Source organism: Klebsiella variicola, from assembly GCF_000828055.2.
Lineage (GTDB): Bacteria > Pseudomonadota > Gammaproteobacteria > Enterobacterales > Enterobacteriaceae > Klebsiella > Klebsiella variicola.
Genome location: NZ_CP010523.2, coordinates 621,607 through 734,961 on the forward strand (window position 1 = coordinate 621,607; position 113,355 = coordinate 734,961).

Annotated in this window: 110 protein-coding genes, 1 tRNA gene, 3 pseudogenes and 1 riboswitch; of the genes and pseudogenes, 60 read left to right on the forward strand and 54 right to left on the reverse strand. The window is 56.8% G+C overall.

The genetic code is table 11. From position 1 onward, the window contains the following. Positions 1-40 precede the first annotated feature (40 nt). From SP68_RS02985 to SP68_RS02995, 3 genes are all read right to left on the reverse strand, one after another. Complete coding sequence (locus tag SP68_RS02985; protein WP_012540501.1) at positions 41-541, reverse strand: M48 metallopeptidase family protein; 501 nt, start codon at positions 539-541, stop codon at positions 41-43. A 78-nt stretch (positions 542-619) separates the two neighbouring features. Continuing rightward, positions 620-2,263: a glycoside hydrolase family 43 protein gene (locus SP68_RS02990; protein ID WP_022066319.1), complete on the reverse strand. Its 1,644-nt coding sequence runs from the start codon at positions 2,261-2,263 to the stop codon at positions 620-622. Positions 2,264-2,392: 129 nt separating this feature from the next. Further along, on the reverse strand, positions 2,393-3,259 hold the full coding sequence (locus SP68_RS02995; RefSeq protein ID WP_012540503.1) for a helix-turn-helix domain-containing protein: 867 nt from the start codon (positions 3,257-3,259) through the stop codon (positions 2,393-2,395). 108 nt (positions 3,260-3,367) lie between these two features. Here SP68_RS02995 and SP68_RS03000 point away from each other — a divergent pair, with 108 nt between their 5' ends. Further along, positions 3,368-4,708 carry an MFS transporter gene (locus tag SP68_RS03000; RefSeq protein WP_008806572.1) on the forward strand — a complete coding sequence of 447 codons (1,341 nt, stop codon included), beginning with the start codon at positions 3,368-3,370 and terminating at the stop codon, positions 4,706-4,708. A 76-nt stretch (positions 4,709-4,784) separates the two neighbouring features. Next, positions 4,785-5,915, forward strand: a complete 1,131-nt coding sequence (rlmG, locus tag SP68_RS03005; RefSeq protein ID WP_012967193.1) for a 23S rRNA (guanine(1835)-N(2))-methyltransferase RlmG — start codon at positions 4,785-4,787, stop codon at positions 5,913-5,915. Positions 5,916-6,048: 133 nt separating this feature from the next. On the opposite strand, the gene SP68_RS03010 is transcribed toward rlmG, so the two are convergent. From SP68_RS03010 to lsrR, 3 genes are all read right to left on the reverse strand, one after another. Next, positions 6,049-8,070: an NADPH-dependent 2,4-dienoyl-CoA reductase gene (locus SP68_RS03010; protein WP_040968899.1), complete on the reverse strand. Its 2,022-nt coding sequence runs from the start codon at positions 8,068-8,070 to the stop codon at positions 6,049-6,051. Positions 8,071-8,257: 187 nt separating this feature from the next. Then, a complete protein-coding gene (lsrK, locus tag SP68_RS03015; protein WP_040968898.1) occupies positions 8,258-9,850 on the reverse strand; it encodes an autoinducer-2 kinase in 1,593 nt (530 codons plus the stop codon). A 37-nt stretch (positions 9,851-9,887) separates the two neighbouring features. Next, complete coding sequence (gene lsrR, locus SP68_RS03020; protein WP_004174223.1) at positions 9,888-10,859, reverse strand: transcriptional regulator LsrR; 972 nt, start codon at positions 10,857-10,859, stop codon at positions 9,888-9,890. A 218-nt stretch (positions 10,860-11,077) separates the two neighbouring features. Here lsrR and lsrA point away from each other — a divergent pair, with 218 nt between their 5' ends. From lsrA to lsrG, 6 genes are read left to right on the forward strand one after another with little or no spacing between them, the layout of a single operon-like run. Then, entirely contained in the window at positions 11,078-12,565 is a 1,488-nt protein-coding gene (lsrA, locus tag SP68_RS03025; protein WP_040976010.1) for an autoinducer 2 ABC transporter ATP-binding protein LsrA, read from the forward strand. After that, entirely contained in the window at positions 12,562-13,596 is a 1,035-nt protein-coding gene (lsrC, locus tag SP68_RS03030) for an autoinducer 2 ABC transporter permease LsrC (RefSeq protein ID WP_016161856.1), read from the forward strand. The genes lsrA and lsrC overlap by 4 nt, the downstream gene beginning before the upstream one ends. Then, positions 13,597-14,601: an autoinducer 2 ABC transporter permease LsrD gene (lsrD, locus tag SP68_RS03035; RefSeq protein WP_022066315.1), complete on the forward strand. Its 1,005-nt coding sequence runs from the start codon at positions 13,597-13,599 to the stop codon at positions 14,599-14,601. It abuts the gene before it with no gap. Continuing rightward, on the forward strand, positions 14,598-15,611 hold the full coding sequence (gene lsrB, locus SP68_RS03040; protein ID WP_040968897.1) for an autoinducer 2 ABC transporter substrate-binding protein LsrB: 1,014 nt from the start codon (positions 14,598-14,600) through the stop codon (positions 15,609-15,611). The genes lsrD and lsrB overlap by 4 nt, the downstream gene beginning before the upstream one ends. An 11-nt stretch (positions 15,612-15,622) precedes the next feature. After that, positions 15,623-16,510: a 3-hydroxy-5-phosphonooxypentane-2,4-dione thiolase gene (lsrF, locus tag SP68_RS03045; protein WP_002917724.1), complete on the forward strand. Its 888-nt coding sequence runs from the start codon at positions 15,623-15,625 to the stop codon at positions 16,508-16,510. Further along, positions 16,507-16,803, forward strand: a complete 297-nt coding sequence (gene lsrG / locus SP68_RS03050) for a (4S)-4-hydroxy-5-phosphonooxypentane-2,3-dione isomerase (RefSeq protein ID WP_004181386.1) — start codon at positions 16,507-16,509, stop codon at positions 16,801-16,803. The genes lsrF and lsrG overlap by 4 nt, the downstream gene beginning before the upstream one ends. 47 nt (positions 16,804-16,850) lie before the next feature. On the opposite strand, the gene ygjG is transcribed toward lsrG, so the two are convergent. After that, the gene (gene ygjG, locus SP68_RS03055) at positions 16,851-18,230 is read right to left on the reverse strand and encodes a putrescine aminotransferase (RefSeq protein WP_012540512.1); all 1,380 of its coding nucleotides are present in this window, start codon (positions 18,228-18,230) and stop codon (positions 16,851-16,853) included. A 257-nt stretch (positions 18,231-18,487) separates the two neighbouring features. Further along, positions 18,488-19,042, reverse strand: a complete 555-nt coding sequence (locus SP68_RS03060) for a PadR family transcriptional regulator (RefSeq protein WP_008806562.1) — start codon at positions 19,040-19,042, stop codon at positions 18,488-18,490. 237 nt (positions 19,043-19,279) lie between these two features. On the opposite strand from SP68_RS03060, the gene SP68_RS03065 reads away from it, so the two are divergent. Next, positions 19,280-20,056, forward strand: coding sequence for a siderophore-interacting protein (locus SP68_RS03065; protein ID WP_162499997.1), 777 nt, complete (start codon positions 19,280-19,282; stop codon positions 20,054-20,056). 203 nt (positions 20,057-20,259) lie between these two features. On the opposite strand, the gene SP68_RS03070 is transcribed toward SP68_RS03065, so the two are convergent. The 5 genes and pseudogenes from SP68_RS03070 to SP68_RS27680 all read right to left on the reverse strand — a co-directional run bounded on the left by SP68_RS03070 (position 20,260) and on the right by SP68_RS27680 (position 25,488). After that, positions 20,260-21,909: a glycerone kinase gene (locus SP68_RS03070; RefSeq protein WP_040968895.1), complete on the reverse strand. Its 1,650-nt coding sequence runs from the start codon at positions 21,907-21,909 to the stop codon at positions 20,260-20,262. Positions 21,910-21,984: 75 nt separating this feature from the next. Continuing rightward, entirely contained in the window at positions 21,985-23,406 is a 1,422-nt protein-coding gene (dhaM, locus tag SP68_RS03075) for a dihydroxyacetone kinase phosphoryl donor subunit DhaM (RefSeq protein WP_040968894.1), read from the reverse strand. Positions 23,407-23,416: 10 nt separating this feature from the next. Further along, positions 23,417-24,049 carry a dihydroxyacetone kinase subunit DhaL gene (gene dhaL, locus SP68_RS03080; protein ID WP_008806558.1) on the reverse strand — a complete coding sequence of 211 codons (633 nt, stop codon included), beginning with the start codon at positions 24,047-24,049 and terminating at the stop codon, positions 23,417-23,419. 10 nt (positions 24,050-24,059) lie between these two features. Next, complete coding sequence (dhaK, locus tag SP68_RS03085) at positions 24,060-25,130, reverse strand: dihydroxyacetone kinase subunit DhaK (protein ID WP_023298238.1); 1,071 nt, start codon at positions 25,128-25,130, stop codon at positions 24,060-24,062. A 155-nt stretch (positions 25,131-25,285) separates the two neighbouring features. Then, positions 25,286-25,488 (reverse strand): annotated as a pseudogene (locus tag SP68_RS27680) (hypothetical protein). A 251-nt stretch (positions 25,489-25,739) separates the two neighbouring features. On the opposite strand from SP68_RS27680, the gene SP68_RS03090 reads away from it, so the two are divergent. Both SP68_RS03090 and dhaR read left to right on the forward strand, forming a co-directional pair. Beyond that, positions 25,740-26,837, forward strand: coding sequence for a glycerol dehydrogenase (locus tag SP68_RS03090; RefSeq protein ID WP_008806556.1), 1,098 nt, complete (start codon positions 25,740-25,742; stop codon positions 26,835-26,837). A gap of 101 nt (positions 26,838-26,938) precedes the next feature. Then, positions 26,939-28,864 (forward strand): dihydroxyacetone kinase operon transcriptional regulator DhaR, encoded by a 1,926-nt coding sequence (dhaR, locus tag SP68_RS03095; RefSeq protein WP_032731286.1) that lies wholly within the window; start codon positions 26,939-26,941, stop codon positions 28,862-28,864. Here dhaR and SP68_RS03100 read toward each other — a convergent pair. From SP68_RS03100 to SP68_RS03115, 4 genes are read right to left on the reverse strand one after another with little or no spacing between them, the layout of a single operon-like run. Next, positions 28,842-29,372 (reverse strand): cob(I)yrinic acid a,c-diamide adenosyltransferase, encoded by a 531-nt coding sequence (locus tag SP68_RS03100; RefSeq protein ID WP_032731285.1) that lies wholly within the window; start codon positions 29,370-29,372, stop codon positions 28,842-28,844. The genes dhaR and SP68_RS03100 overlap by 23 nt on opposite strands. Then, entirely contained in the window at positions 29,373-29,726 is a 354-nt protein-coding gene (locus tag SP68_RS03105; RefSeq protein WP_032731284.1) for a glycerol dehydratase reactivase beta/small subunit family protein, read from the reverse strand. It abuts the gene before it with no gap. A gap of 20 nt (positions 29,727-29,746) precedes the next feature. Further along, positions 29,747-30,910 (reverse strand): 1,3-propanediol dehydrogenase, encoded by a 1,164-nt coding sequence (dhaT, locus tag SP68_RS03110; RefSeq protein ID WP_032731283.1) that lies wholly within the window; start codon positions 30,908-30,910, stop codon positions 29,747-29,749. Between the two features lie 21 nt (positions 30,911-30,931). After that, positions 30,932-31,360: a GlcG/HbpS family heme-binding protein gene (locus SP68_RS03115; protein WP_022065621.1), complete on the reverse strand. Its 429-nt coding sequence runs from the start codon at positions 31,358-31,360 to the stop codon at positions 30,932-30,934. A gap of 413 nt (positions 31,361-31,773) precedes the next feature. On the opposite strand from SP68_RS03115, the gene SP68_RS03120 reads away from it, so the two are divergent. From SP68_RS03120 to SP68_RS03140, 5 genes are read left to right on the forward strand one after another with little or no spacing between them, the layout of a single operon-like run. After that, the gene (locus tag SP68_RS03120) at positions 31,774-33,441 is read left to right on the forward strand and encodes a propanediol/glycerol family dehydratase large subunit (protein ID WP_002917676.1); all 1,668 of its coding nucleotides are present in this window, start codon (positions 31,774-31,776) and stop codon (positions 33,439-33,441) included. A gap of 12 nt (positions 33,442-33,453) precedes the next feature. Continuing rightward, positions 33,454-34,038: a propanediol/glycerol family dehydratase medium subunit gene (locus SP68_RS03125; protein WP_032731281.1), complete on the forward strand. Its 585-nt coding sequence runs from the start codon at positions 33,454-33,456 to the stop codon at positions 34,036-34,038. Positions 34,039-34,040: 2 nt separating this feature from the next. Continuing rightward, a complete protein-coding gene (locus tag SP68_RS03130) occupies positions 34,041-34,466 on the forward strand; it encodes a glycerol dehydratase small subunit DhaB3 (protein WP_002917670.1) in 426 nt (141 codons plus the stop codon). A gap of 12 nt (positions 34,467-34,478) precedes the next feature. Beyond that, positions 34,479-36,302 (forward strand): diol dehydratase reactivase subunit alpha, encoded by a 1,824-nt coding sequence (locus SP68_RS03135; RefSeq protein WP_008806552.1) that lies wholly within the window; start codon positions 34,479-34,481, stop codon positions 36,300-36,302. A gap of 53 nt (positions 36,303-36,355) precedes the next feature. Beyond that, positions 36,356-37,159, forward strand: a complete 804-nt coding sequence (locus SP68_RS03140) for an MIP/aquaporin family protein (protein ID WP_012540523.1) — start codon at positions 36,356-36,358, stop codon at positions 37,157-37,159. Between the two features lie 55 nt (positions 37,160-37,214). Here SP68_RS03140 and hdeB read toward each other — a convergent pair whose 3' ends face one another. Both hdeB and SP68_RS03150 read right to left on the reverse strand, forming a co-directional pair. Then, positions 37,215-37,520, reverse strand: a complete 306-nt coding sequence (hdeB, locus tag SP68_RS03145; RefSeq protein WP_016161849.1) for an acid-activated periplasmic chaperone HdeB — start codon at positions 37,518-37,520, stop codon at positions 37,215-37,217. A gap of 26 nt (positions 37,521-37,546) precedes the next feature. Beyond that, a complete protein-coding gene (locus SP68_RS03150; protein ID WP_012540525.1) occupies positions 37,547-38,122 on the reverse strand; it encodes an HdeD family acid-resistance protein in 576 nt (191 codons plus the stop codon). Between the two features lie 237 nt (positions 38,123-38,359). Between SP68_RS03150 and SP68_RS03155 the strand changes: the two genes are divergently transcribed. Beyond that, on the forward strand, positions 38,360-39,022 hold the full coding sequence (locus SP68_RS03155) for a YfdX family protein (RefSeq protein WP_162493302.1): 663 nt from the start codon (positions 38,360-38,362) through the stop codon (positions 39,020-39,022). Positions 39,023-39,112: 90 nt separating this feature from the next. Here the strand turns inward: SP68_RS03155 and SP68_RS03160 are convergent, their stop codons facing one another. Beyond that, positions 39,113-42,355 carry an ATP-binding protein gene (locus SP68_RS03160; RefSeq protein ID WP_040968893.1) on the reverse strand — a complete coding sequence of 1,081 codons (3,243 nt, stop codon included), beginning with the start codon at positions 42,353-42,355 and terminating at the stop codon, positions 39,113-39,115. A gap of 4 nt (positions 42,356-42,359) precedes the next feature. Next, positions 42,360-42,974 carry an acid-sensing system DNA-binding response regulator EvgA gene (gene evgA / locus SP68_RS03165; protein WP_040968892.1) on the reverse strand — a complete coding sequence of 205 codons (615 nt, stop codon included), beginning with the start codon at positions 42,972-42,974 and terminating at the stop codon, positions 42,360-42,362. 300 nt (positions 42,975-43,274) lie between these two features. Between evgA and SP68_RS03170 the strand changes: the two genes are divergently transcribed. Beyond that, positions 43,275-43,640: an HdeA/HdeB family chaperone gene (locus tag SP68_RS03170; RefSeq protein WP_162494467.1), complete on the forward strand. Its 366-nt coding sequence runs from the start codon at positions 43,275-43,277 to the stop codon at positions 43,638-43,640. A gap of 68 nt (positions 43,641-43,708) precedes the next feature. Here the strand turns inward: SP68_RS03170 and SP68_RS03175 are convergent, their stop codons facing one another. Both SP68_RS03175 and SP68_RS03180 read right to left on the reverse strand, forming a co-directional pair. Next, a complete protein-coding gene (locus tag SP68_RS03175; RefSeq protein ID WP_032691249.1) occupies positions 43,709-43,981 on the reverse strand; it encodes a hypothetical protein in 273 nt (90 codons plus the stop codon). A gap of 270 nt (positions 43,982-44,251) precedes the next feature. Then, positions 44,252-45,097 (reverse strand): MBL fold metallo-hydrolase, encoded by an 846-nt coding sequence (locus SP68_RS03180; RefSeq protein WP_077269385.1) that lies wholly within the window; start codon positions 45,095-45,097, stop codon positions 44,252-44,254. Positions 45,098-45,846: 749 nt separating this feature from the next. Between SP68_RS03180 and SP68_RS25955 the strand changes: the two genes are divergently transcribed. The 6 genes from SP68_RS25955 to SP68_RS03205 all read left to right on the forward strand — a co-directional run bounded on the left by SP68_RS25955 (position 45,847) and on the right by SP68_RS03205 (position 50,631). Continuing rightward, a complete protein-coding gene (locus SP68_RS25955; protein WP_008806542.1) occupies positions 45,847-46,080 on the forward strand; it encodes a hypothetical protein in 234 nt (77 codons plus the stop codon). A 92-nt stretch (positions 46,081-46,172) separates the two neighbouring features. Next, a complete protein-coding gene (locus SP68_RS03185) occupies positions 46,173-46,745 on the forward strand; it encodes a GNAT family N-acetyltransferase (protein ID WP_008806541.1) in 573 nt (190 codons plus the stop codon). Between the two features lie 351 nt (positions 46,746-47,096). Continuing rightward, on the forward strand, positions 47,097-48,509 hold the full coding sequence (locus SP68_RS03190; protein WP_040968890.1) for a site-specific integrase: 1,413 nt from the start codon (positions 47,097-47,099) through the stop codon (positions 48,507-48,509). Then, positions 48,506-49,231 carry a hypothetical protein gene (locus tag SP68_RS03195; RefSeq protein WP_040968889.1) on the forward strand — a complete coding sequence of 242 codons (726 nt, stop codon included), beginning with the start codon at positions 48,506-48,508 and terminating at the stop codon, positions 49,229-49,231. Before SP68_RS03190 ends, SP68_RS03195 begins: the two co-directional genes overlap by 4 nt. A gap of 92 nt (positions 49,232-49,323) precedes the next feature. After that, positions 49,324-49,524: a helix-turn-helix domain-containing protein gene (locus SP68_RS03200; protein WP_040968888.1), complete on the forward strand. Its 201-nt coding sequence runs from the start codon at positions 49,324-49,326 to the stop codon at positions 49,522-49,524. A 294-nt stretch (positions 49,525-49,818) separates the two neighbouring features. Then, positions 49,819-50,631, forward strand: a complete 813-nt coding sequence (locus SP68_RS03205) for an antA/AntB antirepressor family protein (protein WP_040968887.1) — start codon at positions 49,819-49,821, stop codon at positions 50,629-50,631. A 514-nt stretch (positions 50,632-51,145) separates the two neighbouring features. Here the strand turns inward: SP68_RS03205 and SP68_RS28095 are convergent. Together SP68_RS28095 and SP68_RS25960 are read right to left on the reverse strand one after the other, a co-directional pair. After that, on the reverse strand, positions 51,146-51,283 hold the full coding sequence (locus SP68_RS28095) for a hypothetical protein (protein ID WP_157921956.1): 138 nt from the start codon (positions 51,281-51,283) through the stop codon (positions 51,146-51,148). 3 nt (positions 51,284-51,286) lie between these two features. Continuing rightward, entirely contained in the window at positions 51,287-51,466 is a 180-nt protein-coding gene (locus tag SP68_RS25960; protein WP_012600012.1) for a YlcI/YnfO family protein, read from the reverse strand. A gap of 130 nt (positions 51,467-51,596) precedes the next feature. Between SP68_RS25960 and SP68_RS25965 the strand changes: the two genes are divergently transcribed. The 14 genes and pseudogenes from SP68_RS25965 to SP68_RS03260 all read left to right on the forward strand — a co-directional run bounded on the left by SP68_RS25965 (position 51,597) and on the right by SP68_RS03260 (position 62,385). Then, positions 51,597-51,806, forward strand: a complete 210-nt coding sequence (locus SP68_RS25965; RefSeq protein ID WP_064157976.1) for a host cell division inhibitor Icd-like protein — start codon at positions 51,597-51,599, stop codon at positions 51,804-51,806. Continuing rightward, entirely contained in the window at positions 51,803-52,399 is a 597-nt protein-coding gene (locus tag SP68_RS03210; protein WP_224224400.1) for a hypothetical protein, read from the forward strand. Before SP68_RS25965 ends, SP68_RS03210 begins: the two co-directional genes overlap by 4 nt. Beyond that, positions 52,392-52,592 carry a hypothetical protein gene (locus SP68_RS03215; RefSeq protein ID WP_040968886.1) on the forward strand — a complete coding sequence of 67 codons (201 nt, stop codon included), beginning with the start codon at positions 52,392-52,394 and terminating at the stop codon, positions 52,590-52,592. The genes SP68_RS03210 and SP68_RS03215 overlap by 8 nt, the downstream gene beginning before the upstream one ends. Next, complete coding sequence (locus SP68_RS03220; protein WP_052470376.1) at positions 52,585-52,863, forward strand: host cell division inhibitor Icd-like protein; 279 nt, start codon at positions 52,585-52,587, stop codon at positions 52,861-52,863. Before SP68_RS03215 ends, SP68_RS03220 begins: the two co-directional genes overlap by 8 nt. Next, entirely contained in the window at positions 52,856-53,053 is a 198-nt protein-coding gene (locus SP68_RS03225; RefSeq protein WP_040968885.1) for a hypothetical protein, read from the forward strand. The genes SP68_RS03220 and SP68_RS03225 overlap by 8 nt, the downstream gene beginning before the upstream one ends. Then, positions 53,046-53,417 carry a hypothetical protein gene (locus SP68_RS03230; protein WP_040968884.1) on the forward strand — a complete coding sequence of 124 codons (372 nt, stop codon included), beginning with the start codon at positions 53,046-53,048 and terminating at the stop codon, positions 53,415-53,417. Before SP68_RS03225 ends, SP68_RS03230 begins: the two co-directional genes overlap by 8 nt. Continuing rightward, positions 53,387-55,543 (forward strand): DUF927 domain-containing protein, encoded by a 2,157-nt coding sequence (locus tag SP68_RS03235; RefSeq protein WP_162500000.1) that lies wholly within the window; start codon positions 53,387-53,389, stop codon positions 55,541-55,543. Before SP68_RS03230 ends, SP68_RS03235 begins: the two co-directional genes overlap by 31 nt. 362 nt (positions 55,544-55,905) lie before the next feature. Beyond that, positions 55,906-56,067: pseudogene (locus SP68_RS29185) on the forward strand (single stranded DNA-binding domain-containing protein); the annotation flags it as partial. A gap of 158 nt (positions 56,068-56,225) precedes the next feature. Next, on the forward strand, positions 56,226-57,587 hold the full coding sequence (locus SP68_RS03240) for a Fic family protein (protein ID WP_040968882.1): 1,362 nt from the start codon (positions 56,226-56,228) through the stop codon (positions 57,585-57,587). Positions 57,588-58,098: 511 nt separating this feature from the next. Beyond that, a complete protein-coding gene (locus SP68_RS28100; protein ID WP_012540151.1) occupies positions 58,099-58,275 on the forward strand; it encodes a hypothetical protein in 177 nt (58 codons plus the stop codon). Positions 58,276-58,301: 26 nt separating this feature from the next. After that, positions 58,302-59,078: a hypothetical protein gene (locus SP68_RS03245; RefSeq protein ID WP_224224399.1), complete on the forward strand. Its 777-nt coding sequence runs from the start codon at positions 58,302-58,304 to the stop codon at positions 59,076-59,078. A gap of 20 nt (positions 59,079-59,098) precedes the next feature. Further along, the gene (locus SP68_RS03250; protein WP_040968881.1) at positions 59,099-59,581 is read left to right on the forward strand and encodes a hypothetical protein; all 483 of its coding nucleotides are present in this window, start codon (positions 59,099-59,101) and stop codon (positions 59,579-59,581) included. Then, positions 59,578-61,452: a hypothetical protein gene (locus SP68_RS03255; RefSeq protein ID WP_040968880.1), complete on the forward strand. Its 1,875-nt coding sequence runs from the start codon at positions 59,578-59,580 to the stop codon at positions 61,450-61,452. The genes SP68_RS03250 and SP68_RS03255 overlap by 4 nt, the downstream gene beginning before the upstream one ends. Before the next feature lie 345 nt (positions 61,453-61,797). Then, entirely contained in the window at positions 61,798-62,385 is a 588-nt protein-coding gene (locus tag SP68_RS03260) for a hypothetical protein (RefSeq protein ID WP_040968879.1), read from the forward strand. A gap of 923 nt (positions 62,386-63,308) precedes the next feature. Here the strand turns inward: SP68_RS03260 and SP68_RS25980 are convergent. Next, positions 63,309-63,596 (reverse strand): DUF3892 domain-containing protein, encoded by a 288-nt coding sequence (locus tag SP68_RS25980; RefSeq protein ID WP_071891521.1) that lies wholly within the window; start codon positions 63,594-63,596, stop codon positions 63,309-63,311. A gap of 738 nt (positions 63,597-64,334) precedes the next feature. Then, a tRNA-Ile gene (locus tag SP68_RS03265) sits at positions 64,335-64,410 on the reverse strand. Between the two features lie 124 nt (positions 64,411-64,534). On the opposite strand from SP68_RS03265, the gene mug reads away from it, so the two are divergent. Then, positions 64,535-65,041: a G/U mismatch-specific DNA glycosylase gene (gene mug, locus SP68_RS03270; RefSeq protein ID WP_040968878.1), complete on the forward strand. Its 507-nt coding sequence runs from the start codon at positions 64,535-64,537 to the stop codon at positions 65,039-65,041. Positions 65,042-65,140: 99 nt separating this feature from the next. Here mug and rpoD read toward each other — a convergent pair whose 3' ends face one another. From rpoD to rpsU, 3 genes are all read right to left on the reverse strand, one after another. After that, positions 65,141-66,982 (reverse strand): RNA polymerase sigma factor RpoD, encoded by a 1,842-nt coding sequence (gene rpoD, locus SP68_RS03275; protein ID WP_008806539.1) that lies wholly within the window; start codon positions 66,980-66,982, stop codon positions 65,141-65,143. Positions 66,983-67,200: 218 nt separating this feature from the next. Beyond that, complete coding sequence (dnaG, locus tag SP68_RS03280) at positions 67,201-68,946, reverse strand: DNA primase (RefSeq protein ID WP_008806538.1); 1,746 nt, start codon at positions 68,944-68,946, stop codon at positions 67,201-67,203. Positions 68,947-69,057: 111 nt separating this feature from the next. Next, positions 69,058-69,273: a 30S ribosomal protein S21 gene (gene rpsU, locus SP68_RS03285; protein WP_001144069.1), complete on the reverse strand. Its 216-nt coding sequence runs from the start codon at positions 69,271-69,273 to the stop codon at positions 69,058-69,060. 237 nt (positions 69,274-69,510) lie between these two features. Between rpsU and tsaD the strand changes: the two genes are divergently transcribed. Further along, positions 69,511-70,524, forward strand: a complete 1,014-nt coding sequence (gene tsaD / locus SP68_RS03290; RefSeq protein ID WP_008806537.1) for a tRNA (adenosine(37)-N6)-threonylcarbamoyltransferase complex transferase subunit TsaD — start codon at positions 69,511-69,513, stop codon at positions 70,522-70,524. Positions 70,525-70,568: 44 nt separating this feature from the next. Here tsaD and SP68_RS03295 read toward each other — a convergent pair whose 3' ends face one another. From SP68_RS03295 to SP68_RS03330, 8 genes are all read right to left on the reverse strand, one after another. Continuing rightward, the gene (locus SP68_RS03295; protein WP_032733830.1) at positions 70,569-72,176 is read right to left on the reverse strand and encodes a purine-cytosine permease family protein; all 1,608 of its coding nucleotides are present in this window, start codon (positions 72,174-72,176) and stop codon (positions 70,569-70,571) included. A gap of 152 nt (positions 72,177-72,328) precedes the next feature. After that, positions 72,329-72,946 (reverse strand): urease accessory protein UreG, encoded by a 618-nt coding sequence (gene ureG, locus SP68_RS03300; RefSeq protein WP_002916877.1) that lies wholly within the window; start codon positions 72,944-72,946, stop codon positions 72,329-72,331. An 8-nt stretch (positions 72,947-72,954) separates the two neighbouring features. Continuing rightward, entirely contained in the window at positions 72,955-73,629 is a 675-nt protein-coding gene (locus SP68_RS03305; RefSeq protein WP_040968876.1) for an urease accessory protein UreF, read from the reverse strand. Position 73,630: 1 nt separating this feature from the next. Next, positions 73,631-74,107: an urease accessory protein UreE gene (gene ureE / locus SP68_RS03310; protein WP_040968875.1), complete on the reverse strand. Its 477-nt coding sequence runs from the start codon at positions 74,105-74,107 to the stop codon at positions 73,631-73,633. A 9-nt stretch (positions 74,108-74,116) separates the two neighbouring features. Continuing rightward, the gene (ureC, locus tag SP68_RS03315; RefSeq protein ID WP_008806533.1) at positions 74,117-75,820 is read right to left on the reverse strand and encodes an urease subunit alpha; all 1,704 of its coding nucleotides are present in this window, start codon (positions 75,818-75,820) and stop codon (positions 74,117-74,119) included. Continuing rightward, on the reverse strand, positions 75,813-76,133 hold the full coding sequence (locus SP68_RS03320; RefSeq protein ID WP_040968874.1) for an urease subunit beta: 321 nt from the start codon (positions 76,131-76,133) through the stop codon (positions 75,813-75,815). The genes ureC and SP68_RS03320 overlap by 8 nt, the downstream gene beginning before the upstream one ends. Before the next feature lie 9 nt (positions 76,134-76,142). After that, positions 76,143-76,445, reverse strand: a complete 303-nt coding sequence (locus tag SP68_RS03325; RefSeq protein ID WP_002916871.1) for an urease subunit gamma — start codon at positions 76,443-76,445, stop codon at positions 76,143-76,145. 9 nt (positions 76,446-76,454) lie between these two features. Next, complete coding sequence (locus SP68_RS03330; protein WP_012540535.1) at positions 76,455-77,279, reverse strand: urease accessory protein UreD; 825 nt, start codon at positions 77,277-77,279, stop codon at positions 76,455-76,457. On the opposite strand from SP68_RS03330, the gene SP68_RS25990 reads away from it, so the two are divergent. After that, positions 77,269-77,415 carry a hypothetical protein gene (locus tag SP68_RS25990; RefSeq protein WP_012540536.1) on the forward strand — a complete coding sequence of 49 codons (147 nt, stop codon included), beginning with the start codon at positions 77,269-77,271 and terminating at the stop codon, positions 77,413-77,415. The two genes, SP68_RS03330 and SP68_RS25990, sit on opposite strands and share 11 nt — an antisense overlap. Before the next feature lie 10 nt (positions 77,416-77,425). On the opposite strand, the gene SP68_RS29000 is transcribed toward SP68_RS25990, so the two are convergent. Both SP68_RS29000 and plsY read right to left on the reverse strand, forming a co-directional pair. Next, the gene (locus SP68_RS29000) at positions 77,426-77,521 is read right to left on the reverse strand and encodes a hypothetical protein (protein WP_046881937.1); all 96 of its coding nucleotides are present in this window, start codon (positions 77,519-77,521) and stop codon (positions 77,426-77,428) included. A gap of 155 nt (positions 77,522-77,676) precedes the next feature. Then, positions 77,677-78,294, reverse strand: coding sequence for a glycerol-3-phosphate 1-O-acyltransferase PlsY (gene plsY, locus SP68_RS03335; RefSeq protein ID WP_008806530.1), 618 nt, complete (start codon positions 78,292-78,294; stop codon positions 77,677-77,679). A gap of 107 nt (positions 78,295-78,401) precedes the next feature. On the opposite strand from plsY, the gene folB reads away from it, so the two are divergent. After that, a complete protein-coding gene (gene folB, locus SP68_RS03340; protein WP_004150923.1) occupies positions 78,402-78,785 on the forward strand; it encodes a bifunctional dihydroneopterin aldolase/7,8-dihydroneopterin epimerase in 384 nt (127 codons plus the stop codon). A gap of 197 nt (positions 78,786-78,982) precedes the next feature. Next, complete coding sequence (bacA, locus tag SP68_RS03345; protein WP_008806529.1) at positions 78,983-79,804, forward strand: undecaprenyl-diphosphate phosphatase; 822 nt, start codon at positions 78,983-78,985, stop codon at positions 79,802-79,804. An 11-nt stretch (positions 79,805-79,815) separates the two neighbouring features. Here bacA and SP68_RS03350 read toward each other — a convergent pair. Next, positions 79,816-81,056 (reverse strand): annotated as a pseudogene (locus SP68_RS03350) (multifunctional CCA addition/repair protein). Between the two features lie 61 nt (positions 81,057-81,117). Continuing rightward, complete coding sequence (locus tag SP68_RS03355) at positions 81,118-81,738, reverse strand: TIGR04211 family SH3 domain-containing protein (protein ID WP_008806527.1); 621 nt, start codon at positions 81,736-81,738, stop codon at positions 81,118-81,120. 214 nt (positions 81,739-81,952) lie between these two features. Here SP68_RS03355 and SP68_RS03360 point away from each other — a divergent pair, with 214 nt between their 5' ends. Genes SP68_RS03360 through hldE form a run of 3 tightly spaced genes read left to right on the forward strand, consistent with a single transcriptional unit; the run spans position 81,953 to position 87,601 of the window. Then, on the forward strand, positions 81,953-83,251 hold the full coding sequence (locus SP68_RS03360) for a CYTH domain-containing protein (protein ID WP_008806526.1): 1,299 nt from the start codon (positions 81,953-81,955) through the stop codon (positions 83,249-83,251). Between the two features lie 20 nt (positions 83,252-83,271). Next, on the forward strand, positions 83,272-86,109 hold the full coding sequence (gene glnE, locus SP68_RS03365; protein WP_040968873.1) for a bifunctional [glutamate--ammonia ligase]-adenylyl-L-tyrosine phosphorylase/[glutamate--ammonia-ligase] adenylyltransferase: 2,838 nt from the start codon (positions 83,272-83,274) through the stop codon (positions 86,107-86,109). A 58-nt stretch (positions 86,110-86,167) separates the two neighbouring features. After that, on the forward strand, positions 86,168-87,601 hold the full coding sequence (gene hldE, locus SP68_RS03370) for a bifunctional D-glycero-beta-D-manno-heptose-7-phosphate kinase/D-glycero-beta-D-manno-heptose 1-phosphate adenylyltransferase HldE (protein ID WP_012540541.1): 1,434 nt from the start codon (positions 86,168-86,170) through the stop codon (positions 87,599-87,601). 77 nt (positions 87,602-87,678) lie between these two features. On the opposite strand, the gene SP68_RS28105 is transcribed toward hldE, so the two are convergent. Then, on the reverse strand, positions 87,679-87,828 hold the full coding sequence (locus tag SP68_RS28105) for a hypothetical protein (RefSeq protein ID WP_004144536.1): 150 nt from the start codon (positions 87,826-87,828) through the stop codon (positions 87,679-87,681). On the opposite strand from SP68_RS28105, the gene glgS reads away from it, so the two are divergent. Further along, a complete protein-coding gene (gene glgS, locus SP68_RS03375; protein ID WP_004205248.1) occupies positions 87,820-88,017 on the forward strand; it encodes a cell surface composition regulator GlgS in 198 nt (65 codons plus the stop codon). The genes SP68_RS28105 and glgS overlap by 9 nt on opposite strands. A gap of 35 nt (positions 88,018-88,052) precedes the next feature. On the opposite strand, the gene ubiK is transcribed toward glgS, so the two are convergent. Continuing rightward, complete coding sequence (ubiK, locus tag SP68_RS03380; RefSeq protein WP_008806522.1) at positions 88,053-88,325, reverse strand: ubiquinone biosynthesis accessory factor UbiK; 273 nt, start codon at positions 88,323-88,325, stop codon at positions 88,053-88,055. 120 nt (positions 88,326-88,445) lie between these two features. Continuing rightward, positions 88,446-88,597: riboswitch (FMN riboswitch) on the forward strand. Between the two features lie 105 nt (positions 88,598-88,702). On the opposite strand from ubiK, the gene ribB reads away from it, so the two are divergent. Next, the gene (gene ribB / locus SP68_RS03385; protein ID WP_004174356.1) at positions 88,703-89,356 is read left to right on the forward strand and encodes a 3,4-dihydroxy-2-butanone-4-phosphate synthase; all 654 of its coding nucleotides are present in this window, start codon (positions 88,703-88,705) and stop codon (positions 89,354-89,356) included. Positions 89,357-89,417: 61 nt separating this feature from the next. Here the strand turns inward: ribB and zupT are convergent, their stop codons facing one another. Then, entirely contained in the window at positions 89,418-90,188 is a 771-nt protein-coding gene (zupT, locus tag SP68_RS03390; RefSeq protein WP_008806521.1) for a zinc transporter ZupT, read from the reverse strand. 186 nt (positions 90,189-90,374) lie between these two features. Between zupT and ygiD the strand changes: the two genes are divergently transcribed. Next, entirely contained in the window at positions 90,375-91,166 is a 792-nt protein-coding gene (gene ygiD, locus SP68_RS03395) for a 4,5-DOPA-extradiol-dioxygenase (RefSeq protein ID WP_008806520.1), read from the forward strand. 40 nt (positions 91,167-91,206) lie between these two features. Here the strand turns inward: ygiD and SP68_RS03400 are convergent, their stop codons facing one another. The 3 genes from SP68_RS03400 to tolC all read right to left on the reverse strand — a co-directional run bounded on the left by SP68_RS03400 (position 91,207) and on the right by tolC (position 94,684). Further along, positions 91,207-92,367, reverse strand: a complete 1,161-nt coding sequence (locus tag SP68_RS03400) for a glutathionylspermidine synthase family protein (protein WP_008806519.1) — start codon at positions 92,365-92,367, stop codon at positions 91,207-91,209. A 5-nt stretch (positions 92,368-92,372) separates the two neighbouring features. After that, on the reverse strand, positions 92,373-93,044 hold the full coding sequence (locus SP68_RS03405) for a DUF1190 family protein (protein WP_008806518.1): 672 nt from the start codon (positions 93,042-93,044) through the stop codon (positions 92,373-92,375). 167 nt (positions 93,045-93,211) lie between these two features. Continuing rightward, positions 93,212-94,684, reverse strand: coding sequence for an outer membrane channel protein TolC (gene tolC / locus SP68_RS03410; RefSeq protein WP_008806517.1), 1,473 nt, complete (start codon positions 94,682-94,684; stop codon positions 93,212-93,214). Positions 94,685-94,880: 196 nt separating this feature from the next. Here tolC and nudF point away from each other — a divergent pair, with 196 nt between their 5' ends. From nudF to parE, 5 genes are read left to right on the forward strand one after another with little or no spacing between them, the layout of a single operon-like run. Then, complete coding sequence (nudF, locus tag SP68_RS03415; protein WP_008806516.1) at positions 94,881-95,513, forward strand: ADP-ribose diphosphatase; 633 nt, start codon at positions 94,881-94,883, stop codon at positions 95,511-95,513. Next, complete coding sequence (locus tag SP68_RS03420) at positions 95,510-95,932, forward strand: DUF1249 family protein (RefSeq protein WP_002916847.1); 423 nt, start codon at positions 95,510-95,512, stop codon at positions 95,930-95,932. Before nudF ends, SP68_RS03420 begins: the two co-directional genes overlap by 4 nt. A gap of 24 nt (positions 95,933-95,956) precedes the next feature. Next, on the forward strand, positions 95,957-96,784 hold the full coding sequence (gene cpdA / locus SP68_RS03425) for a 3',5'-cyclic-AMP phosphodiesterase (RefSeq protein ID WP_008806515.1): 828 nt from the start codon (positions 95,957-95,959) through the stop codon (positions 96,782-96,784). Next, positions 96,784-97,359, forward strand: a complete 576-nt coding sequence (yqiA, locus tag SP68_RS03430; RefSeq protein ID WP_008806514.1) for an esterase YqiA — start codon at positions 96,784-96,786, stop codon at positions 97,357-97,359. Before cpdA ends, yqiA begins: the two co-directional genes overlap by 1 nt. Positions 97,360-97,389: 30 nt before the next feature. Next, positions 97,390-99,285 carry a DNA topoisomerase IV subunit B gene (parE, locus tag SP68_RS03435; RefSeq protein WP_008806513.1) on the forward strand — a complete coding sequence of 632 codons (1,896 nt, stop codon included), beginning with the start codon at positions 97,390-97,392 and terminating at the stop codon, positions 99,283-99,285. 72 nt (positions 99,286-99,357) lie between these two features. Here parE and SP68_RS03440 read toward each other — a convergent pair whose 3' ends face one another. The 4 genes from SP68_RS03440 to qseB all read right to left on the reverse strand — a co-directional run bounded on the left by SP68_RS03440 (position 99,358) and on the right by qseB (position 102,447). Continuing rightward, on the reverse strand, positions 99,358-99,672 hold the full coding sequence (locus SP68_RS03440; RefSeq protein ID WP_022064945.1) for a putative quinol monooxygenase: 315 nt from the start codon (positions 99,670-99,672) through the stop codon (positions 99,358-99,360). 81 nt (positions 99,673-99,753) lie between these two features. Beyond that, a complete protein-coding gene (locus SP68_RS03445) occupies positions 99,754-100,335 on the reverse strand; it encodes an NAD(P)H-dependent oxidoreductase (RefSeq protein WP_008806511.1) in 582 nt (193 codons plus the stop codon). 106 nt (positions 100,336-100,441) lie between these two features. After that, positions 100,442-101,791, reverse strand: a complete 1,350-nt coding sequence (gene qseC / locus SP68_RS03450) for a quorum sensing histidine kinase QseC (protein WP_040968872.1) — start codon at positions 101,789-101,791, stop codon at positions 100,442-100,444. Continuing rightward, complete coding sequence (gene qseB, locus SP68_RS03455) at positions 101,788-102,447, reverse strand: quorum sensing response regulator transcription factor QseB (RefSeq protein WP_008806509.1); 660 nt, start codon at positions 102,445-102,447, stop codon at positions 101,788-101,790. Before qseB ends, qseC begins: the two co-directional genes overlap by 4 nt. Positions 102,448-102,596: 149 nt before the next feature. On the opposite strand from qseB, the gene SP68_RS03460 reads away from it, so the two are divergent. From SP68_RS03460 to SP68_RS03485, 6 genes are all read left to right on the forward strand, one after another. Beyond that, positions 102,597-103,004, forward strand: a complete 408-nt coding sequence (locus tag SP68_RS03460) for a YgiW/YdeI family stress tolerance OB fold protein (protein ID WP_008806508.1) — start codon at positions 102,597-102,599, stop codon at positions 103,002-103,004. 77 nt (positions 103,005-103,081) lie between these two features. After that, a complete protein-coding gene (locus tag SP68_RS03465; protein ID WP_008806507.1) occupies positions 103,082-103,951 on the forward strand; it encodes an AraC family transcriptional regulator in 870 nt (289 codons plus the stop codon). A 121-nt stretch (positions 103,952-104,072) separates the two neighbouring features. Next, complete coding sequence (parC, locus tag SP68_RS03470) at positions 104,073-106,331, forward strand: DNA topoisomerase IV subunit A (RefSeq protein ID WP_008806506.1); 2,259 nt, start codon at positions 104,073-104,075, stop codon at positions 106,329-106,331. 191 nt (positions 106,332-106,522) lie between these two features. Further along, positions 106,523-107,260, forward strand: a complete 738-nt coding sequence (plsC, locus tag SP68_RS03475; protein ID WP_008806505.1) for a 1-acylglycerol-3-phosphate O-acyltransferase — start codon at positions 106,523-106,525, stop codon at positions 107,258-107,260. Positions 107,261-107,343: 83 nt separating this feature from the next. After that, positions 107,344-108,756: a cell division protein FtsP gene (ftsP, locus tag SP68_RS03480; RefSeq protein WP_008806504.1), complete on the forward strand. Its 1,413-nt coding sequence runs from the start codon at positions 107,344-107,346 to the stop codon at positions 108,754-108,756. Between the two features lie 33 nt (positions 108,757-108,789). Beyond that, positions 108,790-111,063: a YgiQ family radical SAM protein gene (locus SP68_RS03485; protein WP_012540546.1), complete on the forward strand. Its 2,274-nt coding sequence runs from the start codon at positions 108,790-108,792 to the stop codon at positions 111,061-111,063. An 86-nt stretch (positions 111,064-111,149) separates the two neighbouring features. Here SP68_RS03485 and dkgA read toward each other — a convergent pair whose 3' ends face one another. Together dkgA and yqhD are read right to left on the reverse strand one after the other, a co-directional pair. Further along, positions 111,150-111,977 carry a 2,5-didehydrogluconate reductase DkgA gene (gene dkgA, locus SP68_RS03490; RefSeq protein WP_008806502.1) on the reverse strand — a complete coding sequence of 276 codons (828 nt, stop codon included), beginning with the start codon at positions 111,975-111,977 and terminating at the stop codon, positions 111,150-111,152. Between the two features lie 146 nt (positions 111,978-112,123). Further along, on the reverse strand, positions 112,124-113,287 hold the full coding sequence (gene yqhD, locus SP68_RS03495; RefSeq protein WP_008806500.1) for an alcohol dehydrogenase: 1,164 nt from the start codon (positions 113,285-113,287) through the stop codon (positions 112,124-112,126). Between the last annotated feature and the right edge of the window lie 68 nt (positions 113,288-113,355).

The window sequence follows — 113,355 nt, forward strand, 5'->3', positions numbered from 1 at the left end:
CGTCACTCTATCATGCCATCATGACAAAACCAGTGCGTCACTACGCAGAACGATTTAACGAAAGGTGCGTCAGCCACAGGCGGGTATCGAATTCCAGTTGATGGTACTGTGGCTCCATATGGCAGCACAGTTGATAAAAGGCTTTGTTGTGATCTTTCTCTTTCAAATGCGCCAGTTCATGGACCACGATCATCCGCAGAAAGGCCTCCGGCGCGTCGCGAAACACCGTCGCCACGCGAATTTCCGCTTTGGCTTTCAGCTTACCGCCCTGAACGCGGGAAATCGCGGTATGCAGGCCGAGCGCATTGTTCAGCACGTGGATTTTACTGTCGTACATCACTTTGTTGATCGGCGCCGCCCCGCGCAGAAAGCGGGCCTTCAGATCCTGGGTGTACTGATACAGCGCTTTATCGCTGTTAACGTCATGCCCCTGCGGATAACGCTTTTGCAGCACCTCGCCGAGGCGGTCTTGCTCGATTAAAGCCGTGACCTGCGACAACAGCGATTCAGGATAGCCATGGAGATAAGGTAATGTGCTCATGTAGCCCGTTTGCGTAATTAAGCGACAACAGCCGGGGATTCTAGCACCCTGTGCGGACAGGATGCCAGAAAGGCATCGTTACTCGATTATCGCGTCTTCATCCGCCCGGTAGCAGAAGAAATCAAACAGCGCCTCTTTGCGATGCAGCATACTATCCACGCAGGCCATGCCGACAAACGCCCCGGTAAACTCGCCGTAGCGGCTGTATTCATCGGAGAAATGCGATGTGTCGTAGACCGCTCCGATGGGGTGATAGTGCTCACCGTCGACAGACCATGAACACTGTACCTCTCGGCCATTAATAGCAATCGCGAGATAGATTTCTCCCTCGGCAAGGCGAATTTTCTGTGGATCGTCGTGACGCTCACCGTTATCCATGTAGATAATAGCCAGTTGCGCCGCGCCAGAGGTTTCATCCCAGGTTTTATGTAAAAACAGATAGTTCATGTTGTCGTAATAGAGCACCAGTCCAGCGCTGTGCTGATAAATCTCCGGGTTAAAATCCATCTTCGTACTGATGTTGGCGTATACCGAGGTCAGCTTTTTCGCCAGCAGACTGACTTTATTGAGCGAGCTCAGCGACTCCTGACCGCGTAGAGCAAGATAGCCTGCTTTACGCGTCAGGCAGGTAAAACGCTGGAAATGGATCCTCGGCGCATAAAACGCGTTATCCACCCTTGGCTCATCAAAATCATCAAGGTCCGCTTTTGGTGGAAACGGGTGCGGCGGCAGACGGGATCCTTCTACCTGATGCTGTGCGAGATGACCCCCAGCGGCCAGGCGCAGCCAGCCATCCTCGCTCCATTCCATCCTTTGGAGCGCCGTTTCGCGACCCAGCGGGCAGCGTAGCTCCTGGCGAAACGGACGACTGCAAAGGTGGGTTAGCCAGACTTCACCCGTTGGGGTCTCGACATAGCTACCGTGCCCGGCCTTTTGCAGGTAGGTTTCCGGATTGAAATAGTGGGGCTTGAGATGGCCTGTATCTTTGCGTTCGTTAAAATTCTCTGGCCAGGATGTGACGATTGGATTGAGCGGATCGCCTTGATAGGGGCCAGCGACCTCGGTGGCGCGGGCCATGGTGACAGAATGCCCGTAACCGGTGCCGCCTTCGGCGACCATCAGGTAGTAATAGTCGCCGCGTCTCGTCAGATGCGGCGCTTCAATGCAGCCGCGGTCGGTACCGCCGTGCCAGATGCGCTGCGGGTAGCCGATGACGCTGTGCGTCTGCGGCGAATATTCCACCAGGCAGATCGCTCCCGGTTTTTCATAGCCTTCGCGAGTTTCCCACTCCAGTGAGACGATCCATTTTCTGCCATCGTGGTCGTGCAAAATTGAGGCATCGAATCCAGCTGAATGGAGATAAACGGGGGCGCTCCACGGGCCAGTGATCTCCTCGGCGGTAATAAGATAATTATCAACGTCAAAATAACGGGAGTTCATTGAATTCATAACGCCATAAATGACATAAAACAGCTTTTCTTCTTCGCACCAGGTCAGGCTTGGGGCCCAAATACCTTTGGCAGAAGGCAGTTTTTTTAAGTCTGGGTTATTATCATCGGTAAGCACATGGGTGAGCAATTGCCAATGTTTAAGATCCCTTGAATGATAAACCGGTAGTCCGGGAAACCATTCAAATGATGATACCGCCACATAATAATCATCGCCGCGGCGGCATATACAGGGGTCAGGATTAAAACCTCTAAAGACAGGATTCTGAATCATCGTATTTATCCTTAATGCTCAAAATATAGCAATAATTTTAAGTGGAGGATGACTCAGGAGATATATAGACTGTTTCTATTTATATAATAAACGTCCACTTATCTGGTGATGCTGCTCACAAAAAACGATTTATTTCTCCGCCCGACTGCCTACGGCATCGGTGCTTCTGATTTTGTGGCGGAAAGATTGCGGAGTATCGTTCATCATCTCTTTAAACTTGAGGCAGAAGTAGGCGCTGTCAGTGAAGCCGGCACTTTGCGAGATATCGCTGATCTTCAGGTCGGTGTTTGTCAGCAGATTGACAGCGATATTGAGTTTGCGCAGCAGCATGAATTTCTTAAAGCTGATGCCAAAGGCGGATTTAAAGGTGCGGGAAAACCAGGATTTTGACCACTGACAGCGTCGGGCGGCTTCCTCTGTTGTCATTTCAAAATTTTCATTGGCATTAATGACTTGTAGTAGTTCGATAAGTTCGCTCAGGTAGCGATGATGGGTTCGTTCGGTAACAGGAACGGAATCTTTAAGGCGATTAAAAGCATGCAGTAGTACGCTTTGCATCAGGGAACGGAACAGCGAATCAGAGAAGTCGCTGAACTCACTGCACCAGCTCAGCAGCAGCTCAAGGCGCTCAGCCTCCTCGCCGGAAAGATAAACTACCGCGCCGCAGTGGGCCGCAGGTAGCGACAGATCATATCCTTCCAGCCACTCTTTTTCGAATTGCATAAGATAACGCTTGTGGCTGGCAGCGGGCGGTAGCGTCATTTCATGAATGAGTAGGGCAGGGACATATACCAGCGTGTTGTTTTTAATGGTAAATTTTTCGTCGCCAATGGAATAGCTTCCCCCTGATTCTCTGAACCACATCAGTTCGTCCATCATATGGAAATGTGGAACTACATTTATCCCATTGAAATCATTTATGTTATCTGCTCGCAGCGTAAAGAGTTCACCTGCGCCAACGGGGATCTTTTCGAAAACGGGAGATTCGTCACTCATCGGGTACACTCTTCTTATATTTAACAGGATAATTTATACATAACCGGATTGCCCTTAGCAATAACGTATGCCTATCAAATCTACCAGTGCTCTTATTGCGGAGGCGCGATGAATACTGCTCGTATTAGTATCAAAGAAAAATTCAGCTATGGCTTAGGCGACACCGGTTGTAATTTAGTATGGCAAACAGTGATGCTGTTCATGGCCTGGTTTTATACCGACGTATTTGGTTTAAGCCCCGCGCATATGGGAACCATGTTTTTAGCCGTCAGAGTATTAGATGCGGTGACTGATGTATTAATGGGGGCGGTGGCTGATAGAACCCGCACTAAATATGGTCAATTCCGGCCCTATATTTTATGGTTTGCCATTCCGTTTGGCGTATTGTGCTGCTTAACGTTTTATACCCCGGATTTAGGTTATAGCGGTAAGTTAATTTATGCTTATGTTTCTTATACTTTATTATCGTTAGTGTATACCGCTATTAACGTCCCGTACTGCGCGATGATTAATAATATTTCCAATGACTCCCGCGAGCGAGTATCGCTGCAGTCGTGGCGGTTTGCGCTAAGTACCTTAGGCGGCCTGATTGTGTCGCTGACTGCGCTACCGTTGGTAGCCTGGCTGGGGAAAGGCAATCTGCAAAACGGGTATTTCTACACCATGATGGTGATGGGCGCCTTGAGCATCGTGCTGTTCTTTATCTGTTTTGGCCTGACTAAAGAGCGCTACTCTACAGACATTACGGCCAATAATCAGAGCAGCATCCTTGATGACCTGAAAACCCTGCTGGCGAACAAAGACTGGCGCATTTTATTTACGCTGAACGTGGTGAACCTGATCGCCGTGCTGTTCAAAGGCGGTACCACGCTCTACTACGTCAATAACATTATGGGGCGCGCGGATCTTGGCAGCTTGTTGCTGACCACCACGCTGGCTTCCGGAGTGGTGGGAGCCATGCTGTCGCCGTTCATATTTAAGAACATCGATAAAGTGAAGGGCTTCAAGCTGTCAATGGCGCTGGAGGCGGTGCTGTTAATCGCGATGTATTTCGTCCCGGCGGGCAACGTCGCCGCCATCTTCACGTTGGTGATAATCATCAATATCATTCAGCTGGCGGCAACACCGCTACAGTGGAGCATGCTCTCAGATATCATTGATGCGGAAGAAAAGCGCAGCGGCAAGAAGCTCAGCGGAATTGTCTTCTCAACCAACCTGTTTGCAATCAAATTAGGGATTGCCATCGGCGGCGCGCTGGTGGGTTATCTGCTGGCGTGGGGGGACTACGTCGGCGGCGCCGCGCAGCAATCGGCTTCAGCGCTGCAGATGATTAAATTGTTGTTCACTCTCTTCCCGGGTGTGCTGGTGGCGCTGTTGATAGTGATAATGAATCGCTACAGTCTGGATGATAAACGTCTGTCGCATATGGCGCAGGAAAGCGGGAGATAATCGACCGATCTCTATTCAACTGGGCGAAGTTTGCGTATAAACTCGCGGGTTTTAGTATTCCGGAGGCGGAGAGGCGATGAGCCAGGCAGAGTTAAACGGTGAGTTATTCACATTAGAGCGGTTCCCACCTAACGCTGAAGAAGAAGCGCTACAGGCATGGGAAGCGGCGGATGAATATCTGCTGCAACAGGTGAATGACGTCGACGGCCTGACGCTCATCTTCAACGACGGCTTCGGCGCGCTCGCCTGCGCGCTGGCGGCGCGCAACCCGGTCAGCATCAACGACTCCTTTATTTCCGAGCTGGCGACCCGCCACAACCTGCGGATGAACGGTATCGATGAAGAGAGCGTGCGCTTTCAGGATAGCCTGAGCCCGCTACCGGCTGCGCCGGCGCTGGTGCTGATTAAGGTGCCAAAACAGCTGGCGCTACTGGAACAGCAGCTGCGCGCCCTGCGCGAAGTGGTCACGCCGGAAACCCGCATTATCGCCGCGGCGAAAGCCCGTGATGTGCACAACTCGACGCTGGCGCTGTTTGAAAAAATCCTCGGCACCACCACCACCTCGCTGGCGTGGAAAAAAGCGCGTCTGATCCACTGCGTTTTCACCGCCCCCAAGCTTGCCGATGCGCCGCAAACCTACAGCTGGAAGCTGGACGGCACGCCGTGGACCATCCATAACCACGCCAACGTTTTTGCCCGCAGCGGACTGGATATCGGCGCGCGTTTCTTCCTGCAGCATTTACCGTCTGATCTAGAAGGCGAGATCGCCGATCTCGGCTGCGGCAATGGGGTGATTGGCCTGCAGGCGCTGGCGCAAAACCCAAACGCCAGCGTGATGTTCACCGATGAGTCGCACATGGCGGTGGCTTCCAGCCGGTTGAACGTCGAGCGCAACCTGCCGGACGATATCGCACGTTGTGAATTTATGGTCAATAACTCGCTCTCCGGCATTGAGCCGGATCGCTTTACGGCGATCCTGTGTAATCCGCCGTTCCATCAGCAGCACGCGATTACCGACCATATTGCCTGGCAGATGTTTAACGATGCCCGCCGCAGCCTGAAATATGGCGGCGAGCTGTACGTCGTCGGCAACCGCCACCTCGATTACTTCCGTAAGCTGAAGCGCGCTTTTGGTAATTGCACGACGATTGCGACGAACAATAAGTTTGTCATTTTGAAAGCAACGAAGGTGCGTAAGCAGCGCTGATTCCTTTTGTTGTTTCCCCCCGGCTTGCGGCTGTCGCCTTAGCCGGGCTACCGACTGTCGCCTTAGCCGGGCTACCGTCCGGGATTATCGTGGTAGCCCGGGGAAGGCGCATCGCGCCGCCCCCGGGACACGGCTAAATCGCCAGCGCCAGTTTTGTGCCCTGGGCAATCGCCCGACGCGCATCCAGCTCCGCCGCCACGTCGCAACCGCCGATGAGATGCACCGTTTTCCCCGCCGCGCGCAGCGGATCCGCCAGCTCGCGGCGCGGTTCCTGACCGGCGCAGATCACCACCTGATCGACCGCCAACAGCTGGCGCTCGCCGCCGATAGTGACATGTAACCCTTCATCATCGATCTTTTCATAGCTGACCGCCGGGATCATTTTCACGCCGCGCGCCAGCAGCGTCGCGCGGTGGATCCAGCCGGTGGTTTTGCCGAGCCCTTCGCCCGGTTTGCTGGCTTTGCGCTGCAGCATCACAATCTGTCGCGGGCTTTTACTCAGTTGCGGGCCTTCAGGATGCAGCCCTCCCGCCGTTTGCAGGCTGGTATCGATACCCCATTCGCGGCAGAACTCGCCGATATCCTGGCTGGTGGCCACGCCCGACTGGCTTAAATACATCGCGGTGTCGAAGCCGATGCCGCCGCAGCCGATAATCGCCACCTTCGCGCCAACCGGCGCTTTATCACGCAAGACATTAAGGTAGCTCAGCACTTTGGGATGATCGATCCCGTCGATCGCCGGCAGGCGCGGGGCGATACCGGTGGCGAGGATCGTCTCATCGAACGCCAGCAGATCGTCTGTCGTGACGCGGGTGTTCAGGCGTAGATCGACACCATGAAGATCGAGCATGGTGCGGTAGTAACGCAACGTCTCGTGAAACTCCTCTTTGCCGGGGATCTGTTTGGCGATATTAAACTGGCCGCCGATCTCCGGGAGCGCATCGAACAACGTGACATGATGACCGCGGGCGGCGGCGTTAACGGAGAAGGCCAGACCGGCCGGCCCGGCGCCGACCACCGCCAGCCGTTTAGGCGCGTTGGCAGGCAGGACCGGCATCAGGGTTTCATGACAGGCGCGCGGGTTGACCAGACAAGAGGTGACTTTGCCGGCGAAGATCCGATCGAGACACGCCTGGTTGCAACCGATGCAGGTATTGATCTCCCTGGCGCGATCGCGCTGCGCTTTCGACATAAATTCGGCGTCGGCGAGAAACGGGCGGGCCATCGATACCATATCGGCATCGCCGCGGGCGAGAATATCCTCCGCGACCTGCGGATCGTTGATGCGGTTGGTGGTGATCAACGGGATCGACACCGCGCCTTTCAGCTTGCGGGTGACCCAACTGAAAGCTCCGCGCGGTACCGGCGTGGCGATGGTCGGAATGCGCGCTTCGTGCCAGCCAATCCCGGTGTTGATAATTGTCGCCCCCGCCGCTTCAATCGCTTTGGCCAGTTCGGTGACTTCCGCCAGCGTGCTGCCGTCGTTGACCAGATCGAGCATCGATAGGCGGTAGATGATAATGAAATCGTGGCCGGCGCGCTGGCGTACCGCCTTAACCACCTCTACGGCGAAACGCATGCGCCTGGCATAATCGCCGCCCCATTGGTCGTCGCGCTGGTTGGTGCGCGCGGCGAGAAATTCGTTAATCAGATAGCCCTCAGAGCCCATCACTTCGACGCCGTCATATCCCGCTTCACGCGCCAGCTGGGCGCAGTGGGCAAAATCATCGATCAGCGTCAGGATCTCATCGTGGCTCAGTTCATGGGGTGTAAAACGGTTAATCGGCGCCTGTAGCGCCGAAGGGGCCACTAGCGCGGGCTGGTAGCTGTAGCGCCCGGTGTGCAGGATCTGCAGGGCGATTTTGCCGCCTTCCTGATGTACCGCGTCGGTAATATGACGATGGTGCGCCAGATGGCTGGCATCGTTGAGTACCGCGCCGCCGGCCATGGTGACGCCAGAGGGCGCCGGAGCGATGCCGCCGGTGACGATCAGCGCCACGCCGTGACGGGCGCGTTCGGCGTAAAAGGCCGCCAGCCGCTGCGCGCCGTCCGGCAGCTCTTCCAGCCCGGTGTGCATTGAGCCCATCAACACGCGGTTTTTGAGCGTTGTGAAGCCCAGCTCAAGCGGGGCGAAAAGCGACGGATAGCGGCTCATAGTGGCTTCCAATGTAAAATTATTGTTATGTGGTCGGATGAGTTACTAATTTAGCCGTCGCGGAGAAAAAGGGAAAAGGGGAGTGCGGTGATTGTGATGGGATTCAAAGAACGGAAATCGTTGTCCCTCACCCCGGCCCTCTCCCAGAGGGAGAGGGGGAAAGGCGGATCGGTACCGGTGGTTAGGGTTACGGGGAAGACGCTACGCGCTGGCGGCGCTCCAGGCCCGGTGCCTGCCACATCGATGTTGTCAGCCCGCTATCGACAAGGCCAAGCTGATCGGCGTACACCGTCTGCCACTTGCTCATCATCTCCTGATACAGCTCGCGATGCTGCGGATTTGGGGTGAACTCGCGGTGCCAGCTCACTAACCCTTCTCCTGTACTGGCCATATCGCCATACAGTCCGGCGCCGGTTCCGGCGGCGATGGCGCAGCCCAGAGCGGTGGCTTCGCGGACCACCGGCACCCGCACCGGCAGGCCGGTGACGTCGCTGAGGATTTGGCTCCACAGCGCGCCTTTAGAGCCGCCGCCGGCAAACACCAGGCTCTCGAATGTCACCCCGGAGAACTGCGAAATCTGCGCCAGGTTGCAGGCGGAGACAATTGCCGCGTTCTCCTCCAGCGCGCGGAACAGGGTCGCTTTATTGCATTTTTCCGGATCGATGGAGAGGTTAATAAACGACGGTGCGGCGTGGTACCACTGCTTAAAGTGCATGGCGTCGGAAAAAATAGGCATCACGCCGTGGGAACCGGCGGGCACGCGGCTGGCCATCTCCTCCAGCAGCGAATAGGCATCAACGCCGAGCCGCTCGGCAATCAGTTTTTCTTCAGCGCAGAAGGCGTCGCGAAACCAGCGCATGGTCAGGCCAGTAAAGAAGCTGATCGATTCCGCCTGCGCCATGCCGGGAATGACATGAGGATTAACACGAATATTCATCTGCGGATCGGTACGCACCTGCGGCAGGTTGACCACCTGCTGCCAGAAAGTGCCGCCGAGTACCGCAGTTTGCCCGGCGCGCACCACCCCAAGGCCCAAGCAGCCGAGCTGGACGTCGCCGCCGCCCATCACTACCGGCGTCCCGGCGCGCAGGCCGCTCTCATGCGACGCCGCTTCGGTGACGGCGCCCAGCAGGGTACCGGTCTCTTTGACCGGCGACAGCATATCGGCGCGCAGCCCGGCCATATCCAGCAACGCCGGACGCCAGTCGCGGCTGAACAGGTCGAGCATGCCGGTGGTGCCGGCGTTTGACGGGTCGACCGCCAGCTCGCCGGAAAGCTTCGCCGCCAGCCAGTCGCTGATCATGGTGATGGTTGCCGCTTTGCGGTAAATATCGGGGCGGTGGTGCGCCAGCCACAGCAGGCGCGGCATGGCGCTAAGCGCCAGGGTTTGTCCCGAGACCTCGTATACCTCGGATTCAAAACGATAGTCGTGGATCTCCTTAAGCTCCGCCACTTCGCGGCTGGCGCGGGCATCGACGTTGGCGCAGGCCCAGATGGCCTCGCCGTTGCGGTCATAGAGGACGATCCCTTCGCGCATCGAACAGCAGGCGACGGATTGAATGTCGGCGGCAGAGAGCCGGGCGGCATCGAGCGCCTGGCGAATGCACTGGCAGGCCAGCTGCCAGTTGGTGGTAAGGTCGAACTCCATCGAGCCGGGGACGTTATCGACGCTCAGGTGTTTCCATTCGGCCTGGCCTACCGCCAGCTGGCGGCCATTAAGATCGAAAATGACCGCCCGAATGCTGCCGGTCCCGGCATCTAACGCTAACAGGTAACTCATGACATGCGCCTCGCTGTTGTCGCGCGGCGCCAGGCCGTCAGGAGGCCAGTGCGAGCACCGCGCGTGCTGTTGTCTCTTCCGTTACCAGGCCATTAATGCGCTTGCCAATCAGAGCGGCATGAATCGCCTGCGCTTTTTGTTCTCCCCCGGCGACGCCGACGATGGTTGGCAGCTGCGCCAGCTCATCCAGGGTTACGCCGAGCAGTTCCCGATGGATCTCCAGTCCTTCTACCGGCCGGCCGTCGGCCTGCAGGAAATAACCTAAAATGTCGCCGACCGCGCCTTTGCGCGCGTACATCAGCTGTTCGCCCTCGCTGATATAGCCGGAGCGTAAAATGGTGGCGTCGCGCCGCTGATCGATGGCGCCAATGCCAACCACCGCCGCGTCCGCCGCCGTCGCCGCCAGCATCACGTCGCGCACGCTCGACTCGCGGCGCAGGATCTCGGCGACCTCCGCCGAAGAGACCCGCAGCGGCGCCGGAATAATGCTGACGCTGCAGGCGGCATCAAGCTGGCCGATGCCGGTCATATAGGGGCCGACGCCGCCGGAGAGGGTCACCAGCCGCACCTGCTGCGAGCCGATAAAGCCGCTGAGATGCTGCAGGCAGCTCATGGTGGCTTCGCCGAAACCGACTGCTAATAATTGCCCCGGTTGCAGAATGCCCATCAGCGACTGCGCCGCGCCGATACCCAGCCGGGTATTCATCGGCGGGGTGTTGAGCGCCGGCAGCACGCGGGCAATCTTGAGGCCAAAACGCTGCTGGAGTTCACTTTCCAGCGCCAGACAGCCCTCATAGCGCGAGTTGATCTGCACGCGGATCACCCCGGACTGGCGGCCTTTCTCCAGCAGGCGAGAAATCTTCAGCCGCGGCAGCCCCAAACGCTCGCCGATGTCATTTTGCGTCAGGCCGTCGTGGTAGTAGCACCACGCCACCCGCGCCACCAGCTCTTCCTCGGCTAACGCCAGCCCGGCGTAGCGGTTCTCTTCCGTAATGCGTTTTTCGCTCATAAATTGAACTCTTATAAAAATTTAGATCATATGTTCGCTATTGCGCGATCGGAAAGTGTGAGCCGACTGGCAAAACGGATCTTTCATCGCTGGCCCATTTTTTCCTGACGATCTAAAGCACCAAAGTGTGATCTTCGCACGGTTGTAAATATAGTTCACCGTCTACGCTTTTGAACATTATTAAATTTAAAAATCATTTGTTCAATTGAGGCGCGATGATGAAGCCACTGCTTGAAGCTCGCCAGATTTGCAAACAGTTCTCCGGCGTTGCGGTGCTCAAGGGCATTGATTTCACGCTAGGCGCGGGCCAGGTGCATGCGCTGATGGGCGGCAACGGCGCGGGTAAATCGACGCTGATGAAGATCATCGCCGGCGTCGAAACGCCGGATAGCGGTGAACTGACGATCGGCGACCGCGCGTTTGCGCGCCTCAATCCGGCGCTGGCTCATCAGTTAGGCATCTATTTGGTGCCGCAGGAGCCGATGCTGTTTCCCAACCTCAGCGTGCGCGAGAACATTCTTTTCCGCCTGCCGAAGCGGGCGGATACCGTCGCGCGGTTGCAGGACAAACTGCAGCAGTTGAACTGCCAGATCAACCTCGACGCCAGCGCCAGCACGCTCGAGGTAGCCGATCAACAGATGGTCGAGATCCTGCGCGGGCTGATGCGCGAGGCCAGGATCCTGATCCTGGATGAACCCACCGCCTCTTTAACGCCGGGTGAAACCGAGAGGCTCTTTAGCCAGATCCGCGCGTTACAGGCGCTGGACGTTGGGATCGTCTTTATCTCACACAAATTGCCCGAAATCCGCCAGCTTGCCAGCCATATTTCGGTGATGCGCGACGGCGCGGTGGTGCTGAGCGGCGAGACCGCGGCATACCGCGATGAGCAACTGATTAACGCGATGACGCCGGTCAGCCGCGACCATGCGCTGAGCGACACGCAAAAGCTGTGGCTGTCGCTACCGGGTAACCGCCGTACGCAACCGCAGGACTTTCCCGTGCTGCGGGTGGAGGATCTCACCGGAGAAGGTTTTATCGATCTCAATCTGGAGATCCGCGCCGGAGAGATCGTCGGTCTGGCCGGGCTGGTAGGATCCGGGCGCACCGAATTTGCCGAAACCTTATACGGCCTGCGTCCACCGCGCGCCGGGCGGATCTGGCTGGAGAATCGCGAGATTAGCCGCGACAGTACCCGCGCCCGGCTGGCCAGCGGGCTGGTCTATCTGCCGGAAGACCGCCAGGTCTCGGGGCTGTTTCTTGATGCGCCGGTGCGCTGGAACACGGTGATGTTCAATCAGCCGTCGTGGTGGCAGCAGGGGAAACGGGAGGCGGCGGTGGTTGAACGCTATCACCGGGCGCTGGGGATCAAGCTGGCCGATGGCGATCAGCCGGTGCGCACTCTCTCTGGCGGTAACCAGCAAAAGGTGCTGCTGGCGCGCTGTCTGGAAGCTAATCCGTTACTGCTGATTGTCGATGAGCCGACGCGCGGCGTGGATGTCTCCGCCCGCGCCGATATCTATCAACTGCTAAAAAGCGTTGCCGCGCAAAACGTGGCGGTGCTGATGATCTCCTCCGATGTGGATGAGTTCGTTGGCCTGGCCGACCGGGTGCTGGTGATGCATCAGGGCCGCTACAGCGGTGAGCTGGCGCGACAGGCGGTGACCGTCGATCGCATGATGACCCTGGCCTTCGGAGGGCAGGCATGAAAACGTTACTGAAGAATCGCGAACTGAGCGCCTTCTTTGCCATCGTGGCGCTCTTTGCCGTGCTGGTGGCGCTCAATCCAGCCTATTTCAGCCTGCAGACCCTGGCGATGATTTTCGCCAGCTCGCAAATCCTCTGCCTGCTGGCATTGGGCGCGACGCTGGTGATGCTGACCCGCAATATTGACGTGTCGGTAGGCTCCACCGTTGGGCTGTGCGCCATCGCCGTCGGCGTGGCGCTGAACAACGGTTACGGGCTGGCGACGGCTATCGCCTTTGCGCTGGCGATTGGCGCGCTGGCCGGGGCGTTTAACGGCCTGCTGGTAGTGGGACTGCGCATTCCGGCGATCGTCGCCACCCTCGGCACGCTGGGGTTGTATCGCGGGGTGATGCTGCTGTGGACCGGCGGGAAATGGATCGAGGGCTTGCCCGACAGCCTGAAGTCGCTCTCGGAGCCGGCGTTTATCGGCGTGTCGCCGCTGGGCTGGCTGGTGCTGGCGCTGCTGCTGGCGGGCGGCTGGCTGCTGTCGCGCACCGCCTTTGGTCGTGATTTTTACGCCGTCGGCGATAACCTCGCCGCCGCGCGCCAGTTGGGCGTGGCGGTCAATCGCACGCGGATGCTGGCCTTTACCCTCAACGGCATGCTGGCGGCCTGCGCCGGGATTGTCTTCGCCGCGCAGATTGGTTTTGTGCCTAATCAGACCGGCAGCGGGCTGGAGATGAAAGCCATCGCCGCCTGCGTACTGGGCGGGATCTCGCTGCTCGGCGGTACCGGCACGCTGCTCGGCGCGTTTCTCGGCGCCTTTTTCCTCACCCAAATCGACACCGTGCTGGTGCTGTTCCGCCTTCCCGCCTGGTGGAATGACTTTATCGCCGGCCTGGTGCTGCTCGGCGTGCTGGTGCTCGATGGCCGCCTGCGCCAGGCGCTGGCCCGCCATCAGCGGGCGCTAAAGTACAGCCGTTTCCAGCCCGGTAATAAAGGGGGCAAACAGGTTGCCCGCTTTCCCGAACGCAAAAGCAAAGAGGTGGCTTAAATGAAGCTGAAGCTTAACTGGGAAAGCGCGCTGCTGGCGTTGCTGATCGCGGAAATCCTGCTATTCGGCGCGTTGAATTCGCGCATGCTGGATCTCAATATGCTGCTCTTTAGCACCAGCGACTTTATCTGCATCGGTATTGTCGCGCTGCCGCTGACGCTGGTGATCATCAGCGGCGGGATCGATATTTCGCTGGGCTCGACCATCGGCCTGTGCGCCATCGCCCTCGGGGTGATGACCCAGGCGGCCTGGCCGCTGTGGCTGGCGGTATCGCTGACGTTGCTCTTGGGACTGCTGTGCGGGTTATTCAACGCCGCGCTGATCCACTACACCGGCATCAGCCCGCTGGTGATCACGCTTGGTACGCTATATCTGTATGGCGGCGGCGCGCTGCTGCTTTCCGGGATGGCCGGCGCGACCGGTTACGAGGGGATTGGCGGTTTTCCCGATAGCTTCACCGCCATCGCCAATTTAACCCTCGCCGGACTGCCGCTGCCGCTGGTGCTGTTCGCGATTATCACCTTTCTCTTCTGGCTGCTGGCCCATCGCGGGCGCTTTGGCCGCCATCTCTTTTTACTCGGGCAAAACCCGCGCGCCGCGCGCTATGCCGCGCTGTCGGTGAACGGCATCCCGTACGTGCTGTATGGCCTGGTGGGCGTCGCCTCGGCGGTCGCGGCGCTGGTGATGGTCTCCTATTTCGGCTCGGCGCGTTCGGATTTAGGCCGCGACCTGCTGATGCCGGCGCTGACCGCGGCGGTGCTCGGCGGGGCCAATATTTACGGCGGCTCGGGATCGATACTGGGTACCGCGCTGGCGGCATTGCTGGTGGGGTATCTGCAACAGGGTTTACAGATGGTCGGCATCCCCAACCAGGTGTCGAGCGCGCTGTCAGGGGCGCTGTTGGTTGTGGTGGTGATGGGGCGTTCGCTGAGCCTGCACCGTGAATGGGTGCGCGCGACCTGGCGGCGTCTTTTCTCGCATAGAACAATCGGAGCACAACAATGAAAACAAAACGTATCCTGCAGGTCAGCGCGCTGGCGCTGGCGATGAGCGTGGTTACCGCGCAAGCGGCGGACCGCATCGCCTTTATTCCTAAGCTGGTCGGCGTCGGCTTCTTTACCAGCGGCGGCAACGGCGCGAAAGAGGCGGGGAAAGCGCTGGGTGTGGATGTCACCTATGACGGCCCCACCGAGCCCAGCGTCTCCGGCCAGGTGCAGCTTATCAACAACTTCGTCAACCAGGGCTACAACGCGATTATCGTCTCCGCCGTTTCGCCGGACAGCCTGTGCCCGGCGCTGAAGCGGGCGATGCAGCGCGGGGTGAAAGTCCTGACCTGGGATTCCGATACCAAACCGGAGTGCCGCAGCATCTATATCAACCAGGGCACGCCGCAGCAGCTCGGCGGCCTGCTGGTGGAGATGGCGGAAAAGCAGGTCAGCAAACCTGCCGCCAAAGTCGCGTTTTTCTACTCCAGCCCGACGGTGACCGACCAGAACCAGTGGGTGAAGGAAGCCAAAGCCAAAATCGAAAAAGAGCATCCGCAGTGGCAAATCGTCACCACCCAGTTTGGCTATAACGATGCCACCAAATCGCTGCAAACCGCCGAGGGGATCTTAAAAGCGTATCCGGATCTCGACGCCATTATCGCGCCGGATGCCAATGCGTTGCCGGCGGCGGCGCAGGCGGCGGAGAACCTCAAGCGTCAGGGCGTGGCGATCGTCGGCTTTAGTACGCCGAACGTGATGCGCCCGTACGTTGAGCGCGGCACGGTGAAAGCGTTCGGCCTGTGGGATGTGGTTCAGCAGGGCAAAATTGCGGTTAACGTCGCCGATCGATTGCTGAAAAAGGGCGATCTTAACGTAGGCGATAGCGTTGAGGTGAAAGATATCGGCTCGCTGAAGGTCGAACCGAATAGCGTGCAGGGCTACCAGTATGAGGCGAAGGGCAACGGTATCGTGCTGCTGCCGGAGCGCGTGGTGTTCAGCAAAGAGAACATCAACAACTACGACTTCTGACGGAGGAAAAGATGGCTGATTTAGACGATATCAAAGAGGGTAAGGACTTCGGCATCGACCGCCCGCAGCAGAATACGCTGTATACCCTGAAAGGCTGTGGTTCACTGGATTGGGGCATGCAGTCACGGCTGGCGCGCATCTTTAATCCGCACAGCAACCGCACGGTGATGCTGGCCTTCGATCACGGCTACTTCCAGGGGCCAACGACCGGGCTTGAGCGTATCGACCTGTCGATTGCGCCGCTGTTTGCCGACACCGACGTGCTGATGTGCACCCGCGGCGTACTGCGTAGCCAGGTGCCGGCGGCCACCAATAAGCCGGTGGTACTGCGCGCCTCCGGCGGCAATTCGATTTTGAGCGAACTCTCCAACGAATGCGTGGCGGTGGCGATGGAAGACGCGCTGCGTCTCAACGTATGCGCGGTGGCGGCGCAGGTTTATATCGGCAGCGAATACGAACATCAGTCGATCAATAACATCATCAAACTGGTGGATGCCGGTAATCGCTACGGTATGCCGGTACTGGCGGTTACCGGCGTCGGCAAAGAGATGACCCGCGACGCGCGCTACTTCTCGCTGGCCAGCCGGATTGCCGCCGAAATGGGGGCGCAGTTTGTGAAGACCTATTTCGTTGAGGAAGGCTTTGAAAAAGTGACCGCCAGCTGTCCGGTGCCGATCGTTATCGCCGGCGGTAAAAAACTGCCGGAGCATGAGGCGCTGGAGATGTGCTGGCGGGCGATCGACCAGGGGGCTTCCGGGGTGGATATGGGGCGCAATATCTTCCAGTCCAGCGCCCCGCGCGCGATGCTGAAGGCGGTGAAAAAGGTGGTGCATGAGAATCTGAACGCGCGCGAAGCGTATCAGTTCTGGCAGGAAGAGAAACAGGGAGAGCTGAAATGAACGTGACGCTGGTGGAGATCAATATTAAACCCGAGCGGGTGGATGAGTTTCTTGAGGTGTTTCGCGCCAACCACGAGGGCGCGCTGCGGGAACCAGGCAACCTGCGCTTTGATGTCCTGCAGGATCCCGAGGTGAAAACCCGCTTTTTTATCTACGAAGCCTATAAAGACGATGAGGCGGTGCTGGCGCATAAGAAGACGCCGCACTATTTAGCCTGCGTCGAAAAGCTGGAGGAGATGATGTCGCAGCCGCGGCAGAAACGCAGCTTTATCGGCCTGTTGCCGCAGGTATGAGGATTTTCCTTCCCCCTCTCCCTGTGGGAGAGGGGGAAGGGCACTTATTACGCTTCTTCAACCGAGACGCGCAGGGCCGCCAGCGCCTTACGCGCCGCTTTCAGCACCTGCTCACACTGCTCCAGGGTGAGGGTCAGCGGCGGTTCAACGCGGATCGTCTTGGCGTTGTTTAACGTCCCGGCGACCAGCACCCGCTGTCTGAACATCTCGCTGGCAAAGTCGTAGCCAATCTCGTTATCGACAAACTCGATGGCCATCAGCATGCCTTTCCCGCGCACTTCATTCACCAGGTCCGGATACTCCTGCGCCAGCAGGCGGAACCCGTCCAGCAGCATATCGCCTTTCTGCGCCGCCTGCGCCGGCAGGTTTTGCGTCAACAGCACGTTGATCGTCGCCAGCGCCGCCGCACAGGCCAACGGGTTGCCGCCGAAGGTGGTGGTGTGCAGGAACGGGTTGTCGAACAGCACCGAGAAGACCTCTTCCGTCGCCACCGTCGCGCCGATCGGCATCACACCGCCGCCGAGCGCTTTCGCCAGACACAGAATATCGGGCTGAACGTTCTCATGCTCGCAGGCGAACATCTTGCCGGTGCGGCCCATGCCGGTCTGCACTTCGTCGAGGATCAGCAGGGCGCCAAACTCATCGCACAGCTTACGCACCGCCGGCAAATACCCCTGCGGCGGGAGGATCACGCCCCCTTCGCCCTGAATCGGCTCGAGGATCACCGCCGCGACGTCGTCGCCGGTTTTCTTGCACTCGCTCAGCATGGTGCGCATGGCGTTGATATCGCCGAACGGCACGTGGCGGAAGCCCGGCAGCAGCGGCATAAAGGGTTTGCGGAAGGTCGACTTGGCGGTGGCCGACAGCGCACCCAGCGATTTACCGTGGAAGGCGCCGCTGGTGGCGATGAAGGTAAATTTACCGCGCGGCGACTGATAGGCTTTCGCCAGCTTGATAGCCGCCTCTACCGATTCGGTACCGCTGTTGCAGAAGAAACTGTACTTTAGTTTGCCGGGCGTTAAGGCTGCCAGGGTTTTCGCCAGCATCGCGCGTAGCGGATCCAGCAGTTCCTGACTGTGAAGCGGTTGTTTCGCGAGTTGATTCTCGACGGCGGATACCACAACTGGATTACGGTGCCCTACATTGAAGATGCCAAACCCACCAAGGCAGTCGATAAATTCCTGTCCCTGGGTGTCGACAAGCGTATTTAACCCTCCCGCTTGCCACTCTACGGCTCCGTAATCCCCGCCGGCTGTGACCGATTTTCGATACTCTAAAAACCCCGGATTCACATGCTCTTTAAAGTATTCCCTGACCTCCTGGTTAAGTGCTTTCATTTCCTCATGATCAAGCGTGCGCTTTTCAATGAGATTCAGTGCGTGTGCGCTGCAGGCCAGAGCCGATGCGCTGGAAGGTAACCTGTTCAAAATGTGCTCCTGGGGCGGACGTATCACACGATACTGGATTAAGTATTGCAGGGATTACGCCAGTTCGGCAGAAGCGGTGAAAATCGGGATAAATGCAAAGTAAAAGACGAAATGTGTAAAATTTAATCTCATTGCGCCACTATTGGCACGTTTTATTCCTGAGCTGACGAGATTTTCTGCCTGGCGGCGATGAACGGGGCGATCCGTCGTGGTGCGAGCTGCCCCAGGGCGGGGCAGCCGGTGGTAACAAAAGAGGCTTAGTCGAGCTGAGAGATCTCCATCGCCGCCCGGTCGATAATGCCGATGATCTGCTTGAGCTGGGCGGCACTGCTGGCCTGCTGGTTCACTTTCAGGTCGAGGACCGCTTTGAAGTTTTCCAGCGCGCGCTTCATCTGCGGATCCCGGCGCAGCTCGCAGCCGACCATCCGCGCCTGCAGACGCTCCTGGATATGGGCCAGGTGCTCCTGGTTCTCGGCGTGCAGCTGTTTTCCTTCCTCGCTGATAACGATTTTTTTACGTCCGTTGTCATCTTCCACGCTGATAAGGCCCTGGTCCTGGAGCAGATCCAGCGTCGGGTAGATCACCCCCGGGCTGGGGCTGTAGTTCCCCTGGGTAAGCGTTTCGATCTCTTTGATCAGCTCATAGCCATGGCTGGCGTTGCGGCTGAGGATATCCAGAATGATCAGCCGCAGTTCACCGTGGCCAAAGAAACGCTGGCGGCGTCCGCCGCCGCGGCGGCCATGGTCGCCGTGTTCGCTGGGATCACCGTGGCGCCCGCGTGGCCCACGCCCCTCTTCATGATGATGTCGCATGGTTACCTCCTGCTGTTTTTGATATATCTAATTTATATCTAAAAAATGAATGTTCGCAATGCTGGTTGCTATTTATTTTTTAATATATTGATATGTATGTAATTATTTTCTGATTGTGGATTTTGATGCGGTTTGTTTTGACTATATCAAAAAAAGACTTGCATTCTTTTTAGTTGGCAATCATTATCATTTGCATCAAGTTTAGATATATCTATTTACCGTTCACGAAGGCAATCGATGATGACAAAAACCAAAGCAGACAAGTACCCGCAGCGTGTCCGCAATGAGCTGCGTTTCCGTGAGCTGACGGTGCTGCGCGTGGAGCGCGCAGGCGCGGCGTTCCAGCGTATCGTGCTGGGAGGCGAGGCGCTGGAAGGCTTCGCTTCTCACGGCTTTGACGACCATACCAAGCTTTTTTTCCCCGAGCCGGGCGCGGCATTTACCCCGCCGCAGGTGACCGAGGAGGGGATTGACTGGGGCGAGGGCGTGCGGCCTGCCACCCGTGACTATACGCCGCTGTACGATGCCGAACGTCACGAGCTGGCTTACGATTTCTATATCCACGATGGCGGTATTGCCAGCCGCTGGGCGCTGGAAGCAAAAGTGGGCGATAAGCTGGTGATCGGCGGCCCGCGCGGCTCGCTGGTGGTGCCGCAAGATTATGCCTGGCAGCTGTATGTTTGCGATGAGTCCGGCATGCCGGCGCTGCGCCGTCGTCTGCTGGGATTACGCCAGCTGCCGGCAAGGCCGCAGGTGACGGCCATCGTTACTATCGCCGATGCGTCGTATAAAGATTATCTGGCGGATCTCGACGGCTTTAACATCGAGTGGGTGGTGGGCCACAACCCGGCCTTCGTCGCCGAGCGTCTGGCCCAGGTGAAGGTGCCGGCGGAGGATTATTTCATCTGGCTGACCGGCGAAGGCGCGGTGGTGAAATCGCTGCTGGCGCGCTTTGAAGACGAGAGCATCGAACAGCAACTGGTGCGTTCCCAGGCGTACTGGCACAGTAAGTAAAAAGCCATCGTGGTAAAACCCGGATAGCGGCTTGCGCCTTATCCGGGCTACGGTTGGCGCCGTTTTTTGTCGGGTGGCGGCTTACGCCTTACCCGACCTTCTATTCGGCGGTGTGACGTCGCCCCAGTAAAACCCGGATAGCGGCTTGCGTACGGTTGGCGCCGATTTGTAGCCCCGGTAAGCACAGCGCCACCGGGGAAGGCTTATCGTTCCGCCAGGGCCTTAAACACCATCGCTACCGCATGGGCGCCGGGGTCCATGTTGCCGAGCAGGCTATCGCTGTTGAGATAGGACGCTCGTCCGGCGCCAGCTTTGCCCGACTGGCAGGTGCGATCCGCCCCGGCCTGCGCCGCGGCAAAAGCGGCCTGCAGATTCTCCGGTTCGGCCAGCAGCGCCGCCAGCGCCGGCTGCAGAGCGTCGATCATCGTCCGGTCTCCCTCATCGGCGCCGCCGTAAAACTTCATCTGTTCCAGACCGGCGTTCAGCGCCTCGGCCACGCTGGCGCCTTGTCCCAGCTTCTGCCCGGCAGCGGTGAAGAAGATAGACATCAATACCCCGCTGGAGCCGCCCATCACCACCGTCAGACGTTCGCCGATCAGCGCGAACAGCGTTGGCAGATCGTTTAGCGGCAGCTGCTGGCGCTGCAGCAGGTCGGCAATCTCGCGCGCCCCGGCGGCGAAGGTGGAGCCGGTATCGCCGTCGCCCACTTTGGCGTCCAGCGCGTTGAGATGGGCTTCAAGGTCGGAGAGGGTGCCGGTCACCTGCGCGACGTAATCGCCCACCAGCGGATTGCCCGATGGTATAAAGTCGACGCGCGCGCTGGCGAGAGTGGACGGCATGATGTTAACTGCCCGCGGCTGCACCGGCGTCTGCCAGCCGGCGGTTTCCACGTCCGACAGCAGCGCTTTTTCAATACCCTCCTCCAGCACGATGGCGCTCAGCGAGAAGCCTTTCATATCCAGCGCCGTCACCAGCGAGGCCGGGCCTATTAACCAGTCAACGCGCGCCTGCAGCGGGGTGTTGGCCAGCTCGCGGGTCAGGATCGCCATCTCAGCCTCCGACACGCCGCCGAGGTTATTAAGCATCACCGCCAGGCGGCCGGTTTCCGGTAGGGCGGCGGTCAGTTTTTCCACCATCAGGTTGACGATTTCCGCGCTGTTATGCGTGGCGATGGTTGAGGCCCCGGGCTCACCGTGGATGCCCATTCCCAGCTCGGCGTGGCCGGCCTGATGGCGCGGCGCGCTTTCGGCTTCCTGCGGCAGGTGGCAGCTGGCCAGCGCCACGCCGATGCTGGCGGTATGGCTGGCGGCGTATTGCGCTTCACGCAGGACGGTGGCGAGGTTGAAGCCGCGCTCGGCGAAATAGCCCGCCACTTTATGCACCAGAATGGTCCCGGCGATGCCGCGCGGCTGCTTGTTATCCGGCAGCGAAATGTCGTCGCCGACGATCAGCATCTCCACGTTGTAGCCGAGACGGCGCGCTTTCTCCGCCGCCAGGCCGAAGTTAAGCCGATCGCCGGTGTAGTTTTTGACGATCAGCAGGCAGCCCGCCTCGCCGGTCACCGCCTGAATGGCGGTAAGCACCGCGTCGACGCTCGGCGAGGCGAACAGATCGCCGCAGACCGCGGCGGTCAGCATGCCTTTACCAATAAAGCCGACGTGCGCCGGTTCATGGCCGGCGCCGCCGCCGGAGATCACCGCCACGTTGTTTTTATTCAGATCGCGACGGACCACCACCCGGATCGCCGGGTCGCTCTCCAGACGGGCGAGGTTATTCCACGGGCTGGCGATAATGGTACCCTCAATCACATCGTTGACGAGGCTGGCGCGCTGGTTAAAAAAGAATTGAGACATAGTGGTTCCTGAAGAGTAAGCGAAAACTCACCCTCCGGAGGCAGGCCTCCGGAGCGGTAACGGTCAACGTGAATTTTAGTCACGGATAAGGCGTTGGTTACGCATATCGAGCGCGATGGCTTCGCCAGGCTGAATATCCTTCAGCGCCTCGCCCTGCTGGCACAGCCACACGATCCCCGCGGCGCGGGCGATAATCGCGCCGTGAGCCTGTTCGCTGCCATCGCGCAGGCACAGGCCTTTAATGAGGCTGGCATCCAGTTGTAAGACGGTTGAGGGATAAATGTTGTCGGCAATAATAATTGTTGGCTCGCCGGGTGTCGGCAGCGTCTCCTGAATACCCTGCAGATGGCGCAGGGTGCGCTGCAGAATATCTTCGATATCGATATAGCGCGCCTGCAGGTAGGGGTCATCCAGCTGGCGATACTGCTGGCTGAGCTCCATTAGCACCTGATGCCACGCCCATTCCGCCGAGCATTGTTCGGTGAGCAGACGATCGTTGGCGGCATCAAACAGATCGTCATCGTCGAGCAGGGTGTGGTGCCCGGCGAAGATCGCCGCGATATCGGCGTTAAATTTATTTTCCGCCAGCTCGGTCAGGACGATAAGATCCGCCAGCGTCTGGTCAATGGCCTGGCGCAGGCGCTGCTGCTCGCGGGCAGCATCGGCGGCAGCCGGGCGGAGCGGCTGGATCAGGGCCAGCGGATAGCGCAGGGCAACGCCTTCGACGCGCTCGGGCGTTGCCGGAGCCGCTGCCGGTTGCGCCGCAGGCGATTCACCGAAGTTATCGGCGGCCAGCGCCTGAAACGCCGCCAGCGCCGCGTCGGCATCCGGACCGCGGGCCAGCAGGCGCAGTTTATCGTTACGGCGTACCTGCAATAGCGCGATTTGGTTGAGGCTGTCCGGTTTGACGCACTTCCCGTTTTTCTCCAGCAGCAGATCGGCATTAAAACCCGCCAGCGCGGCGACCAGCTTCGACGCCGGACGCACATGCAGGCCGTTGTGATTGTTAATAATGACTGAAACCGATTTTGTGTCGCCGTCGTCGGCAAGCGTCGGCGCCGGCGCGGCGTCAGAAGTTGGCGAAGGTAAACCCAGCTGAACCCGCTTGGCCTCCAGGGCGCTCATGGCGTCGGCGATCACCTTGTCGATCCCGGCGCCGGAGGCAGCGCTGACGGTGGCCGCCAGCGTCCCTTCCACCAGCGGCGCGGCGCACAGCCGCACCTTCGCGGCAATCGCCGGATCGAGCAGATCGAGGGCGGTTTCGGCGCTGAGCAACGCGCTGCCGATATCCATCATCACCAGCACGTGATCGGTATCGGCGACGGATTCGATCGCCTCCATGACTTTTATTGGATCGGTGCCGATCGGGCTGTCTGGATCGTCGATCCCGGCGGCGATCGCCAGCTTGCAGCCATCGTTCATTAACATCTGCCGGGCCAGTTCTCCGACACCTTCGCCCAGCCGGGCGCTATGAGAAACAATAACCAGGTTTACCATCGCGATTTCCTTACTCTTTGGCGGCGGCGGCCAGCATCTGAACCATAAACAGCACCGAGGTTGCGCCGGGATCCTGATGTCCGATGCTGCGCTCGCCGAGATAGCTGGCGCGGCCTTTACGCGCCTGCATGGTGATGGTGGCGTGGGCCGCACGCTCGGCCACTTCGCAGGCGGCATCCAGCGCGGCGGCGATCGACAGGTGCTGCTCGCTGGACTGGCGCAGGGAGTCCGCCACCGGCAGCCAGACGTCGCACATGGTTTTATCCCCTGGCTCCGCTTTGCCGCGGTTGACCACCCCGTCCGCGCCTTCGCGGATCATCAGGTACAGTTCGTCGAGGGTCAGGCTCTGGTGGGCCTGAGTGACCTGCGCGGCGCGAATAAAGAAGGTGCCGAACAGCGGGCCGCTGGCGCCGCCAACGTTGGAGAGCAGCGTCATGCCGGTATTTTTCAGGATAAAGCCAATATCTTTATCGGCGATCGACGGCAGCTTTTCGACCACTTTACTAAAGCCGCGGTGCATATTGAGACCGTGGTCGGCGTCGCCGATCTCTTTATCGAGGCCGGTGAGAAAATCGCTCTCTTTGGTGAAAATGTCGCCGCAGCGGTACAGCCAGTCGACGATTTGCGTTCTGTTCAGTGACATGTCGTGCTCCTTAGTTTCCCCAGTTCAGCGCCGGGGTATGAACCGGGGCGTCCCATAGCGCCAGCGTCTCATCATCCACTTTCAGCAGGGTGATGGAGAAGCCCGACATATCCAGCGAGGTGCAGTAGCTGCCGATGAGGTTACGTTCGATGATGATGCCAGACGCTTCGCAGCGCTGGGCGAGACGGTGATACACGCCGTACAGTTCGGACAGCGGGGTGGCGCCGAGGTTATTGACCAGCGCGATGACCCGGTCGCCGTTTTGCAGCGCGGTTTTGCTCTGCTTCACTTCCTGCCACGCGCCCTTGACGGTATTCCACTGGCGCAGCGTGCGGCTGTAGGCGCCATTCTCCAGCAGGGTATCGAACATCTCATCGACGGTTTGGTCGAGCGAGCTGAAGCGGCGGCGGTCGATGCCCGGCTCGCCGTGAATGCCGACACCGAACTCCATCTCGTCATCTTTCAGCGTAAAGGAGGGCTGCCCGGCGGCCGGTACGGTGCAGGCGCCGAGAGCGATACCAATCGAGTGGCCGAGATTGTTCAGGCGGCGGCCCAGTTCAGCGCAGGCTTCCAGCGAGTCACCGCGCTCGGCGGCGGCGCCGACCAGTTTTTCGATCAACACGGTATTGGCGACGCCGCGGCGACCAGCGGTATAGAGACTGTCTTTCACCGCCACGTCGTCGTCGACCACCACGGTGGTGACTTTAATGCCGCTTTCATGCAGCAGCTCGGTAGCGGTTTCGAAGTTCAGGATATCGCCGGTGTAGTTTTTGATAATCAGCAGAACGCCTTCGCCGCCGTCAATTTGCATCGCGCATTCGAACATTTTGTCCGGCGTCGGCGAGGTGAAGATTTCCCCCGGGCAGGCGCCAGAGAGCATGCCCTGGCCGATATAGCCGCAGTGCATCGGCTCATGTCCGCTGCCGCCGCCGGAGAGCAAGGCCACCTTGCCGGCCACCGGCGCGTCGGTGCGGGTCACATATAGCGGGTCCTGATGCAGGGTCAGCTGCGGATGGGCTTTAGCCAGCCCCTGTAATTGTTCATTCAGTACATCTTCAACACGGTTAATCAGCTTTTTCATTATTCAGTGCTCCGTTGGAGAAGGTTCGATGCGGCCTCTCTGCTGGCGGAGGCGGTCATCGCGTAGGGGTATCGTCTGACGGTGGAGCGTGCCTGGCGATATGATGATTCTGGCTGAGTGGACGAAAAAAAGAATGCCCCGACGATCGGGTTTCATTACGAAACATTGCTTCCTGATTTTGTTTCTTTATGGAACGTTTTTGCCGAGGATACGGTGAAAATGCGAGCTGGCGCGCTTTTTTTCTTCTGTCATAAGCGGCGGTCAGGATGGCTGGCGAAGCGGGTGGGAAAAAATTTTTGCTGATTTTCTGCCGGCTGCGGGAGAAAAAAAGGCCGAAAAGGGGGGATGGTAAGGGCATTATGCGGCAGATGAGCGGATCGGGATCGCAATCCTGACAGAGAACAGGGTTTTTTGTTCCAATATGGAACGTAAAAAATTAACCTGTGTTTCATATCAGAACAAAAAGGCGAAAGATTTTTTTGTTCCCTGCCGGCCCTACAGTGATCGCACTGCTCCGGTACCGTTCCGTTCAGGCCGCGTTTTCCGGCCGGCGCGGATAACGCCAGGGCTCTTCATGTCTACATGCGCACTTATTTGAGGGTGAAAGGAATGCTAAAAGTTATTCAATCTCCAGCCAAATATCTTCAGGGCCCTGATGCTGCTGTCCTGTTCGGTCAATATGCCAAAAACCTGGCGGAGAGCTTCTTCGTCATCGCCGACGATTTCGTGATGAAGCTGGCGGGAGAGAAAGTGGTGAATGGCCTGCAGAGTCACGATATTCGCTGCCATGCGGAACGGTTTAACGGTGAATGCAGCCATGCGGAAATTAACCGTCTGATGGCGATTTTGCAAAAACAGGGCTGCCGCGGCGTGGTTGGCATCGGCGGCGGTAAAACCCTCGATACCGCGAAGGCGATCGGTTACTACCAGAAGCTGCCGGTGGTGGTGATCCCGACCATCGCCTCGACCGATGCGCCAACCAGCGCGCTGTCGGTGATCTACACCGAAGCGGGCGAGTTTGAAGAGTATCTGATCTATCCGAAAAACCCGGATATGGTGGTGATGGACACGGCGATTATCGCCAAAGCGCCGGTACGCCTGCTGGTCTCCGGCATGGGCGATGCGCTCTCCACCTGGTTCGAGGCCAAGGCCTGCTACGATGCGCGCGCCACCAGCATGGCCGGGGGGCAGTCCACCGAGGCGGCGCTGAGCCTCGCCCGCCTGTGCTATGATACGCTGCTGGCGGAGGGCGAAAAGGCCCGTCTGGCGGCGCAGGCCGGGGTGGTGACCGAAGCGCTGGAGCGCATCATCGAGGCGAACACCTACCTCAGCGGCATTGGCTTTGAAAGCAGTGGCCTGGCCGCCGCCCACGCGATCCACAACGGTTTCACCATTCTGGAAGAGTGCCACCACCTGTATCACGGTGAGAAAGTGGCCTTCGGTACCCTGGCGCAGCTGGTGCTGCAGAACAGCCCGATGGATGAGATTGAAACGGTGCTGGGCTTCTGCCAGCGCGTCGGCCTGCCGGTGACCCTCGCGCAGATGGGCGTCAAAGAGGGGATCGACGCGAAAATCGCCGCGGTGGCGAAAGCCACCTGCGCGGAAGGGGAGACCATCCACAATATGCCGTTCGCGGTGACCCCGGAGAGTGTGCACGCCGCTATCCTCACCGCCGATCTGTTAGGCCAGCAGTGGCTGGCGCGTTAATTCGCGGTGGCTAAACCGCTGGCGCCGGTCGGCGGTTTTTCTTTCTCCCCTCTGGCAGTGGCTGCCGGAGGGGTTCTCTATGGTAAAACGCGGAAAACAGTATGACTGTTCAGACTCAGGATACCGGGAAGGCGGTCTCTGCCGTCATCGCCCAGTCATGGCATCGCTGCAGCAAGTTTATGCAGCGTGAAACCTGGCAAACGCCGCACCAGGCCCAGGGCCTGACCTTCGACTCCATCTGTCGGCGTAAAACCGCGCTGCTGACCATCGGTCAGGCGGCGCTGGAGGACGCCTGGGAGTTTATGGACGGTCGCCCCTGCGCGCTGTTTATTCTTGATGAGACCGCCTGCATCCTGTGCCGCTGCGGCGAACCGCAAACGCTGGCGCAGCTGGCTGACCTGGGATTTCGCGACGGCAGCTACTGCGCGGAGAGCATTATCGGCACCTGCGCGCTGTCGCTGGCCGCGATGCAGGGGCAGCCGATCAACACCGCCGGCGATCGGCATTTTAAGCAGGCCCTGCAGCCATGGAGCTTTTGTTCGACGCCGGTGTTTGATAATCACGGGCGGCTATTCGGCTCCATCTCCCTCGGTTGCCTGGTGGAGAATCAATCCGGCGCCGACCTTTCCCTGACGCTGGCCATCGCCCGCGAGGTGGGCAATTCACTGCTCACCGACAGCCTGCTGGCGGAATCCAACCGCCACCTCAATCAGATGTACGGCCTGCTGGAGAGCATGGACGATGGGGTGATGGCGTGGAACGAACAGGGCGTACTACAGTTTCTCAATGTTCAGGCGGCGAGACTGCTGCATCTTGATGCCCAGGCCAGCCAGGGGAAAAATATCGCCGATCTGGTGACCCTCCCGGCGCTGCTGCGCCGCGCCATCAAACACGCCCGCGGCCTGAATCACGTCGAAGTCACCTTTGAAAGTCAGCATCAGTTTGTCGACGCGGTGATCACCTTAAAACCGATTGTCGAGGCGCAAGGCAACAGCTTTATCCTGCTCCTGCACCCGGTGGAGCAGATGCGGCAGCTGATGACCAGCCAGCTCGGTAAAGTCAGCCACACCTTTGAGCAGATGTCTGCTGACGATCCGGAAACCCGGCGCCTGATCCACTTTGGCCGCCAGGCGGCGCGCGGCGGCTTCCCGGTGCTGCTGTGCGGCGAAGAGGGGGTCGGGAAAGAGCTGCTGAGCCAGGCCATCCACAATGAAAGCGAGCGGGCTGGCGGCCCCTACATCGCCGTCAACTGCCAGCTGTATGCCGACAGCGTGTTGGGCCAGGACTTTATGGGCAGCGCCCCCACTGATGATGAGAATGGCCGCCTGAGCCGGCTTGAGCTGGCCAACGGCGGCACCCTGTTTCTGGAAAAGATTGAGTATCTGGCGCCGGAGCTGCAGTCGGCTCTGCTGCAGGTCATTAAGCAGGGAGTGCTCACCCGCCTTGACGCCCGGCGCCTGATCCCGGTGGATGTGAAGGTGATCGCCACCACCACCGTCGATCTGGCCAACCTGGTGGAGCAGAACCGCTTTAGCCGCCAGCTGTACTATGCGCTGCACTCGTTCGAGATCGTCATCCCGCCGCTGCGCGCCCGACGCAACAGTATTCCGTCGCTGGTGCATAACCGCCTGAAAAGCCTGGAGAAGCGTTTCTCTTCGCGACTGAAAGTGGACGATGACGCGCTGGCGCAGCTGGTGGCCTACTCGTGGCCGGGGAATGATTTTGAGCTCAACAGCGTCATTGAGAATATCGCCATCAGCAGCGACAACGGCCACATTCGCCTGAGTAATCTGCCGGAATATCTCTTTTCCGAGCGGCCGGGCGGGGATAGCACGTCATCGCTGCTGCCGGCCAGCCTGACCTTTAGCGCCATCGAAAAGGAAGCTATTATTCACGCCGCCCGGGTGACCAGCGGGCGGGTGCAGGAGATGTCGCAGCTGCTCAATATCGGCCGCACCACCCTGTGGCGCAAAATGAAGCAGTACGATATTGACGCCAGCCAGTTCAAGCGCAAGCATCAGGCCTAGTCTCCTCGATACGCGCCATGGAGAACAGGGCATCCGACAGGCGATTGCTGTAGCGTTTGAGCGCGTCGCGCAGCGGATGCACGCGGTCCATGGCCGTCAGCAGGCGTTCGAGCCGACGGGACTGGGTGCGCGCCACGTGCAGCTGGGCAGAGGCGAGATTCTTCCCCGGGATCACGAACTGTTTTAACGGGCCGCTCTCGGCCATATTGCGGTCGATAAGCCGCTCCAGGGCTGTGATCTCCTCTTCGCCGATCGTCTGGCTCAGGCGGGTCAGGCCCCGCGCATCGCTGGCCAGTTCAGCCCCCAGCACAAACAGCGTCTGCTGAATATGGTGCAGGCTTTCCCGCAGCCCGGCGTCGCGGGTCGTGGCGTAGCAGACGCCCAGCTGGGATATCAGTTCATCGACGGTGCCGTAGGCCTCGACGCGAATATGGTCTTTCTCGATGCGGCTGCCGCCGTACAGGGCGGTGGTGCCTTTATCCCCGGTGCGGGTATAGATACGGTACATTCAGTTTCTCTCACTTAACGGCAGGACTTTAACCAGCTGCCCGGCGTTGGCGCCGAGCGTACGCAGATGATCGTCGCTATCGGTGACGTGTCCGGTAGCCAGCGGCGCGTCCGCCGGCAGCTGGGCATGAGTGAGGGCTATCTCGCCGGACGCGCTGAGCCCGATACCCACCCGCAGGGGCGAGCTTCTGGCCGCCAGGGCGCCCAGCGCAGTGGCGTCACCGCCTCCGTCATAGGTTATGGTCTGGCAGGGGACCCCCTGCTCCTCCAGCCCCCAGCACAGCTCATTGATGGCGCCGGCATGGTGCCCGCGCGGATCGTAAAACAGGCGTACGCCTGGCGGTGAAAGCGACATGACGGCCCCCTCGTTAACACTCAGAATGCCAGGCGGAAAATCGCGGCAATCTCCTGCTCGTTGCCTTTACGCGGGTTCGAGAACGCATTGCCGTCTTTCAGAGCCATCTCCGCCATGTAGGGGAAGTCGGCCTCTTTTACTCCCAGATCGCGCAGATGCTGCGGAATACCGATATCCATCGACAAACGCGTGATAGCGGCGATGGCTTTTTCCGCCGCGTCGAGGGTGGACAGTCCGGTGATATTTTCGCCCATCAGTTCAGCGATATCGGCGAATTTCTCCGGATTGGCGATCAGGTTGTAGCGGGCCACATGCGGCAGCAGGACAGCGTTGGCCACGCCGTGCGGCATGTCGTACAGGCCGCCCAGCTGGTGCGCCATGGCGTGCACGTAGCCGAGGTTGGCGTTATTGAAAGCCATCCCGGCCAGCAGAGAGGCATAGGCCATGTTTTCCCGCGCCTGCAGATTGCTGCCGAGGGCCACGGCCTGGCGCAGGTTGCGGGCGATGAGGCGGATCGCCTGCATGGCGGCGGCGTCCGTCACCGGGTTAGCGTCTTTGGAGATATAGGCCTCTACGGCGTGGGTCAGGGCATCCATCCCGGTCGCCGCGGTCAGGGCGGCCGGTTTACCGATCATCAGCAGCGGATCGTTGATGGAGACCGATGGCAGGTTGCGCCAACTGACGATCACAAACTTCACTTTGGTTTGGGTGTTGGTCAGGACGCAGTGGCGGGTGACCTCGCTGGCGGTGCCGGCAGTGGTGTTGACCGCGACGATAGGCGGCAGCGGGTTGGTCAGGGTCTCGATTCCCGCATACTGGTACAGATCGCCCTCATGGGTGGCGGCGATGCCGATGCCTTTACCGCAGTCGTGCGGGCTGCCGCCGCCCACGGTGACGATGATGTCGCACTGTTCGCGGCGAAACACGGCGAGGCCGTCACGCACGTTGGTGTCTTTCGGGTTCGGCTCGACGCCGTCAAAGATCGCCACCTCGATCCCGGCCTCCCGCAGATAATGCAGGGTTTTGTCCACCGCGCCATCTTTAATTGCCCGCAGGCCTTTGTCGGTGACCAGCAGGGCTTTTTTCCCCCCCAGCAGCTGGCAGCGTTCGCCGACTACGGAAATGGCGTTGGGGCCAAAAAAGTTAACGTTTGGCACCAGATAATCAAACATACGATAGCTCATAATATACCTTCTCGCTTCAGGTTATAATGCGGAAAAACAATCCAGGGCGCACTGGGCTAATAATTTATCCTGCTCGACCGTACCTCCGCTAACGCCGACGGCGCCAATTACCTGCTCATTAAAAATAACTGGCAGGCCGCCGCCAAAAATAATAATTCGCTGTTGGTTGGTTAGCTGAAGACCATACAGAGATTGTCCTGGCTGGACCGCTGACGTAATTTCATGGGTACCTTGCTTCAGGCTGCAGGCGCTCCAGGCTTTATTCAGGGAAATATCGCAGCTGGAGACGAAGGCCTCGTCCATCCGCTGGATAAGCAGCGTGTTGCCTCCGCGGTCAACCACGGAAAACACCACCGCCACCTTGATCTCAGTGGCTTTTTTTTCCACCGCCGCCGCCATTTGCTGGGCGGCGGCCAGGGTGATTGTCTGAACTTGTTGGCTCTTGTTCATCATTCTCTCCCGCACCAGGATAACGCTGGCGCGAATAGTCAGTAGGGGGTGATAGTAAAAAACCATTACCATTCGGTTGGCTTGCTTTATTTTTGTCAGCGTTATTTTGTCGCCCGCCATGATTTAGTCAATAGGGTTAAAATAGCGTCGGCAAAACGTAATTAAGGGCGTTTTTTATTAATTGATTTACATCATTGCGGGCGATCACATTTTTTATTTTTGCCGCCGGAGTAAAGTTTCATAGTGAAACTGTCGGTAGATTTCGTGTGCCAAATTGAAACGAAATTAAATTTATTTTTTTCACCACTGGCTCATTTAAAGTTCCGCTATTGCCGGTAATGGCCGGGCGGCAACGACGCTGGCCCGGCGTATTCGCTACCGTCTGCGGATTTCACCTTTTGAGCCGATGAACAATGAAAAGATCAAAACGATTTGCAGTACTGGCCCAGCGCCCCGTCAATCAGGACGGGCTGATTGGCGAGTGGCCTGAAGAGGGGCTGATCGCCATGGACAGCCCCTTTGACCCTGTCTCTTCAGTAAAAGTGGACAACGGTCTGATCGTCGAACTGGACGGCAAACGCCGGGACCAGTTTGACATGATCGACCGGTTTATCGCCGATTACGCGATCAACGTTGAGCGCACAGAGCAGGCAATGCGCCTGGAGGCGGTGGAAATAGCCCGCATGCTGGTGGATATTCACGTCAGCCGGGAGGAGATCATTGCCATCACTACCGCCATCACGCCGGCCAAAGCGGTCGAGGTGATGGCGCAGATGAACGTGGTGGAGATGATGATGGCGCTGCAGAAGATGCGTGCCCGCCGGACCCCCTCCAACCAGTGCCACGTCACCAATCTCAAAGATAATCCGGTGCAGATTGCCGCTGACGCCGCCGAGGCCGGGATCCGCGGCTTCTCAGAACAGGAGACCACGGTCGGTATCGCGCGCTACGCGCCGTTTAACGCCCTGGCGCTGTTGGTCGGTTCGCAGTGCGGCCGCCCCGGCGTGTTGACGCAGTGCTCGGTGGAAGAGGCCACCGAGCTGGAGCTGGGCATGCGTGGCTTAACCAGCTACGCCGAGACGGTGTCGGTCTACGGCACCGAGGCGGTATTTACCGACGGCGATGATACGCCGTGGTCAAAGGCGTTCCTCGCCTCGGCCTACGCCTCCCGCGGGTTGAAAATGCGCTACACCTCCGGCACCGGATCCGAAGCGCTGATGGGCTATTCGGAGAGCAAGTCGATGCTCTACCTCGAATCGCGCTGCATCTTCATTACCAAAGGCGCCGGGGTTCAGGGACTGCAAAACGGCGCGGTGAGCTGTATCGGCATGACCGGTGCTGTGCCGTCGGGCATTCGGGCGGTGCTGGCGGAAAACCTGATTGCCTCTATGCTCGACCTCGAAGTGGCGTCCGCCAACGACCAGACTTTCTCCCACTCGGATATTCGCCGCACCGCGCGCACCCTGATGCAGATGTTGCCGGGCACCGACTTTATTTTCTCCGGCTACAGCGCGGTGCCGAACTACGACAACATGTTCGCCGGCTCGAACTTCGATGCGGAAGATTTTGATGATTACAACATCCTGCAGCGTGACCTGATGGTTGACGGCGGCCTGCGTCCGGTGACCGAGGCGGAAACCATTGCCATTCGCCAGAAAGCGGCGCGGGCGATCCAGGCGGTTTTCCGCGAGCTGGGGCTGCCGCCGATCGCCGACGAGGAGGTGGAGGCCGCCACCTACGCGCACGGCAGCAACGAGATGCCGCCGCGTAACGTGGTGGAGGATCTGAGCGCGGTGGAAGAGATGATGAAGCGCAACATCACCGGCCTCGATATTGTCGGCGCGCTGAGCCGCAGCGGCTTTGAGGATATCGCCAGCAATATTCTCAATATGCTGCGCCAGCGGGTCACCGGCGATTACCTGCAGACCTCGGCCATTCTCGATCGGCAATTCGAGGTGGTGAGCGCGGTCAACGACATCAATGACTATCAGGGGCCGGGCACCGGCTATCGCATCTCTGCCGAACGCTGGGCGGAGATCAAAAATATTCCGGGCGTGGTTCAGCCTGACACCATTGAATAAGGCGGTATTCCTGTGCAACAGACAACCCAAATTCAGCCCTCTTTTACCCTGAAAACCCGCGAGGGCGGGGTGGCTTCTGCCGATGAACGTGCCGATGAAGTGGTGATCGGCGTCGGCCCTGCCTTCGATAAACACCAGCATCACACGCTGATCGATATGCCCCATGGCGCGATCCTCAAAGAGCTGATTGCCGGGGTGGAAGAAGAGGGGCTTCACGCCCGGGTGGTGCGCATTCTGCGCACGTCCGACGTCTCCTTTATGGCCTGGGATGCGGCCAACCTGAGCGGCTCGGGGATCGGCATCGGTATCCAGTCGAAGGGGACCACGGTCATCCATCAGCGCGATCTGCTGCCGCTCAGCAACCTGGAGCTGTTCTCCCAGGCGCCGCTGCTGAGGCTGGAGACCTACCGGCAGATTGGCAAAAACGCCGCGCGCTATGCGCGCAAAGAGTCACCTTCGCCGGTGCCGGTGGTGAACGATCAGATGGTGCGGCCGAAATTTATGGCCAAAGCCGCGCTATTTCATATCAAAGAGACCAAACATGTGGTGCAGGACGCCGAGCCCGTCACCCTGCACGTCGACTTAGTAAGGGAGTGACCATGAGCGAGAAAACCATGCGCGTGCAGGATTATCCGTTAGCCACCCGCTGCCCGGAGCATATCCTGACGCCTACCGGCAAACCATTGACCGATATTACCCTCGAGAAGGTGCTCTCTGGCGAGGTGGGCCCGCAGGATGTGCGGATCTCCCGCCAGACCCTTGAGTACCAGGCGCAGATTGCCGAGCAGATGCAGCGCCATGCGGTGGCGCGCAATTTTCGCCGCGCGGCGGAGCTTATCGCCATTCCTGACGAGCGCATTCTGGCTATCTATAACGCGCTGCGCCCGTTCCGCTCCTCGCAGGCGGAGCTGCTGGCGATCGCCGACGAGCTGGAGCACACCTGGCATGCGACAGTGAATGCCGCCTTTGTCCGGGAGTCGGCGGAAGTGTATCAGCAGCGGCATAAGCTGCGTAAAGGAAGCTAAGCGGAGGTCAGCATGCCGTTAATAGCCGGGATTGATATCGGCAACGCCACCACTGAGGTGGCGCTGGCGTCCGACGACCCGCAGGCGAGGGCGTTTGTTGCCAGCGGGATCGTCGCGACGACGGGCATGAAAGGGACGCGGGACAATATCGCCGGGACCCTCGCCGCGCTGGAGCAGGCCCTGGCGAAAACACCGTGGTCGATGAGCGATGTCTCTCGCATCTATCTTAACGAAGCCGCGCCGGTGATTGGCGATGTGGCGATGGAAACCATCACCGAGACCATTATCACCGAATCGACCATGATCGGTCATAACCCGCAGACTCCGGGCGGGGTGGGCGTTGGCGTGGGGACGACTATCGCCCTCGGGCGGCTGGCGACGCTGCCGGCGGCGCAGTATGCCGAGGGGTGGATCGTACTGATTGACGACGCCGTCGATTTCCTTGACGCCGTGTGGTGGCTCAATGAGGCGCTCGACCGGGGGATCAACGTGGTGGCGGCGATCCTCAAAAAGGACGACGGCGTGCTGGTGAACAACCGCCTACGTAAAACCCTGCCGGTGGTGGATGAAGTGACGCTGCTGGAGCAGGTCCCCGAGGGGGTGATGGCGGCGGTGGAAGTGGCTGCGCCGGGCCAGGTGGTGCGGATCCTGTCGAATCCCTACGGGATCGCCACCTTCTTCGGGCTAAGCCCGGAAGAGACCCAGGCCATCGTCCCCATCGCCCGCGCCCTGATTGGCAACCGTTCAGCGGTGGTGCTCAAGACCCCGCAGGGGGACGTACAGTCGCGGGTGATCCCGGCGGGCAACCTCTACATTAGCGGCGAAAAGCGCCGCGGAGAGGCCGATGTCGCCGAGGGCGCGGAAGCCATCATGCAGGCGATGAGCGCCTGCGCTCCGGTACGCGATATCCGCGGCGAACCGGGCACCCACGCCGGCGGCATGCTTGAGCGGGTGCGCAAGGTAATGGCGTCCCTGACCGGCCATGAGATGAGCGCGATATATATCCAGGATCTGCTGGCAGTGGATACGTTTATTCCGCGCAAGGTGCAGGGCGGGATGGCCGGCGAGTGCGCCATGGAGAATGCCGTCGGGATGGCGGCGATGGTGAAAGCGGATCGCCTGCAAATGCAGGTTATCGCCCGCGAACTGAGCGCCCGACTGCAGACCGAGGTGGTGGTGGGCGGCGTGGAGGCCAACATGGCCATCGCCGGGGCGTTAACCACTCCCGGCTGTGCGGCGCCGCTGGCGATCCTCGACCTCGGTGCCGGCTCGACGGATGCGGCGATCGTCAACGCGGAGGGGCAGATAACGGCGGTCCATCTCGCCGGGGCGGGGAATATGGTCAGCCTGTTGATTAAAACCGAGTTAGGCCTCGAGGATCTTTCGCTGGCGGAAGCGATTAAAAAATACCCGCTGGCCAAAGTGGAAAGCCTGTTCAGTATTCGTCATGAGAATGGCGCGGTGGAGTTCTTTCGGGAAGCCCTCAGCCCGGCGGTGTTCGCCAAAGTGGTGTACATCAGGGAGGGCGAACTGGTGCCGATCGATAACGCCAGCCCGCTGGAAAAAATTCGTCTCGTGCGCCGGCAGGCGAAAGAGAAAGTGTTTGTCACCAACTGCCTGCGCGCGCTGCGCCAGGTCTCACCCGGCGGTTCCATTCGCGATATCGCCTTTGTGGTGCTGGTGGGCGGCTCATCGCTGGACTTTGAGATCCCGCAGCTTATCACGGAAGCCTTGTCGCACTATGGCGTGGTCGCCGGGCAGGGCAATATTCGGGGAACAGAAGGGCCGCGCAATGCGGTCGCCACCGGGCTGGTACTGGCCGGTCAGGCGAATTAAACGGGCGCTCGCGCCAGCCTCTCTCTTTAACGTGCTATTTCAGGATGCCGATAATGAACCAGACTTCTACCTTAACCGGGCAGTGCGTGGCCGAGTTTCTTGGCACCGGATTGCTCATTTTCTTCGGCGCGGGCTGCGTCGCTGCGCTGCGGGTCGCCGGGGCCAGCTTTGGTCAGTGGGAGATCAGTATTATCTGGGGCCTTGGCGTCGCCATGGCCATCTACCTGACGGCCGGTGTCTCCGGCGCGCACCTTAATCCGGCGGTGACCATTGCCCTGTGGCTGTTCGCCTGTTTTGAACGCCGCAAGGTGCTGCCGTTTATTGTTGCCCAGACGGCCGGGGCCTTCTGCGCCGCCGCGCTGGTGTATGGGCTCTATCGCCAGCTGTTTCTCGATCTTGAACAGAGTCAGCATATCGTGCGCGGCACTGCCGCCAGCCTTAACCTGGCCGGGGTCTTTTCCACGTACCCGCATTCACATATCACTTTTATACAGGCGTTTGCCGTGGAGACCACCATCACGGCAATCCTGATGGCGATGATCATGGCCCTGACCGACGACGGCAACGGAATTCCGCGCGGGCCGCTGGCGCCGTTGCTGATTGGCTTGCTGATCGCCGTGATCGGCGCGTCGATGGGGCCGCTAACCGGCTTTGCACTGAATCCGGCGCGCGACTTCGGCCCAAAACTGTTTACCAGTCTGGCCGGCTGGGGCGCGATCGCCTTTACCGGCGGGCAGTCGATACCCTACTTTTGGGTGCCGCTGCTGGCGCCGGTGGTGGGGGCGATTATCGGGGCGTTTTTGTATCGCAAGCTTATCGGCCGCCATCTGCCGTGCGAATGCGGTATCGATGAGTAAAGCGGGACCCGCCGCAGCGCGGCGGGTTTCCCCGGCCTGATGCCGGGGAGCAGGGTTATTTTTTGATGACCGCGCTGAGATCGCCGAGTTTAGCGGCGGGGTTCTTGTGGCACTCCTGCAGCATTTTCGGTACCGAGACGGTTTCGACTTCATGCCAGTCGACATAGTCGCCGCCGCTGAAGTCGGTGTTGCGATTCACGACCCAGAAGGCCACGGGGGTCATGCTTTTCGGGTTCATATCCATAAACTCCTGACAGGTCATATTCTGCGGTGTGGTTTCCTGAACCGCGAACGCCGGGCTGGTCATCAGACAGAATGTGGTGGCCGCCGCGGTCAACACGAGTGCTTTAGGTAAATTCATTTTCTTCTCCAGTGATAAAATACGGCTTAAGCCTGGGCGTGCTTCATCTTATTGCGCAGGACCAGAAAGCCGATGGCGCTAAATATCATTTCAACGCCGATAAATGCGGTGATAAATAACCAGCTTTGCTGCGGATTCATGGCCAGCCACAGACAGGCGATAAGTAAATCCAGCAGGCCAATAAAAATATTCCAGCCAGCGCCGCTTTGTTTTCGGGTTTGACATCCGCTGACGATGCGGGAAATACCGCCGAGAACAAATAAAAAGCCAAATAAAATGGCCAGACTGCTCATACCGTTGAGGGGATTGACGACAAAGCTCAGGCCGAGCACGATCCAGGCGATGGCGAAGATCAGCGCCACCAGGCGTGATTTCCAGTGCTGCTGGCGGAAGACAATCAAGCTGTACAGTGAATAGAAGCCACAGATCATCAACAACATGCCGGTTACCACGGCGAGATACCAACCGGCGACCAACGGCCAGGCCAGGCAACAGGCCCCGCAGATAAACAGCAGGGCGGCCATCATGCCGGCATGCCGTTTATATCGTAAGAAGATGCGTGGACTAAACGCATTTAAAGTGTAATGGCTAAACATAAACATAATTGCTCCGCAGATCCCGGTAGGCGGCCTGGCGCTGAAATAAACGTATGGTTTATTCCGCGGGCCAAAAAAAATGTCTGAGAAAAATAGTAGGCCGCGGTATCGCCAGGCGTAAATAAGAGCGCCGAGGTCACTTTATACGCCTGGTCTGACAGCTGTCAGACCAGGCCCGCAATATCGCTTCCGGGCTCTGATTCTCAATAACCACGATATTTTTTAAGCTGGCTGCGTTTGGTGATGCTTACCGATTTTAATCAGGAGTTAACAATGAAAAAAGTCATTCTGGCTAGCCTGCTGGCAACCATGATGGGTACCTCTCCGGTGTGGGCGGCAGACAGCGCGACGGCAGCGCCAACCGCGGCAGCCACGGCGCAGGTACAGAAAGAAGCTGCCGATGTGCTGCAGGTGGCGGTGCAGGGCGCGAACGCGATGCGCGACGTCCAGTTCGCCCGTCTGGCGCTGTTCCACGGCCAGCCGGAGAGCGCCAAAAAACTGACAGACGACGCCGCCGCGCTGCTGGCCGCCGATGACGCCAGCTGGGCGAAGTTCGTGAAAACTGACGCCACAGCAAAAATGATCGCCGATCGCTATGTGGTGATCAACGCGACCGTCGCCCTGTCTGAAGACTACGTGGCCACACCGGAAAAAGAGAGTGCCATTAAATCTGCCAACGAAAAGCTGGCGAAAGGTGACCAGAAAGGGGCTATCGATACCCTGCGTCTGGCCGGCATCGGCGTGATCGAGAACCAGTATCTGATGCCGCTCAACCAGACCCGTAAAGCGGTGGCGCAGGCGCAAAAACTGCTGAAAGCCGGGAAGTATTACGAAGCGAATCTGGTGCTGAAGGGCGCTGAAGAGGGCATTGTGGTGGATAGCGAGATGCTGGTGGCAGGCAACTGATCCTCGTTCCATCCTGATAGAGCGCAGAGGAAGAAACTGACATGGATGTCCCCTTAACGCTCGGGCAGGCGGACTGCCCGAGCGGAACGGCTAGCGGCCGATCAGGGCGTTGATTTCGCCGTCGATCTCGCGCATGACGCCGGTGATGTGCTGTACCACCTCCAGACAGCTTGCCGGCGTCAGCGAATCAGGTCGCTTAGCCTCAAAAGGGGCGCACAATTGTTGTAGCGCAGTAATCCCCAGAATTTGTGCTGAACCGTGCAGACGGTGCAGCGCTCGCAGAAAGGTCTGCGGTTCATGCCGGACGATAGCCTGTCCGGCGGCCTGCAAATCTGTGGCCGACGCATCGCGGAACGTCTCCAGTATTTCAGTCATCAGCGCCTGGTCTCCCCCCGTATTTTCGGTCAGCACGTTGAGCTTCAGGTGCTGGGTGACGTTAGGTGATGCGCGGCCCTCCGCTAAACGGCTGAGCTCATGGCTCAGCGTCTGAACCGACACCGGCTTAAACAGACACATATTCATGCCGCTGGCCAGACACGCCTCCCGTGACTGCGGCAGCGCGCTGGCGGTCACGCCCCAAATGACCAGGCCCGGATAGCGACGGCGTAACGAGGCTGCCAGCGCCAGACCATCTTTCCTGGGCATATTGAGGTCCGTGATCAGCAGATCGTAATGTTTGCTGGCGAGCTTATTCTCCGCCTCTTCACCGTCGCAGGCTTCATCGACGCTATAGCCGATGGTGCTGAGCTGGCGTTTAAGCAGCAGCCGGTTGGTGGGGTGGTCGTCCGCTATCAATATCGCCAGCCCGGGCAGGGCCTGCGGCCTGGTGGGCAATGCCTGCGGCGCATGAAGCGCGCAGTGACTCGCCTTGACCGGCAGGGTGATGGTGAAAGTTGTCCCCACCCCCGGGTGACTGACCATCTCCAGTCGACCCTGCATCAGCGCAACCAGCTCTTTGCAAATGACCAGCCCCAGTCCGGAGCCGGTCTGCTGGCGCCCCTGGCGCGCCTGAGCATAGCGGTGGAAGAGGGTGGCCTGCTCTGCTTCACTGATCCCGCAGCCGCTGTCGCTGACGGTGAGGGTCAGCTCCCCCTGCGTCTCATCCGCCTGCACCAGCCGGCAACTGACCTGAATCGCACCCTCGGCGGTAAACTTCAGCGCATTGCCGATGAGATTATTGAGGATTTGCCGTAGCGCCTGCGGGTCGAGCCACAGCATGATCCCTTCCTGCAGCGCGTTATGGTGGTGCAGAACGATGCCCTTTTGCTGCGCCAGCGCGTCGAAGGTGTGGCATTGCTGCGACACTAACTGTGCGACATCGCTCCACTGCGGGGTGATCTGGTATTTTCCCGACTCAATCTTGTCGATATCGAGAATATTACCGATAAGTCCCAGCAGGGTTTGCGCCGTCGACCCCGCCAGCTCGATCGCCTCTTTACGCTGGCCGACGTTCAGCTCCGGTTTCGCCAGCAGCTCCAGAAAGCCGACGATGGCGCTCACCGGCGTGCGCAGCTCGTGGCTCATGCTGGCCAGAAAGCGACTCTTCGCTTTTGTCGCCTGAACGGCTTTATCTTTCTCGTGCTCCAGCGCACAGGAGAGCGCCTCCTTCTGCGCCAGCTCGTCTTCCAGCCGCTGTTGGGAGTCTTTGCGTTTGCGTACTTCCCGGCACAGGGAGAGTCCCCAGCCGAGGCTGATGGCGATCAGCACCAGCGCAAAGGCGATCAGCTGGTAAAACTGGCGGCTGTACTGGCTCCAGTTCTCGATTTGCTGGCTGGATATTTTCGACCACTTCTCGGTCATCTGCAGAATATCCCGTGGTGGAATCGCCTGCAGCGCTTTGCCAAGAATGGCGGCCAGCACCGGTTCATCGCGCGGGATGGCCAGCCGAATGGCGGCGACCGGGAGTCCGTCGATGCGGGTGTAGTGCAGGCCCTGCGGATAGTAGTGATCGATCATATAGCGGGCGGAAAGCTCCGAGGCCACGGCGGCATCCACTTCGCCTTCTTCCACCATCTTCATGGCGATACCAACGTTATCTGTCTCCACCCAGTTGACCTGTGGAAAGCGCGTTTTCAGGTCGTGGGCGGCAATCGGCCCCACCGGCAGGGCGATCCGCGCCGATCGCGTCAGCAGATGCGGGTCGGGCGCGCTGCCGCGAGCAACCAGCACAAAGGCCACGTTAATGAGCGGATCGCTGAGGGTGACGTAGGCCTGCGGCTGCGAATTGAGGGCGGCGGCGGGCATGATCGCCCAGTCCTCTTTTTCCATGCGCTTTGCCAGATCGTGGCGATTGCGCACCAGGATGGGTTCAAACTGTAGTCCGGTCTGCAGTGAGAAAATATTCAGCATATCGGCCATGATGCCGCGCAGCTCATCTTCGTCATCCACCAGGGTAAACGGCGGAAAGTAGGGGTTGACCAGCAGGCGGACGCGACGATGCTTCTGCAGCCAGCGCTGCTCCTCGGCGCTAAAGGGGAGGGGGGTATTGAGAAACGACAGATCGCCGCGGTTGAGCCAGTTTTGCATGATCCGCATCGCGGTATCGCTGTCGATGGCATGAATGAAACGATCGAGGATCTGGTGTAACTCCGGCCGATCGTCGCGGGTGACGAAGCGGTTGTGTTGTTCCTGCTGACGAAAATAGTGCGCAATGACCAACGATTGCGAGAAATACTTCGAGATACAGTGGCCAGTGGTGATGTTGTTGCCAATGAAATACTGATTTTCACCGCTGACCACCGAGGCAAGCGCCTGATAGTCGCTATCGTAAAGGGTGATTTTGGCGTTGGGAAACGCCTGCTGAATAATATCGAAAAAGGCGCATTCGCGGGTGCAGGCCAGCGTAACGCGGCGGTCAGAGGTCAGCGGCGGCAGGGGGGATTTCAGCGAGGTCACCAGCGCCGGCCAGGTTTTAAGCAGCGGCGCGGATTGATCCAGGCCTGCGGCGAGCGCATCCCGGTGAGCTACCTGAGTGAGCAGGGTATCGACCTGCCGGTCGTCCAGGGCGGCCAGCGCCTGCTGCTCGGTGTCATACTGGCGGATAATCACCTTCAGTCCGAGGCTGTGCTTCATCAGTGCCAGATAGTCGGCGTTGATGCCCTGATAACTTTTCTCGTCGCCGTCATAGACGATGGGCGTCATCTCGGGAAGCCAGGTGCCGATGGTCAGTGTCGGTTGCCCGGCCAGCCAGGCTTTCTCCTTAACGCTAAGCGGAATATCGATCGCCGCGATATGAGAATGGCTCTTCAGCTCCAGCTGTTTCATGGCAAACACCGCGGGGGAGAGGCTCAGCATCAGCCCGACAACGACGGATAAAATAAGACGAACCACCATGCCATCACCCTATTTTATTGCGTTGCGCAAAGTCATAAAGCTCAAGCAGGGAGCCGCAGCCTAATTTATCCATCAGACGGACCTTATAGGTACTTACCGTTTTATTGCTGATATTCATTTTGCTGCCGATGGTGGTGTAGTCGACGCCACAGAGGATATAGCGGAAAACCTTCATCTCCTGCGTTGACAGCGTATCCAGCCGGTCCTGATCGGTGATGCCGTGGGTGCAGAAGCGCTCCAGTGAAAAAGGGAAATAGCTGTAGCCATTATTGGCCGCGTCGATCGCGGCGAGGATATTATTCATTCCCTCTTTTTTACTCACAAAACCATTGGCCCCGCAGTCGGCGCTGCGTTTGCCATAGAACCGTTCATTCTTCGCGGAAATGACGATAATTTTTCCCCGGTAGCGGCGTTTGCGCAGCTGCTCCAGAACGTCGATGCCGCTGAGCTCCGGAATATCGACATCGACAATCAGCAGGTCAGGCTGCATGCTTTCTGCGGTCTGCACCGCATGGGCGCCGCTGTCGAGTTCTGCCGCGACGGTAATGCCGTTGGTATCGAGAAGGTTGCGAATGGCGATACGTGCCAATGGATGATCGTCAATGATTATCGCATTCATGGGGGCGTAAATCCTGATATGAAAAAAGAAGGGCGATGCCTGGTGCAGGTGCGGCGGGGATTATTTTTATCGGTGCCGGAATAAGGCGCAATTGTAACACAAATCGTTTTCGGCCGGGAAAATATTGTGGATGAGTGCTTGTTGAATATATTTGCATATCTGGATGACAGCTGTAGGAACAGGCGTTCACTGACTTCAGCGCTGTCTGCTGTTAAAAAAAATGCAAACGATTAATCTGCTCTTTTTAAGGTGAGTAGCCCGGAATTCCCTCCGGCAACAGCTGGCAGGTAAATAATAACAATGGCAAAAGAAAAGCGCGCCCTCTGGCGAAAATGGGGTTGGAAACGTCTGATGGCAGGAATAATCATTCTGGCAATAAGTAGCGTCGCGGCGGGAAAGAATATCGCACCCGATGAGGTACGGACTCGCGATATGATGCGCTGTCAGGATTATCTGCAACTGGACCCGCGCACCTGGACGCCGATGGTGATCTGGTTGATGAACGATCCTTTTTCTCTGCAGCCGCCGGAGTGGACCGACTTTCATGAAGCTGAACTGGTGCTGACGCCGATCCTCACCGAAATCTGCCGCCAGGAGCCAGATGCCTGGCTGACTTCGCTGCGTGAACGGCTCAATTCTTATCAGCAGGTGCGGTCGCTGAATTAAGCGACCGCGGTAAAGCGGCAGGAAAAGTGACTAAGTGTGCAGTCAGCGGCCTTCTCCTGCGCAAAGGCTCAGCAGCGGCCCGCTTTTTTCGACAGGGCGTCGCAGGTTTTGCTCGCTGGCGTCGGGTTGCTGCCGGCACAGATGGCATCCGAGACGGTACTGCCGCCGCCCAGTGGGATCAGCCCGTAAAGTTTCGGCTCGGCGGCTTTTGTCACATAGCATCGATGGCTGGTTTTGCCGATGGTGGCCACAAAATTGGTTTTCACATCCTGCTGCTTCGCATCGGAAATTGTCACCTGTGAAGCATCGACATTAAAAGCAAAGGCGGCGGCCTCTTTCATTTCACTTTCCGTCGCCATTGGCGGTTTAGCTACGCAACCCATTAATAACAGTGCCAGACAGGTACTGATTGATATATCCCGTATTTTCATCATTTCATCCTTTTTGTGAGTCAACGGGTTATATATAAGAGGGGCGAGAGGGGAGTATTGATTTCGATCAGCTGGTGCAGGCTATGGTTATTTTTCAGATATTGACCTGAATTTTAACGAGCCTGGTTGCTGCCGCTGCTGCCGTTTGCTCTCCTGCGTGCCGGCTACCTTCTTTTGCATTCATTTCCCGGCGGCAGAAAAATCTAGTTTTAGCCCAACGCCGACCTCGTTGATTTTGATAAAACGCGCCAGGCTAATCTTAGCCGCAAGATCGGTACAATGGCATGGATAGAGGGAATCTGGGGATAATGCTTTAAGATAATCCCCTGTCTGCGTGAGGCGATCTTCATCGGCATTTTGCAGATGGAATCCGCCAATGACCGACACAATGTGATTCTCTCCGGTAACCTGTTTGGCATATTCGATAATGTTAGCTATTCCCGCGTGAGAACAGCCTGTGACTACCACCAGTCCCTCTTCTGTCTTTATTGCCAACGCAGAATCATCCATAACGTAATCATTAGTGATTTCGCCGTTATCATCCACCGTTTGGCCTACCGGTGTCAGCATCTCGAATTTATTGTCCCTTGGTATTTGACCAAGAAAGATGATGTTTTCAGTGAGTGGATAAGGTTTTTTGCTGCAAATTTTATCGAAGAAGAGATCATTTTGATCGAATCTGTAGTTGATCCCTATAGATTTTGCATCAAAATACTTTGGGTTTAATGCATCTGGATGGCAAACTAAGTTTATCTTTCTCTCAGGCGTGAAATTTAGGCGATCATAATGTTGGGTTAAATGATTGAGGCCCCAGGTATGATCGTTATGCCCATGCGATAAAACGATACTATCGATGGTGGTTAAATCAATTTGCAACGTTTGCGCATTCTGCAAAAAAACATCCGAATATCCGGTATCGAAAAGGATTTTTTGTCCATCATGCTCAATCAGATAGGATACACCAGGCTCACCGACAAGATACCTGTCAATTAATGTATTATTATCAACCAGAACCGTTAATTGCATCAGCAAATCCTCGATGTTGCGCCAACAATATGAAAAGGAAACTCTTTCTATTATGGACCGGTGTTATGCCACATTCATTGCGGATAAGCAATTCACCAACATTTGGCTTGCACGTTAATGCTGGCTAGCCACCTGCAGGAAAAAGAATGGGCACAGCTAAAAAATTCGCAAAGCCTGCTTCTTGCTTGAGTTAGCTATTAATGCAGACGCGGCAACTATCGTGTCAATGGCAGCGGTGGCAGGGCAATCACTGTCTTTCATTCCTGACAACTTAACCTGTCTATGAGTATGCCGGTATTACGCCACGCCCTCGTGGTAGACCGAATGAACGCGACCGTCAGGTCGGGCCGTTCGACATCCACGATCCTGAGGGCTGCAGGGATGGAAATGCGCAATTGCCCGCATCGCTGAACTGACTTGAGAAACGTCGTATCCAGTAGCATTGCTAATGTTGATATATCTTATTTCTATTTGTTATTAATGAATTGTTGACAATATTTAGCTGAACTGATTCAGCTTTATCCCGGCAGGATAAAGTTTTATAAAAATTATGTAGTTAAAATTTAAAGGATTGTAATCAGCTCGCAAGGTAAAAAGATCGTCTGGATTTTATCCGCTATCTTGAAGGGGTTAATAAATCTGCGTTATAAATTGACCGCACTATTTAGAATGAAATGGAAATATCTGAATGCGTTATTCAGATAAATAGTGAAACAAATCTTATTATACTGGTAGCTTCAGGACAGGGTATGTTTATGAAGAATGGAATTATTCTATCAATCGCCGATCGTATCAAAGACGCGCTTCCCATACCAACAGACGAATTCAGGAAAAGGCTTGAAGAGGACTGTTATGTAATATGGAAACTACCGCAATTTTATATCCGGCAAATCACCCAGTCCTCCATCATTCCCGCCTGTACTGATTATATTGAAGCAAAAAATGCAGAGGTACATGGCGCTTATGGTTCTGCCCGCCATTAAAACCAATGGTGAAATCATTCGCAAAGTTCTGTTTGTCACCGTCGGTGCGATGATGGTGACGCTTTCAGTAAAATATTTTACAGGAGTATGAAATGGCAATGGTCAATGAAAATATCGTCATTCGTCTGGCGCAAGACGTAGACATCCCTGAGGTGAAACAATTGCTGGAGCGCTATCACGCTAAAAATCTTGCAGGCGAGCAGCGGGCGAATGGATTTGTCACCACCGATATGACGCAGCAGCAATTAAGCGAACTGAGTTCAGCCGAAAGTGGTGTAGTGATCGCTGTTGATCGTTCATGTAACAAGGTTATTGGCCTGTTGCTCGGCGGATCGTGGGAATTTCTCAGCCCCTGGCCCATGTTTAAATATATGGCAAGTATTCTCAACGAATATCGCTACCAGGGGAAAAAACTGGATGCGGCTAGCTCATATCAGTATGGCCCCATCTGCGTCGCAGAAGAGTATCGTGGTCAGGGCGTGGGCGAGTTGCTGCTTGAGTATCAGCGCAAGGTGTTCGCCCCGCGTTATCCCGTCATCGTTACTTTCGTCAATGTACTGAACCCGCGCTCGTATGCGTTTCATACCCGCAACCAGTTTGAAGACGTCGGTTTCTTTAACTTCAATGGCAATAAGTACCATATGATGGCGTTACCGACCTCCTGAGAGGTGGACTGATACATTGCAGCAGACCCGGCGGGTGTTTTCGGCGCCTGCCGGCATAAGCGCAGGTCCAGGTTAAGCCGGTGATTTGCCGATCGCTGTTCTCTTCAGGGAAGGCTGAAAAGGAAAAGGGCCTACGTTTGCACGTAAACCCTTGATATCTGGTGGCCCCTGTTGGGTTTGAACCAACGACCAAGCGATTATGAGTTATAGGATTAATTTATAACTATTATTCATTTTCGTTGAAAAACAGGTATTTAATCGTATGCATGCTCCACCGTAATGCACTAATATTACCCAATATTACCTATCTGAAATATCCCCGGCATATCCCCGGGATTGCGAGAGGGAAGATTGGAAACCATCAAATTCACCAAAGCTGCCATCATTGCGATCGCTTCTGAGTCAGGGAAAAGGCTTGAGTTCGCTGACAGCGTTTTGCCTGGTCTACGCCTGCGAGTTACCCCTACAGGGTCGAAATCATTCTGTGTTACCCGGTACCGGGAAGGAAAATTCATCCGTGTCACTCTGGGTAAGTTTCCTGATCTCACTGTAGACCAGGCCCGTGACATGGCCTCACGCATACTCGGTGAGGTGGCGACAACCCGCAGGAATCCAAATGACCAGCGGCGGGAAGATAAAAACAAATCCATTACTCTGGCTGACGCGCTAGCGGAGTACATCAAATCCCGCGCTGGGCGTATCAAGCCGACAACTATAGAGCAGTATAAGGGCGTGCTGACTAACTTCTCTGGAGACTGGCTTAAAACACCGCTGGCGGCCATTGACCGTGAGAGAGTTGAAGTTAGGCATAAAGCCATTACTGATGGCGGTATATGGTTTGGCGATAAACCGCAGCGTGCTGGAGTAGCAGCGGGCAGTAAAGCCCAGGCTGATTTATGGGCGCGGGTTTTGCGTGCGGTCTACCGGTATTCGCATGATCAATATCGCGACAACGATGGCAACCGTCTGTTGCCTGATCCGCCCACGATGGTACTGAGCGCCAAACGAAAATGGCACGGCACAGCGCGTAAAACCTCCCGTATCCGCAATAATGAGCTTTCCCGTTGGCTGGCCTCTGTTGATGCCGTTCGGCAACATGGAGCCAGTATCAGGGATGATTTTGCCGTATCGGTCTGCGATGCGCTGGATGTGGCTTTATTTACGGGCTTGCGCCGTGCGGAGGTGTTCGGGCTGGAATGGTCCAGGGTAAATATGTCCGGCCGTTACTTCTGGATTGACCAGACGAAGAACGGAGACCCGCTTGAACTTCCGATTACCGATACACTGTTGGCTATCTTCCAACGCCGAAAAGAATTACGTCGTGATAATAACCCGTATGTATTTCCGGCGGAGAAAGGCGGAATAATTACGGATCCCCGAAGGGTGATAGGCCAGATAAGCGAAGCTACCACGCAGTGCGGTACAGAGAGCGCCATCGGTTTTACCTGCCATGATGCTAGGCGTACTTTCGGCAGTGTGGCGGAGTTGGTGGGCGTTGGTCCATATATCCTTAAGCGTTTGATGAATCATAAAACTATGCGTAGCGCTGACGTCACGCAGGGCTATTTGCATTTTTCAGCAGACGAGCTGCAGAAGCCAGCCCAAAAAATAGAACACGCCATACTGGATCACGCCGGTCTGGTGGAGCAATCAGGTGGCCTTGATGCACAGCTCCTTGCCGTGATGGGAACGATGAGTGATGAAGAAAAGCGCGAAATGTTGTTTTTAATATTAAATTCAGGAATCAAGGAGAATAAGGCATGAGTGAAAATAAGCTTCCTGACCGACTTTATTACCCTTTACCCGAAGCTGCTGAATTTTTGGGATGCTCTGTAAGGGATGTTTACCATTACTGCGCAACGGGAATGATAGCTTTGACAGTATATCTCAGAGATATTTATGCTGAGGATGTTGGATTAATGACTTTAGATTTAGGTGGTGAATTATTAACGCCTGATGATATTGATGCCGGCACAAACCTTATGAATGAGATTTCCCTGATCTCAGGTATTCATTATGAAACAGAAGATGAGTTGAAATTTATAAGGGCTAATTATATAGATGGTTTTTTTTATGTAGGCAGTACCGATTGTTTTTTACTTGAGTTCTCGAACGATAGCTTTATAACTCTGTCTGGAGTTACAAGCCACCCATTTAAAAGTGCTGATGATGGTGTTTATGCTTTCTTTCATAAAGGGCTTAACGTTCCAAGGGAGCGATTATGTATTCTGGGGAGTGATATTGTTAAAGTTATTGAAGTGAATGAGATTAGTGTTGATAAAAAAGAACACCCTAAAAGGGCAAATAAGAAAGGTGAAATAATTCCTGCATTATTGAAGATGATTCCGGAATTTGGTGATGTTAATTTGGAAAGTGAAAGTATAAGCAAAATAGCTTCAATTTTAGAAGCAATTGCAGCAGCTAAAGGAATTGAGTTGAATCTTCCAGATAAAAATACTTGGGCTCGTTACTTGGGGAGAAAGTGAATTCACTTCTTACCTAAGTGAATTCACCCAAAATCTAGCCCGAGATACCAATAATCCTCACCGTTGTTACCCATTAACCACGGTGAGGCATCATGACTACCAATACCATGCAAGACAAAAAACTTACCCGCCCGGAAGCCGCCGCATACATTGGGGTGGCTCCGCGCACTATGGCGAACTGGCACAGTACAGGCCGGGTAAAAATCCCCTTCTACAAAGTAGGCCGTAAAAAAACTATCTACCTGCAATCAGATCTTGATACGTATCTGGCATCGGTTCGCCAGTCTGCGTAATGGGGTGGGATATGGCACAAAGAAAAGCTCTTCGTATCCGCAACTCCACTCTGAAGAAAGGCAAAACTCTAGCATCAACATGGGCACCAGAGACGAGTTTCACTCCCGCTGCTGTACCTAACGTCAATAACCCATATAGCCGTAAATCGGCCTAACAGAAGACCAATGCAACCACACGCAACTTCGTCTGATCAGCGAAAATAAATTTTGTTGCGTGTCGTTGAAGTAAAAATATTGCAGCATACCTAACGCTGTCGCGGCGGCTCTGAATAACAACTTTTGGAGCGATAGAAAATGACTAAGAAAAAACTAACTGCCTTAACTGGCAGCGGCCAGACTCACCCTGAAGCCAGCAAGAAGGATAATTCCGGCAATAACTTTGCGGCGCGAATCCCTGTAACGCTTAGCAATATTGGCGGGAAAGAAATTCAGTCAGTTCGTGGGCGAAAACTTCACTCTTTTTTGGCGGTAGGCCGAGATTTCACCACCTGGATCAAAGCCCGCATTACCCAATACGGATTTGTTGAAGGCGTCGATTATGTGATTGTCGAAGATTTGACCTCCCCGAAACGGGGGAGCTCAAAATCTCGTCAACGCATTGAGCACGATTACATTCTCTCTCTGAATATGGGTAAAGAGCTTTCGATGGTTGAGCGCAACGAGCAAGGCAAGATGGCTCGTCAGTACTTCATCGACTGCGAAGAACGCCTGCGCCGGGTCGCCCCTGAAGAACATGAGGCGGCGTTGCTGACATGGCGTAAAAATCGTGTAGCAGCTTGCGAAGATCACAAAAGCATGGCCGAGGCGATGAAGGGCTATATCGAACGCACTGGAGATAAGCAGCACGGGTTTGCCTACAGCAATGAATGCACCTTCCTCAATAGCCTTGCGCTGGGTATGCACCCGCGAGCATGGGCGAAGCAGAAAGAAATCCCGGTAAAGCAGGTGCGCGACCACATGAACACTGAACAACTGGCGCTGCTGGCCTATCTGGAAAGCCGTAACTGCGCTCTGCTGGATCTGGATACCAGTACGTCAACCCGCAAGACGAAACTCACTGAACTGGCGCAACGTTGGCTGGTTAAAAGAGTGGGAGGAACAGCATGATCGCGGATAAAACAAAGGCAGCTTTGCAGAGCTGCCAATGTCACTACCAAATACCCAAGCAGAGCCAGCATACCAGGGTTGGCGCTGGTGGTCAAAGTCTGAACAGAGTGCAAATTTGCATTCTGGTAGATTTCTCATTGTTTTTATGGCAAAGCGTAAAATGGCGCTTTGTGCCTAAGTCATTGATTATTCCACCAGTCCTCACTTTGAGGACTGGTGTGGGTTGTCAAATAATGAGCCGACTCAATATTGAGCCCGCTGATTTTATTCAGCTTTTACGGCAAAGCCCAAAAGTGAGCTTTGCGTATAACTCATTGACTCCATTATTCTTCCTCACTTTGGGGAAAAAGGGCGGGAAATCAAACCCTACCCTGTGCTTTCTGTTTCTTCAGACTGATTACCGAGTTAGCCATATAAGGGCTTTAACAATCCAGTATGTGGAATACGCAGTTGCAACTAAAAAAACAACAGCGATTGCGTCTCGCCATTTACCCCGTTCCGTATCAGGCATAAATCATTCCTCTGGATCTGCCTTAGCTTTTTTGCGCTGGTCTTCCTTGAGCTTTTTGAGAAATGATTCCAGCGGGAATTGCATTGACTTAGCTTTTGGTTCTGCTTCGACGGGTTGCGAATTCTTCTGCTCTTTTGTCATGTGTCAGCCCTTAGGCTCAATGCCGCGCTGCTGTAGTTCTTTGCGGATGATGCGCTTGATCCAAGCAGCCAGTGATTCGTCGCCATCCTGTTGTTGTGCTTGTTCCATTAGCTCACGTAGCTCGGGATCTAATCTGAACTGGAATGGAGGATTACCACGTCTTTCATTTTTGTGTGTTGACACGTTAATTACACCCGATGTAATGTGTTTATGTGTAATGACACATTACATACAAGAAAGACAAATAGCAACGCCCCGGAGTGCGGGAACACTACCGAGGCGTCTAACCAAACCGTTATACGAGGTAACAGTTATGGCTGGATCACAGCATACCCAAACTCACCCTGAATTTACATGGCGTTTTCTCTCCACTTCCGAGCGAAACCCTACTGCAAAGCCGTTGGTTATTTACGTCAACGCATCCAGTGAGCAGGAAGCCCGCGACACCATGCCTGGCGTAACCCTCATTTTTGCCGCCCGCCTTCCATTTCATGCCTTTCAGGTTATGGAGGTGGCAGTATGAATATTGCTCAAAGAGATCGAATCCTGGAACGTGTAACTCAGGTCATTGGGCGTACAGAGAGTATTGTGCCTAATACTCCAGAAAGTAATTCACACGATCGTTTATTGCGGATAAGCGCAGGTCTCTTGCATCTGTTAAATGAGGTCCTTCCTGGCATTGCCAATACGACTGAACGCGACGAAATAGACGAAATAGCAGTGTGGGTAGATGCCATGTATTCCATCACGATGATAGAAGCGTTAGATGCAAAATCACTGCGTCCCACAACCGTACTAGGCTTGCGCAATGAAGTACCTGTGCCGACTGGTGGTGATGCCGCAACCACGGTGCGTTATGCGGCAGAGCTACAGGAATTGTGGGAGCTTCATCTTGATGCTCGCTTGCGGGCTGCCAACCCTAAAGCTGGCGCCAGATTATGGACGTTAATCAGCGAACTTAACTACGCAGCTCAGCGTACGGAAAGCAGATATAACCGCCTGCTGTTAAAGCTGGAGGCTATGGCGAATATCACTACGCCTTTGGAGCAGAGGGAAAGTGCGACCCCTTCAACCTTAGAGACATTCCCTTCAGGTCAGGAGGTTCGTCATGAGTGAATTAACCGTCCAGCAGGCTGCTGATAAAGCATATCAGGCAGAAATTATTCTCGCCCTGATGCAGGGAAAATCGGCTGTGCGCATGGAAGATAGCGAAATTGACGCGCTGATCGCGATGGTTAAAGACTTGATCGGCGATGTGGGTGGTTTTCTTGGTGAAGAAGCATCACGTGAGGAGGTGGAAAATGCATAACCCTCAGCCTAAAAACTTTACCTGGCTTTTTCTGGCCACTTACGCCGATGCTAAAGCGCTCCCTGTGGTTCTGCGTACTCAGGCTAATACCGAAGATGAAGCCCGTTCGCAGCTTACTGGTGATTTTTCTCTCACATTCGCGGCAAAAATTCGTTCCGATTGTCTTCTCACTTGTCATTGGGTGGATCGGGATAGTTCTGTTTTATGGTCTGTCATGGGCTGCAATGCTGACGCCTCACTTCAGCAAATGAAGGGGGCTAGCAATGTCTAATCTCGAAATATTGACCCCGAAAAAGGCGAAATCGCGAGCTTTACAGCTTTCAACGCTGCTTATGGTGATTTCAGAGAACGCTATGCAGGAGCATGAAAGACAGCAGCTGGTTGAGCTTTCTTACGATATTTCGTGTGAGCTTGCTTCCTTCATGCTTGAGCAAGAATTGCCGGAGGTCGGCCATGCATAACCCTGCTGAGTTAAACGAATCGCTTGAAAGGCGTATAGACCTGCTGACTGAAAAGGTGCTGTTCCTTGAGCAGCAGGTTAAATCACTGACTGACAGTCAGGGGGGAGAAATACCCCCGGGTATGGCGCCGGTATCTACTCTGGCTGCTGAGTTCGGTATTTCCACCAAAAAGGCGGAAGAGCTGGCGAAAAATACTGGCGTGATGATGGTGAAGTTAAAAGCGGGTGGCTTTGTTGCGCCGGAAGAGAAATTCAGGGAAGTGGCCAGGCAGGTGTTGCGTAGCGCTAAACGTAAATACGGATCGGCGTACTGGTATCACCCGTTGTTAGGTAAATTCCAGATGAGTGGAGGGATCCCGAAGTGAAAAATGCACCGAACCTTAAACATCTTCCCAGGGAAAAATTTACTGAGGCGATTATTTTTGCGGGAGCAGATGCATATGCGCATGCAAAAGGATGGGAGGAAGGCCTGGGTAAACAGGTTGCCGAGGATACAACCCCTCCTATCTACCTGGGACCAAAACAACTTGCTGAGCTGGCAAACCTGAATATTGTCGATAAAGGGCGACGGAGTGCTCGCGTGTATCTGGCCGGAGATATTGAACCGATACAGATTAACGCTATTGGTGAAAAGCTGGCGCTGGCAGGTGTACAGGATGCCAAATTGTATAAAGGTATTCCCGATCGCCAGCCTGAGGACTGGCACGATTATCTGAGTCGACTGCGTGAACAAGCGGAACGGAGGGAAAGCACGGTGGTCGATCTGCCAGTGAAGAAACGGGAGTCTAAGCCAACCCCTAGCGATGAACTAAAGCCACGCGTCGATAGCCGCCACGATGGTCTGTACTGGATTACGCCAAAGGTGGACAAGGATAGCGGCGAAATCATCAATAACGAAACGTGGCTGTGCTCCCCTCTTGAAGTGGTCGGCTCCGGTAGTGACGGTGCAGAACGCTATCTTGTTTTGCGCTGGCGTTCGCCGCGTGGCCATGAAGATATTACCAGGGCGATCCCCTGTGCTGATATCGGTGAGCGTGATGGCTGGCGCTCACTTAAAGCTGGTGGGGTGAATGTGACCACTAAAAGCACCTTCCGGGCGATTCTGGCCGACTGGTTGCAGCAAAGCGGCACTCATCGGGAATGGATTATCACCCATACCACTGGCTGGCATGATGGCGCATATGTCATGCCTGATGGTGAAGTGGTTGGTGATCCAGAGACGCCGATTCTCTTTAATGGTCGCAGTGCTGCATCTTCCGGGTATGCCATTGCTGGTACTGCTGCCACCTGGCGAGATTCCGTCGCCCGACTGGCCGGGGGTAATCCTTCCATGATGTTGGGAGTGGCAGCGGCGTTATCCGCACCACTTATCGGGCTGGTGGGTGCTGATGGCTTCGGCGTCCATTTGTTCGAACAGTCGAGCGCCGGTAAGACTACCACTTCCAATATTGCGAGTAGCCTGTGGGGAGAGCCAGATGCTTTGCGGCTTACCTGGTACGGTACTGCGCTTGGCATTGCCAACGAAGCGGAGGCGCATAATGACAGCCTGTTACCGCTCGATGAGGTGGGACAGGGCAGCAGTGCTAAAGATGTTGCGACTTCGGCTTATACCCTGTTTAACGGTGCCGGAAAGCTGCAGGGAGCAAAAGAGGGCGGCAACCGTGAGTTGAAACGCTGGCGCACTGTGGCGATCAGCACCGGGGAAATGGATATTGAAACTTTTCTGTCTGCTGGTGGGATAAGAGTTAAGGCGGGCCAGTTGGTGCGCCTGCTGAATATCCCGATGGAGAAATCGACGGTTTTTAACGGCCTGCCGAACGGCAAGGCTCATGCTGACGCACTGAAAGAGGCCTGGATTGATAACCATGGCGCGGCAGGGCGGGAGTGGGTTAAATGGCTGGCTGCTCACCAGGAGGACGCTAAACAGGCTGTGCGTGATGCGCAGACACGCTGGCGTGGGCTTATTCCGGCTGATTATGGTGAGCAGGTTCATCGAGTTGCAGAGCGTTTCGCGATTCTTGAGGCGGCGCTGGTCGCAGGGGGAGCGATCACTGGCTGGAGTGAACAGGCGAGCCGTGACGCTATCCAGCATAGCTTTAACGCCTGGGTGAAAGAGTTCGGCACGGGGAACAAGGAGCACCAGCAGATTATCGAGCAATGTGAGGCGTTTCTTAATGCCTATGGTCTGAGCCGATTTGCTCCGTTGCCATATGACCCCACCAGTCTGCCAATAAGCAACCTTGCCGGATACCGCAAGCGCAAGAGCAGCCATGATGATGCGCCCTTGGTGTTCTACACGTTCCCAGCAACGTTTGAGAAGGAGATTGCGCAGGGCTTTAACGCAAGGCAGTTTGCGAGGGCTCTGGCCAGCGCTGGTGTGCTGTCAGCCTCCGCTGATGGTCAGCGTTTCCAGCAGAAATCACCGCGTATTGATGGGCGGCAGATTAACGTTTACGTCCTTCAGTATCAGGCTGAGGGTGTTAAGGAATAACTTACATGCATGAGTAATATTTTACGTGGTTCACGTAGTTCGGTCTGTAAGGTTAAGTGTTATGTATATGTTGTATATGGATTTTTATTGTCAAAATTGAACCACGACTGAACCACGAAACAGCAATTTTGAACCACGAATATGCATCTTTGAACTACGAATAAAATCATCGACTGAGTGAACCACGTAAAAGAAGCTCTTACGTGGTTCAAAACAGGGGTTACGTGGTTTACGTTTCTGTAATTTATTCATATAAAACAAAGATCTTTACAGATTGAACCACGTGAACCACGTGAACCACGATAGTTTTGTTTATATATAGTAAAAAATGAGAGGTGTAAAAATGCTTGAAGCCGGAATGGTTGAGAAGAAATCAGCAGGTAGCGCTGCTCTGTAATGCGGCAGATAACAGAGATACTCTATTCTGGCTGGGAGTTATCGCCTTTGGTAATCAGGCTGATACTCCGGACAAACATCGTAAAGGCGCTCTCGTCATCGTGGCGGGCGATATGCAGCTAAATCAGTAGAATAGGCAAGAAAGCAGCGTCAAGCTGGACGGGTAAGACGCCGGATGACAGATAAACTGGTTTGGCAATTGTTGCGCAAATGACTTACTAAAAATTGACAATTTTAGTTGTATGGTCCAATTTATCTCAAAATGAGTTATTTTTGAGATAAAATTATGACCATAAAGCATCCACCAAAAATTGTTTCTTTCGCTGAAATAGTGAAAGATGGTGTCGAAGATAAGGCGAATAGGTTATCTAATCTTATGAGTTATCATAGGGTTACTGATGATAAGGGCCGTTATCATCATTGGGATGATTTTCAATATAGAGTCGAAAAAGGTGTTGATGCTGTACATGCTTGGTCTGTGCAAAAGATGGCGCGCTTGGCTCATATTCACTACATTAGTTATCAGGACAAAAGTGGTGAACAGGCAAAGATAAACGTTTTACCGTCAATGCATAAGGCATGTTCGCTTATTGATCAGCAGGCCTCAAAGGCTGCTTTTGAAGCGATGATTTCCAATATGGAAGGAGTTAAGTATTTAATTCGTGAGTTAAGAGAAGAGGAGTCGATTTCTTCCAGTCAACTGGAAGGAGCTGCAACTACTACCATAGTAGCAAAAGCCATGCTCTCTGCTCAAAGAAAACCAAGGACAGAAGACGAACGTATGATTCTTGGTAACTATCGTTTGATGGGTAGTGTTTGGGATAAAAGAAATGAAGAACTGTCCTTGGCTCTTATAAAAGAATTTCATGCAATTGGTACGAAAGATATTAATAACGAAAAGTATAAACCGGGAGAGTTTAGGGACACTGATAACATTGTTATTTGTGATTATGATGGCAATGTTGTTCATTATCCTCCATCGCATGATGAGTTAGATAGTCGACTACTTAAAATTTGTGAGTGGGCCAATACAAGGCATGAGGATTTAGTTACATCTAATTACTTACATCCTTTAATCAAAGCTTGTATTTTGCACTTCATGATAGGTTATGAGCATCCTTTTAATGATGGTAATGGTAGAACTGCAAGGGCTTTGTTTTATTGGTATTTATTTAAGTGCGGTTATACAGCATTTAAATACATTTCTATTAGTCGCTTGTTAAAGGAAGCATCGGTAGCTTACGGTAAATCTTATCTTTTCACGGAAACCGATGGCTTTGATTTGACTTATTTTGTTGATTATCAATGCCAGATTGTGTGTCGGGCTACACTTAATTTTACAAATCACATAAAAAAAATAGCAACTCAACGCGCTGAAATAGATAGTCTTCTATGGACGGGAGGGTTGATAAATAGACTTAATGATAGACAGAGGACTATTTTACTAGTTGCGATTGAAAATGTTGGTAGATCTTTCACGGCTAAGGAAGTCAGTGAGAATCTAAATATTTCTGATAACACTGCTCGCACTGATCTTAAACATCTAGTTGAAATTGGGCTTTTTGAGAAAGTTGAAAATGGAAAGCAAACCATTTACGTTTCACCAAAATCTTTAAAAGGAATCCTTGAAAAATTAAAAAATATGTAGGGCTGAAATATTATTTAGGCCTTGAAATAAAGTTTTTTATTACCATTTTAAAACCGCGCCCATAGGGCGTGGCTATTCCATAACCTTTATGGAGCTTTTGGTCTTTGCTGTCTGGCCGTTTGGGGCGACTATGGATCGCCCCCTCTTCATTGCTGGTGGGGGGGCACAGGAAGCTTTGTGCATCATGCCGAGCAAGAAAGTCGCTAACCCCCCTTTCCAATATCAGCCATCAGTACCAGATCCCTTTCGTAATCATGCAAATCTGCACAGTCTCTTTTTTCCGTCCATTAGCCTGTGCTTAGTACGCCTGAGTGCGTTGCCGCTGAGCTGGCGCTTTACCGTCGCTGTAACCTCCTGTCAAACCGCCATTAAAAAGCGCATTCATTATGCTGCTATGAGCACAATTCCCTTATGATTAAAATATTTTATCTTGAAGATTTGTTTTATTGATCATAAGTTAAGCGCATACAGAAGAAATCTGTACGTTTAACCAGTGTCAGGAGGTCAGGAAATGGCAGTAACCAGCAAAAAGCCGATTCTTGTCGATCAGCCGATTCTCGAAGGTTTACAGCGCCTTCGGGATGATGAATGCCGACGTTCTGCCGTTGGCGCAGCTCCAAGCATTCAGGAGCTGGCGCGTCATCTTTTGCGGCAGGGTATCCACCGGCATGAGGCGGGCAAGAAGTAACGCTACCGCCCAAAAAGGAGAAACCAATGCCGCTAATGAAACTACCCGCATGGGCGCGAACAGCGTTCGGTACGAAAGGTAAGAAAAAACAGTCCCAACTTTCTGAGGAAAAACCATCTATGTTCGATTTCTCGCATCTGTCAGGAAAAACCAAAACGAAGGGTGAATCCGATAACGGGAATGTGCCGCTGAAACTGGACACTGACGACAGCCAGGTCGCCAGACCTAAGCAGCACACTCGCGGCCACAATGTCGCGGTTTCCCCGGAGGCAAAAAATAACCCGGTTCTGGCGGTTCGTTTGTTGAAGGAAACGGAGCTTTCTTCGAAGAAAATAAAGCTGCAGCTGGCATCGTCGCCGATGGCGCTTTCTGTGTTTACCCAAAAGTTTATGGAAGAGAACGACCCGACCTGGGAATTTCAGGATGACGAAGAGAAAGCTCGCTCGGCGCTAACGTTTTCAACGCAGAACCGTGATGCAAATGGTTACTCTGCTGCCCAGAGTAGCGCTCTGAAGGCGCTGAAGAAGATGGAAGAGCCTCTGACAGACGACGAGATTAAAGCATTAGCCAGCAAGGCATCTAAGATGCAAAACGACTATGACCCTATGTCACCGCAGAATGTGAATGCTCGCCGTAAGGCTGACGAAGAGTACCGGGAAGAAGTCGCGCAGGCTGCTGCACGCCGTAACGATCGTATCCGGGCATCTGGTGTGAGCTTGCCGGGAGATACTCGTCGAGTTAATGGCAAGATTGAAGGGCCAGCAGGCGAAGCCGAACGCCTTAAATCACAGGTTCCTCTCTGAGAGCCGCGGAGATGAGCGTTATGAACTTTCAGCACCTCAACGAGCCGCAATCTGATGCGCAGACATATGGCTTTTCCGGTCGCCGTTTGCAGCGCATATACCGGCTTCAGCAATCGGTTGAAGAAGAGGAACTCCCTGAATGCCTCCATTCTGACGCGCATCTGATAGCGGTGAGCAAAGAGGCAAAACAAAATCCGATACAGGCATTTCATCTTATCGCGGAAGGGATCCCACACCAGCAGGCTATTGCCAGCCTAAAAGGCAGCGCTCGCCAGCTCAGTCGTTTTACCCGGCGGGCAATGGAGACAGTTTATCCTGGCTGGGAGTTCCTTGATGCTGAAGACCAGAACATGGCGGCATTCCAGCACAGCATGATTAACGGTGACACAAACGGCTATCGTGCAGGTTTTAATGCTGCCCTGTCGGCGCTGGAGAAGTTTGTAGAGCCCATTACGTTTGATGACATCACCAATAGTGTTAATTCGCTGGTGGAGGAAGCATGAGTAATTCATTCGATTTTGAACTGGTTGCCGGTGATCATGTTAGCGAAGCAATAGCACATATCGACGAGGCTGTTCGCAATCTTGAACCTCAACTGGAGAAAACCCGGAAAGGGTTACAGTTGGGTGGACAGGAGACGCTTGATGGGCTGAATGGGTATAACTCCAGACTGGACATCATGGCCAGCACGGCTCGCGATAACGTTCAGTTTATCGGAGACATGATCCCCCCATTAAAAATAGTGGGGGAGATGTCGTCTAAAATTGCCGGAATGGGGCTGGCAGGTGGAGTTGTTGGGGCCGTCGGTGGCGTGGCTTACGCAACGGGTAAACTTGCCGAAAGTTATAAAGAGGCAGCTCGGGGTGCTTATGACCTGGACACCCATGCAAAAAATACCGCGATGAGCGTTCAGGATTTTTCCCGCCTTTCAGGTGCCCTTCAGCTTGTGGGGGCCGATAGCGAAAGCGCTGCTTCTTCCATTGAGGGAATCTTTAAATCACTCAACGAGGCGAACAGTGCGGGTAATGCTGTTGTCATGTCCGCTATGGCGCAGATAGGCGCACAAATTGAAAAAAACAGAGATGGTTCGGTTAATACGCTAAAGACGCTTGAATCCATCGCAAGGATTTTTCCTAAAATTCGTCCTGATCAGCAGAAGTCGTTCGCTAATGCCATGGGGTTAACCCCTGAAATGTTGACACTGTTGCGCGAAGGCTCGAAGTATGTCGGGTTTCTGGCAAAAGCGGATAAGGTGGGATTGACGGTGGATCCCGCCCTTAACCAGCAACTTACAAGCTTCGATGTTGCAGTTAAGGAAGCGAGCGCTTCCTGGGACGGATTCAAATCAAAGCTTGAACGTAAGGTTTATGCCTCTATTGATACCAATGGCCTTACCGATATGGTGAATGGCTTTACGGATATGCTGGCGAATAATTTCGACAACATCTCCATGGGGCGGTTTGCCGGACAAAACAAAGGCGACGACTCCGAGCTGATGCGCAGAGCGCTGGCAGATCCTGAATTCCAGAAAAGCCTTAACGGGAATGAAAAAAACCAGCTCACTGCAGGTGTTATGACCGATGAAGCAAGGAAGAAATATCGCCAGTATTTTTACAGCCAGGACCGTTCCCGCCAGCTGCTGGGGGATGTCAACGCTATCACCCGGCCCGCTCCTGTACGCGGTCTAATCCCCTATAGCCCGTCCGGTAAAAACACGCCGGGATTTCGAAATCATAACCCAGGAAATCTGAAAGCTGCACCTAACTCAACCGGGAAGAGGGGCAAATTTTCCACATTTGCCAGCGATGATGATGGTCTGTCGGCTATGGCTCGCCAACTGATGCTCTATGGCGATCGTGGGAATAATACTCCCGGGGGAATTATTCGTACGTATGCTCCGAGTTCTGAAAACAACACGCGTGCATATATTGACGATGTGACCTCAAGAACCAGGTATGGAGCCGAACAACGTCTTGACCTTCATAACCCGGAAGTTCTTAAGACGCTGATGGCCTCAATGATTCAGCACGAACAGGGCTCACAGCCCTACACTGAAGAGCAACTGAAAAAGGCGATACAGTCAGCCATTATGGATGATCAGTGGTCTGGACAGAGAAACCCGGAAAGGTTGACGCAGCAGCGTCGGGATATCATTTCTGGCGCCGGAGGTGGAGGAAGATCCTCTTCCATACTGTCTCCTGCGGACGGAGACAGTAATGTTAACGTAATAACCGAAAATATAACCCGCTCCCTTACCGACGCCCTTGCAGAACAACCATTGAGACTGGAAATAACGATGATTAACGAAAAAGGCGAGCGGAAAACTTACAACGTTGAAAATAATGGGAAAATAATTACGCCCATGAACTATTGATGCCCCTTTCACCATCGCCTTACAAAAATGGGTCCTTCCTGAGGCCTTTGTAAGGCACGGGCATTGCGCGCCGCAGTGTTTGTGCAGCTACAGGTTTTCAATTTGATTGACACTTTACACTTGACACTTTTTGTTGACAGGTTGTTAAAGTCCAGAAGTGGCGCGTGATGCAGGCGAGTTCGTGAGAATTTTGATTGACATTTTGATTGACACTTTCAGCCTGAAAAGTGTCAGGTTGACAGAAAAATGTGTCAAGCGGTTGAACCCTTGACGTTTGATTGACAGTTTTCCGCTGGCGGGTTGACACTCTGGCCAGCCGGCGACAATGAGGCAGGAGAAAAAGTTATGTCATTAATGAGCGTCAGTCAGTACGCAAAACATGCCGGAATGAGCCGGCAGGCGCTGTATAACTGGGAGAGCCATGAAGGATTTCCTGCGCGGGTTGACGGGAAGATTGACCAGGAGGCCTGTGATACTTATCTGGCCCGATACCGCAGCGCCAGTGACCCGCGCACGAAGAATGCCAGGGGTAAAACCAGGCCTGCTCCAGCTGGTGAGGTGCAGGGGAATATGCTGGTGGAAATGAGCGTCGCGGAGATTAAGCGCATCATAGCATCAGGCATCTCCAGGGTGGCCGGGATGGATCCGGACGAACGAGCCCAGGTTTCTGCAAAGGCCGTAGAGCTGTTTGTAAGCGAAGGCCCCTATAACCCGCCTGTAACGTTCGGCGGCTACCGGCTGTCGATTGTTGAAAGGCCAGATGATGAAATCGGGCAGATCATCGCGGGCGGTGCGTTTGGTCTGTCTGCCTATGATGTGGTTTACGAGTGCCGGGATTACACCCTGACTCTCATGAGTGATGAAACCGAAGAAACAGCCATGCGGAGGGTTATACCTTCGTTGCTGTATGCCCTGGCCGACGATACCGACTAAAGCAAAGTGTGCCAGCGGGCTCCTGTTATTCCAGCCCTTTGGGGCTGGTTTTTTTAAGCTTTATGACTGCGAAGCATCGTACAGAAAGGACAGTTACAGCCACTTACCGGGCTGGCAGTACAGGTTCCGATATTGACTGCCTGAGATGTTCCGGTCTGTTGTCGACTGTAAAAATTGTTGGTGATGTTGTCGGCGAGGGTTTCAGCCTGCATTGAACTCGCTTCGTTTGTAGCGACAGGTTGTGATACGAAAGCGAGTGCGTTGTATGAAGTGAGGACGAGAGATACAGCCATAATACTTTTTATTTTCATGTTACAGATCTCAAGCGATGGGGGAAGTGGCGTTGCTCATATTATAGGCTTTATCAAAGTATGCAAAATCCCGGGTTAAATATTTCGTAAACCCATAACAAAAAATTCCCTCTGAGAGATTAATCACATGTTAAATCATAATGATATAGAAGTAACGCTCATCAACCTCGCCAAAAAACAGGGACTGAGCCTGAATGGAAAAGATTTATTAGATATTCGCACGCAGGTAGCGACCGCTCTGGCCGCCAAAGACCGACATCGCCAGCGGATGACATCCCCAGAATATCACTGGCGCAAGCCACCACCTCGGCGATAGCCTCCTGAACATTGAGTCGCTGAAATGTTTTAAACGTGCCATATACTGGAAAAGTTTACCAGTAACATAAGGTTGAATTCACTAAAGCATGATGACAAAGTGACGGTCTCGCATAAATCAATTGCTTACGGCAAATGCAGGCTTAATTTCGCCTGCTTAGTACCTGTGTGGCCGCAGCGCTGTCGTTCAGGAAACAGCAAAAGCACCGAATTAACTCTGAGACATTCCAGTGGCTAAAGCCGAAACCACCCAGGTAATTTTCTATCTTATAAAATGTTGTTTAAAAGCCGTAAAGATTAGCAGCTTGGCAGGGAGAGTAAATTGTCACTCCACTTACCATCGGCGTAAGTCCTAATGTATTTAGCCCCGCCATTCCCCGGGTCTACAACACCTACATACGCAACATTGCCTGCTGAATCCTGAACATAGAAGGTATGTTCTTTATTTTCAATCGCACGAACAACCTGAGCGACAGTCCATTTTGAACCAGCTGGTTGAAACTGGTCGCTACCTACATGAGTAATATGTTGGTGAGATTTCACGGTTCCTGACAAGGTAATGCACTTAATTCTTACATTTGCCATACAAACAATCCTCATTTTTTATCGAACTGAGTTGGAATGCTGTGTGCGCGATTACGCAAAAACAAGTGTAAGATATCATTGCAAAAAGTGTGTATATGTTTTTTGGGTTTTATTCTTTGTTTACATCTTTTGGGGGGCTCTTAGAACCTGCTTTCACGGCTAGTGAATTGAATTTAATAATGAAAAATTTTTGCTGGCCATTATCACCAGATGGACTGGAAGCGATGTGAAGCGACGTGTGAAAATTCACCTGCTTTAGCCTAACTAGCGCCTGCAGAACGTCACTGCGGATTGAATAAGGAGGGGGGCTATGCTCGATATTTTGCTGTTTGCTGTTTGCTGTTTGCTGTTTGCTGTTTGCTGTTGGATGGGATGGAGACGCATGGCTGGTAGAACAAGTTGATTTGGACAAGGGAGTGTTAGGTTTATATGAATATCCGCAAATGTGGCTTTTAGATGATTCAGATGTAGCTAAGTGGCGGCTACCTATTCAGTTTTGCATTGACCGATATGCTGTTTTCGGTGGGATGAACCTGATTGGGGATGCAGGCGTAAAACCATCAGAGATGGAAATCATGCGCACGATAGCTAAAAGCTGTTCAAAGGCTGTCGAATGCTGTGAGTTATAAACGGTCATTAAATAACCATAAATCACTATTGATACCTCTCAGCAATATCCCCGGCATATCCCCAAAAAACAAAAGGAGCTACGTTTTTAGCGTAACTCCTTGTTTTGTCTGGTGGCCCCTGTTGGGTTTGAACCAACGACCAAGCGATTATGAGTCGCCTGCTCTAACCACTGAGCTAAGGGGCCGTGGCGAGGGATTATAAAGTAACTGACGGTTGCAATCCAGCGTAAAGCGCGCAGCTGCTGTTTTTATAAACAATGCATTTTCAATCCTTTATAATCATGTTTTAGCCATACAGCCGGAGAAAACATGATTAGCGATATCCTTGCGCCGGGCCTGCGCGTTGTCTTTTGCGGTATCAACCCGGGGAAGTCCTCCGCCCATACCGGCTTTCATTTTGCCCATCCTGGCAATCGCTTCTGGAAGGTCATCCATCAGGCCGGGTTCACCGATCGGCAGCTCAGGCCGGAAGAGGAACTGCAGCTGCTGGATACGCGCTGCGGCATCACCATGCTGGTAGAGCGACCGACGGTGCAGGCCAGCGAGGTCGCCCTGCAGGAGCTGCGCAGCGGTGGCCGTGAGCTGATGAGGAAGATTGAGGAGTATCAGCCGCAGGCGCTGGCGGTGCTCGGCAAGCAGGCCTTCGAGCTCGCCTTTAACCAGCGCGGCGCGAAGTGGGGGAAACAGCCTATGACCATCGGGACGACCCAGGTCTGGGTGCTGCCCAATCCCAGCGGCTTAAACCGGGCGACGCTCGATAAGCTGGTGGCGGCCTATCGTGAACTGGATGATGCCCTGGCGACCCGCGGCCAGTAGCGGAGAGAGGCGACTTTCCCCGAATGGCCACCTGAACGCCATAAAAAAAGCTCCCCGCAGGGAGCTTTTTAACAGGCTGTAGACGATGCCCCGCGACGATTAATCGTCGAGGAAGCTACGCAGCACTTCAGAACGGCTCGGGTGACGCAGTTTACGCAGCGCCTTCGCTTCGATCTGACGGATACGTTCGCGGGTAACGTCGAACTGTTTACCCACTTCTTCCAGCGTGTGGTCGGTGTTCATGTCGATACCGAAACGCATACGCAGGACTTTCGCTTCACGAGCGGTAAGGCCGGCCAGCACGTCGTGCGTTGCCGCACGCAGGCTCTCGGTGGTCGCGGAATCCAGCGGCAGCTCGAGGGTGGTATCCTCGATGAAATCCCCCAGATGCGAATCTTCATCGTCGCCGATCGGCGTTTCCATGGAGATAGGCTCTTTGGCGATCTTCAGCACCTTACGGATTTTGTCTTCCGGCATCAGCATACGCTCAGCCAGCTCTTCCGGGGTCGGTTCACGGCCCATCTCCTGCAGCATCTGACGGGAGATACGGTTGAGCTTGTTAATGGTCTCAATCATATGCACCGGAATACGGATGGTGCGCGCCTGATCCGCGATGGAGCGGGTGATCGCCTGACGGATCCACCAGGTAGCGTAGGTCGAGAACTTGTAGCCGCGACGGTATTCGAACTTATCAACCGCTTTCATCAGACCGATGTTGCCTTCCTGAATCAGGTCGAGGAACTGCAGACCACGGTTGGTGTATTTCTTGGCGATAGAGATAACCAGACGCAAGTTCGCTTCCACCATCTCTTTCTTCGCACGGCGGGCTTTCGCTTCACCGATGGACATGCGACGGTTGATGTCTTTCACCTGTTCGATGGTCAGGCCGGTCTCTTCTTCGATCTGCTGCAGCTTCTGCAGGCCGCGCTGCACGTCTTCTTTCACTTCCAGCAGCTTCTCGGACCACGGCTTGTTCATTGCCACCGCAGCGTTGAACCAGGTTTCGCTGGTTTCGTTGCCGGTGAACAGCGTGATGAAGTTTTTCTTCGGCATTTTGCACTGCTCAACGCACAGCTTCATGATGATACGTTCCTGAGTACGAACGCGATCCATCATGCTGCGCATGCTGTTGACCAGGTAATCGAACTGCTTCGGCACCAGGCGGAACTGCTTGAAGACTTCAGACAGCTTCAGGATCTCTTCCTGCGCGGCGGCATGGCTACGACCTTTGGCTTTGATGGTGTCGCGCGTCAGCTCGTACTGGGTACGCAGCTCGGCGAACTTCTCACGGGCCAGCTCTGGGTCGATGCTGTTGTCGTCATCGCTGTTGTCGTCGGCGTCGTCATCTTCATCTTCGTCTTCGTCGTCATCCATCTCTTCCTGAGACAGCTCGGAGCCAACGTGCGTGGCGGTCGGCGCCATGTCTTCTTCGGCGTTCGGATCGACGAAACCGGTGATCAGATCGGACAGACGGGCTTCTTCCGCTTCGACGCGGTCGTACTGCTCAAGCAGGTAGGTGATCGCTTCCGGGTATTCGGCAACGGAGCACTGGACCTGGTTGATCCCATCTTCGATGCGTTTGGCGATGTCGATTTCGCCTTCACGGGTCAGCAGCTCTACGGTACCCATTTCACGCATGTACATGCGCACCGGGTCGGTCGTGCGTCCGATTTCGGATTCCACGCTGGAGAGCACCTGCGCGGCAGCTTCGGCAGCATCTTCATCCGCGGTGTTTTCGGCAAGCATCAGATCATCGGCATCCGGTGCTTCTTCCATCACCTGAATACCCATGTCGTTGATCATTTGGATGATGTCTTCGATCTGATCGGAATCGACGATATCTTCCGGCAGATGGTCATTGACCTCGGCATAGGTCAGATAGCCTTGCTCCTTACCACGTTGGACAAGAAGCTTCAGCTGTGACTGCGGGTTTTGCTCCATAAGACGGTATCCACACTTAATTCGTTTGATTGGTGTCGGCAGGCGGGCTGTCGACATTTAAAGCGAGGGCGTACTTATATTATTGCCGCTGCGCCTCTGCGCGGCTGTCGGGGGCTTCCCGATCGATACTCGGCACTTAAGCCGTTAAATACTTTTCCCTCACGTTGTTCTGCGTTTTCTTACTGCTTTGATACAACGTGAAGGATATTGTCTGTCATTTATTTTTTCGCCAGCTCCTGGCTGATGGTCCAGAGTTCCCGGCGTTCTTCACTGCTTAAACCGTGTGTGCGATCGCGAGCTATCAACTCTTCCTGTCGCAGTTCCAGCAGTGAATCAAACATATGGTTAAGCGAGTCGGTGAAGGTTTTTTCAGCGATATCTTTATCTGCTATATCGTCCCACATCGACAGTTTTTCAAGGGTTGCAGCCTCTTTTGTGCCGCGATATTGCTCTAAAAGTTGCCCGGTCGTCAGACCAGGCTGCGCCAGACAGCTTTTCACCAACTCGCTGAACAGGCTAAGGCCTGGCATTTTGCGCGAGTCCAGTCCCTCCAGCGGCGGGACTAACGGCGCCAGATCCGGGTTTTGCACCAGCAGTCCTATCAGTATACGCATGGTCGTGCGTTTTAGCTGTGGCGCGGGACGCGGCGCGCCATTTTCAGACTGTTTTGGCATTAAACGTTCAAGCTGTGCGTCATCTAAAATGCCCAGCTTGTTGCCCAGCTCCTGACGCAAGTAGATGCGCAGCGTTTCGCCCGGGACCTGGGTTATCAGCGGCAGCGCCAGCGTGCTCAGCTGCGCGCGCCCGTCCGGGGTACTCAGATCGACCTGCGGCAGCAGGCTGTTAAACAAGAACGTGGAGAGCGGCTGAGCCTGCTCCATCCGCGCCTCAAACGCCGCTTTGCCCTCTTTACGCACCAGCGTATCCGGGTCTTCGCCGTCAGGCAGAAACATAAAACGCAGCTGGCGGCCATCGGTCATGTACGGCAGCGCCGTCTCCAGCGCGCGCCAGGCGGCATCGCGGCCGGCCCGGTCGCCGTCGTAGCAGCAGATGACGTTATTGGTCACCCGAAACAGCAGCTGGATATGGTCGGCCGTGGTCGAGGTGCCCAGCGAGGCCACGGCATAGTTGATGTCGTATTGCGCCAGCGCCACGACGTCCATATACCCTTCGACAACCAGCAAACGCGGTGGTTCGGGATTGTCCTGCTGCGCTTCATACAGGCCATACAGCTGACGGCCTTTATGGAATATGTCGGTTTCCGGGGAGTTCAGATACTTCGGCAGGGCATCGCCCAGCACTCGTCCGCCAAACCCAATTACCCGGCCTCGCTTATCGCGGATGGGGAACATCACCCGTTCGCGGAAGCGGTCGTAACTGCGTCCCTGATCGTTGGTGACCAGCATGCCGGCATCAATAAGCGACTGGCGGTTTTCCTGATTGCCGCCAAAACGTTTTAAAACGTTATCCCAACCCGGGGGAGCATAGCCGATGGCAAAGCGCGTAATCACCTCGCTGCTTAACCCCCGTTTTGCCAGGTACTGGCGCGCAGGGTCGGCGGCGGGCTGCATCAGAGACTGTTGGTAAAACGCATTCAGCCCATCCAGTAACTGGTAGAGGTTCTGCCGTTGATGGCGCTCTATCTGGCTGGGTCCGTTGCCTGCTTCATAAGGCACTTCAAGGTTGTGCATGGCGGCCAGCTCTTCGACCGTTTCCACGAACTCGAGCTTGTCGTAGTTCATCAGGAAGTCGATAGCATTGCCGTGCGCCCCGCAGCCGAAGCAGTGGTAAAACTGTTTTTCACCGTTGACGGTGAAAGAGGGGGTTTTTTCGTTATGGAACGGACAGCACGCGTGAAAATTTTTGCCCTGCTTTTTCAGCTTTACCCGCGCATCGATCAGATCGACGATGTCGGTTCTGGCAAGCAGATCGCTAATAAATACACGTGGAATTCGTCCAGCCATAAGCCCCGTTATTTCTGATGACTATAAACGAAAATAAGCCGCGCATTCCTTTCGGAAGCACGGCCTTACAACTACAACTCGGTCTGAATTGAGAGCGTCGCTCTCAACAGATTAGTACAGACGAGTACGGCGTGCGTTTTCGCGAGCCAGTTTCTTCGCGTGACGTTTCACTGCAGAAGCTTTAGCGCGCTTACGTTCGGTAGTCGGTTTTTCATAGAACTCACGACGACGAACTTCCGCCAGAACACCTGCTTTTTCGCAGGAACGCTTGAAGCGACGCAGAGCTACGTCGAACGGCTCGTTTTCACGTACTTTAATTACCGGCATGTGCCTCTCACCTTTGATTAATTCGGTTTGCCGCTGGCCGCAATGCCAGCTTATTTCAAAATGGTGCGGAATTTTACTGCAACTACTGCTGCTTTGTAAAGCACCGGCGCCTTTTTTGAAAGGGACTTTTATAAGGGTGAGGAGTATACACGAAGAGAGCACCAGGGGTGAGCAAAGTTTTACATCGCCGGTCATTGGACCTACACTGCGCGGTATTGAAGCGAGGTAAAACAACTCATGCGTGTACTGGGCATTGAAACATCCTGCGATGAAACCGGCATCGCGATTTATGACGACCAGCAAGGTCTGTTAGCCAACCAACTGTATAGTCAGGTGAAACTGCATGCGGACTACGGCGGCGTGGTGCCGGAGCTGGCATCGCGCGACCACGTGCGCAAAACGGTGCCGCTGATCCAGGCGGCGCTGAAAGAAGCCGGTCTGACGGCGAAAGATATCGACGCCGTCGCCTATACGGCGGGTCCTGGCCTGGTCGGCGCGCTGCTGGTCGGGGCGACCGTTGGCCGGTCGCTGGCCTTCGCCTGGAACGTGCCGGCGATCCCGGTACACCATATGGAAGGGCACCTGCTGGCGCCGATGCTGGAAGATAACCCACCGGCGTTCCCGTTCGTCGCGCTGCTGGTTTCCGGCGGCCACACCCAGTTGATTAGCGTCACTGGTATTGGTCAGTATGAACTGCTGGGCGAGTCGATTGACGATGCGGCGGGCGAAGCCTTTGATAAGACGGCGAAACTGCTGGGACTGGATTATCCCGGCGGGCCGATGCTGTCGAAAATGGCCGCTCAGGGCACCGAAGGCCGCTTTGTCTTCCCGCGGCCGATGACCGACCGCCCGGGGCTCGATTTCAGCTTCTCAGGCCTGAAAACTTTCGCCGCCAACACCATTCGTAATAATGGCGACGATGAGCAAACCCGCGCCGACATCGCCCGGGCATTTGAGGATGCGGTCGTCGATACGCTGATGATTAAATGTCGCCGCGCGCTGGAGCAAACCGGCTTTAAGCGTCTGGTGATGGCGGGAGGCGTGAGCGCCAACCGTACCCTGCGGGCGAAGCTGGCGGAGATGATGCAAAAACGCGGCGGCGAGGTGTTCTACGCCCGCCCTGAGTTCTGTACTGACAACGGCGCGATGATCGCCTACGCCGGCATGGTGCGTCTGCAAACCGGCGCCAAAGCCGAGCTCGGCGTGACGGTTCGCCCGCGCTGGCCGCTGGCCGAGCTGCCTGCCGCCTAACGCATCCTGAAACAGGCCGACGTCACGTCGGCCTGCCTTTCTGACTACTCCATACTTTTACACAGCGAGCAGATGGCTCCCTGATGCTTGTGTGAGTGCATCACATCCGGGCGCTCGTACTCTTCCTCACAGCTAACGCATTGATACACGGTGGTGGAGGCGTTCCCCGCCGCGTCATAGCGCGGCTCGGCGATGCCGTCATCCACCTGCTTAATATAGTAGCGCCCGCGGGTAAGGAGTCCCATCAGCGGGGTCATGACAAAGGCGACGACCAGCGCAATCAGCGGCGAGAACGGCGCCAGCGTCGCGCCCAGCAGGCCGAAGAAGGCGCAGATCGACAGCCCGGCGGCCAGACCAAAGGAGACCACGCCTACCGGGTTAACGTTGTAGATCATGCCGCGACGATACTCCGGCTGCGCCGGCGCCAGCTTGAGCAAGCCTTTATTAAAGGTGATGTCGGTCGCCACCACCACGACCCAGGCGATGGCGAAGTTGGAGTAAAAGCCGAGGATCCACGACAAGGCGCTGAACATATCGCCTTCCATCAGCGCCAGGGCAATCGCCAGGTTGACTACCACAAAAATAATCCGTCCCGGATAGCGTTTGGTGGTGCGGGTCCAGGCGCTGGTCCACGCCAGCGAGCCGGAGTAGGCATTGGTGACGTTAATTTTGATCTGCGAGATCACCACCAGCACCACCGCCAGCGTCAGGGCCAGCCAGCCGGGCACCAGGTTATCGAAGACGCTGACGAACTGCTGCACCGGTTCGGTATTGTGCACCGCCGGGAAACGGGTCAACAGATAGAAGCCGAGGAAGGCGCCGATGATCTGTTTGATCGCGCCTAACACCACCCAGCCCGGGCCGGCGGAAAAGACCGCCAGCCACCAGCTTTTACGGTTCTCCGCGGTCTTAGGCGGCATAAAGCGCAGGTAATCAATTTGCTCGCCAATCTGCATGATCAGCGACAGGCATACCCCGGCGCCGAGCATGATGGCGGTGATATCCACCGTCGACGCGCTGTTTTTACCGGCGAAATGCAGGAAGCCGTCCACCAGCTGCGGATCTTTGACAATCAGCCACACCACCGGCACCACCATCAGCACCAGCCACAGCGGGGTGGTCCATACCTGCAGGCGGGTCAGGGCTTTCATGCCATAGACCACCAGCGGGAGCACCATCAGGGTGGCGATCAGATACCCCACCCACAGCGGGATCCCGAGGCCCACCAGCAGCCCCTGGGCCATGATCGAGCCTTCGAGGGCGAAGAAGATAAAGGTGAAGCCGGCAAAAATAATGCTGGTGATCACCGAGCCGAAATAGCCGAAGCCGGCGCTGCGGGTGATCAGGTCAAGGTCAATGTTGTAGCGCGCGGCGGTGATCGCCAGCGGAATGCCGGTGAGGAAGATCACCAGCGCCGCCACCAGGATCGAATAGATGGCGTTGCTGGTGCCCCAGGCCATACCGATGCTGGCGCCGATGGAAAAGTCGGCCAGGTAGGCGATGCCGCCCAGCGCCGTGACCGCGACGACGCCCGGTCCCCAGCGGCGGAAGCTCAGCGGGGCATAACGTAAGGTGTAATCTTCTAAGGTTTCCCGGGAGCCGGAAGTCCGCGTTGTCGCAGGTAATTCAGGGTTGAGATCCAGTGATGACATAGTCATTCCTTAATGGTTAGGCATGACTTGAATTAGCAAACCTTATGCCATATTGCAGGGCAGGCGTGGCGGGGAGGATGGTGCAGGGTGATAGAAGAGAGAGCAGGGGCTGCACCATCCGGACGCGCCTGCGCCCGGCTGGTGCAACAGGCCTATTTGCCGAGCATGCCTTTGTCTTCAAGGAAGGCGATAATGGTGCTCAGGCCGTCGCCCTGCTTCAGGTTGGTGAAGGTCCATGGGCGATCGCCGCGCATACGCTGGGTATCGCTCGCCATCACTTCCAGCGACGCGCCCACATAGGGGGCAAGGTCGGTTTTATTGATCACCAGGAAATCGGATTTGGTGATCCCCGGCCCGCCTTTGCGCGGGATCTTTTCCCCTTCGGCCACATCGATGACGTAGATGGTCAGATCCGCCAGCTCCGGGCTGAAGGTGGCGCTTAGGTTGTCGCCGCCGCTTTCCACGAAGATAAGGTCGAGGTTACCGAACTTTTCACTCAGCGCTTCCACGGCGGCGAGGTTCATTGAGGCATCTTCGCGGATCGCCGTATGCGGGCAGCCGCCGGTTTCCACACCGACGATGCGTTCAGGCGCCAGCGCGCCCGCTTCGGTGAGGATGCGCTGATCTTCTTTGGTATAGATGTCGTTAGTGACCACCGCCAGCTGCCAGGTATCACGCATCGCTTTGCACAGCGCTTCCAGCAGAGCGGTTTTACCGGAGCCGACCGGGCCGCCGACGCCGACGCGCAGCGGGTGTTTATAAGAGTTCATGGCTTCTCCTAGGAACGGAATAATCGAGAGTATTGGGTTTCATGCCGGGCCGAGGCGATAGCGGCGAGCGGGGTGGCCGATCCGATATCGCCGTCCGGCGCGGCCAGCGCGCGGGGCATCTCGGCCGCGTAGTGGTCGCAAAGACGTAAAATCAGCTGCTGGGCGGCCTGCTGACCGAAGGGCACCAGCTTGACGCCGGCCATCACGGCGCTCTCAATCCAGCTGTAGCCCAGGCTGAGGGCCATCTCGGGCAGCGCGATGCGCCAGCGCACGCCGAGCCAGGCCATCCCGGCGAGCTGGCTTTGCTGGCACAGCGTGCGCCACGCCGGCGGACAGTCCGGCTGCCAGTCGCTCAGCAGACGGACAAACGCCGCGCCGCGGTTGCGCTCTTCCTCCCGCAGTTCACGAGTTTCCCGGCAGGCCAGCAGATAGGCGGTCCAGCGCTGGGCCGCAGCGATATCGCCTTGTTCGCAGGCGCGGTACAGGCGGGCGAACAGCGGCAGGTCAACGGTAAAAAAGCCTTCCGTCATCTGGCGTCGCTGCCAGCGCTCGAAAGCCGCGACGTCCGGCACCCAGCCGGCTTCCACAGCCCACTCCAGCCCCTGGGACCAGCTGTAACCGCCTACCGGCAGGTTGCTGCTGGCCAGCTGCATCAGCCGCAGGCGTTGTTCCGCTGTCGACATGCTAGTGGCTGTGAGCGTGGTGGGCATGATGAGCATGATGATGACCGTGGCTTTCGCTGGCGTAAGCGCCGGCTTCCGGCTCGAACGGCAACTGGCCAAAGGTCACCGTCAGGCCGAACTGGCGCAGCATATCGTCCAGCACGTGATCGTGATGGTAGCGCAGCTCGCCCGGCATGATCTGCAGCGGCACGTGACGGTTGCCGAGGTGGTAGCAGGCCTTCGCCAGCATAAACGGATCGTCGCAGCGCACTACCGACACCCCTTCATCAGCGGCAATCACCTGCACAAACTCGGAGCCTTCTTCGTTGCTGAGCACATCGCCGCCGCGCAGCAGCAGGCCGCGGGGCAGCAGCAGACCGGCTTCCCGGCCATCGTTGAGGGTGACCTTAACCCGGCTTTTGACGCGAACGTCAATCGGCAGCGTAACGCTGGCGGTCGCGGCGGCGGGGGTCTCCAGACGTTGAGTTAAATAAAGCATCCGCTCTCCTTAAAACAGAAAATATCGTTGCGCCATCGGCAGAACGTCTGCCGGCTCGCTGGTGATGAGTTCGCCATCCACCCGCACCTCATAAGTCTGCGCGTCGACGGTGATGTTAGGCTGCAGGCTGTTGTGCACCATGTCGGCTTTCTGCACCGTACGGCAGCCTTTTACCACGGCGATCGCGCTGCGCAGGTTCAGCCGTTCGGCAACGCCGTTGTCCGCCGCCGCCTGCGACAGGAAGGTGAGGCGGCAGTGATGGCGGGCGCTGCCCAGGGCGCCAAACATCGGACGGTAGTGCACCGGCTGCGGGGTCGGAATCGAGGCATTGATATCGCCCATCGGCGCGATGGCGATCATGCCGCCTTTGATCACGGTGGCCGGTTTCACACCAAAGAAGGCTGGTGACCAAACTACGAGGTCCGCCAGCTTACCCACCTCAATGGATCCGACTTCGTGCGCGATGCCGTGGGTCAGCGCCGGGTTGATAGTGTATTTGGCGATGTAGCGCTTCACACGGAAGTTGTCGTTATCCCCGGTCTCTTCCGCCAGCGCTCCGCGCTGCACCTTCATGCGGTGCGCCACCTGCCAGGTGCGGAGGACCACTTCCCCGACGCGACCCATGGCCTGCGAATCGGAGGAGGTGAGCGAGAAGGCGCCGAGGTCGTGCAGCACGTCTTCCGCGGCGATGGTTTCCCGGCGAATGCGCGATTCGGCAAAGGCCACGTCCTCAGCAATGTCCGGGTCCAGATGGTGGCAGACCATCAGCATATCGAGATGTTCATCGATGGTGTTGAGGGTGTAGGGCAGCGTTGGGTTGGTGGACGACGGTAAAATGTTCGGGTGGGCGCAGGCGGTGATGATGTCCGGCGCATGGCCGCCGCCGGCCCCTTCGGTATGGAAGGTGTGAATAGTGCGCCCGCCGATGGCGGCGAGGGTATCTTCCACAAAACCGGACTCATTGAGGGTGTCGCTGTGCAGGGCGACCTGAATATCCATTTCATCGGCGACGGTTAACGCACAGTCGATCGCCGCCGGGGTGGCGCCCCAGTCCTCATGAATTTTCAGGCCAATGACGCCCGCCGCCACCTGCTCGCGCAGGGCATCCGGCTGAGAAACGTTGCCCTTGCCCAGCAGGCCGATATTGACCGGCAGGCTGTCGGCCGCCTGCAGCATGCGTGAGATATACCAGGGGCCCGGGGTGCAGGTGGTGGCATGGGTGCCCGCGGCCGGGCCGGTGCCGCCGCCGACCATGGTGGTCACGCCGGAGACCAGCGCCTCTTCCGCCTGTTGCGGACAGATCCAGTGAATATGGGTATCGATCCCGCCGGCGGTGACGATCTTGCCTTCGGCGGCAATCACTTCCGTCGCGGCGCCGATGGGGATGGTGACGTTGGGCTGGATATCGGGATTACCGGCTTTGCCGATGGCGAAGATCCGCCCGTCCTTCACGCCGATATCGGCCTTGACGATCCCCCAGTGATCAACGATCAGCGCGTTGGTGAGCACCAGGTCGACACAGTCGGCGGCCAGCATCTGTCCCTGACCCATCCCGTCGCGGATCACTTTGCCGCCGCCGAATTTGACCTCTTCTCCGTAGGTGGTCAAATCATCTTCCACCTCGATCCACAGCTCGGTATCGGCCAGGCGCACCTTGTCGCCGACGGTGGGGCCGAACATATCGGCATAGGCCTGGCGTGAAATATTACTCATCGTTTGCCTCCAGAGGGCCCATGACCTCGCCGCGGAAGCCGAAGACAGCGCGGTGACCGGCGAAGGCCACCAGCTCGACCTCGCGTTTCTGGCCGGGTTCAAAACGTACCGCCGTGCCGGCCGGGATATTCAGGCGATAGCCAGTGACCTGCTGACGGTCGAACTTCAGCGCCGGGTTGACCTCGGCGAAATGGTAGTGCGAACCGACCTGAATCGGTCGATCGCCGTGGTTCTCAACGACCACGCGGCAGGTCGCCCGGCCGGTATTCAGGCCTATCTGACCGGGCTTAACGTGATATTCACCGGGGATCATGGCGCTACCTCAGATTATCGGGTTGTGAACGGTGACCAGCTTCGAACCGTCCGGAAAGGTGGCTTCGACCTGGATATCCGGGATCATTTCCGGGACGCCCTCCATCACCTGCTCGCGGGTCAGGACGTGACGGCCTTCCTCCATCAGTGAGGCCACGCTTTTGCCGTCGCGGGCGCCTTCCATAATAAAGGCGCTGATGAGGGCCACGGACTCCGGATAGTTGAGCTTCAGGCCGCGGGCCAGGCGGCGTTCCGCCACCAGCGCGGCGGTAAACAGCAACAGCTTGTCTTTTTCTCGGGGGGTCAGTTCCATAACGTTCTCTTAAGTCAGCCAGATTCGGGGAAGTACGGGGGATTTGCCGGTGAGATGAGGGCGCAGAAACTGCCAGACGTCGCGCATCACCTGTTGGCAAATCAGATTATCGTCACTGAGGAAACGCACCGTCAGCAGGCGGTCGGTCAGGCTGGCGCCAGCGTAGAGACCGAGCGGCGCCAGCGCGTCGCGCACCCCGTCGAGCAGGGCATCGGTAGCCGGATAGCACAGCAAAGTGCCGACCCAGGGACATTCGGCGACGCTGGACAGCTCTCCCTCCTGCAGGTGCAGGCGCTCAACCAGCAGCGGTATCTCATCCACCCACACTTCCAGCCGGTTGCTGAGGGTGCCGTGGCTGAAGGTTTCACCAATCACCGGGCGGCCAAGGCAGAGCAGATCCCAGGCCAGCAGCGTGCTGGAGGCGCAAAGATGAAAGGTGGTGGACAGCCGGGCATTGGCCCCGGGAAAGAAGATGGCATCCTGCGGGAGCCACTCCAGGGTCGCCTGCGGGGCGAGGGTCAACTGCTGGCGCAATAGCGCTTGCGCACCGCTGCTGCGGTAAAACTTGCTGGCGCCAGGCATGGTTATCAGCGTATGGCAGCCGGGGTCAAGGTGGGCGCTAATTGTCAGCTCATCACCGCCGACGATGCCACCGGGCGGGTGAAGCAGATAGAGGTGACAGGTCTCTTCTTCCGGGTAAAACGGGCGCTGGACGGTCAGCGGGCCGACGTGTTGGGCGCTGGCGAGAACGGTCTTGCCTCCGGCCTGCTGAAAGCGGAGATCCAGCGTAGCCTGCCAGCCTTTTTTGAGTGGTGGTAACACGGTGCCGTGCAATGTTGCGCCCCTGCAAAATCAAGATAAAACAGCAGCAATGAGTATTGATCGGCGGGAGTTTATCCCGGTCATACGAAACGCTTATGTCATTCGTTACCCGGCGCGTCGCGACGGGCGCGAGGGGAAAGCGGTATAACCGCTCCGGATTATTCACCCGGATAATCTTTGCCGTCAATATCCTTATCCGCTGACTGGCCGCGGCGGATAAGGCGGGAGGGCGGGCCCGTCCCCGATGCCAGCAGGCGGCGGAACTTTTGCTTTTAGTTGCCGATAACGCGTTGTTATAAAAGGGGGATGCGGCGATTACCGCGTATCATGACGACGTGGAGCAAAAGTGCGGGTGAGATGGGCAAACAGGCCCGGGGATCCTCCCGGCAGACGGGGCCGGGAGGGGAGATTATTTCTGCTCTGGCGCTTTTTTCTTCTTCATCCGGGTCCAGATTTTGCTCTCCTGGCGGCGCCACAGACGCTGAATGTTGTCGTGATGGCGCAGGAGGATCAGGCAGGAGAGCATCGACACCGGAAAAGTGTACTGCGGTTTAAACCACCAGACGTAGAAAGGCGCGATAAGCGCGCTGACGATAGCGCCAAGGGATGAGTAGCCGCTGAGCAGGATGGTCAGCAGCCAGGTCCCGGCCATCACCCCGGTCAGATCGAGACCGATGGGGGCGATAGCGCCGAAGGCCGTGGCGACGCCTTTACCGCCGCGGAAATGAAAGAAGACTGGCCAGATATGGCCCACGCAGGCGGCAATCGCCACTAACCCCAGCCAGAACGGCGTAAGGCCCAGCGCCCAGGCGCCCCACACCGGGAGCATACCCTTCAGCACATCAAAAATAAGTACCGCTACGGCCGCCCCTTTTCCGCCAATTCGTAGTACGTTAGTGGCCCCGGGGTTGCCTGAGCCGCTGTCGCGTGGGTCGGGCAGGCCAGCAAGGCGACATACCAGAATGGCGCTGGAAATGGAGCCGCAGAGGTAGGCGAGGAGTACCAGTCCAGGCGCGATTGCACTCATAACGCTGTTCCGTTTTGAAAATGTCGTTGTATTCTCTGCATCTGTGGATAATACGCATAATTCGCCGGAAGTGGTATCCGGTTTAGCTAAAAAGCAGGCAGGGCGTGATGGATATTGTATTTATAGAGCAACTTTCGGTAATCACCACCATTGGTGTTTATGACTGGGAACAAACCATTGAGCAGAAGCTGGTGTTCGATATCGAAATTGCATGGGATAACCGCAAGGCGGCCGCCAGCGATGATGTCAGCGACTGCCTCAGCTATGCTGATATCAGCGAGCGAGTGATCGCGCATGTGGAGGGGGGAAAATTCGCGTTAGTGGAGCGGGTGGCGGAAGAAGTGGCCGACCTGCTGCTGGAAACATTCCAGTCGCCATGGGTGCGTATTAAAGTCAGCAAACCTGGCGCCGTGGCCCGCGCGGCAAATGTCGGTGTGATTATTGAACGTGGCCTTAATCTGAAACAAAACTTTTCAGGTCATACTTGTTAAACAAATTGCGTTTATACCGGTCATAGCATCCGGTCATCAGGCAATTTTACTGGCGATGTCCTTCCAGAACGGTGGACGAATCCGTGTGTACTTCCTGTACGCTGCGGATTACGCGCGCTCTGGCTGTCGGGTTGCGCCTGTTGATCGATAATGTGTTCCTGGTTTTTTTCATTTTACTTTTTAAAGGGTTTAATTGAATGAGCGATATACACTCGCTGCTGGTGGCGGCAATATTGGGTGTGGTTGAGGGGTTGACAGAGTTTTTACCTGTTTCCAGTACCGGTCATATGATTATTGTTGGTCACCTGCTGGGGTTTGAAGGTGATACGGCAAATACCTTTGAAGTGGTTATTCAGCTAGGCTCGATACTCGCCGTAGTGGTGATGTTCTGGCGTCGTTTGTTCGGTCTGATCGGCATCCATTTCGGCAGGCCGCCGGAGCATGAAGGCAAAGGCAGCGGTCGCTTGTCGCTTATCCATATCCTCCTCGGCATGATCCCCGCGGTGGTGCTGGGGCTGATTTTCCACGACACCATTAAATCCTTATTTAACCCGGTAAACGTGATGTACGCCCTGATTGTCGGCGGCGTATTGCTGATTGCGGCGGAAGTACTCAAGCCGAAACAGCCGCGCGCGGTCGGGATTGACGATATGACCTATCGTCAGGCGTTTGTCATCGGCTGCTTTCAGTGTCTGGCGCTGTGGCCGGGGTTCTCGCGCTCGGGGGCGACTATCTCCGGCGGCATGCTGATGGGCGTCAGCCGCTACGCGGCGTCGGAGTTCTCTTTCCTGCTGGCGGTACCGATGATGATGGGCGCCACCGTGCTGGACGTCTACAAGAGCATCGGCTTCCTGAACATGGGCGATGTGCCGATGTTTGCCGTCGGCTTCGTGATGGCGTTTATCGTGGCGCTGATTGCGATTAAAACCTTCCTGCAGCTGATCAAGCGGATCTCGTTTATCCCGTTCGCTATCTACCGCTTTATCGTGGCGGCAGCCGTTTACGTGGTCTTCTTCTAAGACCAGTGCCCTCAGCCTTGCGGCTGGGGGCAACGCTGTTCCTTCCACTGCGCCACCGCAGCAATTCTCCGCCGCGTCAGCTCTTCGCGAATTTCCGCCCCTTTAAAGCCCGCCGCCACTACCTCTTTGGTGGAGACAGACTGCGCCACTTCCCAGGCCTCCAGAAGCAGGCGCCCTTGCGGGTAATCGCTGGCCTCGAAACCGGTGCGTCCGCGGACGTCGGCTTCGCTGGTGAGGGCGATCTGCTGCACGCGCTGCGGTTTGCGCCAGGCGTCAATGCTGTCGAAGAGTTTGACGAGGGTTTTCGGCTGCAGGATCGGCAGGGTGTGGATCAAGTCATGGTACTCCGCCACCAGTTTCGCGAGATCGCGGATATCGTTTGGCACCCGCAGACGCGCGCAGAGCTGTTCTACCAGCTTGACTCCCGCCGGGCCATGGCCGTGGTGACGCGGCCAGAGCGCTTTCGGCGTCAGCCCTTTACCGAGGTCATGACACAGGGTGGCGAAACGCACGTCGACATCCGGCGACAGCATCGCGGCCATCGTGACGGTCATCAGGGTGTGCAGGCCGGTGTCGATTTCCGGGTGCCACTTCGCCGGGGCCGGCACGCCGTATAGCGCGTCAATTTCCGGAAACAGCACCTTAAGAGCCTGGCAGTCGCGCAGCGTCTGGAAAAAGACCTGCGGATTGCGGGTGGTTAACGCGCTTTCCGTCTCTTTCCACACCCGCTCCGGCGTTAAATGCGCCAGCTCACCGGCCTCAACCATCGCATGCATCAGGGCCTGGGTTTCTTCGGCAATGCGAAAGCCCAGATGCGCATAGCGGGCAGCAAAGCGCGCCACACGCAGCACGCGCAGCGGATCTTCGCTAAAGGCGGGAGAGACATGGCGCAGCAGGCGCAGGCGAAGATCGTTTTGCCCGCCGTAGGGGTCGATGATCGTGCCATCGGCATCCTGGGCGAGGGCGTTGACCGTCAGGTCGCGGCGCAGCAGATCGGCTTCGAGGGTCACGTCCGGGCGGCATAGCAGGTAAAACCGGTATAGCCCGCGCCGGATTTGCGCTCGGTACGGGCCAGGGCATACTCCTCCCGGCTTTGCGGATGGAGGAACACGGGAAAGTCGCGGCCTACCTGTTGGTAGCCCGCGTCAAGCATCTGTTGCGGGGTGGCGCCCACCACCACCCAGTCTCGGTCTTTGACCGGCAGCCCTAATAGCGCATCGCGCACCGCACCGCCGACCAGATAGCTCTTCACGCCCGATTCTCCCGTATCTGTTTTTCGCAAGATGATACGTAAGTCTGGCAGAGAAGACGAATTAGTTCATCCACCGGTCTTTACGTTTGCGGCTTGGCACCAGATGCGGCAGCACCAGACCCAGCAGCAGACCGACGCCGAGCACGCCGCCGCCGTACATGAACCACTGCATGATAATGGTGCGCTGTTTGTCATCAAGCTGCAGATTCGCCGCATTCACCTTCTTCTGCGCGACCACCAGCTCGTTTTTCAACTTCTGGTTCTCGTCCTTCAGCGCGTTAATCGCGCTGTCGCTGCCGGCGACTTTCTTCTGCATATCCGCCGTGCGCTGGTTCCAGGTGGCGTCGATGTTGTTCAGCTTATCGGTCAGCGTTTTGACCTGGTTTTCCAGATCCGGGACGCGGGTGCGCAGGCTGGGCTCATTGCTCAGCTCTTTCAACGGGATCCAGGCGGTACGGCCATTGCTGTCGCGGACCTGCGCGTAACTGGTGCTGTCGTTCGTTTGCAGCACCGACACTTCTTCCCCGGCGTTGATGGTGCCGACCAGACGATAATTATCGCCCGGGCCGCTGCGAACCCAGGTGTTCAGCTCATCGGAAACGTAGCGCTTTTCTTCTGCGTGAACCGCCGTAGCGGCGCTAAGCGCGAGCAAAGTAAAAGTAATCAGGCGTAATTTTGGCATCAGGTCATCGTTTGGTCATAAAAAGTGGAACGATAGTAGAGGCATCGCCAGAGCGACGCAAAGTTTTCCACCACAATCGGAATCATCCAGGAGGTGGCCCGGCAAAAAGCGCGTTGCATGGCGATTCGCCGCAAAATACTATCTACTGACAAAAAATATCGTCGTAAGTTCGCCGCAATTTGTCGGCGCAGCACAGAAGCGGAAGAATTCAGTCATGGCTCAAGAAATCGAACTCAAGTTTATCGTCGCTCAGAATGGGGTAGAGACGCTGCGCGAGCAGCTCAATGCGCTCGAGGCGAAACATACGCCTGCGGGCCAGTTACTGAACATTTATTACGAAACCGCCGATAACTGGCTGCGTCGTCACGATATGGGGCTGCGCATCCGCGGCGATCAGGGGCGTTATGAAATGACGCTGAAAATTGCCGGCCGGGTGGTAGGGGGGCTGCACCAGCGTCCGGAATACAATATCCCACTGGATAAACCGGAGCTGGCGCTTGAGCGCCTGCCGGCGGAGGTCTGGCCGCAAGGCGAGCTCCCGGCCGCGCTGGCGGAGCATGTCCAGCCGCTGTTCAGCACTGATTTTGCCCGTGAACGTTGGGTGATACAGGAAGGGAATAGTGAGATTGAGATCGCCCTCGATCGCGGCGAAGTGAAGGCTGGCGAACATCAGGAGCCGATCTGCGAACTGGAGCTGGAGCTGCTTGCCGGGGAGACTGCCGATCTGCTGCGCCTTGCGCACCGTCTGCTGGAGAGCGGCGTCCTGCGTCAGGGGAGCCTGAGCAAAGCCGCGCGCGGGTATCATCTGGCGCAAGGCAATGGCGAGCGTCCCGTCACCTCGCTGACGGTGCTGACGGTGGCGGCGAAGGCCAGCGTGGAGCAGGGGCTGGAGGCGGCGCTGGAGAGCGCCCTGGCGCACTGGCTGTATCACGACGAAGTATGGCTGCGCGGCAATGCGAAAGCCAAAGCGGAAATCCTGCTGGCGTTAGCCCGCGTGCGCCATACCCTCGTGCTGTTCGGCGGCATCGTGCCGCGTAAGGCGACCACCCAGCTCCGCGCGTTGCTGAACGACGCCGAAGCCGTTCTGCTGGCCGCGGACACCGCCGACGAGGCGTTATTCCGCACCGAGGTCGTCGGCGCCAAACTGGCCCTGACCGAATGGCTGGTCCAGCGCGGCTGGCGTCCGTTCCTCAACGAGGCGGGAGAGAAAAAAATAGCCGGATCGTTCAAACGGTTTGCCGATATTAACCTCTCGCGGGTGGCGGCCGAGCTGCGCGGCGCCGTGCAGCATCTGGCGGTCGAAGATGCCGCCGACCAGTTGCCGAAGCTGTCCCGTGACATCGACAGCGTCCAGCTGCTGGCGGGCGCCTATGGCGACGCCGTCGCGCCGTGGCTGGAGAACTGGCAGGAGCTTCACCGTGCAATAGCACATGACGATCGCAGCGTCTTTGAATATTTCCGTCGCCAGGCGCTGGCTGCCGAGCCGTTCTGGCTGCATAGTGGAAAACGATAATTTCAGGCCAGGGAGCCCTTATGATGCCGCTTTCTCCGCAATTACAGCAGCACTGGCAGACGGTCGCTGACCGTCTGCCAGCGGATTTTCCCATTGCAGAACTGAGCCCACAGGCCAGGTCGGTCATGGCGTTCAGCGATTTTGTCGAACAGAGTGTGATCGCCCAGCCGGGCTGGCTGAATGAGCTTGCGGACTCCTCGCCGGAGGCGGAAGAGTGGCGGCATTACGAGGCCTGGCTGCAGGATCGTCTGCAGCCAGTCACTGACGAAGCGGGGTTGATGCGAGAGCTGCGTCTCTTCCGCCGCCAGATGATGGTCCGCATCGCCTGGGCGCAGGCGCTGTCGCTGGTGAGCGAAGAAGAGACTCTGCAGCAGCTGAGCGCCCTGGCTGAGACGCTGATTGTCGCCGCCCGCGACTGGCTGTACGCCGCCTGCTGTAAGGAGTGGGGAACACCATGCAATGCCGAGGGCCAGCCGCAGCCGCTGCTGATCCTCGGGATGGGAAAGCTGGGCGGCGGCGAGCTGAACTTCTCTTCCGATATCGATCTGATCTTTGCCTGGCCTGAGCATGGCGCCACCCGCGGCGGCCGCCGCGAGCTGGATAACGCCCAGTTCTTTACCCGTCTGGGGCAGCGGCTGATCAAGGCCCTTGACCAGCCGACGCAGGACGGCTTTGTCTATCGGGTTGACATGCGCCTGCGGCCGTTTGGCGACAGTGGGCCGCTGGTACTCAGCTTTGCGGCACTGGAAGATTATTACCAGGAGCAGGGTCGGGACTGGGAACGCTATGCGATGGTGAAAGCGCGGATCATGGGCGATAACGAAGGCGTGTACGCCAGCGAGTTGCGCGCGATGCTCCGTCCTTTCGTCTTCCGCCGTTATATCGACTTCAGCGTGATCCAGTCGCTGCGTAACATGAAAGGCATGATCGCCCGCGAAGTGCGGCGTCGCGGGCTGAAAGACAACATCAAGCTCGGCGCCGGCGGGATCCGTGAAATTGAGTTTATCGTTCAGGTCTTTCAGCTGATCCGCGGTGGTCGCGAACCTGCACTGCAGCAGCGCGCCCTGCTGCCGACGCTGGCGGCGATTGATGAGCTACATCTGCTGCCGGAAGGCGACGCGGCGCTGCTGCGCGAGGCCTATCTGTTCCTGCGCCGGCTGGAAAACCTGCTGCAAAGCATCAACGATGAACAGACCCAGACCCTGCCGCAGGATGAACTTAACCGCGCCAGGCTGGCGTGGGGGATGCATACCGAAGACTGGGAGACGCTGAGCGCGCAGCTGGCGAGCCAGATGGCCAACGTGCGGCGAGTGTTTAATGAACTGATCGGCGATGATGAGGATCAGTCCCCGGATGAGCAACTGGCCGAGTACTGGCGCGAGCTGTGGCAGGATGCGCTGGAAGAAGATGACGCCAGCCCGGCGCTGGCGCATTTAAACGATACCGACCGCCGTAGCGTGCTGGCGCTGATTGCCGATTTTCGTAAAGAGCTGGATCGGCGCACCATCGGCCCGCGCGGCCGCCAGGTGCTGGATCAGCTGATGCCGCATCTGCTGAGCGAAATCTGCTCGCGCGCCGATGCGCCGCTGCCTCTGGCGCGGATCACGCCGCTGTTGACCGGGATCGTCACCCGTACCACCTATCTTGAGCTGCTGAGCGAATTCCCCGGCGCGCTGAAGCACCTGATCACGCTCTGCGCGGCGTCGCCGATGGTCGCCAGCCAGCTGGCGCGCCACCCGCTGCTGCTGGATGAGCTGCTGGATCCCAGCACCCTCTATCAGCCGACGGCGACCGATGCCTATCGCGACGAGCTGCGCCAGTACCTGCTGCGTGTGCCGGAAGAGGATGAAGAGCAGCAGCTGGAGGCGTTGCGCCAGTTTAAGCAGGCGCAGCAGCTGCATATCGCGGCGGCGGATATCGCTGGCACCCTGCCGGTGATGAAGGTCAGCGATCACTTAACCTGGCTTGCCGAAGCGATCCTCGACGCGGTGGTGCAGCAGGCATGGGGGCAGATGGTCGCTCGCTACGGCCAGCCGACCCACCTGCACGATCGCCAGGGTCGCGGCTTCGCCGTCGTCGGCTACGGTAAGCTTGGCGGCTGGGAGCTGGGCTACAGCTCCGATCTCGATCTGGTGTTCCTCCATGACTGCCCGGCGGAGGTGATGACCGACGGCGAGCGGGAGATTGACGGCCGTCAGTTCTACCTGCGGCTGGCCCAGCGGATCATGCACCTGTTCAGCACCCGCACCTCGTCCGGTATTCTCTACGAAGTGGACGCCCGGCTGCGTCCTTCTGGCGCGGCGGGGATGCTGGTCACCACCGCCGACGCGTTTGCTGACTATCAGCAGAACGAAGCCTGGACGTGGGAACATCAGGCGCTGGTGCGCGCCCGCGTGGTCTATGGCGACCCGGCGCTGCAGGCGCGCTTTGACGCCATTCGTCGCGATATCCTGACCACCCCGCGGGAGGGGACGACCCTGCAGACCGAGGTTCGCGAGATGCGCGAGAAGATGCGCGCCCACCTTGGCAACAAACATCCCGATCGTTTTGATATCAAAGCCGATGCCGGCGGGATCACCGATATTGAATTTATTACCCAGTATCTGGTCCTACGCTATGCCAGTGACAAGCCGAAGCTGACCCGCTGGTCTGACAACGTGCGTATTCTTGAGCTGCTGGCGCAGAACGACATCATGGACGAGGAGGAGGCGCGCGCCTTAACGCATGCGTACACCACCTTGCGTGATGCGCTCCATCACCTGGCCCTGCAGGAGCAGCCGGGACACGTGGCGCCAGAGGCCTTCAGCCAGGAGCGTGAGCAGGTCAGCGCCAGCTGGCAGAAGTGGCTGATGGCTTAACTATAAAATCGGGTGTGCTATTATCGCGCGCAAAGTTTGCGTCTCGCAGGAGAGAGTCATGAAAGTAACGCTGCCGGAGTTTGAACGTGCAGGAGTGTTGGTGGTGGGTGATGTGATGCTGGACCGCTACTGGTACGGCCCCACCAGTCGTATTTCCCCGGAAGCCCCGGTGCCGGTGGTGAAGGTGGAAAATATCGAAGAACGTCCTGGCGGCGCGGCAAACGTAGCGATGAACATCGCCTCCCTGGGGGCAACGTCGCGCCTGGTGGGATTGACCGGGATTGATGACGCTGCCCGCGCGCTGAGCCAGGCGCTGGCCAATGTGAATGTGAAGTGCGACTTCGTCTCCGTCCCGACTCACCCGACCATCACCAAGCTGCGGGTGCTGTCGCGCAATCAGCAGCTGATCCGCCTCGACTTTGAAGAGGGCTTCTCCGGCGTGGATCCGCAGCCGATGCATGAGCGCATTCAGCAGGCGCTGGGATCCATTGGCGCACTGGTCCTCTCGGACTACGCCAAAGGGGCGCTGACCAGCGTCCAGACGATGATCAAGCTCGCCCGTGAAGCGGGCGTGCCGGTGCTGATCGATCCGAAAGGCACCGATTTCGAACGCTACCGCGGCGCGACGCTGCTCACCCCGAACCTCTCTGAGTTTGAAGCGGTGGTGGGCAAGTGTCAGGATGAAGCGGAGATCGTTGAACGCGGCATGAAGCTCATCGCCGAATTTGAACTGTCAGCGCTGCTGGTGACGCGTTCTGAGCAGGGGATGACGCTGCTGCAGCCGGGGCGTCCGCCGCTGCATATGCCGACCCAGGCCCAGGAAGTGTACGATGTCACCGGCGCCGGCGACACGGTGATTGGCGTGCTGGCGGCGACCCTGGCCTCCGGCAACACCCTGGAAGAGGCCTGCTATTTCGCCAACGCCGCGGCGGGCGTGGTGGTCGGTAAGCTGGGGACCTCCACCGTTTCTCCTGTCGAGCTGGAAAACGCGGTCCGCGGCCGGGCTGAGACCGGCTTTGGCGTGATGAGCGAAGAGGAACTCAAACAGGCGGTTGCGGCAGCGCGCAAGCGCGGTGAGAAAGTGGTGATGACCAACGGGGTCTTCGATATTCTGCATGCCGGCCATGTCTCCTATCTGGCGAATGCGCGCAAGCTGGGCGACCGTCTGATCGTGGCGGTCAACAGCGATGCCTCAACCAAACGTCTGAAAGGCGAAACCCGCCCGGTGAACCCGCTGGAGCAGCGGATGATCGTGCTGGGGGCGCTGGAGGCCGTCGACTGGGTGGTCTCCTTCGAGGAAGACACCCCGCAGCGGCTGATTGCCGGTATCCTGCCGGACCTGCTGGTCAAAGGCGGCGATTATAAGCCGGAACAGATCGCCGGCAGCGAAGAAGTCTGGGCTAACGGCGGCGAAGTGCTGGTGCTCAACTTTGAAGATGGCTGCTCGACCACCAATATTATTAAGAAAATACAAAAAGATAGCGATAAATAATCTTTTCGCTATTCACCGGCTTGTACGGTGAAGCATCACGGCCCGCGATGGAGATATCGCGGGCCGTTTTTATTTAATCATGTGGAAAATGATTTAGCGCAATAAATAATCATGTTAAGCGCATTTTTCGTACAAATCGCGTTAAGGTAAGCGTAAATACTGAAGTGAGTAAAAGGCATATGACTGATCAGAACATCCACCGCTGAAGGAGTATGCGCATGAACCATAACGATATGTATTCAATGAAGAATTTTGATTTTTTGGCGCGGAGTTTCGCCAGAATGCACGCGCAAGGCCAGCCAGTTGATCTTCAGGCTATTGTCGGCAATATGGATGAAGAGCATCGTGAATGGTTTTGCCAGCGTTATGAACTTTACTGTCGTCAGGTAAACAGCCCGGCGGAAGCCGCCCACTAAGCCAAACGCAAAACGGGCCCCTGAGGGCCCGTTTTTTACGGCTGCTCTTCGCTGCCAGGCGTCGCTGCCTGGCGGTTTTCGAGGTCATTCAGACGCTGCTCCAGCAGCGCCAGTTTTTCGCGGGTCCGCAGCAAAACCTGAGTCTGTACGTCAAACTCTTCGCGGCTGACCAGATCCAGGCGGGTCAGCTGCGACTGTAGCGCCTGGCGGATTTTCTTCTCAACATCCTCACCCAGATCGCGAAGTCCTTTTGGCATCGACTCATGGACCTGGCGGGCGATTTGTTCAATTTTTTTCGGGTCAATCATGGTGGTTTCCTGCTCGGGTCGGATGATTGATCATTGTAGTGCTAACCAGGCCGCCTATAAACCAGAAATGTTTGAAGCTTATGCATTGCCGAGGATAGTCAATAGCGTTATAGTTATCTCGCTTATTCTCAGGGCGGGGCGAAATTCCCCACCGGCGGTAAATCAACCATCGCGTTGAAAGCCCGCGAGCGCTTCCCGTGACTACGGGAAGGTCAGCAGATCCGGTGTAATTCCGGGGCCGACGGTTAAAGTCCGGATGGGAGAGAGTAACGGCACAGTCGGGCCCAGGCCCGCTCGCGTTGACTTTTGCCGCTAAACCGGCGCTCCTAAGACTGCCCTGATTCTGGTAACCATAATTTTAATGAGGTTTTTTTACCATGAATCAGACGCTCCTTTCTTCTTTTGGTACCGCTTTTGAACGTGTGGAACACGCTTTGGACGCCCTGCGCGAAGGCCGCGGCGTGATGGTGCTTGATGATGAAGACCGTGAAAACGAAGGCGATATGATCTTCGCCGCCGAAACCATGACCGTTGAGCAGATGGCGCTGACCATTCGTCACGGCAGCGGCATTGTGTGCCTGTGCCTGACCGAAGATCGCCGCAAACAGCTGGATCTGCCGATGATGGTTGAGAACAACACCAGCGCCTACGGCACCGGCTTTACCGTGACCATCGAAGCGGCCGAAGGTGTGACCACCGGCGTCTCCGCTGCCGACCGCGTGACCACCGTCCGCGCGGCCATTGCCGACGGCGCGAAACCTTCCGATCTCAACCGTCCTGGCCACGTTTTCCCGCTGCGTGCGCAGCCGGGTGGCGTACTGACCCGCGGCGGCCACACTGAAGCTACTATCGACCTCGTGACCCTGGCTGGCTTTAAACCCGCAGGCGTGCTGTGCGAGCTGACCAACGACGATGGCACCATGGCGCGCGCGCCGGAGTGCATCAAGTTCGCTCAGCAGCACAATATGGCGGTAGTCACGATTGAAGATCTGGTGGCCTATCGTCGCGAACATGAGCGTAAAGCCAGCTAAATAGCGGTTCGCTACGCCCGACCACAGCCCACTTCTTAGTGGGCTGTGTTGTTTCTGCGCTTTAACCGATGCCCATCGTCTGGAGTACCACCAGGCTCAACCCCATGACCGACATTCCGCACAAAACGCCATAGCTTGGGTTGCTTTGCGGATCGATCTCTTTCGCCAGCGGCATCAGTTCATCGACGGACAGTGCCACCATAATCCCGGCCACAGCAGCCATGATCGCTCCCATCACCAGCGGTGAGACCAGACTCCCCAGAATCAGCCACGCCAGCACGCCGCCCAAAATTTCCGCCATGCCGGAAAGCCCGGCCCAGAGCACCGCCTTGCTGCGCGATCCGGTGGCGGCATACACTGGCCCGGCAACGGCCAGTCCTTCAGGAATATTGTGCAGGGCAACGGCGAGGGCCACGCCCATGCCGAGTTCCAGGTTGTTGCTGGCCGTGACATAGGTGGCGATCCCTTCCGGGAAGTTATGCAGGCTGATACCTAACGTCAGCAGAATAGCGGTGCGACGTAAATTACGTGGACGCGGCGTGGCGGGGGTCATCAGATCCTGCGGGTGGGCGTGCGGCAGCAGGCGGTCAAGGCCGAAATAGCCCAGCAGGCCGATGACAAACATCCCGTAACCGAGCAGCGGCGACATGCCTTCGGCGGTCAGCGCGGCAGGCAGCATTTCCATCAATGAAATCAACAGCATGATCCCGGCGGCAAAGCCGAGGGAGAAGCCAAGCAGACGGTTAGAGGGTTTCTGACCAATCACGCCGAATATGGCGCCAATAAAGGTTGCGCTACCGGCTAACAGCGTCAATATTAAGGGTGATGACATCGCTACTCTCCCTGTGAAAATAAGTGCATATGAGTATATTGCCTGAGGATGCGCGTACGGGACACGTCCCTTTACCGCGACTTACATTCAAATTTTCTGACGATCATCATCATGGTTATCTGAGTTTATCCTGGCGCAAAAGCGCGTAATGTGAGCACATCACATTGACACCCTAAGGATATCATCATGTCCCCTACCCGAATGCCCGCGTTGTTTCTCGGCCATGGCAGCCCAATGAACGTGCTGGAAGACAACATTTATACTCGCGCCTGGGCTCACCTGGGCGAAACCCTGCCGCGTCCGAAGGCGATTGTGGTGGTCTCTGCGCACTGGTTCACGCGCGGTACGGGCGTGACGGCGATGGAGGCCCCGAAGACCATTCACGACTTCGGCGGTTTCCCACAGGCGCTGTATGACACCCATTATCCGGCGCCGGGCTCTCCGGCGCTGGCGCAACGACTGGTGGAGCTGCTCTCGCCTGTGCCGGTCACCCTCGATAAAGAAGCCTGGGGATTTGACCATGGCTCGTGGGGCGTGCTGATTAAAATGTATCCGCAGGCGGATATCCCGATGGTTCAGTTGAGCATCGACAGCACCAAACCGCCGGCCTGGCATCTCGAAATGGGGCGGAAACTGGCCTCGCTGCGTGATGAAGGCATTATGCTGGTGGCCAGCGGCAATGTGGTGCATAACCTGCGCACCGCCCGCTGGCACGGCGAGAACACGCCGTACCCATGGGCAGAGTCCTTCAATAACTACGTGAAGGCGAATCTGCAATGGCAGGGGCCGGACGAGCAGCACCCGCTGGTTAACTACCTGGCACACGAAGGAGGCTCGCTCTCCAACCCAACGGCGGAGCATTTCCTGCCGCTGCTATATATCCTGGGGGCGTGGGATGGTGTTGAAGCGATTACGATCCCGGTCGATGGCATCGAGATGGGCTCGCTGAGTATGCTGTCGGTAGTGGTTGGCGCCTGATGATAGTGCGCTCCGGCGATATCGTCGCCGGAGCGCGACATTATTCGACGAAAATGTGCGGATAGAAGCGCGACAGATCCTGAGTGATCAGCGCCCGATCTTCGCGAATGCCGATCCCGGCGGGCTGATCGTTGATGAGCCAGCTGCCAATCAGTGTGTAGCTGTCACCAAACTTCGGCAGGGGGTAAAACTCCTGCACGATGGTTCCTTCTTCCCCGTACGGACCTTCCACCGACTCCACGACCTTGCCCTGCTCAACAATGGAGACGTTGGCCCCTTCACGAGAGAAGATCGGCTTAATGACGTACTTCTCCATCTCCGGGTGGGCATCTTCGCTGAAGTAGGCCGCCAGCAGATTCGGGTGATTGGGGAACATTTCCCACAGCATCGGCAGCAACGCTTTGTTGGAGATAATGCTTTTCCACGCGGGCTCCAGCCAGCGCACGCCGGCGTCTTCCAGCTTGGTGGAGAACATCTCCCGCAGCATAAACTCCCACGGATAGAGCTTGAACAGGTTACCAATCACCTGATCCTGCAGATCGGTAAACTGACCTTTTTCGCCCAGACCGATATCTTCGATATAGAGGAATTCCGTCGCCAGGCCTGCTTCCGCGGCGCAGTCCTGCAGATACTGCACAGTGCCGCGATCTTCAACGGTATCGCGGCAGCAGGCCATATGCAGCAGCTGGAAGCCAAACTGCTCGCGCAGCTCGCCGAAGCGATCGATGAGCTTTTCCTGCAAACTATTGAACTGGTCGCTGCCCGCCGGCAGCTTGCCGGCGTTGAGCTGATCTTCCAACCAGATCCACTGGAAGAAGGCCGCTTCATACAGCGAGGTCGGGGTGTCGGCATTGTTCTCCAGCAGCTTCGGCTCGCCGACGCCATCCCAGGCCAGGTCGAGACGCGAGTAGAGCGACGGCTGGTTGGTTTTCCACGACTGACGCACAAAGCCCCAGGTGTGTTTAGGGATGCGGAATTTAGTCATCAGCTCATCGCTGGCGATCACTTTCTCCACCACCTGGAGGCACATTTGATGCAGCTCGGCGGTGACTTCCTCCAGTTTTTCCACCTGCGCGAGGGTCAGCTTGTAATACGCCTCTTCGCTCCAGTAGGGCTCACCGTACATGGTGTGGAAGTTGAAACCGTACTCGGTCGCTTTCTCACGCCAGTCCGGGCGCTCGGTAATACTGACTCTTTCCATGTGAGTTAGCCGCCCATCGAGCGAGAAGAGGACGTTGAGCCTGCGGCGCTACGCTGCATAGTCGACTGCTTCGCCACCGACTCGCCAAAACCACCGCGGGTAACGGTGGTGGTAGTTGCTGGCTTCGGCGCCATCGCGGTTTTCGGCACGTTCATGGTGCGACCCGGCTGGGCGGCGCCATAGCTCTTGCCGCTCGCATCGGTGTATTGACCATAGGCCGGGCTGGCCGGGTTTTTCGAGCTGAACAGCGGCTGCTGTTGCGCCATGCCGCCGCCCATCAGGCGGCCCATCATATAGCCGGCCATCAGCGGCATCCAGAAGCTGCCGCTGCTTTGCGCCTGCGCCTGGTTTTCCGGGGCGACGCCCGCCTGGGCTGGCGTCTGCTGGCACTGGCCTTCGCCAAACTCGGCGACGCAGTCTTCCCGGGTGGCATATTTCGGCGCGGTGCGCTCTGCCTCTTTTACCGCGTTGGTGTAGGCCGTGGTGCACTCGGCTGCTTTGCCCGGATTGGCGGCGGAGCAGTCATCGGCGTTCTGGTATAGCGACACCGTTTCATCGCTTTTTTCACAACCGGCAAGCATAAAGACCGCGGTGACGGCCAGCGCGACCGGTGTCAGATGGCGTGCGCTCCAGCTTTTGCGGAACGACGAATGATTAATTTTTTTTGTCCGTTTCATATTTGTCTTCCAGGACCCAGTGGTATGGCGTGTGTTAACGCTCAGGATAGAGGATGAGTGGTGGAAAATGAAGCGAAGAGGGGCGCTAAGCGGGGGATCTTTACGTTGCCTTACGTTTAACGCATCGCCTGTCCGACGGACAGGCGATGCGCGTCACAGTATGGGTATTACTGACGGAACGGATTGCTGCCGCTGCTCTGGGTGGTCCGTGCGGACGCCGGTTTCACCGCTGCGGTAGTGTTGCCGTAGCCATCGGCGGTGGCATCCTGCTGTGGATTTTCCGGCGCGACGCTGTCTGCGGAGGTGGGGATCGGTTTGCCCAGCGTGTTGTTCAGGGCGACCAGATCCTGCTCGTTCAGGGTACCTAACGCCGACTTAATGTTCAGCTCGTTGATCAGGTAGTTATAGCGCGCATTGGAGAGCTGCTGCTTGGCGTTATACAGCGTGGTGGTGGCGTCGAGGACGTCAACGATGGTACGCGTACCCACCGAGTAGCCTGCTTCCATCGCATCCAGGGAGCTTTGCGCAGAGACCACCGCCTGTTTGTAGGCGTTGATGCTGCTGATGGAGGCGTTCACGTTGTTAAACGACGAACGCACAGTCTGCACGACGCTGCGGTGGGCGCTTTCCAACTGCTCGCTGGCGCCAACGAAGTTGTATTGCGCCTGTTTGACCTGCGAGGTCACCGCGCCGCCCTGATACAGTGGCAGAGAGAAGTTCAGGCCGATTTGGTTCTGCCCGGCATCGTTATCCTGGTATTGCTGAGGATTATTATGGGTTTTTGAACCACTGTAGCTAGTATTCGATACCCCACTCGACGCGGATAGGCTGAGCGTCGGCAAATGCCCGTCCTGCGCCTGGCGAATCTGCTCGCGAGCCAGGTCCTGGTTCAGACGCGCCTGCAGCAGCGACAGGTTGCGGTTCTCCGCTTCCTTCAGCAGGGCGTTGACCGCCTGCGGCTTGTTGGTTTTGAAGCCATTCACATTCAGCGAGGCCAGCTCCGGATAGTAGTTACCGGTGACCTGGCGCAGTTCTTCGACGGCGTTGTCGAGATCGTTACGCGCGGTGACTTCGTTCGCCAGCACGGCGTCGTATTGTGAACGGGCGTTCTGCACGTCAGTGATCGCCACCAGGCCTACGTTAAAGCGCTGCGTGGTTTGATCCAACTGGCGGTAAATAGCCTGTTTCTGCGCTTCGGTATAGGAGAGCGTGTCGATGGCGGCCAGCACTTTAAAATAGGCCGTCGCGGTATTCAGAATCAGCGTTTGCTGATCGGTCTGATACGTGACATCCTGAATGCCTGCCGTTTTTTCCTGTAGCGTCAGGGCGCGCCATTTCGACATATCAAACAGAACCTGCGTTAACTGCAGCGAGCCGCTGGTGACGTTTGAATTGATGCCGTTGCTGTCGCGATAGCCATTGTTATAGGTATAATCCGCTCCCAGCCCAAGCTGAGGCAGTAATGGACTGCGCGCTTCATTGATCTTTTCGAACGCGGCGTCACGATCGGCTGCCGATTTACGCAGATCGGGGTTGCTGATGCGCGCCTGCTGGTAAACCTGAAGCAGGTTTTCCGCCTGGCTCATGGCGCTGAACCCGGTCAGGCTCAGGCCGATAAGAATGGGGAGCAATTTCTTCATTTGCATTCCTTGTTGTGAAGCATTTAGCGCTGGTCTAATTCTAAGAAAAATTCCGCTGATTGTATCGATTCTGCCGCCGTAAAAAGTTGGCGTTACGTGCCATCCGGCGGTAATTTGCACCAATCTAACATACGGACCGTAAAACGGTAGCCAAACGGTCTGGAAATCCCTAATTTCGGATTAGCAGGACATGACAATGAGCAAACCCATTCAGCAGGGAATTACCTTCTTCAAAAATGATGTAGAAATTATTGCACGCGAAACGCTGTATCGTGGTTTTTTTTCGCTCGATTTATACCGTTTTCGCCACCGCCTGTTTAACGGCGGCATGAGCGGCGAAGTCACCCGTGAAATTTTTGAGCGCGGGCATGCCGCCGTCTTGCTACCCTTTGACCCGGTGCGGGACGAAGTGGTGCTCGTCGAACAAATCCGTATTGCCGCCTATGATACCAGCGAGAGCCCGTGGCTGCTCGAAATGGTCGCCGGCATGATCGAAGCGGGGGAAACGGTGGAAGACGTTGCCCGTCGGGAAGCGCTGGAGGAGGCCGGACTTGAAGTTGGGCGGACGAAACCAATATTAAGCTATCTGGCCAGTCCTGGCGGCACCAGCGAACGGTTATCGATCCTGGTGGGAGAAGTTGATGCATCCACGGCGAAAGGCATTCATGGCCTGGCCGAGGAAAACGAGGATATTCGGGTGCATGTGGTGAGCCGGGAACAGGCTTACCAGTGGGTAGAAGAGGGGAAAATCGATAACGCAGCCTCTGTCATCGCCTTGCAATGGCTGCAATTGCATTATCACAATTTACGAAACGAGTGGACAAAATGAAGCGTTATACACCTGACTTCCCTGAGATGATGCGCCTGTGCGAGACCAACTTCGCGCAGTTGCGCCGCCTGTTGCCGCGAACGGATGCAGCGGGTGAGAAGGTAAGTTATCAGGTGGGAAGCGCGCAGTATCGGTTAACGATAGTTGAATCGACCCGCTACACTACTCTGGTGGCGATAGAACAGACTCTGCCTGCGGTAAGCTACTGGAGCCTGCCGTCGATGACCGTTCGCCTCTACCATGACGCCATGGTGGCCGAAGTGTGTTCGAGTCAGCAGATCTTTCGCTTCAAAGCGCGGTATGATTATCCTAATAAAAAGTTGCATCAACGCGACGAAAAGCATCAAATTAACCAGTTTCTGGCCGACTGGCTGCGTTACTGTTTAGCACATGGAGCGATGGCGATTCCGGTTTGTTAGCGTCGTTAAACCTAAGGACACCATTTGGAAAGCCTGTTAAACCTACCTCTGGCTGGTGAGGCCAGAGTCAGGATCTTACAAATTACTGATACTCACCTGTTTGCTGAAAAACATGAAACGTTGTTAGGCATTAATACCTGGGAAAGTTATCAGGCCGTACTGTCGGCTATTCATGCCTCACAGCGTCCATGCGATCTGATTGTCGCAACAGGCGATCTGGCGCAGGACCACTCCTCCGCGGCCTATCAGCATTTTGCTGAGGGTATCGCGAGTTTTGCTGCACCCTGCGTCTGGCTACCGGGTAACCATGATTTCCAGCCGGCGATGTACAGTACGCTGCAGGCGTCAGGCATTTCACCCGCCAAGCGCGTGTTTCTCGGCGACCACTGGCAGATCCTGCTGCTGGACAGCCAGGTGTTTGGCGTTCCCCATGGCGAGCTGAGCGACTTCCAGCTGGAGTGGCTCGAACACAAGCTGGCAGAAGCGCCGGAGCGTTATACCTTACTCCTGCTGCACCACCATCCGCTGCCTGCTGGCTGTAGCTGGCTGGACCAACACAGCCTGCGCAACGCTGGCGCGCTGGACCGCGCGCTGAGCGCCTGGCCGCGGGTGAGACATCTGCTGTGCGGCCATATTCATCAGGAGCTGGATCTGGACTGGAATGGCCGGCGCATGATGGCGACGCCGTCGACCTGCGTCCAGTTCAAACCACACTGCGCCAATTTCACTCTGGATACCGTCTCACCCGGCTGGCGCTGGCTGGAGCTGCATCCTGACGGGACGCTGACCACCGAAGTGTGCCGCCTGGAAGGCGCCGAGTTCCACCCGGATATTGCTTCAGAAGGCTACTGATGGCGACGCTTCTTTATCTGCACGGCTTTAACAGTTCCCCGCGCTCGGCGAAGGCGATGGCGTTAAAGACCTGGCTGTCGCAGCAGCACCCCGACATCACCATGGTGGTACCGGAGCTGCCGCCTTATCCGGCTGAAACGGCAGAGCTGCTGGAATCCATTGTGCTGGAGCATGGCGGCGAGCCACTCGGGGTTGTGGGGTCGTCGCTGGGCGGCTACTACGCGACCTGGCTGTCGCAGTGCTTTATGGTGCCGGCGGTGGTCGTCAACCCGGCGGTGCGCCCGTTTGAACTGCTGAACAATTTTCTCGGCCACAATGAGAATCCATACACCGGGCAGCAATATGTGCTAGAGTCTCGCCATATTTACGATCTCAAGGTCATGCAAATCGACCCGCTTGAAGCGCCGGATTTACTCTGGCTGCTGCAGCAGACCGGGGATGAAGTGCTTGATTACCGCCAGGCCGTTCATTACTACGCCTCCTGCCGGCAAACGGTGGAGGAGGGCGGTAATCACGCATTTGTCGGCTTTGACGATCATTTCACTCAGATTATCGAATTTCTCGGCCTGTGCTAAACGGCCCTGAACGACCTACGAATACACACCATGACGCAATCTTCATATAACGCTGATGCCATTGAGGTACTCACCGGGCTAGAGCCGGTGCGCCGCCGTCCGGGCATGTATACCGACACCACCCGTCCTAACCATCTTGGTCAGGAAGTTATTGATAACAGTGTCGATGAAGCGCTGGCAGGCCACGCCAAACGCGTGGAAGTTATCCTTCATGCCGACCAGTCCCTGGAAGTCATTGACGACGGGCGCGGCATGCCGGTCGACATTCACCCGGAAGAAGGGGTGCCGGCGGTTGAGCTGATCCTCTGCCGACTGCACGCGGGCGGTAAGTTTTCCAACAAAAACTACCAGTTTTCCGGCGGCCTGCACGGGGTGGGGATCTCGGTGGTCAACGCCCTGTCAAAACGCGTAGAGGTAACGGTTCGTCGCGACGGTCAGGTCTACAGCATCGCCTTTGAAAACGGTGAAAAAGTAGAAGATCTGCACGTCACTGGTACCTGTGGCAAACGCAATACCGGGACCAGCGTCCATTTCTGGCCGGACGAAAGCTTCTTCGACAGCCCGCGTTTCTCCGTTTCGCGTTTGACCCATCTGTTAAAAGCGAAAGCGGTGCTGTGTCCCGGCGTGGAAATCGTGTTTCGCGATCAGGTCAACGACAGCGAGCAGCGCTGGTGCTATGCCGATGGCCTTAACGACTACCTGTGCGAAGCCGTAAACGGCCTGCCGCTGCTGCCGGAAAAACCGTTCGTCGGCACCTTCTCCGGCGAGACGGAAGCCGTGGACTGGGCGCTGCTGTGGCTGCCGGAAGGCGGCGAATTGCTGACCGAAAGCTACGTCAACCTGATCCCGACCATGCAGGGCGGGACGCACGTTAACGGTCTGCGTCAGGGACTGCTGGATGCGATGCGCGAGTTCTGCGAATACCGTAATATCCTGCCGCGCGGCGTGAAGCTGTCAGCGGAAGATATCTGGGATCGCTGCGCCTACGTGCTGTCGGTGAAAATGCAGGATCCGCAGTTCGCCGGGCAAACCAAAGAGCGTCTGTCGTCGCGCCAGTGCGCGGCGTTCGTCTCCGGCGTGGTGAAAGATGCCTTCAGTCTGTGGCTGAACCAGAACGTACAGGCTGCCGAACTGCTGGCGGAGATGGCTATCTCCAGCGCCCAGCGTCGTCTGCGCGCCGCCAAGAAAGTGGTGCGTAAAAAGCTGACCAGCGGTCCGGCATTGCCGGGTAAGCTGGCAGACTGCACCGCCCAGGACCTGAACCGCACCGAGCTGTTCCTCGTCGAAGGGGACTCGGCGGGCGGTTCTGCCAAGCAGGCGCGCGATCGCGAATATCAGGCGATCATGCCGCTGAAAGGCAAGATCCTGAATACCTGGGAAGTCTCGTCCGATGAAGTGTTAGCTTCGCAAGAAGTGCACGACATTTCGGTGGCGATTGGTATTGACCCGGATAGCGATGATTTAAGCCAGCTGCGCTACGGCAAAATTTGTATTCTGGCGGATGCCGATTCCGATGGCCTGCACATTGCCACCCTGCTGTGCGCGCTGTTTGTGAGACATTTCCGTACCCTGGTGAAAGAGGGGCACGTCTACGTCGCGCTGCCGCCGCTGTACCGTATCGATCTCGGTAAAGAGGTCTACTACGCGCTGACGGAAGAAGAAAAAACCGGCGTGCTGGAGCAGCTGAAGCGTAAGAAGGGCAAGCCAAACGTCCAGCGCTTTAAAGGTCTGGGTGAGATGAACCCAATGCAGCTGCGGGAAACCACGCTTGATCCGAATACCCGCCGGCTGGTGCAACTGGTGATCAGCGATGAGGATGAGCAGCAGACCACGGCGATGATGGACATGCTGCTGGCCAAGAAGCGTTCCGAAGACCGTCGCAACTGGCTGCAGGAGAAGGGCGATATGGCGGATCTGGAAGTGTAAGTCTGTACGCTGCGCCTGACGTAAAAGGGAGCCTCAGGCTCCCTTTTTCATTTCACGACTGCGTCGGCGGGCTTAGACGCCAGGCTGCAGGATACGGATGGTGGTCTCCAGCACATCGCCTTTGACCGCTTCCGACCAGGCTTTCATGTGCGGCGTTTGCAGGTGCGCTTCAAGATGCGCGACGCTTTCCCACTGCTCCACCATGACGATAGAGTCGGGGGCCGTGGTCTGGAAGCTGACGCCGGCGGCATGATCCACCATCGGCGTATAGCCGTGGCAGCCGGCCTCCTGCAAAACGGTCGGAATGATTTTCGCGAACTGATCGAGAACCGCCTGACGATGGTGCTGGCCCGGGCGGGTACGGATTTCTGCAATCACTGTTAACATGGTTAACTCAACTCCTTCTGTGTGTATCTCGTCATACTCCAGGTTCGAATAACTCGAAATATGTAGAGCGTAGACCTGTAGTTAACCAAAAATTTCCGCCAGATGCTTGCGATATTCTGCGATATACCGTGGGACATCAGGCATTTTAATCACGTCGTTGGCGATAAAGGTCGGCAGCGCTTCCATTCCCAGGAACTGGTTAGCCTTATGGAACGGCAGGTAAACGCCGTCAACGCCGACGCCGTGGAAGAACTGGTCTTCGTCGGTGAAGGCTTCCATCGGCGCGTTCCAGGTCAGGGAGAGCATATATTTTTTCCCCTGCACCAGGCCGCCGGAGCCATATTTTTTGCTGGCGTCGGAGCGGGTACGACCGTCGCTGGCGTACAGCGAGCCGTGGCCTTCGGTAAAGACATCATCCATATATTTCTTCACCGTCCACGGGGCGCCCATCCACCAGCCCGGCATCTGCCAGATCACCACATCGGCCCAGAGGAAATTCTGCACTTCTGCTTTTACGTCGTACTCGCTTTCGGCGCGAACGCTTTTAACATCGTGCCCGGCGTCGCGCAGATAACTCTCCGCGACCTCGGTCAGGGTGTCGTTCAGCTGGCCATTCGAGTGCGCGAACTTTTTTGCGCCATTGATAATCAGGATGTTGCTCATCATTTGTCCTCAATCTTGAAAATTTGCCGATGATCTTACCCCGCGAAGCGGGGCAGTAAAATGAGCAAAATGTGCAAAGTCTTTTGCCAAATGAGCAATAATCTCGCTACCAGTACACGCGGGCTTCGAAGCCGCCGTCGCGCGCGTTGGCGAAATCAACCTGCATGCCGTGCAGCGAGGCGATGCGTCGGACGATAGACAGGCCCAGGCCGCTGCCCGGCGCGTCCTGCCCCGGCGGGCGATAAAAACGCTCGCCGATGCGCGCCAGCGCCTGCGGGCTAATGCCTGGGCCGTTATCACGCACCCGAAACTCGCGGGCGTTGAGGGTGATATCAACCTGGCTGCCGCGCGGGCTATAGCGTACGGCATTATCCAGCAGGTTGCGCACCAGCAGGCTGAGCAGCAGCGGCTGGCCGGTGTGAACGATATGACTGGCATTCAGGTGTAGGCGTAGTTCAATGGCGGACTGCTGCGCATGGTGATACATCTCCATGACCGCCGACTGCAGCAGGTCGTCGATGGCGACCGGCTGCACGTCGTCCAGTTGGGCGAGTGAGTCCAGCCGCGACAGCGTCAGCAGTTGATCGACCAGCCGGGTGGCGCGATCGATCCCCTGGTGGAGCTGGGCCAGCGCTTTCTCACGTCCTTCTGCATCGTCCATAGAGAGCTGGGCGACGTCGGTCTGTACCTTCAGCGCCGCCAGCGGGCTGCGCAGCTCATGGGCGGCATCAGAGGTAAACCGACGTTCGCGCAGCATGGCGTCATGGGTGCGCTGGAACAGCTGATTCAGAGCCTCGACCAGCGGGCGGACTTCGGAGGGGATCTTCTCCACGCTGAGCGATTCCGCTGAGTCCGGCGCGCGCAGGCGCAGCGTGCGCGCCAGCTTTTTCAACGGCGCCAGTTCGCGGCTTAACAGCACGATAAGCAGCACGAACATCAGCGGCAGGGCGATCATCCACGGGGTGAGCTGCGAGGTCACGATATCCATCGCCATTTCGCGCCGATAATCCCACTCCTGACCGACGACGATGCGATGACGACCATCGGCAGTGGTTAACCACAGGAAGCGCCACTCGTCATCATCGCCGCGCAGATAGCCATCACTGAACCCCTCGCGCTGCGAGTTCCACTGGATATCCTCCCCGTTCTCGCCGTCGTTGAGCACCATGGTGCCGTCGCGGGTGAAGATGGCGAACGCCAGCGCGTCGTCGTCGATGTGTCCATGCCGCACCTTTTTCTTTTCACCGAGCGATTCGGGCGGGGCGCGGAGTTCATCGAAATGCATGGCGCTCAGGCGGCGGGCGAACAGCAACTGCTGGGTATCGAACAGCTTATCCAGCTTTTTGCTGGTTTGCTGCCAGGCGATCATGCTGGCGACGCCCCAGGCGGCCGCGGTCAGCACAGCAAACAGCAGCGTCAGACGGACGCGCAGGCTCAGGCGGGCAAGTCGTTTCATGCGTCACCCAGGGTATAGCCGATGCCGTGGACAGTGCGGATAAATCCGCTACCGAGTTTGCGGCGCAGATGATGGACGTGAACTTCCACGGCGTTGCTGGAGACCTCGTCGTCCCAGGTGTAGAGCTTTTCTTCGATAAGCTTGCGCGGCAGTACGCGACCAGCGTTACGCAGCAGCAGTTCCAGCAGGGCGAACTCTTTCGGCTTTAGCACCAGGCTCTCGCCGTCGAGGCTGGCGGTTAAGCGGTTCGGGTCGAGGCTCACCTTGCCGTGGCGCAGCTCGCTGCTGCTCTGGCCGTGCGCGCGACGGATCAACGCTTCGAGGCGCGCCGCCACTTCAATCAGGGCGAAAGGCTTGCACAGATAGTCATCGGCGCCGAGCCGTAGCCCCTCCACTCGCTGGCTGAGCGCATCGCGGGCGGTAAGGATCAGCACTGGCTCATGGCGGCCCTTGTCCCGCCATTCGCGCAGAATATCGAGGCCATCGATGCCGGGGAGGGTGAGATCCAGGATTGCGGCGTCGTAGGGGGCGCTATATAAGGCATTTTTGCCCTCCAGCCCGGCGGTAAACCAGTCAATGCTGAAGCCCATTTTGCTCAGCCCGGCTTTGATGCCGTCGCCGATCAGCTTGTCATCTTCCACCAGTAATATGCGCATGTTTCCCTCCGACGATCCTGTTTCTTTGCGCAGTAAACCGCGTTGAAGCGGGTGATGTACAGCATTAAAATTTCTTTTTTCCGCTTAAGAAGTCGTTAAGTTTTGTCGGGCGTAATAGGAGCCATATCAACACGAAGGGAGAACACATCATGAAGAAAATTGCTGCGATGACCGCGATCGTTGCCCTGGTTTCCATGCCGGTGCTGGCTGCCGAACAGGGCGGGTTTACCGGTCCTTCTTCGACCACGCAGGTCAGTTCCACAGCGCAGGCTGGCGGATTCACCGGCCCGAGCGGCGCGGTGACCACCGTCGCCAATGCCAAATCGCTGCGGGACGATACCTGGGTGACCCTGCGCGGCAAGATAACCGAGCGCATTTCTGACGATCTGTATAAATTCCAGGATGCTTCCGGGGTGATCAATGTCGATATCGACCACAAGCGCTGGAACGGCGTGACCGTCGGCCCGCAGGACACAGTAGAAATTCAGGGGGAAGTCGATAAGGACTGGAACTCAGTAGAAATCGACGTTAAACAGATCCGTAAAATCGCGCCATAAGTCTTCGTCAGATAAGCGCAAGATCGGTCAGGCATCGCGATCCTCGCTCTGTCAGAGTATGTCGCGAGGAGGAGACGATGAACGATATTAAGGCCAGCCCGGCGTATGTCGGGCGCTTCCAGCGTGTCTGTAGGTACATTGCGCGCCATCTTGATGAGCCGCTGTCGCTGGAGGCGCTGAGCGCGATAGCGCACAGTTCGCCTTACCATTTTCACCGGCAATTTAGCGCTTATACCGGCATTCCATTGTACCGGTATATTCAGTGGTTGCGTCTGCGACGCGCCTGTTGGCGCCTGGCGTTCAACCCCCGCGATAAAGTCATCGATATTGCCCTTGATGCCGGATTTCAGAATGCGGAGTCGTTCAGTCGTGCCTTCCGTACCGCGTTTGACCAAAGCCCGACCCAATTCCGTCAGCAACCGGACTGGGCCGAGTGGCATCGACGCGTACCGAAACATACGCTACAGGAGCAAACGTCGATGGACGTCAATATCATTTCCTTCCCCACCACCCGGATAGCCGTACTGCAACATCGCGGCAGCCCGGACCTTGTCAACACCACCGCCGCGCGTTTTATCGCCTGGCGTAAGACGAGCGGATTATCGCCCGTCGCCACCAGCGATACCTGGGGTATCGCCTGGGACGATCCGCAGACCACCCCGCAGGAGGCATTTCGTTTTGATATCTGCGGTACGGTCGCTGGGCCGGTCGGTGAAAACGCCTTTGGCGTGATTAACGGCGAAATCCCCGGCGGACGCTGCGCCGTCGTGCGCCATCACGGCTCGCTGGACACGCTGGCGAACAGCGTTTGGTTTCTCTATCGCGACTGGTTACCCGCGTCAGGCGAGACGTTACGGGATTTTCCGGTGTACTTCCGTTACCTCAATTTTGTCCATGAGGTGGCTGAGCATGAACTGCAAACCGATATTTATCTGCCGCTGGCCTGATTAAGCGTGACGGAATCCTCAGCCGATCTCACGGCCTGTGACTCAGGGCGTGAGATCGGGTATTATCGCGGGTAGTTTTGCCGTCCGAACGGTCGGTACCCAGATTGAGGATCCACGATTAATGAGCGATATGGCAGAGCGCCTTGCGCTGCATGAATTTACGGAAAATGCTTACCTGAACTACTCCATGTACGTGATCATGGACAGGGCATTACCGTTTATTGGCGATGGCTTAAAACCGGTCCAGCGTCGCATCGTCTACGCGATGTCCGAGCTGGGGCTGAACGCCAGCGCGAAATTCAAAAAGTCCGCCCGCACCGTCGGCGACGTGTTGGGTAAATATCACCCGCACGGCGACAGCGCCTGCTATGAAGCGATGGTGCTGATGGCGCAGCCGTTCTCTTACCGTTACCCGCTGGTAGACGGGCAGGGAAACTGGGGTGCGCCGGACGATCCGAAATCCTTCGCCGCCATGCGTTACACCGAGTCCCGCCTGTCGAAGTATGCTGAACTGCTGCTCAGCGAGCTGGGACAGGGAACGGTCGACTGGGTACCAAACTTTGACGGGACGCTGCAGGAGCCGAAAATGCTGCCTGCGCGTCTACCGAACATCCTGCTTAATGGCACCACCGGCATCGCGGTGGGTATGGCCACTGATATTCCGCCGCACAACCTGCGTGAAGTGGCCAAAGCGGCTATTACCCTGATTGAGCAGCCGAAAACGACTCTCGACGAACTGCTGGATATCGTGCAGGGGCCGGATTTCCCGACCGAGGCGGAGATCATCACCTCGCGGGCGGAAATTCGCAAAATCTACCAGAACGGACGCGGCTCAGTGCGCATGCGCGCGGTGTGGAGCAAAGAGGACGGCGCGGTGGTGATTAGCGCGCTGCCGCACCAGGTTTCCGGCGCCAAAGTGCTGGAGCAGATTGCGGCGCAGATGCGCAATAAAAAGCTGCCGATGGTTGACGATCTGCGCGACGAATCGGACCACGAAAACCCGACCCGTCTGGTGATCGTCCCGCGCTCCAACCGGGTGGATATGGAACAGGTGATGAACCACCTGTTTGCTACTACCGATCTGGAAAAAAGCTACCGCATCAACCTCAATATGATCGGCCTCGACGGACGCCCGGCGGTGAAAAACCTGCTGGAGATCCTCAGCGAGTGGCTGGTGTTCCGTCGCGATACCGTGCGTCGCCGTCTGAACCATCGGTTAGAGAAAGTGCTTAAGCGCCTGCATATCCTTGAAGGTTTGCTGGTGGCGTTTCTCAATATCGATGAAGTGATCGAGATCATCCGCACCGAAGATGAACCGAAGCCAGCCCTGATGTCGCGCTTTGGCATCAGCGAAACCCAGGCGGAAGCGATTCTGGAATTAAAACTGCGCCACCTCGCCAAACTGGAAGAGATGAAGATCCGCGGCGAGCAGGACGAGCTGGAAAAAGAGCGCGACCAGCTGCAGGCGATTCTGGCTTCTGAGCGTAAAATGAACAACCTGCTGAAAAAAGAGCTGCAGGCTGATGCCGATGCTTTCGGTGACGAACGCCGCTCGCCGCTTCACGAACGTGAAGAAGCGAAAGCGATGAGCGAGCATGATATGCAGCCGTCTGAGCCAGTGACTATCGTTCTGTCGCAGATGGGCTGGGTGCGGAGCGCCAAAGGGCACGACATCGACGCTCAGGGCTTGAGCTATAAAGCGGGCGACAGCTGGAAGGCCTCGGCGAAAGGCAAGAGCAACCAGCCGGTGGTGTTTATCGATACCACCGGGCGCAGCTATGCCATCGATCCGATTACCCTGCCTTCCGCGCGTGGCCAGGGCGAGCCGCTTACCGGTAAGCTGACTCTGCCGCCGGGGGCGACCGTGGAACATATGCTGATGGAAAGCGACGATCGTAAGCTGCTGATGGCTTCCGACGCGGGCTACGGTTTTGTCTGCACCTTCAACGATCTGGTGGCGCGCAACCGTGCCGGTAAAGCGCTGATCACCCTGCCTGACAACGCGCACGTGATGCCGCCGCTGGTGATTGAGGACGAGTCCGATATGCTGCTGGCCATCACGGCAGCCGGACGGATGCTGATGTTCCCGGTGAGCGATCTACCGCAGCTGTCGAAAGGCAAGGGCAACAAAATTATCAGCATTCCTGCGGCGGAAGCCGCCGCCGGGCAGGATGGCCTGGCGCATCTGTTTATCCTGCCACCGCAGAGCACGCTCACCATCCATGTTGGCAAACGGAAAATCAAACTGCGTCCGGAAGAGCTGCAAAAAGTCACCGGCGAGCGTGGTCGCCGCGGTTCGCTGATGCGCGGGCTGCAGAAGATCGACCGTGTTGAAATCGACTCGCCGCGCCGCGCCGCGGCAGGCGATAGTGAAGAGTAAACGCCACTCCTCCCGTCTTTGACGGGAGGAGGCGAAAAAATGCCGCAAAATCGTTGTTTATTCAGGCGTTGCGATTAACAATGTCCATCACCAGGGACCCAGGAAGAACGGTCCCGGCCTGCGCAGAACTGATGAGCCTGCCTTCTGTCAGCAGCGAATAATTCTAAGCGGTTTGGGTTTTAGAGGTAGCTATGCTATTCATTTTTCGAGTAATTTTCGTGGTCATTTATTGCATCGTGGTGTGCATACTTGGCTGTCTGTACTGCTTGTTCAGCCCGCGTAATCCAAAACATGTTGCCACTTTCGGCCATCTGTTTGGCCGCTTATCTCCGGTATTTGGCCTGAAGGTGGAACTGCGCAAACCTGCTGATGCGGAAAGCTATGGCAACGCGATCTACATCGCTAACCACCAGAACAACTATGATATGGTGACGGCGTCGAACATCGTGCAGCCGCCGACGGTCACCGTAGGTAAAAAAAGCCTGCTGTGGATCCCGTTCTTTGGCCAGCTCTACTGGCTGACGGGCAACCTGCTGATTGACCGTAATAACCGAACCAAAGCGCATGGCACCATTGCTGAAGTGGTGAATGCCTTTAAAAAGCGTAAAATTTCGTTCTGGATGTTCCCGGAAGGGACCCGCAGTCGCGGCCGCGGCCTGCTGCCTTTTAAAACCGGCGCCTTTCACGCGGCGATCGCCGCCGGAGTGCCGATTATTCCGGTGTGCGTGTCCAACACATCGAACAAAATTAAGCTCAACCGCTGGAACAACGGTCTGGTGATTGTTGAGATGCTGCCGCCGGTGGATACCAGCCAGTTCGGTAAAGACAACGTGCGCGCGCTGGCGACGCATTGCCGCGAGCTGATGGCCGCCAAAATTGCTGAGCTGGACAACGAAGTGGCCGCGCGCGAAGCGGCTAAAAAGTCATAAGACAGGAAACGCCGCCAACGCGCGCGTATTGCTGGCGGGAAACGAATTCCCTTTTTCATTTGTCAGTATGTCATGGAGTTAATATGTCACTCAGTCGGCGTCAGTTTATTAAGGCTTCCGGCGTAGCGCTGTGCGCTGGCGCCGCGCCGCTGAAAGCCCATGCCGCCGGCCAGCAGCTTGCGCTGCCGGTTCCGCCGCTGCTGGAATCGCGTCGCGGTCAGCCGCTGTTTCTGACGCTGCAGCGTTCGCACTGGTCGTTTACGCCAGGCACTCGCGCCCCCGTCTGGGGGATCAATGGCCGCTACATGGGGCCGACGATCCGCGTCTGGAGCGGGGACGACGTCAAGCTTATCTACAGCAACCGTCTGACTGAGAATGTCGCGATGACCATCCGCGGTCTGCAGGTGCCTGGCCCGCTGATCGGCGGCGCGGCGCGTATGATGTCGCCGAACGCCGACTGGGCGCCGGTGCTGCCTATCCGCCAGAGCGCTGCCACCTTGTGGTATCAGGCCAACACGCCGAACCGGATGGCGAAGCAGGTATACAACGGCCTGGCCGGCATGTGGCTGGTGGAAGATGAGGTCAGCAAGAACCTGCCAATCCCTAACCACTACGGCGTTGATGACTTCCCGGTGATTATTCAGGACAAGCGGCTGGATAACTTCGGCACGCCGGAATATAGCGAACCGGGGAGCGGCGGCTTCGTTGGCGATACGCTGCTGGTTAACGGCGTGCAGAGCCCCTATGTCGAAGTGTCGCGCGGCTGGGTGCGCCTGCGCCTGCTGAACGCCTCCAACTCCCGGCGCTATCAGCTGCAGATGAGCGATGGCCGACTGCTGCATGTGATTTCCGGGGATCAGGGGTTCCTGCCGGCGCCGGTCTCGCTCAAGCAGCTGTCGCTGGGGCCGGGGGAACGGCGTGAAATTCTGGTCGATATGACCAACGGCGATGAAGTGTCCATTACCTGCGGAGAAGCGGCGAGTATTGTCGACCGTATCCGCGGCTTTTTTGAACCGTCAAGCATCCTGGTCTCCACGCTGGTGTTGACCCTGCGGCCGACCGGGCTGCTGCCGCTGGTCACCGACAGTCTGCCGGTGCGTCTGCTGCCGACCGAACTGCTCTCCGGCACGCCGATCCGCAGCCGGGATATCACCCTTGGCGACGATCCGGGCATCAACGGCCAGCTGTGGGATCCGCAGCGTATCGATATCACGGCGCAACAGGGGACCTGGGAGCGCTGGACGGTGCGCGCCGACCGCCCGCAGTCGTTCCATATTGAAGGGGTGATGTTCCAGATCCGTAACGTCAACGGCTCGTCGCCCTTCCCGGAAGATCGCGGCTGGAAGGACACCGTGTGGGTCGACGGGCAGGTTGAACTGCTGGTCTACTATGCTCAGCCGTCGTGGCCGCACTTCCCGTTCCAGTATCTGAGCCAGACGCTGGAGCTTGCCGACCGCGGCTCGATCGGCCAGATGCTGGTGAATCCCGCGCCGTAATCTCTTCAACCCTGGCCGGAACACGGTCAGGGTTTGAGAAAATCCTCCTTCATTTCCACTATCATTCCGGCTTATAATCCACGCCCTTTTGGTTATTTTTTTATCATTTCCCCCGGAAGCAATATGAGCGCAATATCCCTGATCCAACCGGATCGTGACCTTTTTTCCTGGCCGCAATACTGGGCTGCCTGTTTTGGCCCTGCGCCATTTTTACCGATGTCGCGTGAAGAGATGGACCAACTTGGCTGGGATAGCTGCGACATTATTCTGGTGACCGGCGACGCCTACGTCGACCACCCGAGCTTCGGGATGGCCATCTGCGGCCGTATGCTGGAAGCGCAGGGGTTCCGGGTGGGGATCATTTCCCAACCGGACTGGAACAGCAAAGACGACTTTATGCGCCTGGGTAAGCCGAACCTGTTCTTCGGCGTGACCGCGGGCAATATGGACTCGATGATCAACCGCTACACCGCCGACCGTAAGCTGCGCCATGACGATGCTTACACCGCCGGCAACGTGGCGGGTAAACGCCCGGACCGCGCCACCCTGGTCTACACCCAGCGCTGTAAAGAGGCGTGGAAAGACGTGCCGGTGATCCTTGGCGGCATCGAGGCCAGCCTGCGCCGTACCGCGCATTATGATTACTGGTCCGATACCGTGCGCCGCTCGGTGCTGGTGGACTCCAAGGCCGATATGCTGATGTTCGGCAACGGCGAGCGTCCGCTGGTGGAAGTCGCGCATCGCCTGGCGATGGGCGAAACCATCGACCAGATCCGCGATGTGCGCAATACCGCGATCATGGTGAAAGAGGCGCTGCCGGGCTGGAGCGGCGTCGATTCCACCCGCCTGGATACGCCTGGCAAAATTGACCCGATCCCGCATCCGTACGGTGAGGATCTGCCGTGTGCCGATAACAAGCCGGTTGCGCCGAAAAAGCAGGAAGCCAAAAGCATCACCGTGCAGCCGCCGCGGCCCAAACCGTGGGAAAAGACCTATGTGCTGCTGCCTTCCTTCGAGAAGGTGAAAGGCGATAAGGTCCTGTACGCTCACGCTTCGCGTATTCTGCACCATGAAACCAACCCCGGCTGCGCCCGGGCGCTGATGCAAAAGCATGGCGAACGCTATATCTGGATCAACCCGCCGGCAATCCCGCTCTCGACTGAAGAGATGGACAGCGTCTTCGCGCTGCCTTACAAGCGTGTGCCGCATCCTGCTTACGGCGACGCGCGTATCCCGGCGTATGAGATGATCCGTTTCTCGATCAACATCATGCGCGGCTGCTTCGGCGGCTGTTCGTTCTGCTCAATCACCGAGCACGAAGGGCGCATTATCCAGAGCCGTTCAGAAGATTCGATCATTAATGAAATCGAAGCCATTCGCGACACGGTGCCCGGCTTTACCGGGGTGATCTCCGATCTCGGCGGACCAACGGCCAACATGTATATGCTGCGCTGCAAATCGCCACGCGCCGAGCAGACCTGCCGCCGTCTCTCCTGCGTCTACCCGGATATCTGCCCGCACATGGATACCAACCATGAGCCGACGATCAATCTTTACCGTCGCGCCCGTGAGCTGAAGGGCATTAAGAAGATCCTCATTGCCTCTGGCGTACGCTATGACATCGCCGTCGAAGATCCGCGCTATATCAAAGAGCTGGCGACCCACCACGTCGGCGGCTATCTGAAGATCGCCCCGGAGCATACCGAAGAGGGGCCGCTGTCGAAGATGATGAAGCCGGGGATGGGCAGCTACGACCGCTTTAAAGAATTGTTTGATACCTATTCGAAGCAGGCGGGTAAAGAACAGTATCTGATCCCGTACTTTATCTCCGCTCACCCGGGGACCCGCGATGAAGATATGGTGAACCTGGCGCTGTGGCTGAAGAAACATCGCTTCCGTCTCGACCAGGTGCAGAACTTCTATCCGTCGCCGCTGGCGAACTCGACCACTATGTATTACACCGGCAAGAACCCGCTGGGCAAGATTGGCTATAAGAGCGAAGAGGTGGTGGTGCCGAAGGGCGATAAACAGCGCCGTCTGCATAAAGCGCTGCTGCGCTATCACGATCCGGCAAACTGGCCGCTGATCCGTCAGGCGCTGGAGGCGATGGGTAAAAAGCACCTGATTGGCTCACGCCGCGACTGCCTGGTGCCTGCCCCGACGCTGGATGAGATGCGCGAAGCGCGTCGCCAGAACCGCCATACCCGTCCGGCGCTGACCAAGCACACGCCGATTGTACATCAGCGTTCTAACGGTGAAACGACGGCGAAAAAACCGGTCAAACGCGGTAAAGTCGCCGGGCGTTAAGCCTGATGTTGTGCCCGGTAGCGCTTTGCTGACCGGGCCAGTTAGAGAGCCGGATAGGCGTCAGCGCTATCCGGCTTTTTTATATGTTAGCCGCCAAACTGATCCGGATCGGGCCCTAAACGCTTGCCCTGGTCCAGCTTCGCGATTTCGCTGAGTTCGTCTTTGTCGAGACGGAAATCCCAGACGTTAAAGTTTTCCGCGATACGCGACGGCGTCACTGATTTCGGGATCACCACCAGACCGCTATCAAGATGCCAGCGGATGACGATTTGCGCCGGCGTTTTGCCGTACTTATCGGCGAGCTGGTGGATGACTTTCTGATCGAACACCCCTTTACCGCCCTGGGCCAGCGGGCTCCAGGATTCGGTCTGGATCTTGTGGGTGGCGTTCCAGGCATGCAGCTGACGCTGCTGCAGCAGCGGATGGAGCTCAATCTGGTTGATCACCGGTGCGACGCCGGTTTCATCAATCAGCTTCTGCAGATGCGGGACCTGGAAATTACACACGCCGATGCTTTTCGCCAGCCCCTGCTGCTGCAGCTCGATCAGCGCCTGCCAGGCTTCGACGTAATGGCCGATCGCCGGCACCGGCCAGTGGATTAAGTAGAGATCCACATAGTCGAGCTTCAGCTTGCTGAGGCTCTCTTTCAGCGCCTCGTGCGGCCGTTTTTGATCGTCGTTCCACAGCTTGGTGGTGATGAACAGCTCATCGCGATTGACGCCTGCGCTGTGCAGCGCGTTGCCGACGCCGGCCTCATTTTGGTACGCGGCGGCGGTGTCAAAAGAGCGATAACCGACTTCCAGCGCCTTATGAATGGCGGAGACGACTTCCTCGTTGCCAGCTTTCCACACGCCGAGACCCAGCTGCGGCATCAGGTTGCCGTCGTGTAGTTTTATAACGGTTGGATGTGTCATGCCTTCCTCCTGTTAATGAACTCGGCGAGGCAGAATCCGCCGAGGGGTAGCATTAAGTCTGGACGAAATAGCTAAAAACGGTAGTAAAAACACCTCTCCCCGACGTTTGTTTAACGTAAGGAGAGGTGAATCAGGCGGGGGTTAAATTAGCGAGCAGCCTCGTAAATACGGCGGCTGACGTCCAGGGTGATATCCTGATGTTCGCCCAGTTTGGTCATGCCGTGCTCTTCCAGTTTCGCCAGCAGCGCCGGGATGGAGCTACCGTCGAGACCGTAATCGGAGAGGCGGGTCGGCACCCCCATCTGCTCGAAGAAACTACGGGTTGCGGCAATAGCGGCATCGATACGCTGTTCTTCGGAGCCCTCGGTGATATTCCATACGCGCTCGGCATACTGCAGCAGCTTCGCGCGCTTGGTATCGCGTTTCTCATTCCACAGCGCCGGCAGCACGATAGCCAGCGTCTGGGCGTGATCCAGACCATGCATCGCCGTCAGTTCGTGGCCGAGCATATGGGTCGCCCAGTCCTGCGGTACGCCAGCGCCGATAAGACCGTTCAGCGCCTGAGTCGCCGCCCACATAATATTAGCGCGCACGTCGTAGTTCTCTGGCTCCTGCAGCGCTTTCGGGCCATCTTCCACCAGCGTCAGCAGAATGCCTTCGGCGAAACGGTCCTGAATTTTGCCGTCAACCGGGTAGGTGACGTACTGTTCAACGGTATGGACGAAGGCGTCAACCACGCCGTTGGCGACCTGGCGCGGTGGCAGAGTGTAGGTGTAAACCGGGTCGAGGATCGCGAACTGTGGCTGGACGTGCGAAGACATAAACGCGCGTTTGTCGCCGGTGGTTTTCCGCGAAATCACCGCCCCTTTGTTTGATTCAGAACCGGTCGCTGGCAGAGTCAGAACCGAACCCATTGGAATGGCGCTGGCGATCTTACTGCCGTAAGTTTCCAGAATTTCCCATGGATCGATAGCGGCGTCGTAATGGGCCGCCGCGGCGATGAACTTGGTGCCATCCAGTACTGAACCGCCGCCGACCGCCAGCAGGAAGGTGACCTTCTCTTCACGGGCGAGCTTCACGGCGTTCATCAGAGTTTCGTAAGACGGGTTCGGCTCGATGCCGCCAAATTCAAGGACATCCAGGCCATTCAGGGCGGTGAGTACCTGATCCAGGACGCCCGTTTTTTTCACGCTGCCGCCGCCGTAGGTGATCAGTACGCGAGCCTCCGCCGGGATCTGTTCACGCAGCTTTTCAATCGCGCCTTTGCCAAACAGAATGCGGGTTGGGGTATGCAGGTCAAAATTATTCATTGCTAGTGTCCTCAAAAGAGTAAAACCGCCGACAGGGACGATACCGCTGCCAGATGACGGTTATTGTG

Bases quoted from the DNA above. Each gene is read 5' to 3' on its own strand.
- SP68_RS03220 (WP_052470376.1), top strand. From the start codon at position 52,585: ATGCATAACCCTCAGCCTAAAAACTTTACCTGGCTTTTTCTGGCCACT.
- SP68_RS03140 (WP_012540523.1), top strand. From the start codon at position 36,356: ATGAACCAGACTTCTACCTTAACCGGGCAGTGCGTGGCCGAGTTTCTT.
- dhaT (WP_032731283.1), bottom strand. From the start codon at position 30,910: ATGAGCTATCGTATGTTTGATTATCTGGTGCCAAACGTTAACTTTTTT.
- ygiD (WP_008806520.1), top strand. From the start codon at position 90,375: ATGTCCCCTACCCGAATGCCCGCGTTGTTTCTCGGCCATGGCAGCCCA.
- SP68_RS03155 (WP_162493302.1), top strand. From the start codon at position 38,360: ATGCTTACCGATTTTAATCAGGAGTTAACAATGAAAAAAGTCATTCTG.
- lsrC (WP_016161856.1), top strand. From the start codon at position 12,562: ATGAAAACGTTACTGAAGAATCGCGAACTGAGCGCCTTCTTTGCCATC.
- ftsP (WP_008806504.1), top strand. From the start codon at position 107,344: ATGTCACTCAGTCGGCGTCAGTTTATTAAGGCTTCCGGCGTAGCGCTG.
- SP68_RS03010 (WP_040968899.1), bottom strand. From the start codon at position 8,070: ATGAGCCGCTATCCGTCGCTTTTCGCCCCGCTTGAGCTGGGCTTCACA.
- SP68_RS03215 (WP_040968886.1), top strand. From the start codon at position 52,392: ATGAGTGAATTAACCGTCCAGCAGGCTGCTGATAAAGCATATCAGGCA.
- qseC (WP_040968872.1), bottom strand. From the start codon at position 101,791: ATGAAACGACTTGCCCGCCTGAGCCTGCGCGTCCGTCTGACGCTGCTG.
- SP68_RS25965 (WP_064157976.1), top strand. From the start codon at position 51,597: ATGGCTGGATCACAGCATACCCAAACTCACCCTGAATTTACATGGCGT.
- SP68_RS02990 (WP_022066319.1), bottom strand. From the start codon at position 2,263: ATGATTCAGAATCCTGTCTTTAGAGGTTTTAATCCTGACCCCTGTATA.
- glnE (WP_040968873.1), top strand. From the start codon at position 83,272: ATGATGCCGCTTTCTCCGCAATTACAGCAGCACTGGCAGACGGTCGCT.
- SP68_RS03120 (WP_002917676.1), top strand. From the start codon at position 31,774: ATGAAAAGATCAAAACGATTTGCAGTACTGGCCCAGCGCCCCGTCAAT.
- SP68_RS03160 (WP_040968893.1), bottom strand. From the start codon at position 42,355: ATGGTGGTTCGTCTTATTTTATCCGTCGTTGTCGGGCTGATGCTGAGC.
- plsY (WP_008806530.1), bottom strand. From the start codon at position 78,294: ATGAGTGCAATCGCGCCTGGACTGGTACTCCTCGCCTACCTCTGCGGC.
- lsrG (WP_004181386.1), top strand. From the start codon at position 16,507: ATGAACGTGACGCTGGTGGAGATCAATATTAAACCCGAGCGGGTGGAT.
- SP68_RS03465 (WP_008806507.1), top strand. From the start codon at position 103,082: ATGAACGATATTAAGGCCAGCCCGGCGTATGTCGGGCGCTTCCAGCGT.
- SP68_RS03115 (WP_022065621.1), bottom strand. From the start codon at position 31,360: ATGAACAAGAGCCAACAAGTTCAGACAATCACCCTGGCCGCCGCCCAG.
- SP68_RS03195 (WP_040968889.1), top strand. From the start codon at position 48,506: ATGAGTGAAAATAAGCTTCCTGACCGACTTTATTACCCTTTACCCGAA.
- SP68_RS03100 (WP_032731285.1), bottom strand. From the start codon at position 29,372: ATGTACCGTATCTATACCCGCACCGGGGATAAAGGCACCACCGCCCTG.
- dkgA (WP_008806502.1), bottom strand. From the start codon at position 111,977: ATGACACATCCAACCGTTATAAAACTACACGACGGCAACCTGATGCCG.
- SP68_RS03305 (WP_040968876.1), bottom strand. From the start codon at position 73,629: ATGTCGACAGCGGAACAACGCCTGCGGCTGATGCAGCTGGCCAGCAGC.
- lsrR (WP_004174223.1), bottom strand. From the start codon at position 10,859: ATGAGCGAAAAACGCATTACGGAAGAGAACCGCTACGCCGGGCTGGCG.
- SP68_RS28105 (WP_004144536.1), bottom strand. From the start codon at position 87,828: ATGGTTCATGCGCATACTCCTTCAGCGGTGGATGTTCTGATCAGTCAT.
- lsrD (WP_022066315.1), top strand. From the start codon at position 13,597: ATGAAGCTGAAGCTTAACTGGGAAAGCGCGCTGCTGGCGTTGCTGATC.
- SP68_RS03225 (WP_040968885.1), top strand. From the start codon at position 52,856: ATGTCTAATCTCGAAATATTGACCCCGAAAAAGGCGAAATCGCGAGCT.
- rpoD (WP_008806539.1), bottom strand. From the start codon at position 66,982: ATGGAGCAAAACCCGCAGTCACAGCTGAAGCTTCTTGTCCAACGTGGT.
- SP68_RS03255 (WP_040968880.1), top strand. From the start codon at position 59,578: ATGAGTAATTCATTCGATTTTGAACTGGTTGCCGGTGATCATGTTAGC.
- SP68_RS03440 (WP_022064945.1), bottom strand. From the start codon at position 99,672: ATGTTAACAGTGATTGCAGAAATCCGTACCCGCCCGGGCCAGCACCAT.
- qseB (WP_008806509.1), bottom strand. From the start codon at position 102,447: ATGCGCATATTACTGGTGGAAGATGACAAGCTGATCGGCGACGGCATC.
- SP68_RS03175 (WP_032691249.1), bottom strand. From the start codon at position 43,981: ATGAAAGAGGCCGCCGCCTTTGCTTTTAATGTCGATGCTTCACAGGTG.
- SP68_RS03295 (WP_032733830.1), bottom strand. From the start codon at position 72,176: ATGTCATCACTGGATCTCAACCCTGAATTACCTGCGACAACGCGGACT.
- SP68_RS28100 (WP_012540151.1), top strand. From the start codon at position 58,099: ATGGCAGTAACCAGCAAAAAGCCGATTCTTGTCGATCAGCCGATTCTC.
- SP68_RS03400 (WP_008806519.1), bottom strand. From the start codon at position 92,367: ATGGAAAGAGTCAGTATTACCGAGCGCCCGGACTGGCGTGAGAAAGCG.
- bacA (WP_008806529.1), top strand. From the start codon at position 78,983: ATGAGCGATATACACTCGCTGCTGGTGGCGGCAATATTGGGTGTGGTT.
- lsrB (WP_040968897.1), top strand. From the start codon at position 14,598: ATGAAAACAAAACGTATCCTGCAGGTCAGCGCGCTGGCGCTGGCGATG.
- lsrK (WP_040968898.1), bottom strand. From the start codon at position 9,850: ATGAGTTACCTGTTAGCGTTAGATGCCGGGACCGGCAGCATTCGGGCG.
- hldE (WP_012540541.1), top strand. From the start codon at position 86,168: ATGAAAGTAACGCTGCCGGAGTTTGAACGTGCAGGAGTGTTGGTGGTG.
- SP68_RS03250 (WP_040968881.1), top strand. From the start codon at position 59,099: ATGAACTTTCAGCACCTCAACGAGCCGCAATCTGATGCGCAGACATAT.
- SP68_RS03065 (WP_162499997.1), top strand. From the start codon at position 19,280: ATGATGACAAAAACCAAAGCAGACAAGTACCCGCAGCGTGTCCGCAAT.
- hdeB (WP_016161849.1), bottom strand. From the start codon at position 37,520: ATGAATTTACCTAAAGCACTCGTGTTGACCGCGGCGGCCACCACATTC.
- SP68_RS03135 (WP_008806552.1), top strand. From the start codon at position 34,479: ATGCCGTTAATAGCCGGGATTGATATCGGCAACGCCACCACTGAGGTG.
- ubiK (WP_008806522.1), bottom strand. From the start codon at position 88,325: ATGATTGACCCGAAAAAAATTGAACAAATCGCCCGCCAGGTCCATGAG.
- SP68_RS03260 (WP_040968879.1), top strand. From the start codon at position 61,798: ATGTCATTAATGAGCGTCAGTCAGTACGCAAAACATGCCGGAATGAGC.
- SP68_RS02985 (WP_012540501.1), bottom strand. From the start codon at position 541: ATGAGCACATTACCTTATCTCCATGGCTATCCTGAATCGCTGTTGTCG.
- SP68_RS03185 (WP_008806541.1), top strand. From the start codon at position 46,173: ATGGCAATGGTCAATGAAAATATCGTCATTCGTCTGGCGCAAGACGTA.
- SP68_RS03170 (WP_162494467.1), top strand. From the start codon at position 43,275: ATGGCAAAAGAAAAGCGCGCCCTCTGGCGAAAATGGGGTTGGAAACGT.
- SP68_RS03130 (WP_002917670.1), top strand. From the start codon at position 34,041: ATGAGCGAGAAAACCATGCGCGTGCAGGATTATCCGTTAGCCACCCGC.
- tsaD (WP_008806537.1), top strand. From the start codon at position 69,511: ATGCGTGTACTGGGCATTGAAACATCCTGCGATGAAACCGGCATCGCG.
- SP68_RS03460 (WP_008806508.1), top strand. From the start codon at position 102,597: ATGAAGAAAATTGCTGCGATGACCGCGATCGTTGCCCTGGTTTCCATG.
- yqiA (WP_008806514.1), top strand. From the start codon at position 96,784: ATGGCGACGCTTCTTTATCTGCACGGCTTTAACAGTTCCCCGCGCTCG.
- zupT (WP_008806521.1), bottom strand. From the start codon at position 90,188: ATGTCATCACCCTTAATATTGACGCTGTTAGCCGGTAGCGCAACCTTT.
- SP68_RS03355 (WP_008806527.1), bottom strand. From the start codon at position 81,738: ATGCCAAAATTACGCCTGATTACTTTTACTTTGCTCGCGCTTAGCGCC.
- rpsU (WP_001144069.1), bottom strand. From the start codon at position 69,273: ATGCCGGTAATTAAAGTACGTGAAAACGAGCCGTTCGACGTAGCTCTG.
- nudF (WP_008806516.1), top strand. From the start codon at position 94,881: ATGAGCAAACCCATTCAGCAGGGAATTACCTTCTTCAAAAATGATGTA.
- SP68_RS03325 (WP_002916871.1), bottom strand. From the start codon at position 76,445: ATGGAACTGACCCCCCGAGAAAAAGACAAGCTGTTGCTGTTTACCGCC.
- SP68_RS03150 (WP_012540525.1), bottom strand. From the start codon at position 38,122: ATGTTTATGTTTAGCCATTACACTTTAAATGCGTTTAGTCCACGCATC.
- SP68_RS03245 (WP_224224399.1), top strand. From the start codon at position 58,302: ATGCCGCTAATGAAACTACCCGCATGGGCGCGAACAGCGTTCGGTACG.
- folB (WP_004150923.1), top strand. From the start codon at position 78,402: ATGGATATTGTATTTATAGAGCAACTTTCGGTAATCACCACCATTGGT.
- SP68_RS03060 (WP_008806562.1), bottom strand. From the start codon at position 19,042: ATGCGACATCATCATGAAGAGGGGCGTGGGCCACGCGGGCGCCACGGT.
- SP68_RS03210 (WP_224224400.1), top strand. From the start codon at position 51,803: ATGAATATTGCTCAAAGAGATCGAATCCTGGAACGTGTAACTCAGGTC.
- SP68_RS03105 (WP_032731284.1), bottom strand. From the start codon at position 29,726: ATGTCGCTTTCACCGCCAGGCGTACGCCTGTTTTACGATCCGCGCGGG.
- SP68_RS03180 (WP_077269385.1), bottom strand. From the start codon at position 45,097: ATGCAATTAACGGTTCTGGTTGATAATAATACATTAATTGACAGGTAT.
- yqhD (WP_008806500.1), bottom strand. From the start codon at position 113,287: ATGAATAATTTTGACCTGCATACCCCAACCCGCATTCTGTTTGGCAAA.
- tolC (WP_008806517.1), bottom strand. From the start codon at position 94,684: ATGAAGAAATTGCTCCCCATTCTTATCGGCCTGAGCCTGACCGGGTTC.
- parC (WP_008806506.1), top strand. From the start codon at position 104,073: ATGAGCGATATGGCAGAGCGCCTTGCGCTGCATGAATTTACGGAAAAT.
- SP68_RS03200 (WP_040968888.1), top strand. From the start codon at position 49,324: ATGACTACCAATACCATGCAAGACAAAAAACTTACCCGCCCGGAAGCC.
- rlmG (WP_012967193.1), top strand. From the start codon at position 4,785: ATGAGCCAGGCAGAGTTAAACGGTGAGTTATTCACATTAGAGCGGTTC.
- ureG (WP_002916877.1), bottom strand. From the start codon at position 72,946: ATGAACTCTTATAAACACCCGCTGCGCGTCGGCGTCGGCGGCCCGGTC.
- ureC (WP_008806533.1), bottom strand. From the start codon at position 75,820: ATGAGTAATATTTCACGCCAGGCCTATGCCGATATGTTCGGCCCCACC.
- SP68_RS03445 (WP_008806511.1), bottom strand. From the start codon at position 100,335: ATGAGCAACATCCTGATTATCAATGGCGCAAAAAAGTTCGCGCACTCG.
- dhaL (WP_008806558.1), bottom strand. From the start codon at position 24,049: ATGTCACTGAACAGAACGCAAATCGTCGACTGGCTGTACCGCTGCGGC.
- SP68_RS03360 (WP_008806526.1), top strand. From the start codon at position 81,953: ATGGCTCAAGAAATCGAACTCAAGTTTATCGTCGCTCAGAATGGGGTA.
- glgS (WP_004205248.1), top strand. From the start codon at position 87,820: ATGAACCATAACGATATGTATTCAATGAAGAATTTTGATTTTTTGGCG.
- SP68_RS28095 (WP_157921956.1), bottom strand. From the start codon at position 51,283: ATGACAAAAGAGCAGAAGAATTCGCAACCCGTCGAAGCAGAACCAAAA.
- SP68_RS03070 (WP_040968895.1), bottom strand. From the start codon at position 21,909: ATGTCTCAATTCTTTTTTAACCAGCGCGCCAGCCTCGTCAACGATGTG.
- SP68_RS03230 (WP_040968884.1), top strand. From the start codon at position 53,046: ATGCATAACCCTGCTGAGTTAAACGAATCGCTTGAAAGGCGTATAGAC.
- SP68_RS25980 (WP_071891521.1), bottom strand. From the start codon at position 63,596: ATGGCAAATGTAAGAATTAAGTGCATTACCTTGTCAGGAACCGTGAAA.
- dhaK (WP_023298238.1), bottom strand. From the start codon at position 25,130: ATGAAAAAGCTGATTAACCGTGTTGAAGATGTACTGAATGAACAATTA.
- ribB (WP_004174356.1), top strand. From the start codon at position 88,703: ATGAATCAGACGCTCCTTTCTTCTTTTGGTACCGCTTTTGAACGTGTG.
- dhaR (WP_032731286.1), top strand. From the start codon at position 26,939: ATGACTGTTCAGACTCAGGATACCGGGAAGGCGGTCTCTGCCGTCATC.
- dhaM (WP_040968894.1), bottom strand. From the start codon at position 23,406: ATGGTAAACCTGGTTATTGTTTCTCATAGCGCCCGGCTGGGCGAAGGT.
- mug (WP_040968878.1), top strand. From the start codon at position 64,535: ATGATTAGCGATATCCTTGCGCCGGGCCTGCGCGTTGTCTTTTGCGGT.
- dnaG (WP_008806538.1), bottom strand. From the start codon at position 68,946: ATGGCTGGACGAATTCCACGTGTATTTATTAGCGATCTGCTTGCCAGA.
- lsrA (WP_040976010.1), top strand. From the start codon at position 11,078: ATGAAGCCACTGCTTGAAGCTCGCCAGATTTGCAAACAGTTCTCCGGC.
- ureE (WP_040968875.1), bottom strand. From the start codon at position 74,107: ATGCTTTATTTAACTCAACGTCTGGAGACCCCCGCCGCCGCGACCGCC.
- SP68_RS03000 (WP_008806572.1), top strand. From the start codon at position 3,368: ATGAATACTGCTCGTATTAGTATCAAAGAAAAATTCAGCTATGGCTTA.
- SP68_RS03420 (WP_002916847.1), top strand. From the start codon at position 95,510: ATGAAGCGTTATACACCTGACTTCCCTGAGATGATGCGCCTGTGCGAG.
- SP68_RS02995 (WP_012540503.1), bottom strand. From the start codon at position 3,259: ATGAGTGACGAATCTCCCGTTTTCGAAAAGATCCCCGTTGGCGCAGGT.
- parE (WP_008806513.1), top strand. From the start codon at position 97,390: ATGACGCAATCTTCATATAACGCTGATGCCATTGAGGTACTCACCGGG.
- lsrF (WP_002917724.1), top strand. From the start codon at position 15,623: ATGGCTGATTTAGACGATATCAAAGAGGGTAAGGACTTCGGCATCGAC.
- SP68_RS03205 (WP_040968887.1), top strand. From the start codon at position 49,819: ATGACTAAGAAAAAACTAACTGCCTTAACTGGCAGCGGCCAGACTCAC.
- SP68_RS03090 (WP_008806556.1), top strand. From the start codon at position 25,740: ATGCTAAAAGTTATTCAATCTCCAGCCAAATATCTTCAGGGCCCTGAT.
- SP68_RS03240 (WP_040968882.1), top strand. From the start codon at position 56,226: ATGACCATAAAGCATCCACCAAAAATTGTTTCTTTCGCTGAAATAGTG.
- SP68_RS25955 (WP_008806542.1), top strand. From the start codon at position 45,847: ATGTTTATGAAGAATGGAATTATTCTATCAATCGCCGATCGTATCAAA.
- SP68_RS03405 (WP_008806518.1), bottom strand. From the start codon at position 93,044: ATGAAACGGACAAAAAAAATTAATCATTCGTCGTTCCGCAAAAGCTGG.
- SP68_RS03320 (WP_040968874.1), bottom strand. From the start codon at position 76,133: ATGATCCCCGGTGAATATCACGTTAAGCCCGGTCAGATAGGCCTGAAT.
- evgA (WP_040968892.1), bottom strand. From the start codon at position 42,974: ATGAATGCGATAATCATTGACGATCATCCATTGGCACGTATCGCCATT.
- plsC (WP_008806505.1), top strand. From the start codon at position 106,523: ATGCTATTCATTTTTCGAGTAATTTTCGTGGTCATTTATTGCATCGTG.